This is a genomic window from Maricaulis sp., assembly GCF_017642925.1.
GTDB lineage: Bacteria > Pseudomonadota > Alphaproteobacteria > Caulobacterales > Maricaulaceae > Maricaulis.
In genome coordinates, this window is record NZ_JAEPOL010000001.1 from 222690 (window position 1) to 320607 (window position 97918).

General features: G+C 65.2%; 96 protein-coding genes (1 of these 96 running past the window's edge). 54 read left to right on the forward strand and 42 right to left on the reverse strand.

The genetic code is table 11. The features are described from left to right. The 6 genes from JJ918_RS01115 to JJ918_RS01140 all read right to left on the reverse strand — a co-directional run. Nucleotides 1–1423 carry the 5' portion of a methyl-accepting chemotaxis protein gene (locus tag JJ918_RS01115; RefSeq protein WP_291882193.1) on the reverse strand. The gene continues 722 nt to the left of window position 1, outside the view, so 1423 of the gene's 2145 nt are visible here — the first part of the coding sequence; its start codon is at nucleotides 1421–1423; the stop codon falls past the left edge of the window. Nucleotides 1424–1548: 125 nt separating this feature from the next. After that, nucleotides 1549–2796: a glycosyltransferase gene (locus tag JJ918_RS01120; RefSeq protein ID WP_291882197.1), complete on the reverse strand. Its 1248-nt coding sequence runs from the start codon at nucleotides 2794–2796 to the stop codon at nucleotides 1549–1551. Between the two features lie 61 nt (nucleotides 2797–2857). Then, complete coding sequence (locus JJ918_RS01125; RefSeq protein ID WP_291882199.1) at nucleotides 2858–4132, reverse strand: dicarboxylate/amino acid:cation symporter; 1275 nt, start codon at nucleotides 4130–4132, stop codon at nucleotides 2858–2860. Nucleotides 4133–4241: 109 nt separating this feature from the next. After that, entirely contained in the window at nucleotides 4242–4538 is a 297-nt protein-coding gene (locus JJ918_RS01130; protein WP_291882201.1) for a hypothetical protein, read from the reverse strand. A gap of 131 nt (nucleotides 4539–4669) precedes the next feature. Beyond that, a complete protein-coding gene (locus JJ918_RS01135; protein WP_291882203.1) occupies nucleotides 4670–5191 on the reverse strand; it encodes a carboxymuconolactone decarboxylase family protein in 522 nt (173 codons plus the stop codon). Nucleotides 5192–5365: 174 nt separating this feature from the next. After that, on the reverse strand, nucleotides 5366–5917 hold the full coding sequence (locus JJ918_RS01140; RefSeq protein WP_291882206.1) for a peroxiredoxin: 552 nt from the start codon (nucleotides 5915–5917) through the stop codon (nucleotides 5366–5368). A gap of 120 nt (nucleotides 5918–6037) precedes the next feature. Here JJ918_RS01140 and JJ918_RS01145 point away from each other — a divergent pair, with 120 nt between their 5' ends. Next, nucleotides 6038–6982: a hydrogen peroxide-inducible genes activator gene (locus JJ918_RS01145; protein ID WP_291882209.1), complete on the forward strand. Its 945-nt coding sequence runs from the start codon at nucleotides 6038–6040 to the stop codon at nucleotides 6980–6982. 205 nt (nucleotides 6983–7187) lie between these two features. Continuing rightward, on the forward strand, nucleotides 7188–7712 hold the full coding sequence (locus JJ918_RS01150) for a MarR family transcriptional regulator (RefSeq protein WP_291882212.1): 525 nt from the start codon (nucleotides 7188–7190) through the stop codon (nucleotides 7710–7712). Nucleotides 7713–7727: 15 nt separating this feature from the next. Here the strand turns inward: JJ918_RS01150 and arsC are convergent, their stop codons facing one another. Both arsC and JJ918_RS01160 read right to left on the reverse strand, forming a co-directional pair. Continuing rightward, on the reverse strand, nucleotides 7728–8081 hold the full coding sequence (gene arsC, locus JJ918_RS01155; protein ID WP_291882214.1) for an arsenate reductase (glutaredoxin): 354 nt from the start codon (nucleotides 8079–8081) through the stop codon (nucleotides 7728–7730). Between the two features lie 84 nt (nucleotides 8082–8165). Next, nucleotides 8166–9014 carry a CoA ester lyase gene (locus JJ918_RS01160; protein WP_291882215.1) on the reverse strand — a complete coding sequence of 283 codons (849 nt, stop codon included), beginning with the start codon at nucleotides 9012–9014 and terminating at the stop codon, nucleotides 8166–8168. Nucleotides 9015–9069: 55 nt separating this feature from the next. Here JJ918_RS01160 and JJ918_RS01165 point away from each other — a divergent pair, with 55 nt between their 5' ends. After that, on the forward strand, nucleotides 9070–9927 hold the full coding sequence (locus tag JJ918_RS01165) for a PfkB family carbohydrate kinase (RefSeq protein ID WP_291882217.1): 858 nt from the start codon (nucleotides 9070–9072) through the stop codon (nucleotides 9925–9927). Between the two features lie 65 nt (nucleotides 9928–9992). Continuing rightward, nucleotides 9993–11132, forward strand: a complete 1140-nt coding sequence (locus tag JJ918_RS01170; protein ID WP_291882220.1) for a serine hydrolase domain-containing protein — start codon at nucleotides 9993–9995, stop codon at nucleotides 11130–11132. Nucleotides 11133–11149: 17 nt separating this feature from the next. On the opposite strand, the gene JJ918_RS01175 is transcribed toward JJ918_RS01170, so the two are convergent. Beyond that, nucleotides 11150–11650 carry a hypothetical protein gene (locus JJ918_RS01175; RefSeq protein WP_291882223.1) on the reverse strand — a complete coding sequence of 167 codons (501 nt, stop codon included), beginning with the start codon at nucleotides 11648–11650 and terminating at the stop codon, nucleotides 11150–11152. A gap of 160 nt (nucleotides 11651–11810) precedes the next feature. On the opposite strand from JJ918_RS01175, the gene JJ918_RS01180 reads away from it, so the two are divergent. After that, complete coding sequence (locus tag JJ918_RS01180; RefSeq protein WP_291882226.1) at nucleotides 11811–12140, forward strand: VOC family protein; 330 nt, start codon at nucleotides 11811–11813, stop codon at nucleotides 12138–12140. Here the strand turns inward: JJ918_RS01180 and JJ918_RS01185 are convergent. The 3 genes from JJ918_RS01185 to rarD form a co-directional block, all read right to left on the reverse strand. Beyond that, entirely contained in the window at nucleotides 12131–12526 is a 396-nt protein-coding gene (locus JJ918_RS01185) for a VOC family protein (RefSeq protein ID WP_367277616.1), read from the reverse strand. The genes JJ918_RS01180 and JJ918_RS01185 overlap by 10 nt on opposite strands. After that, nucleotides 12523–13488, reverse strand: a complete 966-nt coding sequence (locus tag JJ918_RS01190; protein ID WP_291882232.1) for an alpha/beta hydrolase — start codon at nucleotides 13486–13488, stop codon at nucleotides 12523–12525. The genes JJ918_RS01185 and JJ918_RS01190 overlap by 4 nt, the downstream gene beginning before the upstream one ends. 101 nt (nucleotides 13489–13589) lie before the next feature. Then, the gene (gene rarD / locus JJ918_RS01195; RefSeq protein WP_291882234.1) at nucleotides 13590–14510 is read right to left on the reverse strand and encodes an EamA family transporter RarD; all 921 of its coding nucleotides are present in this window, start codon (nucleotides 14508–14510) and stop codon (nucleotides 13590–13592) included. 163 nt (nucleotides 14511–14673) lie between these two features. Between rarD and JJ918_RS01200 the strand changes: the two genes are divergently transcribed. Then, nucleotides 14674–16680, forward strand: a complete 2007-nt coding sequence (locus tag JJ918_RS01200; protein ID WP_291882236.1) for an acyltransferase — start codon at nucleotides 14674–14676, stop codon at nucleotides 16678–16680. Nucleotides 16681–16686: 6 nt separating this feature from the next. Here the strand turns inward: JJ918_RS01200 and JJ918_RS01205 are convergent, their stop codons facing one another. Continuing rightward, on the reverse strand, nucleotides 16687–17709 hold the full coding sequence (locus tag JJ918_RS01205) for an aspartate-semialdehyde dehydrogenase (RefSeq protein ID WP_291882238.1): 1023 nt from the start codon (nucleotides 17707–17709) through the stop codon (nucleotides 16687–16689). A 211-nt stretch (nucleotides 17710–17920) separates the two neighbouring features. Further along, nucleotides 17921–18226: a hypothetical protein gene (locus JJ918_RS01210; RefSeq protein ID WP_291882241.1), complete on the reverse strand. Its 306-nt coding sequence runs from the start codon at nucleotides 18224–18226 to the stop codon at nucleotides 17921–17923. A gap of 315 nt (nucleotides 18227–18541) precedes the next feature. Here JJ918_RS01210 and JJ918_RS01215 point away from each other — a divergent pair, with 315 nt between their 5' ends. Then, nucleotides 18542–18754 (forward strand): cold-shock protein, encoded by a 213-nt coding sequence (locus JJ918_RS01215; protein ID WP_271187138.1) that lies wholly within the window; start codon nucleotides 18542–18544, stop codon nucleotides 18752–18754. 83 nt (nucleotides 18755–18837) lie between these two features. On the opposite strand, the gene JJ918_RS01220 is transcribed toward JJ918_RS01215, so the two are convergent. Next, a complete protein-coding gene (locus JJ918_RS01220) occupies nucleotides 18838–19854 on the reverse strand; it encodes a glycerophosphodiester phosphodiesterase family protein (protein ID WP_291882248.1) in 1017 nt (338 codons plus the stop codon). Between the two features lie 62 nt (nucleotides 19855–19916). Here JJ918_RS01220 and JJ918_RS01225 point away from each other — a divergent pair, with 62 nt between their 5' ends. After that, entirely contained in the window at nucleotides 19917–20456 is a 540-nt protein-coding gene (locus tag JJ918_RS01225; protein ID WP_291882251.1) for a hypothetical protein, read from the forward strand. Here the strand turns inward: JJ918_RS01225 and JJ918_RS01230 are convergent. Then, nucleotides 20453–20662: a hypothetical protein gene (locus tag JJ918_RS01230; protein ID WP_291882253.1), complete on the reverse strand. Its 210-nt coding sequence runs from the start codon at nucleotides 20660–20662 to the stop codon at nucleotides 20453–20455. The two genes, JJ918_RS01225 and JJ918_RS01230, sit on opposite strands and share 4 nt — an antisense overlap. Before the next feature lie 68 nt (nucleotides 20663–20730). On the opposite strand from JJ918_RS01230, the gene JJ918_RS01235 reads away from it, so the two are divergent. Next, nucleotides 20731–22611 (forward strand): sodium:proton antiporter, encoded by a 1881-nt coding sequence (locus tag JJ918_RS01235; RefSeq protein ID WP_291882256.1) that lies wholly within the window; start codon nucleotides 20731–20733, stop codon nucleotides 22609–22611. Here the strand turns inward: JJ918_RS01235 and JJ918_RS01240 are convergent. The 3 genes from JJ918_RS01240 to JJ918_RS01250 form a co-directional block, all read right to left on the reverse strand. After that, on the reverse strand, nucleotides 22605–22793 hold the full coding sequence (locus tag JJ918_RS01240) for a hypothetical protein (RefSeq protein WP_291882258.1): 189 nt from the start codon (nucleotides 22791–22793) through the stop codon (nucleotides 22605–22607). The genes JJ918_RS01235 and JJ918_RS01240 overlap by 7 nt on opposite strands. A 136-nt stretch (nucleotides 22794–22929) precedes the next feature. After that, the gene (locus JJ918_RS01245; RefSeq protein ID WP_291882261.1) at nucleotides 22930–23106 is read right to left on the reverse strand and encodes a DUF1328 domain-containing protein; all 177 of its coding nucleotides are present in this window, start codon (nucleotides 23104–23106) and stop codon (nucleotides 22930–22932) included. Nucleotides 23107–23154: 48 nt separating this feature from the next. Then, nucleotides 23155–23568: a hypothetical protein gene (locus JJ918_RS01250; protein WP_291882264.1), complete on the reverse strand. Its 414-nt coding sequence runs from the start codon at nucleotides 23566–23568 to the stop codon at nucleotides 23155–23157. 129 nt (nucleotides 23569–23697) lie between these two features. On the opposite strand from JJ918_RS01250, the gene JJ918_RS01255 reads away from it, so the two are divergent. Beyond that, nucleotides 23698–25689 carry a transglycosylase domain-containing protein gene (locus JJ918_RS01255; protein ID WP_291882266.1) on the forward strand — a complete coding sequence of 664 codons (1992 nt, stop codon included), beginning with the start codon at nucleotides 23698–23700 and terminating at the stop codon, nucleotides 25687–25689. 104 nt (nucleotides 25690–25793) lie between these two features. Next, nucleotides 25794–27368, forward strand: a complete 1575-nt coding sequence (locus tag JJ918_RS01260; protein ID WP_291882268.1) for a hypothetical protein — start codon at nucleotides 25794–25796, stop codon at nucleotides 27366–27368. Between the two features lie 56 nt (nucleotides 27369–27424). Here JJ918_RS01260 and JJ918_RS01265 read toward each other — a convergent pair whose 3' ends face one another. The 4 genes from JJ918_RS01265 to JJ918_RS01280 all read right to left on the reverse strand — a co-directional run bounded on the left by JJ918_RS01265 (nucleotide 27425) and on the right by JJ918_RS01280 (nucleotide 33474). Next, complete coding sequence (locus tag JJ918_RS01265; protein WP_291882270.1) at nucleotides 27425–28225, reverse strand: hypothetical protein; 801 nt, start codon at nucleotides 28223–28225, stop codon at nucleotides 27425–27427. Nucleotides 28226–28307: 82 nt separating this feature from the next. Further along, complete coding sequence (locus tag JJ918_RS01270) at nucleotides 28308–31331, reverse strand: TonB-dependent siderophore receptor (RefSeq protein WP_291882272.1); 3024 nt, start codon at nucleotides 31329–31331, stop codon at nucleotides 28308–28310. Between the two features lie 205 nt (nucleotides 31332–31536). After that, nucleotides 31537–32802 carry a polyhydroxyalkanoate depolymerase gene (locus JJ918_RS01275; protein WP_291882274.1) on the reverse strand — a complete coding sequence of 422 codons (1266 nt, stop codon included), beginning with the start codon at nucleotides 32800–32802 and terminating at the stop codon, nucleotides 31537–31539. Nucleotides 32803–32847: 45 nt separating this feature from the next. Next, a complete protein-coding gene (locus JJ918_RS01280; protein ID WP_291882276.1) occupies nucleotides 32848–33474 on the reverse strand; it encodes an SCO family protein in 627 nt (208 codons plus the stop codon). A gap of 146 nt (nucleotides 33475–33620) precedes the next feature. Here JJ918_RS01280 and JJ918_RS01285 point away from each other — a divergent pair, with 146 nt between their 5' ends. Then, entirely contained in the window at nucleotides 33621–34943 is a 1323-nt protein-coding gene (locus JJ918_RS01285; protein WP_291882279.1) for an ActS/PrrB/RegB family redox-sensitive histidine kinase, read from the forward strand. Between the two features lie 40 nt (nucleotides 34944–34983). Further along, on the forward strand, nucleotides 34984–35535 hold the full coding sequence (locus tag JJ918_RS01290; RefSeq protein WP_271187123.1) for an ActR/PrrA/RegA family redox response regulator transcription factor: 552 nt from the start codon (nucleotides 34984–34986) through the stop codon (nucleotides 35533–35535). 33 nt (nucleotides 35536–35568) lie between these two features. Here the strand turns inward: JJ918_RS01290 and JJ918_RS01295 are convergent, their stop codons facing one another. Both JJ918_RS01295 and acnA read right to left on the reverse strand, forming a co-directional pair. After that, the gene (locus tag JJ918_RS01295) at nucleotides 35569–36312 is read right to left on the reverse strand and encodes a thioredoxin family protein (RefSeq protein ID WP_291882285.1); all 744 of its coding nucleotides are present in this window, start codon (nucleotides 36310–36312) and stop codon (nucleotides 35569–35571) included. Between the two features lie 293 nt (nucleotides 36313–36605). Next, nucleotides 36606–39290 (reverse strand): aconitate hydratase AcnA, encoded by a 2685-nt coding sequence (gene acnA / locus JJ918_RS01300; protein ID WP_367277612.1) that lies wholly within the window; start codon nucleotides 39288–39290, stop codon nucleotides 36606–36608. 122 nt (nucleotides 39291–39412) lie between these two features. On the opposite strand from acnA, the gene ccmA reads away from it, so the two are divergent. The 5 genes from ccmA to JJ918_RS01325 all read left to right on the forward strand — a co-directional run bounded on the left by ccmA (nucleotide 39413) and on the right by JJ918_RS01325 (nucleotide 42405). Next, nucleotides 39413–40102 carry a heme ABC exporter ATP-binding protein CcmA gene (gene ccmA / locus JJ918_RS01305; protein ID WP_291882290.1) on the forward strand — a complete coding sequence of 230 codons (690 nt, stop codon included), beginning with the start codon at nucleotides 39413–39415 and terminating at the stop codon, nucleotides 40100–40102. Continuing rightward, nucleotides 40099–40767 carry a heme exporter protein CcmB gene (locus tag JJ918_RS01310; protein WP_291882292.1) on the forward strand — a complete coding sequence of 223 codons (669 nt, stop codon included), beginning with the start codon at nucleotides 40099–40101 and terminating at the stop codon, nucleotides 40765–40767. The genes ccmA and JJ918_RS01310 overlap by 4 nt, the downstream gene beginning before the upstream one ends. Nucleotides 40768–40988: 221 nt before the next feature. Beyond that, nucleotides 40989–41747: a heme ABC transporter permease CcmC gene (ccmC, locus tag JJ918_RS01315; RefSeq protein WP_291882294.1), complete on the forward strand. Its 759-nt coding sequence runs from the start codon at nucleotides 40989–40991 to the stop codon at nucleotides 41745–41747. Beyond that, nucleotides 41744–41899: a heme exporter protein CcmD gene (gene ccmD / locus JJ918_RS01320; protein ID WP_291882296.1), complete on the forward strand. Its 156-nt coding sequence runs from the start codon at nucleotides 41744–41746 to the stop codon at nucleotides 41897–41899. The genes ccmC and ccmD overlap by 4 nt, the downstream gene beginning before the upstream one ends. Further along, nucleotides 41896–42405, forward strand: a complete 510-nt coding sequence (locus tag JJ918_RS01325) for a redoxin family protein (protein WP_291882298.1) — start codon at nucleotides 41896–41898, stop codon at nucleotides 42403–42405. The genes ccmD and JJ918_RS01325 overlap by 4 nt, the downstream gene beginning before the upstream one ends. A 224-nt stretch (nucleotides 42406–42629) precedes the next feature. Here the strand turns inward: JJ918_RS01325 and JJ918_RS01330 are convergent, their stop codons facing one another. From JJ918_RS01330 to JJ918_RS01365, 8 genes are all read right to left on the reverse strand, one after another. Then, nucleotides 42630–43244 carry a MarR family transcriptional regulator gene (locus JJ918_RS01330; protein ID WP_291882300.1) on the reverse strand — a complete coding sequence of 205 codons (615 nt, stop codon included), beginning with the start codon at nucleotides 43242–43244 and terminating at the stop codon, nucleotides 42630–42632. A gap of 83 nt (nucleotides 43245–43327) precedes the next feature. Beyond that, nucleotides 43328–43975: a septation protein IspZ gene (locus JJ918_RS01335; RefSeq protein WP_291882302.1), complete on the reverse strand. Its 648-nt coding sequence runs from the start codon at nucleotides 43973–43975 to the stop codon at nucleotides 43328–43330. A 23-nt stretch (nucleotides 43976–43998) separates the two neighbouring features. Then, the gene (locus JJ918_RS01340) at nucleotides 43999–44847 is read right to left on the reverse strand and encodes an EamA family transporter (RefSeq protein ID WP_291882303.1); all 849 of its coding nucleotides are present in this window, start codon (nucleotides 44845–44847) and stop codon (nucleotides 43999–44001) included. Nucleotides 44848–44850: 3 nt separating this feature from the next. Beyond that, on the reverse strand, nucleotides 44851–45780 hold the full coding sequence (gene ftsY, locus JJ918_RS01345; RefSeq protein ID WP_291882305.1) for a signal recognition particle-docking protein FtsY: 930 nt from the start codon (nucleotides 45778–45780) through the stop codon (nucleotides 44851–44853). Next, nucleotides 45777–47111, reverse strand: coding sequence for a tRNA (N(6)-L-threonylcarbamoyladenosine(37)-C(2))-methylthiotransferase MtaB (mtaB, locus tag JJ918_RS01350; protein ID WP_367277617.1), 1335 nt, complete (start codon nucleotides 47109–47111; stop codon nucleotides 45777–45779). The genes ftsY and mtaB overlap by 4 nt, the downstream gene beginning before the upstream one ends. A gap of 99 nt (nucleotides 47112–47210) precedes the next feature. Beyond that, nucleotides 47211–47840, reverse strand: coding sequence for a hypothetical protein (locus JJ918_RS01355; RefSeq protein ID WP_291882309.1), 630 nt, complete (start codon nucleotides 47838–47840; stop codon nucleotides 47211–47213). A 197-nt stretch (nucleotides 47841–48037) separates the two neighbouring features. Continuing rightward, nucleotides 48038–49897 (reverse strand): DUF885 family protein, encoded by a 1860-nt coding sequence (locus tag JJ918_RS01360; RefSeq protein WP_291882311.1) that lies wholly within the window; start codon nucleotides 49895–49897, stop codon nucleotides 48038–48040. Between the two features lie 88 nt (nucleotides 49898–49985). After that, complete coding sequence (locus JJ918_RS01365) at nucleotides 49986–50855, reverse strand: SDR family oxidoreductase (protein WP_291882313.1); 870 nt, start codon at nucleotides 50853–50855, stop codon at nucleotides 49986–49988. Between the two features lie 148 nt (nucleotides 50856–51003). Between JJ918_RS01365 and JJ918_RS01370 the strand changes: the two genes are divergently transcribed. From JJ918_RS01370 to JJ918_RS01400, 7 genes are all read left to right on the forward strand, one after another. After that, complete coding sequence (locus JJ918_RS01370) at nucleotides 51004–52368, forward strand: amidohydrolase family protein (protein ID WP_367277618.1); 1365 nt, start codon at nucleotides 51004–51006, stop codon at nucleotides 52366–52368. A 206-nt stretch (nucleotides 52369–52574) separates the two neighbouring features. Further along, a complete protein-coding gene (gene sdhC / locus JJ918_RS01375) occupies nucleotides 52575–52967 on the forward strand; it encodes a succinate dehydrogenase, cytochrome b556 subunit (protein WP_291882317.1) in 393 nt (130 codons plus the stop codon). A gap of 2 nt (nucleotides 52968–52969) precedes the next feature. Beyond that, nucleotides 52970–53347: a succinate dehydrogenase, hydrophobic membrane anchor protein gene (gene sdhD, locus JJ918_RS01380; protein ID WP_291882319.1), complete on the forward strand. Its 378-nt coding sequence runs from the start codon at nucleotides 52970–52972 to the stop codon at nucleotides 53345–53347. A gap of 15 nt (nucleotides 53348–53362) precedes the next feature. Then, nucleotides 53363–55150 (forward strand): succinate dehydrogenase flavoprotein subunit, encoded by a 1788-nt coding sequence (gene sdhA, locus JJ918_RS01385; protein WP_291882320.1) that lies wholly within the window; start codon nucleotides 53363–53365, stop codon nucleotides 55148–55150. 3 nt (nucleotides 55151–55153) lie between these two features. Beyond that, a complete protein-coding gene (locus JJ918_RS01390; protein ID WP_291882322.1) occupies nucleotides 55154–55579 on the forward strand; it encodes a DUF3052 domain-containing protein in 426 nt (141 codons plus the stop codon). Nucleotides 55580–55591: 12 nt separating this feature from the next. Beyond that, on the forward strand, nucleotides 55592–56371 hold the full coding sequence (locus tag JJ918_RS01395; protein ID WP_271187100.1) for a succinate dehydrogenase iron-sulfur subunit: 780 nt from the start codon (nucleotides 55592–55594) through the stop codon (nucleotides 56369–56371). 134 nt (nucleotides 56372–56505) lie between these two features. Continuing rightward, the gene (locus JJ918_RS01400) at nucleotides 56506–57633 is read left to right on the forward strand and encodes a VCBS repeat-containing protein (protein WP_291882325.1); all 1128 of its coding nucleotides are present in this window, start codon (nucleotides 56506–56508) and stop codon (nucleotides 57631–57633) included. A 429-nt stretch (nucleotides 57634–58062) separates the two neighbouring features. Here JJ918_RS01400 and JJ918_RS01405 read toward each other — a convergent pair whose 3' ends face one another. Continuing rightward, the gene (locus JJ918_RS01405; protein WP_291882326.1) at nucleotides 58063–58911 is read right to left on the reverse strand and encodes a 1-acyl-sn-glycerol-3-phosphate acyltransferase; all 849 of its coding nucleotides are present in this window, start codon (nucleotides 58909–58911) and stop codon (nucleotides 58063–58065) included. A gap of 145 nt (nucleotides 58912–59056) precedes the next feature. On the opposite strand from JJ918_RS01405, the gene JJ918_RS01410 reads away from it, so the two are divergent. Both JJ918_RS01410 and JJ918_RS01415 read left to right on the forward strand, forming a co-directional pair. Continuing rightward, nucleotides 59057–59704 (forward strand): hypothetical protein, encoded by a 648-nt coding sequence (locus tag JJ918_RS01410; RefSeq protein WP_291882327.1) that lies wholly within the window; start codon nucleotides 59057–59059, stop codon nucleotides 59702–59704. Nucleotides 59705–59823: 119 nt separating this feature from the next. Further along, complete coding sequence (locus JJ918_RS01415) at nucleotides 59824–60171, forward strand: helix-turn-helix transcriptional regulator (protein WP_291882329.1); 348 nt, start codon at nucleotides 59824–59826, stop codon at nucleotides 60169–60171. 21 nt (nucleotides 60172–60192) lie between these two features. Here JJ918_RS01415 and JJ918_RS01420 read toward each other — a convergent pair whose 3' ends face one another. Beyond that, complete coding sequence (locus JJ918_RS01420; protein ID WP_291882331.1) at nucleotides 60193–60963, reverse strand: hypothetical protein; 771 nt, start codon at nucleotides 60961–60963, stop codon at nucleotides 60193–60195. Nucleotides 60964–61101: 138 nt separating this feature from the next. Further along, nucleotides 61102–64533, reverse strand: coding sequence for an autotransporter domain-containing protein (locus JJ918_RS01425; RefSeq protein WP_291882333.1), 3432 nt, complete (start codon nucleotides 64531–64533; stop codon nucleotides 61102–61104). 200 nt (nucleotides 64534–64733) lie between these two features. Here JJ918_RS01425 and JJ918_RS01430 point away from each other — a divergent pair, with 200 nt between their 5' ends. Continuing rightward, complete coding sequence (locus tag JJ918_RS01430; RefSeq protein WP_291882336.1) at nucleotides 64734–66233, forward strand: CoA-acylating methylmalonate-semialdehyde dehydrogenase; 1500 nt, start codon at nucleotides 64734–64736, stop codon at nucleotides 66231–66233. A gap of 23 nt (nucleotides 66234–66256) precedes the next feature. Here the strand turns inward: JJ918_RS01430 and JJ918_RS01435 are convergent, their stop codons facing one another. Next, nucleotides 66257–66640 (reverse strand): hypothetical protein, encoded by a 384-nt coding sequence (locus tag JJ918_RS01435; RefSeq protein WP_291882338.1) that lies wholly within the window; start codon nucleotides 66638–66640, stop codon nucleotides 66257–66259. A gap of 259 nt (nucleotides 66641–66899) precedes the next feature. Between JJ918_RS01435 and JJ918_RS01440 the strand changes: the two genes are divergently transcribed. The 5 genes from JJ918_RS01440 to JJ918_RS01460 all read left to right on the forward strand — a co-directional run bounded on the left by JJ918_RS01440 (nucleotide 66900) and on the right by JJ918_RS01460 (nucleotide 72017). After that, a complete protein-coding gene (locus JJ918_RS01440) occupies nucleotides 66900–68042 on the forward strand; it encodes an iron-containing alcohol dehydrogenase (RefSeq protein WP_291882339.1) in 1143 nt (380 codons plus the stop codon). Beyond that, a complete protein-coding gene (locus JJ918_RS01445; RefSeq protein WP_291882341.1) occupies nucleotides 68039–68467 on the forward strand; it encodes a thioesterase family protein in 429 nt (142 codons plus the stop codon). The genes JJ918_RS01440 and JJ918_RS01445 overlap by 4 nt, the downstream gene beginning before the upstream one ends. 138 nt (nucleotides 68468–68605) lie before the next feature. Further along, nucleotides 68606–69742, forward strand: a complete 1137-nt coding sequence (gene zapE / locus JJ918_RS01450; RefSeq protein ID WP_291882343.1) for a cell division protein ZapE — start codon at nucleotides 68606–68608, stop codon at nucleotides 69740–69742. Nucleotides 69743–69969: 227 nt separating this feature from the next. Beyond that, complete coding sequence (locus tag JJ918_RS01455; RefSeq protein ID WP_291882345.1) at nucleotides 69970–71322, forward strand: Fic family protein; 1353 nt, start codon at nucleotides 69970–69972, stop codon at nucleotides 71320–71322. A gap of 17 nt (nucleotides 71323–71339) precedes the next feature. After that, nucleotides 71340–72017, forward strand: a complete 678-nt coding sequence (locus JJ918_RS01460; RefSeq protein ID WP_291882347.1) for an O-methyltransferase — start codon at nucleotides 71340–71342, stop codon at nucleotides 72015–72017. A gap of 76 nt (nucleotides 72018–72093) precedes the next feature. Here the strand turns inward: JJ918_RS01460 and JJ918_RS01465 are convergent, their stop codons facing one another. Further along, a complete protein-coding gene (locus JJ918_RS01465) occupies nucleotides 72094–72555 on the reverse strand; it encodes a DUF6265 family protein (RefSeq protein WP_291882349.1) in 462 nt (153 codons plus the stop codon). Nucleotides 72556–72633: 78 nt separating this feature from the next. Here JJ918_RS01465 and JJ918_RS01470 point away from each other — a divergent pair, with 78 nt between their 5' ends. The 4 genes from JJ918_RS01470 to mdh all read left to right on the forward strand — a co-directional run bounded on the left by JJ918_RS01470 (nucleotide 72634) and on the right by mdh (nucleotide 75239). Beyond that, nucleotides 72634–73434, forward strand: a complete 801-nt coding sequence (locus tag JJ918_RS01470; protein WP_291882351.1) for a helix-turn-helix domain-containing protein — start codon at nucleotides 72634–72636, stop codon at nucleotides 73432–73434. Nucleotides 73435–73509: 75 nt separating this feature from the next. Next, nucleotides 73510–73959 (forward strand): hypothetical protein, encoded by a 450-nt coding sequence (locus JJ918_RS01475; protein WP_291882353.1) that lies wholly within the window; start codon nucleotides 73510–73512, stop codon nucleotides 73957–73959. Next, nucleotides 73956–74165, forward strand: coding sequence for a helix-turn-helix transcriptional regulator (locus JJ918_RS01480; RefSeq protein WP_291882355.1), 210 nt, complete (start codon nucleotides 73956–73958; stop codon nucleotides 74163–74165). The genes JJ918_RS01475 and JJ918_RS01480 overlap by 4 nt, the downstream gene beginning before the upstream one ends. Nucleotides 74166–74276: 111 nt before the next feature. After that, the gene (gene mdh / locus JJ918_RS01485; RefSeq protein ID WP_291882357.1) at nucleotides 74277–75239 is read left to right on the forward strand and encodes a malate dehydrogenase; all 963 of its coding nucleotides are present in this window, start codon (nucleotides 74277–74279) and stop codon (nucleotides 75237–75239) included. An 80-nt stretch (nucleotides 75240–75319) separates the two neighbouring features. On the opposite strand, the gene JJ918_RS01490 is transcribed toward mdh, so the two are convergent. Next, nucleotides 75320–75835 (reverse strand): TspO/MBR family protein, encoded by a 516-nt coding sequence (locus JJ918_RS01490; protein WP_291882359.1) that lies wholly within the window; start codon nucleotides 75833–75835, stop codon nucleotides 75320–75322. A 199-nt stretch (nucleotides 75836–76034) separates the two neighbouring features. Between JJ918_RS01490 and JJ918_RS01495 the strand changes: the two genes are divergently transcribed. Beyond that, nucleotides 76035–76574 carry a GNAT family N-acetyltransferase gene (locus JJ918_RS01495; RefSeq protein ID WP_291882361.1) on the forward strand — a complete coding sequence of 180 codons (540 nt, stop codon included), beginning with the start codon at nucleotides 76035–76037 and terminating at the stop codon, nucleotides 76572–76574. A 19-nt stretch (nucleotides 76575–76593) separates the two neighbouring features. Further along, entirely contained in the window at nucleotides 76594–77433 is an 840-nt protein-coding gene (locus JJ918_RS01500; protein ID WP_291882362.1) for a universal stress protein, read from the forward strand. A 6-nt stretch (nucleotides 77434–77439) separates the two neighbouring features. Here JJ918_RS01500 and JJ918_RS01505 read toward each other — a convergent pair whose 3' ends face one another. Next, nucleotides 77440–78189 (reverse strand): LytTR family DNA-binding domain-containing protein, encoded by a 750-nt coding sequence (locus JJ918_RS01505; RefSeq protein ID WP_291882364.1) that lies wholly within the window; start codon nucleotides 78187–78189, stop codon nucleotides 77440–77442. Nucleotides 78190–78338: 149 nt separating this feature from the next. Here JJ918_RS01505 and JJ918_RS01510 point away from each other — a divergent pair, with 149 nt between their 5' ends. From JJ918_RS01510 to JJ918_RS01580, 15 genes are all read left to right on the forward strand, one after another. Beyond that, a complete protein-coding gene (locus tag JJ918_RS01510) occupies nucleotides 78339–78761 on the forward strand; it encodes a DUF2141 domain-containing protein (protein ID WP_291882366.1) in 423 nt (140 codons plus the stop codon). A 10-nt stretch (nucleotides 78762–78771) separates the two neighbouring features. After that, nucleotides 78772–80286 (forward strand): carotenoid oxygenase family protein, encoded by a 1515-nt coding sequence (locus JJ918_RS01515; protein WP_291882368.1) that lies wholly within the window; start codon nucleotides 78772–78774, stop codon nucleotides 80284–80286. 9 nt (nucleotides 80287–80295) lie between these two features. Next, nucleotides 80296–80700 (forward strand): DUF2306 domain-containing protein, encoded by a 405-nt coding sequence (locus JJ918_RS01520; protein WP_291882369.1) that lies wholly within the window; start codon nucleotides 80296–80298, stop codon nucleotides 80698–80700. 57 nt (nucleotides 80701–80757) lie between these two features. Beyond that, nucleotides 80758–81621, forward strand: a complete 864-nt coding sequence (locus JJ918_RS01525) for a hypothetical protein (protein WP_291882371.1) — start codon at nucleotides 80758–80760, stop codon at nucleotides 81619–81621. Between the two features lie 90 nt (nucleotides 81622–81711). After that, a complete protein-coding gene (locus tag JJ918_RS01530) occupies nucleotides 81712–82140 on the forward strand; it encodes a TQO small subunit DoxD (protein WP_291882374.1) in 429 nt (142 codons plus the stop codon). A gap of 260 nt (nucleotides 82141–82400) precedes the next feature. After that, nucleotides 82401–83825 (forward strand): hypothetical protein, encoded by a 1425-nt coding sequence (locus tag JJ918_RS01535; protein WP_291882376.1) that lies wholly within the window; start codon nucleotides 82401–82403, stop codon nucleotides 83823–83825. A gap of 84 nt (nucleotides 83826–83909) precedes the next feature. Continuing rightward, nucleotides 83910–85211: a hypothetical protein gene (locus tag JJ918_RS01540; RefSeq protein ID WP_291882378.1), complete on the forward strand. Its 1302-nt coding sequence runs from the start codon at nucleotides 83910–83912 to the stop codon at nucleotides 85209–85211. A 105-nt stretch (nucleotides 85212–85316) separates the two neighbouring features. Next, the gene (gene sucC, locus JJ918_RS01545; RefSeq protein ID WP_291882380.1) at nucleotides 85317–86516 is read left to right on the forward strand and encodes an ADP-forming succinate--CoA ligase subunit beta; all 1200 of its coding nucleotides are present in this window, start codon (nucleotides 85317–85319) and stop codon (nucleotides 86514–86516) included. Continuing rightward, nucleotides 86516–87424, forward strand: a complete 909-nt coding sequence (gene sucD, locus JJ918_RS01550; RefSeq protein ID WP_291882383.1) for a succinate--CoA ligase subunit alpha — start codon at nucleotides 86516–86518, stop codon at nucleotides 87422–87424. The genes sucC and sucD overlap by 1 nt, the downstream gene beginning before the upstream one ends. Nucleotides 87425–87980: 556 nt before the next feature. Then, entirely contained in the window at nucleotides 87981–88577 is a 597-nt protein-coding gene (locus JJ918_RS01555; protein WP_291882384.1) for a Fic family protein, read from the forward strand. Nucleotides 88578–88792: 215 nt separating this feature from the next. Continuing rightward, entirely contained in the window at nucleotides 88793–91774 is a 2982-nt protein-coding gene (locus tag JJ918_RS01560) for a 2-oxoglutarate dehydrogenase E1 component (RefSeq protein ID WP_291882387.1), read from the forward strand. 38 nt (nucleotides 91775–91812) lie between these two features. After that, a complete protein-coding gene (odhB, locus tag JJ918_RS01565; RefSeq protein ID WP_291882390.1) occupies nucleotides 91813–93381 on the forward strand; it encodes a 2-oxoglutarate dehydrogenase complex dihydrolipoyllysine-residue succinyltransferase in 1569 nt (522 codons plus the stop codon). Between the two features lie 84 nt (nucleotides 93382–93465). Further along, nucleotides 93466–93900 (forward strand): hypothetical protein, encoded by a 435-nt coding sequence (locus JJ918_RS01570; protein WP_291882393.1) that lies wholly within the window; start codon nucleotides 93466–93468, stop codon nucleotides 93898–93900. A 124-nt stretch (nucleotides 93901–94024) separates the two neighbouring features. Continuing rightward, nucleotides 94025–95428, forward strand: coding sequence for a dihydrolipoyl dehydrogenase (gene lpdA, locus JJ918_RS01575; RefSeq protein ID WP_291882396.1), 1404 nt, complete (start codon nucleotides 94025–94027; stop codon nucleotides 95426–95428). A 190-nt stretch (nucleotides 95429–95618) separates the two neighbouring features. Next, complete coding sequence (locus JJ918_RS01580) at nucleotides 95619–96164, forward strand: GNAT family protein (RefSeq protein WP_291882399.1); 546 nt, start codon at nucleotides 95619–95621, stop codon at nucleotides 96162–96164. Nucleotides 96165–96170: 6 nt separating this feature from the next. Here JJ918_RS01580 and JJ918_RS01585 read toward each other — a convergent pair whose 3' ends face one another. Beyond that, nucleotides 96171–96482, reverse strand: a complete 312-nt coding sequence (locus JJ918_RS01585) for a transcriptional regulator (protein WP_291882402.1) — start codon at nucleotides 96480–96482, stop codon at nucleotides 96171–96173. Beyond that, a complete protein-coding gene (locus tag JJ918_RS01590) occupies nucleotides 96483–97097 on the reverse strand; it encodes a hypothetical protein (RefSeq protein WP_291882405.1) in 615 nt (204 codons plus the stop codon). Between the last annotated feature and the right edge of the window lie 821 nt (nucleotides 97098–97918).

The following is a 97918-nucleotide window of genomic DNA, read 5'->3' on the forward strand; positions in this document are numbered from 1 at the left end:
GTTCGGAGGAAGCGGACAGGCTCTCGGCCGACTGGGACAGCTGGGTGGCGGCGCTGGCCAGCGCGGAAACGACGGCACCGACCGAGTTCTCGAACTCTTCGGCCAGGCGCAGGCGCTCCGCCTTCATGCGGGCTGCTGCGGCGGCCTCGGCGTCGGCGCTTTCACGCTCCAGCCGGGCTTTCTCGACCAGGCTCTGCTTGAATTGTTCGATGGTTTCCGCGAGCGCGCCGATCTCGTCCTGGCGGTTGCGGTGGGGCACATCGGTCTCGAGATTGCCGGCGGCGACCGTACGGGTGACCTGGGTCAGGGTCTGGATCGGCTTGGCTGCCTTCATGGCGATCCAGACGCCGATGGCGCCGATCAGCATGGTGAGAACCAGGGCTGCGGCGAACAATGTCAGTGTCATGGCGCGCGAAGCCGCCAGTGCTTCGCTGCGGGTTGTCGTGACCACGACGCCCCAGTGAACGCCGTGGAAGTCGGTTTCCGCGACGGCTGCAAAGACCCGGTTGCCCAGATGGTCGTCCGTCGAGACGACGTGATGCGCTGCATCGCCGAGTGCGGCTTCGATCGCTTCGCCGGCGTGCTGGGTCAGGATGGTGGAAGCTGACGCAAACCGCGTGTCGGTCCGCATCAGACCGTCATCGCCGATGATATAGGCCTCGCCGGTCTCGCCGAGGCCGGTCAGCGAACCGGCGACTTCGTTCAGGCGGCTGATCGGCATCTGAAAGGCCAGGACGCCGGCCCGCCGTCCATTGCTGTCAAACACGGGCGTGGCGATGAAGCTGGCGGGGGCGTCGGCGGACGGCGCGTAGGGCGCGAAGTCGACAAAGGACATCTCGCCTTCGGACAGGGTGTTGGCGGCACTGAAGACCGTGCCCAGATCCGTGGCGCGGTGGGGGCCGGTTTCCAGGTTGGTGGCGAAGTCGGCTTCCTTGAACACCGTGTAGACAAGGTCGCCGTCGGTGTTGAACAGGAAGATGTCATAATAGCCGCGCGAGCGCAGGAAGGTGCGGAACCAGGGGTGGAAGTCGGCGTGCGCCGCGCTGTAGGCGGACCCGTCGCGAGCGGCGTCGAGGTTCTCGCGCTCGCCGGCCGGGTGCGGATTGTCGGTGATGTAGGCGCGCTGCAGGCTGCTGCCCGCCGTCGAACCCAGAGCCTGCCAGCCCGCATCGAAGGCGTTGAGCGCGGCAAGCGTGTTCGGATTGGTGGCGACCGTCTCGATATCCTGGTCGATCGAAGCGAGATACTCGCCGATCTGGTCGGCGCGCGCCTCGGCGATCGCGGTCAGTCGCGTTTCTGCTGCCTGCCTGGCGGCGTCCTGGCTCTGCCATACGGCCGTCGCGCCCAGCACGATCCCGAGGGCCACGCATCCAAAGAACCCGATAAGTCCGAACTTCACGGCGATGCTGAGTCTGGAAAACATGGTGCGCTCCGCTTCCTGGAAGACACCCGAATAGATCGCCAAACGTTAAGTCGAATTTACCATATGGGCGGCTGAATGAATTTTATATTCAAGGGGTAAGAGATGTCAGTGACGATACTCTACCCTCAGTTACGCCCCTCAATCAAAGCGTGCTCGATCCGGTCTGCGGCTATCGCTGCTCCATTCTCCGCAGCGAGCCCCTTCCCGATCTGCGTGCACCGTGCCCGCCAGACCTCGCTGGCTTCGATCTGTTTCAGGGCGCGGGCAAAACGGTTTGCCGTGAAGCGCGCCGGCCGCAGCGGGGCGGGGCCGAGCCCCTGTTCGCGCAGGCGCTCGCCCCACCAGGGCTGATCGACCATGAAGGGGACGATCAGGCTGGGCCGCCCGGCGCTCAGCGCGGCCGCCGTCGTGCCAGCGCCGCCATGATGGACGATCGTCCGGCAGCGCGGGAAGAGTTTGTCATGCGGCGCATGGTCGATGACGTGGATGCTGTCGTTTGCGGCAGCCGGCAGGTTTGCCCAGCCGCGCGCGATGACGCCGCGCAGGCCGGCGCGGCGGAGGCCGTCGATGGCGGCTTCTGCCAGTTCCGTCGCGCGGCCGGAGACCATGGATCCGAAACCGACATAGACCGGTGGCGGACCTGAATTGAGAAAGCCCTCCAGCGCCGGGTCCAGCGGCGCGGGGTCATCCAGCATCCAATAGCCTGTGAGGTGTGTGTGGGCGTCCCAGTCGTCAGGCCGGGGCACGATGAGCGGCGAGTTGGCGATCAGGCGCAGACACGGCCGGCCGGCGAAGATGTCGTGCTGGATCGCGCTGCCAACGGGGTCAAGTCCCAGCTCGACGCGTGCGGCATTCACCCGCTTGCGGAAGGGCGCCATGGCAAAGTCCAGCGGCCGCCAGGACAGCCGGTTCCAGAAGCGACCGTGATCCTTCGCGAAGGTGCCGGGCATCGGGAAGGCATGCGTCGGTGCGATGGCCGGCAGGGGCGCCGTCATCACGAAGCCGGCGCCGGCGGCTTCGGCGCCTGTTGCCGAAAACAGGCATTTGGGGTGCGCGACGACGATATCGGCGCCGCGCGCGCCTTCAATGCCTTCCGTCAGGGTCGCCTCGATCATCGGGTCGACCATGCGGCGGCGATAGCGGAAGGCGTTCAGTGGATTGCGCGTCAGGCCAAGCGCGTCGGCCTCGCGCAGATAGGCGCCCATATCCAGATCGAAGGCGCGGGCGGCCAGGCCGAAACCTTCGACCCAGGCCGTAAAGTCGCGGGGCACGGAGAGGGTGACGTCATGTCCTCGCCCCTGCAGTTCCAGCCCGAGCGCGATATAGGGCTGCACGTCACCGCGCGTTCCGAATGCGTGAATGGCAATCCGCAACTGACCGTCTCCGTTCTTCCTGTCACACAAGGTGGCCGGAAAGACGCAGACGGTTCAGTCGTCAGATGACGGCCGGGTCGCGGAAGCGTTCCTCGTCCAGCTCGCCTTCCCATTTGGCCACGGCCGTGGCGACGGCGGCGTCGCCGGTCACGTTCACCGCGGTGCGCGCCATGTCCATGATCCGGTCCACCGGCAGGATGAAGCCGACAATGATCGCCGTGTGCTCGGGGGTGACGCCGAAGGTTTCCAGCACGATGGCGAGCAGGAAGAGCGAGGCTGACGGGATGCCCGCGGCGCCGATCGACACGATGGCCGCCGTGAAGGCGATCATGACGTAGTTCATGAAGGTCAGGTCGTAACCGAAGGCCTGGGCCGTGAAGAGCGCCAGAATGCCCAGATAGAGCGCGGTGCCGTCCATGTTGATCGTCGCGCCCAGCGGCAGGACGGAGCCGGCGACCGACTTCTTGACGCCCAGATTGTCCGAGGCGGCGGCGATGGTGACCGGCAGGGTCGCCGAGGACGAGGCGGTGGAATAGGCCACCGCGATCGGGTCGGTCATGCCGCGGAAGAAGCGCACCAGCGGCAGGTTCAGGACGACGCGGATCAGCAGGCCATAGGTGATGATGGCGTGGGCGATCAGGCCCAGATAGACCGCGACGATCAGGGTCAGGATGGCTTGCAGCGCCTCGATGCCCTGGCTGGCGGCGGTATAGGTGACGAGAGCGAAGACACCGAAGGGCGCGACTTCCATGACGTAGTGGGTGATTTTCAGCACCACGTCGGAGGCCGCGTTGAACAGGTCCGCGACCGGCTTGCCGGCCTTGCCGACAGCGATGATGCCGACGCCGAGCAGCAGCGAGAAGAAGATGATGGCCAGAACGTCGCCATCGGCCAGCGCCGCGACCGGATTGGTCGGCACGATCTCGAGCAGGCGGTCGGTGATGGAGGGGGCTTCCGTCGAGACGGGTGCAGGTTCGACGCCCTCGAAGTCGACGCCGATGCCGGGGCGAAAAATGGTGCCGAAGGTCAGGCCGATCACATTCGCGAAGATCGTGGTGACGAAATAGGCGGCGATCGTCTTGAGGCCGAGCGAGCCCAGCTTGGACGGCTTGCCCATGGCGATCACACCGGCCACGAGGGTGGTGAAGATCAGCGGCACGATCAGCATGCGGATCAGATTGATGAAGAGATCGCCGACCGGGCGCAGCCAGGTCTCGATCCAGGCGGTGGCCGCCTCCTGGCCCATCGTGCCGGACATGACGAGGCCGGTGGCCACGCCCAGAACCAGCGCCGCGAGCACGCGTTGCCACAGTTTGATCTTGAACCACCAGCGCATGGTCTATCTCCCCCTGGACGCGGTCTCCACGCCGCGCAAACAGACCCCGCACACTAGTGGGTGAGCGAAAAGCGTCAATCTTGCTGCCGCAATGCGACTGCAGTGCGCTCTAGCGGGAGCGGGGGGCGTAGGTGGCTTTGAGAAGCGCGGCCGGCAGCGTGATTGCCGAACCGGCCAGACCGGCCAGCAGGCACAGCGCGCTCGGCAGGCCGGCGGCGGTCAGCGCACCGGCCGCGACCAGGCCCAGAGAGGCCAGCGCCGGCAGGGCAATCCGCCACCAGGATACGTCGGCATAATGCGACGCGCGGGACATGGTCTCCCTGGAGAACCACATCCGGCCATCGTGTTCACCGGCGTCGGTGCGATGGGCCCGCTTGGGTAGCGGATCGAGCGTATGGTCGATCATTGACATACGCTCATTATACGGAATTTCTACGGGCGCGCAATCTGATCCTTGCGCGCCCGTATTTTTACCGGAAAACAACCCGGTGCGCCGGGGTCTTCAGACGCATCGGAATTTCACGATATCGTCAAAAATCAGCTTTCGGCGGCGATGACGTGCGCCACGGCATTCACCGTCGCGGCGATCCGCACGGCGGTCTGGATCTGGGCCGCGGTCAGGCCGTGCTTGCGCAGCTCGGCTTCGTGGCTGTCGATGCACAGGCCGCAGCCATTGATCGCCGACACGGCCAGCGACCACAGCTCGAAATCGCCCTTGTCGACGCCGGGATTGGCGATGACATTCATGCGCAGCTTGGCCGGAAGCGAACCGTATTCCTTGTTCTTGGACAGGTGCAGGAAGCGGTAATAGACATTGTTCATGCCCATGATCGCCGACGCTGCCTTGGCGGCGGTCACGGCTTCCGGGCTCAGCACCTCTTCCGCCGCGGCCGACAGGGCAGCCAGCGTCTTCGGTTCGCCGACAGCATGGGCAGAGGCGAGGAAAGTGCCCCACTTCTTCTGGTCGTCCAGATCGGTTTCACGCGCCAGCGAGGACAGGTTCAGCTTCAGGTCCTTGGCGTAGTCGGGCAGGTCGTTTTTCAGCGCATCGAGGCTCATCGGGCTCTCCTCCAGGGGAAACCACGCGCGGCCGGACGGGCCGCAATCGCTTGGAATTTACGGGGTCGGGATAAGGGTGCCCCGATGCCGGCAGGTCACACGAAGGGGCCGGCACCGGGGCAAACCGACGGCACGCGCAATGGCGCCGCCGTCAGCCGGGGGTCTGTTGACCGCTTATGCGGCCAGCGTGTCGCCGCCGACGGCGCGGTTGCAGGGGCACAGCTCGTCCGTCTGCAGGGCGTCGAGGACGCGCAGCGTGTCTTCCGGGTTGCGGCCGACATTCAGGTTGGTCGCGTAGACGTGCTGGATGACGCCGTCCGGGTCGACGATGTAGGTGTAGCGGTAGGCCACGCCTTCCGGGGAGCGGATGCCCAGGCTGTCGACCAGCGAACCGGTCGTGTCGGCGAACTGCCAGTGACCGAGCTTGTCGAGATCCGGGTGCTCGCGGCGCCAGGCCAGCTTGCAGAATTCATTGTCGGTCGAACCGGTGAGCACGACGGCGTCGCGGTCGGAGAATTCTTCGGCCAGATTGTTGAAGGCCACGATCTCGGTCGGGCACACGAAGGTGAAGTCCTTCGGGTAGAAAACCAGGACCTTCCACTTGCCTTCGAAGCTGTCCTGCGTGACGGCCTCGAACGCGGATTCGCCGTTTTCCTCGTGATTGTTGAAGCCCGGCTTCACACCGGTGACTTCGAAATCGGGAAGCTTGTCGCCAATACCCAGCATAGGTCTCTCCATTGAGTGCGGCCGGCTTGTGCCGGCGTTTGTGATGAGGGCCTTGTGACGCAGTGCAACAAACAAATCCAATGGATTGTTTCTGGGCGAGCCATAACTATTATCAATACCATGTCCCAGCTCCCCACACTCCGCCAGTTGCAATTCCTGATCGCCCTTGCAGAGCACGGAAGTTTCTCCCGTGCGGCCGAGGCAGTGTTCGTCACCCAGCCGACCTTGTCAGCTGCAATCAAGGAGCTGGAGATGATCCTGGGGACCGTGCTGGTCGAGCGCGGGGCGCGCGGCGCCGCGCTCACGCCGGCCGGCGAGGTGGTGCTGGAGCGGGCCCGGCGGGTGATGGCCGAGGCCGAGGATCTGGTGATCGCGGCCCAGGCGGCCGGCGAGCCGCTGACCGGGCCGTTCAAGCTGGGCGTGATCCCCACCATTGCGCCCTTCCTGCTGCCGCGCGTCCTGCCTGCGTTGCGCGCGTTGCACCCCAAGCTGGAAGTCTTCCTGCGCGAGGACCTGACCGACCGGCTGTTCGACGCGCTGCGCGAACGGCGCCTGGATGCCGCGCTCGTCGCCCTGCCCTATGAAGCAACGATGATCGAGACGAAGGCGATCTGGTCGGACGAATTCCTGTTCGCCTGCCCGCCTGATCACCGTCTTGCGGGGGCGGGCAAGCTGTCCCCGTCAGACCTGGCCGACGAACCTCTCCTGCTGCTGGAAGACGGGCACTGCTTGCGCGATCACGCGCTGTCGGTGTGCTCGACGGGCTCGGCACGGTCGGACTTCGCTGCGACCAGCCTGCATACGCTGGTGCAGATGGTGAAGTCGGGCCTGGGCGCCACGCTGCTGCCGCGCATGGCGGTGGATGCGGGCCTGGTCGACCAGATGGGCCTCGCCGTCCTGCCCTTCGATCCGCCCGTCGCGGGCCGCGAGATCGGCGTCGCCTGGCGCAAGGGCTCGGCCCGCGCCGAGGAGGCAATCCAGCTCGGCGAAGCCATCCGGGCAAGCCTCGCTCCCGGCGAAAAGATGCAGGACGGACTGGCGACAGCTTCGGGCACTGCTGGCTAGAGCATTTTCAGCGAAAGTGGGAACCGGTTTCGCGGTTCGAAGATGCGGCCACTCAGGACTCAGCATTTTCAGCGAAAGTGGGAACCGGTTTCGCGGTTCGAAAATGCGGCCAACGAACAGGCCCGGACCTGCGTCAGCCGGCCACATGGTCTTCCCCGCGGCATCGTGTTTCTCTTCGGACAGAAACAAGTGAAGGTGCCGGCCCGTGTATCTCTCCGCTCCGATGCAGCGTTTTGTCCTTCATTGGGGCGAGATGGGGGCCCGCTGGGGCGTCAACCGCTCGATCGCCCAGATCCACGCCCTGCTCTACCTGGCCGATGAACCGCTGGACGCCGAGGAAATCGTCGACACGCTGAAGATCGCGCGTTCGAATGTCTCCAACTCGCTCAAGGAGCTGCAGGCGCTCGGCCTGGTCAATCGCGAACAGGTGCTGGGCGACCGGCGCGACCGCTTCACCGCGACGCACGAACCCTGGGACATGCTCATGGCGATCGCCGAGGCCCGCAAGCAGCGCGAGATCGACCCCACAATCCAGATCCTGCAGGAATGCGCCGATGCCGCCGAAGCCGACGGCAACACGCCGGAACTGGCGGCGGAACGCCTGCGCCGGATGGAGGAATTCGTGACCAATCTCACCGGCTGGTACGGCCAGGTGAAATCCCTGCCCCAGGGCACGCTGATCAAACTGATGAAGCTGGGCGCGAGGGTGGCGAAATTCGTGGGCGGCTAGAGCGGGACTCCAGCCCTAAAACAATTCCAGCACCTGTTCCGGCGGGCGGCCGATCATGGCCTTGCCGTCGTGGATCACGACGGGGCGTTCGATCAGCTTGGGGTTCTGGGACATCGCCTTGAGAACGGCTTCCTCGTCCTCGACGGCCTTCAGGCCGAGCTCGCGATAGACCGTCTCGTTCTTGCGCAGCCATTCATGCGCCGAGGTGTAGCCGAGCTGTTTCAGCACGGTCTTGAGCTCGGAGACGCTGGGCGCGTCCTCCATGTAATTGCGAACGGTGAGATCGCCGCCGCGCGCCTCGAGCAAGGCCAGCGTCTGACGGGATTTCGAACAGCGCGGATTGTGCCAGATGGTCGTCGAATCGCTCATTTTTCTTCCCTCAAGTCGAGTGATGAAAGCCGGTCTTGCCACTCGACATCAAGTCTTCATCTGCATTTGCCGTCTACGGCAGGGTCATGCGTCATTGTCGCCCGCGGCCGACAGTAGGGCCCGGGCGGCGTCCAGATGCAGGCGTTCCACCATGTCGCCGTCGAGCGAGATCACGCCCTTTCCGGCGTTCTCGGGATCGGCGAAGGCGGCGACAATGCGGGCGGCCCGTTCCAGCTCCGCAGAGGTGGGGCCGAAATACAGATGTGCAAGGTCCACCTGGCCGGGATGGATCAGTGTTTTTCCGTCAAAGCCCAGCGTGCGGCCCTGTTCGGCTTCGGCGCGGAAGCCCTTCGGGTCGCGGAACTGGTTGTAGACGCCGTCCAGCGCGTAAAGCCCGCGGGCCCGCGCGGCGCACACAATGGCGGCCAGGTGCGGCACCAGCGCCAGCCGGGCCTGTTCGGCCGTGCAGCGCAGATCCTTGGCGAGATCATTGGTGCCCGCGATCAGCCCGGCGAGTCCCGTCCCCGTGGCGCTGGCAATTCCGTTGAGATTCATCACGCCCAGCGGCGTCTCGACCATCGCCCAGATCGGGATGGACGTGCCATGCGTGCTCAGGGCGCTGCGGGCAGCATGCAGATCGCCGACCTGGTTGACCTTCGGCAGCACGATCGCGTCGGCCCGGGCCGCTTCACGCATGTCGGCGGCATTCCAGGCGGTGTCGGCGGCGTTGATGCGCACGGCGCGGATGGCGCCGGATGCCGACCAGCTGTCGAGCGCTTCGCCGACGCGGGCGCGAGCCTCGTCCTTTTCTTCCGGACCCACGGCATCTTCCAGATCCAGGATCAGGAGATCGGCGCCGACATGGGCGGCCTTCTCGATGGCGCGGGGCTTGGAGGCGGGAACGAAGAGGGCGGAGCGGATCAGTCGGCGCATGCAGGGTCCGGATGGGGCTTCAGCTCTTGGGAAAATCGGATATAGCATACTTACCATGCCGATGGCGCTGATCCTTTCCAGTCTGGTGGCGGCCTCCCGCGTGGGGGGCGGCGTGTCCGAGCGCGTGCTGAACGCGGCCGGCATCGACACCATGCTCGTGCCCACCGTGCTCTATGGCCGCCAGCCCGGATGGGGGCCGCCCGGCGGCGGGCCGGTGGAACAGGACATGTTCGAGGGCGTGCTCTCCGGCATTTCCGACCAGGGCCTGCTCGATATCACCGATGTCGTGCTGACCGGCTACTTCGCCGATGTCGGGCAGATTTTCGATACGGCGGCGGTGATCGACGTCGTGCGCAAGGGATCGCGGGTCAATCGCGGTGTCCGCGCCTTTGCCCGCGAGCCGATCGTCGTGGTCGACCCGATCATGGGCGATGCACCGGGCGGGCTCTATGTGCCGCCGGCCATCGCTGCGGGTATCAAGGACCAGCTGGTCAGCCGCGCCGATCTTGTGACGCCGAACGCCTTCGAGCTCGGTCATATCACCGGGCGCCAGCTGACCGATCTGGCCTCCATGGTGCGCGCGGCGCGCTCGCTCGACTGCCCGGCGATTGTCACCTCCCTGCCGCGGCACGGGCAGATCGGGGTGATGTATGTCGACAATGACGAGGCCTGGCTGGTCACGCATGAGCGCATCCCCGATGCGCCGAAGGGCACGGGCGATGTGCTGACGGCGGCTTTCGTCGGCGCCATCGTGCACGGGGCCGAACCGAAAGCCGCACTCGAACACGCCGTGGCGGCCACTGTCTCGGTGGTGATGCGGGCGCATGAGTGGAAGGCGCCGGAACTGCCGATTGTCGCTGCTGCCGACGTGCTGCGCCAGCCACTGGTCAGCTATGAGGCCGAGGCAATCTAGGCACGGCTGAGATGCGTCAGTATCGCCCTTGCTCGGGTGCCCCGGAACGGGTTAGCCAGATCGTCATGACCACCGACACCCTCCCCGCCGTTCACGGCTCTGTCGCGCCGGGTTTCGAACCCGTCCGCGACGCGTTTCTCGCCAACTGGTCCGATCAGGACGAGATCGGCGCCGGTTTCGCCCTGCGCATCGATGGCGAGACGGTCGTCGACATTCACGCCGGCTGGGCCGATCGCAAGAAATCGCGGGACTGGCAGGCCGATACGCTGGTGCCGGTCTATTCGACAGGCAAGGCAGTCGCGGCGCTGGTCATGGCCAAGCTCGTCGATCGCGGTCTCCTGCAATACGACGTGCCGGTGGCCGACTACTGGCCGGAATTTGCCGCGGGCGGGAAGTCGCAGGTCACGGTGGCGCAGGCGCTGTCGCACCAGGCCGGCTTGTCGGGGATTGCCGAGGAGATGGATGCGGGCGACTGGTTCGATGCCGCAAAGATCGAGGATCGCCTGGCCCGCCAGGCGCCGCTGTGGGAGCTGGGCACTGGCTCGGGCTATCACCCGGTCACCTTCGGCTTCATCGCCGACGCCCTGGCGCGCCGCACGGACGGCCGGTCGATCGGCGCCATCCTGCGCGAGGACATCTGCGGCCCGGCCGGGATCGACTTGCATGTCGGTCTGCCCGAGAGCGAGCATGCCCGCACCGCCGAACATGCCATGCCGCGCCAGGTGCCCGATCTGGGCGAGCGGACGCGGCCGCGCGAACTGGCCTTCCTGAAGGCCTGGTCTTCGCCCGGCCGCCGCGGCGCCACGGAATGGCGCAAGGCGGAATTCCCCGCCGCCAACGCCCATGCGACCGCGTCTGCCCTGGCGCGCCTGATGGGCGTCTATGCGCTGGACGGCAAGCTGGACAACAAGCGTTTCCTGTCGGCCGCCACGCTGGAGGCTCTGGTGAAGGAGCGCGTCGCCGGCCCTGACAAGGTGCTGCCCTTCGATCTTTCCTGGGCGGCCGGTGTGATGCGCAATACCCGCACGCAGTTCTACGGTCCGACGCCGGAGGCTGTGGGCCATTCCGGCTGGGGCGGGTCCTGCGCTTTCGCCGATCCGGTCCGGCGCCTCACCGGTGCCTATGTGATGAACCGCCAGCAGCACTATCTCGCCGGCGACCCCCGTCCCACCCGCATCATTGAGGCGGTCTACGGGTGCTTGTAGGGCTGGCCCCGGCGGTTCTAGTCGGTCATCTGGAAGACTATCTCGTCCGTCCGCGGGGCATCCGGCCCGTCAAGACAGGCTGGCGGCAGTGCGTAGCGCATCAAAGCATCGCGCGCCGAGGCTTCGAACAGTGCGGCGTCCGGTTCTGACAGGCCGCCCGCGTCGGCAATGCTTGCCTGAATATCTGTCGCCCGCCCGTTATCCTGCCAGGCATAGGTCAGGGTGACACGCACCGGTGCCTTGATCTCGATCTGTGTTCCATCTGGCCGTACGGGCCAGGAGGCTTGAAGATGCGTGCCGTGGAACGAGCAGACGTGCGGCGAATGGAGCGTTTCGGCGAACGTCAGATCGGCCGCCGAAACCTCGAGCGGGTCCGACATGTCCGAGAGGATTTGCGAGCTCAATGACTGTACGCATTGCGTCTCATCAGCGCTCATTGAGGCGGTGTCGGTGATGCCGCAAACGGCGGGCGGCGCGCTGGCCTGGAGAATTCCGGCAATCGCGATCAGGGCAGACATCCCACCAGTCCTTTCGGTTGGGGCCGCGCGAACGGCCAGTGTCGCTGAGCGCAACATGTCGGGGCAATACGGCCCTTGTTCGGCACCAGGCGGTCGCGGTTCAAGTTCGACAACCGGCCCGGCGCCTTCTAGCCTGTCGAGAACAAGGCAGGAGACGCGCATGTATCTGGGACATTTCTCGGTTTCGCTGGCGGTGAAGGATATCCGCAAATCGCTGGCCTTCTACGAGGCGCTGGGGTTTGAAAAGCTTGACGGCGATGTCGAGCAGAACTGGCTGATCCTGAAGAGCGGCGAGGCGAAGATCGGCCTGTTCCAGGGCATGTTCGAAGAGGACCTGCTCACCTTTAACCCGTCCGATGCCCGCGCGCTGGAAAAGGCGCTGAAGGACAAGGGTATCGAGCCGGAAACCGGCACGTCCGGCGATGAGGGGCCGGCGCACTTCGTGCTGAAAGACCCGGACGGCCGCACCATTCTCGTCGATCAGTTCTGAGCGGGTACCGATCCGATCAGGTCCCAGTCATTGCCGTAGAGATCGCGGAAGACCGCGACGCGTCCATAGGCTTCGTCGCGGGGCGGGCGGACGAATTCGACGCCGTTCGCCTGCAGGCGGGCGTAGTCGCGATCGAAGTCCGCCGTTTCCAGAAAGAAACCGACGCGGCCGCCGGCCTGACGGCCGATCGCTTTGGCCTGGTCCGGGTTGGCCGCCCGCGCCAGCAGGAGCTTCGCGCCGCCGGCACCGGGCGAGACGACGACCCAGCGCTTGATGTCCGAAAGCCGCGTATCCTCGATCAGCTCGAAGCCCAGCGCGCCGCAATAATGGGCGATGGCCCGGTCATAATCGTCGACAACGAGGGTGACCTGGAACAGGTGCATCAGTTGCCCGCAGCCGGAAAGCGCCGCTGCAGCCAGTCCAGCATGTGGGCGTTCAGCACTTCCGGGGCTTCCCACATCGTCCAGTGGCCGCAGCCCTCGATGATCTGGAATTCCACATCCTTGCACAGGGCGGGCATCCAGCCGGCCAGCTTCGGTGGCAGCATGAAATCCTTCTCGGCCGACACCATCAGGCAGGGCATGGCAAGCCGGTGGTCGACACCGCCCATGCGCTGCCAGTTGGCGTCGAAATTCCGGTAGAGATTGATGCCCGGTGTGAAGCCCGTGGCGCGATAGGCGCCGGCATAGACGGCGCGGTCTTCCGGGCCGACGACGATCCTGTCTTCCGGACGGTCCTCGAAGCTCTCGAACTGTTTGGGGATGTGGGTGACCTGCGGGTAGAGGTCTTCCGGATCGCCCTCCACCGGGGTTCCGAAGATGAAGGCGAAGAAGTCGTCTTCGCGGCCCTCGAAACGGCTCTCGGCAAAGCCCGGCTCCTGGAAGCGCAGGATGTAGTGATCCTCGCCGCCGATCTGCCGGAAGGTGTTCGTGGGCGGCTCGGCGCCGCGGGGCAGGTGGGGCGTGTTGACGCCGATCACGCCGGCGACCCGCTGCGGTGCCAGCATGGCGGCATGCCAGACGATGATCCCGCCCCAGTCATGGCCGGCGAAAATCGCGGTCTCATGGCCCAGCGCGTCGAGCAGCCCGGTCAGATCGCCCACCAGCGTATCGATATCGTAGGCATCGGCGCCTTCGGGGCAGTCGGACCCGCCGAAACCCCGCAGATCGGGCGCGATCACGCGGTAGCCGGCGCCGGCCAGCACACCGATCTGGTTCTTCCAGGACCAGGCGAGCTCGGGCCAGCCATGGGCCAGGATGAGCGGCTGGCCGTCTTCGGGTCCGGCAAGGTGGACGGCGAGCGTGATGCCGTTCGTGGCGATGCGTGTGGCGGGGGGAAAATCGGTCATCGGGCCTCTCCGGTCCTGAAACCTCTTGGGGATCAGGCGATTATTGTTGCGGCGCAGGAGAGATCAGGGATGCGGCGCGGTCAAGACCGCGGCCGGATGGCCTATTCCGCTTCCGGCTGCGCTTCGGCGGCGATGGCCCGCTTCTTCTGCCGCCGCAGGGTGGAGTAGGCGAACATGCCGACACCGGCCCAGATGAAGGCGAAAGTGACGAGGTGGGAGGCGGTGAAGGTCTCGCCGCCCATCACGCCGATCGCGAACTGCATGGAGGGGGCGATGAATTGCAAAAGGCCCATGGTCGACAGGTGCAGCCCGCGCACGCCGATGGCGTAGAGCAGCAGCGGCACCACCGTCACCAGGCCGGCCGCCATCAGCATCAGCGCCTGTGCGGGACTTTCCTGGAAATGACCCAGCCCGTTCAGCTGCAGGATGGTGAGCCCCACGATCGCGATGGGCAGGTTGAAGGAGGTTTCCCAGAACAGGCCGATCCGGCCGTCAACGGCGGCGACCTTGCGCAGATAGCCATAGGCCGTGAAGGAGGTGGCCAGCGCCAGCGAGATCCACGGCACCTGGCCGACGGCGATGATCTGGTTCGCCACGCCGAGCGCAGCGAGCACGATGGCGGCGATGCGGAACGGGCCGAGCGGTTCGCGCAGGACGATCACGCCGATCGCCACACTCATCAGCGGGTTGATGTAATAGCCCAGCGAAGCCTGCAGCACGTGGCCGGAATTCACCGCGAAGATGAAGATCCACCAGTTGACCGAGATCAGCGCCGCCGTGCCTACCAGGGTCAGGATCGTCCGGCGATCGGCCAGGACGGCCAGGGCCTGGCGCATCTTGCCCGAGACAGCCAGCACCAGGGCCAGGATCGGCACCGCCCAGATAATCCGGTGCATCACGATCTCGAACGGGTTGGCGAAATCCAGTGCCTGGAAGAAGAGCGGCGCCACACCCCAGATGAGATAGCTGGACAGGCCGGCCGCCAGCGCGGGGCGGATGTCGGTATTCGGCTCGGACGACATGCGACACTCCCTCGCGCAGCGTCACCAGCACATAGGATGTGCGTGGTGAGAATGCGACCCGTTTCCTGTGCATGTCTGCCATGCCGGCGGTCACGCGGGGTCATTGCACAAGTGTGCGGATCGATCTTTTGTTACAGGAGCGGGCGCATCGGACGGGGGGATCATGCGGCACAAGACGGACTATCGGCCGGATATCGACGGGCTGCGTGCGATCGCGGTGCTGGCGGTTGTCCTGTTCCATCTGGATATCGAGGCGTTCTCAGGCGGGTTTGTCGGTGTCGACGTCTTCTTCGTGATCTCCGGCTTCCTCATCTCTTCCATCATTGCGGCCAAAGCCGAAGCCGGCCGTTTCTCGTTCCGGGGCTTCTATCTTGGGCGCGTCCGGCGGATCATTCCCCCGCTCGTGGCCACGGTCGCGGTGACCTTCATTGCTTCAGCCTTCATTCTGACCCCGGACGATTTTCAGCGCTTTGCCCGCAGCGCCGTTGCCGCACTCGCCTCTGCATCGAATATCGTCTTCTACCTCGAGGCCGGCTACTGGGACACGGCCTCGGAGCTCAAACCGCTTCTGCACACCTGGTCGCTGGGGGTCGAGGAACAATTCTATCTTGTCTGGCCGGCCGTGATCGTGGGGACGCTGGCGTTGGCCGGGCGCGCGCGCCTTCCCGCGATCCTGGCCGGTATCGCGGTTCTGGGTTTCCTGGCGACGTTGACCTATGGCTGGCGGGACCTGTCGGGTGCCTTCTATCTTTTCCCCTTCCGGATATTCCAGTTCGCCGCAGGCGCGGCCCTGGGATGTCTCGTTCGGCTGGAGGCCTGGCCGCGCCGCCATCCCCCGGGCTGGGCACGGGATGGCGTGTTCCTGGCGGGGCTGGTGTCGGTGCTGGCCAGCGTTCTTCTGTTCGACGGCGAGACGGCCTTTCCCGGCTGGGCGGTGCTCCTGCCGACCTTGGGGGCCGTCGCGCTGCTTCTGTCCGGGAGTTTCACCAACCGGCAGGCCGGACTCGGCCGTGCGATGCTGGAAAACCCGGTCAGTGTCTGGCTCGGCAAGGTCTCCTACGCCCTCTACCTCGTTCACTGGCCGGTCGTCGCGCTTTATCGCTACCGCACCGGGCTGGATCTGACGCCGGTCGAGCAACTGGCGCTGGCCGCCGCGATGCTGGCGGCTGCGGCCGGCCTGCACTACGGGCTGGAGCGGCGCTTCTACCGGCGTGCCGGTCAGGCCGCAGCGACGTTCAGGCTGACACCGGGGGCGTTTGCGCTCCGGACGGTGGCGGTGAGCCTGGTTTTCGCACTTGTGGCGGGACATGCGTGGTTCGCCGGCGGCTGGGCGTGGCGGATACCGGGTCTGTCACTGACGGCGGAACAGATCGAGGCCGGGCAGAGCGCCCGTTTCTCCCGTCAGGACGAGGTCTGCCCGATCGAGGCGTTCTACAGCGGAAATCCGCTGTGTAACCGGCCGGATGCCAGACGTGTCCTGTTTCTCGGGAACTCCCACGAGCCCGATGCCTACAACTTCCTGCTGGGCGGTTTCGGCGGTCAGCCGGGCCTGGAATTTGTTCGCTTCGGCACGACGAATCCGTGCGGCCGCATCGAAATAGCGCCGGGCGGCCGGCTGGTGTCCGACCGGCCGGCCTGTGCGGACAGGCTCGAGGTTCTCAATCGCGACGATTTCCTCGCATCGCTCGACGACCTCGTCTACGCCGTCCGGGGGCCGTTCTGGTCGAACAAGCGTGGTTTTGTCGACCTGCTTGCCTGGCTCAAGGCCCGCAACCCCGACCTTCGCATCATCGTTATGGGCGGGTATTTCTCGACCGATATCCCGTGCGCGAGAATCGTGAACGAGACGGGAGATCCGCGCAATTGCGCCGCGCCGGAGCATGTCGCCGGGTTCGAGGGCAATCCGCAGGACGAGCCGCTCTATGGCGAGGTCATGGCGCTGGCGGATGTGTATATCGACCGGGTGGCCCTGTTGTGCGAGGAGCGCCGGGCAGAAACCTGCCTCACCCGGACACCCGAAGGCATCCCCGTCTTCTATGACGAGCACCACATGTCGCTGGAATTCGCGGAAATGGCGGGCCGGATGTATGCCGGGCAGAACCCGGACCTGTTCGATCCGCCGCAGCCCGCGATACCCGGCACCGCTACGGTGCCGGGCGGCGGGCAATAGCCGGGATCAGCTGTTTTTAAGCAGGCCCTTGTTGAGCAGGCCTTCGGCGATCTGCACGGCGTTCAGGGCGGCGCCCTTGCGCAGATTGTCCGAAACCACCCACAGGGCGAGGCCGTTCTCGACCGTCGGGTCCTCGCGAACGCGCGAGACGAAGGTGGCGAATTCGCCGACGCATTCGACCGGCGTCACGTAGCCCTCGTCCTCATGCTTGTCGATCACCATCAGGCCGGGGCTTTCGCGCAGCAGGGCGCGGGCCTCGTCGGCCGACATCTCGTCTTCCAGCTCCAGATGGGCCGCAATCGAGTGGCCGACAAAGACCGGCACGCGGGCGCAGGTGGCGAAGAGCTTGATCTTCGGATCGAGAATCTTCTTCGTCTCCACCGTCATCTTCCACTCTTCCTTGGTGGCGCCGTCTTCCATGAAGACGTCGATGTGCGGGATGACATTGAAGGCGATCTGCTTGGTGAATTTCTGCGGCGTCGGCTGGTCGTTGACGTAGATGCCCTTGGTCTGGGTCCACAGCTCGTCCATGCCTTCCTGACCAGCGCCGGAGACGGACTGGTAGGTGGCGCAGGAGACGCGCTTGATGCCGACACGGTCGTGGATCGGCTTCAGGGCGACAACGAGCTGGATGGTCGAGCAGTTCGGATTGGCGACAATGCCCTTCTTCTTCACGCCGTCCAGGGCATCCAGATTGACCTCGGGCACCACCAGCGGCACGTCCGGATCCATCCGCCAGGCCGAGGAATTATCGACCACGATGGCGCCGGCCTTGGCGATCTTCGGCGCCCATTCCTTCGACGGCTCACCACCGGCGGACATCAGGACGAGGTCGACCTTGGAATAGTCGAAGGTTTCGACGTCCTGGCATTTCAGCGTCTTCTCTCCATAGGAGAGTTCCACGCCCATGGATTTGCGGGTCGCCAGTGCATAGACCTCATCGGCGGGGAACAGCCGTTCCGCCAGAATGGTGAGCATCTCCTTGCCCACCGCGCCTGTTGCACCGAAAACTGCGACTTTCACGCCCATCTTGACTGACCTTTCAGCATGCCCGGAGTTGATCTCGTGCCGACAGGTGACGCCTTAAACCCCTCATTGAGGCAAGGCTAGGGCGGAGTTCAGGGAAAGCCGGTCTGCGGGCAAATTTTTTCGCCGGCCCGCAGTCTTCCGCCCGGGGCGTGGACGGATCAACTCCGCTTTTGCGGCTTTGTGGAGGGTTCGTGTTGGCTTCGGGGTGCCGCTAGCGCGTCTTCTGCATGCGCAGCCAGATGCGCCAGGCGACGAGGCCGACGAGCAGCAGGACGATCAGGTCGAGCGCGTTGAAGCCGAGGAAGAGTGGCGTGATCAGCCGCTGCAGGACGCCCCAGCGGCCGTCATAGATCGTCTCGCCCTGGCGGGCGAAGCCGATATAGACCGCAACGCCGACCATCAGGGCCGCGCCGAACCCGGCCAGGCGGATCATCGCGCCGGGATTGAAACCGCCGGCGGACTGGCGCTGCCGGTCACGCTGGCGATGGGTGCGGTCGAGAAAGCGGCGTCGGCTCATACCGGCAGGAGTAGGCCATCGCACGGCGGGGTCAAGCCGCACGCTCGGTGGTGGCGTATACGGGCTGTTTCCCGTGCCACAAGAGTTTCATTTGATTTGTGCGTCAATCCGTGCGCATATCCGCGGCGACGGGCGGCCCCAGAGGCCGGACGGAATTCTGATCGCCTACCCGGTGGCGCCTGCAAAGGGGTCACATCGGACACCTAGACTTCAGCCTTCCCCGACTTTCTACGTCCGTAATACCAGTGTCAGGGCGCTGACATTGCATTTTTTCTATGCCCGGACGCAGGGCACGCATTCAAGGGAAGGTTCCCCATGGCCACAGGTACGGTCAAATTCTTCAACCAAAGCAAAGGCTTTGGCTTCATCACCCCGGACGAGGGCGGCAATGACGTCTTCGTGCACATCTCCGCTGTCCAGGCTTCTGGCCTGCCGGGGCTGAACGACGGCCAAAAGGTCTCCTTCGAGACCGAACCGGACCGTCGCGGCAAGGGACCGAAGGCGATCAACCTGCAATACGCCGACTAAGGCGCAGCAGGATCAAAAGATCGAACGGCGTGGAGAGCAATCTCCACGCCGTTTTCTTTTGCCGATTGTTTGCCCGTTGGCGTCTATTCGTCAGCCGGATCGCCGGTCATGGCATCGCGCACGGCCACGGCCGTGGCCGGGAAGTCGGCAAACACGCCGTCGACGCCCAGCCGGTAGACGCGCTCCAGCTCCGTGGCGATATCGACATCCCCGGTCAGCGGGACGTCGTCGCGGAAGGTCCAGGGGTGGACCTCCAGGCCCAGCGCATGGGCGCGGGCGACAAAACCCGTATCCTCACCGGCCTCGGTGATGATCAGGCTCTTGGCCGGCCCGACGGCATCGGCGAAGACGGCCAGATCGTCCAGCGCGACACTCGGCTGCAGCGGGTCGGCGGACGGATCGATTTCCTGCATCGGGAAGACCAGCATGGCCAGCGGCGTGTCGATCTCGGTATTCAGCCGCGCCAGGAAGTCAGGCTCGAAACACTGGATCGTCATCGGCGCATCGGCAGTATCGAGACCGCGCTCGCGCAGGATGCGGACCAGCTCGGGCAGCGGGTCCAGACCGATCGAGACATAATGTCCGGGCACCTTTACCTCGGGCTCGGTGAGCACGCCGTATTCCGCGGCGAGGTCGAGGACCTCCTCGAAGGTCGGGATCAGGAATTCGCCGTTGAAGCCGGCATCGCGCTGGGGCCAGGGCTGGATGGCGCGCAGGGTGCGCAGTTCGGCGAGCGTGAAATCCTCCACCCACCAGTCGGCCCGGCCGTCGAGCTCACGCAGGCGGTCGGCGAATTCGGGCCGGTCGGCAATGTCGGTCGTGGTCGAGAGATAATGATCGTGGCGGGCCACGAGCACGCCGTCGGATGTCATCACCAGATCGGGCTCGATCACATCGGCGCCCTGTGCGATGGCCAGTTCATAGGCTGCCAGCGTGTGTTCCGGCCGTTCGCCGCTGGCGCCGCGATGGGCAATCACGAGCGGCGGTTCGCCGGACAGGGTCTGCCAGGACATCGGCGCTGCCGTGTCTTCCTCGCCGCAGGCGGCGAGTCCGGCGGCCAGTGAAAAGGCCAGTCCGGCCAGAATGATGTGTCGGCGCATCTTCCCCTCCCCGTGCGTTGCGCGGCACACTAGCGCGAGCCCTGCGGCAAGAGGAGTGACAAATGAGCGACAAGTCGCGTTTCGACACACTGACCGAAGCCGCCGAGCGCTATGGCCGGCTGAGCCTGGACAATTATGCCATCGTGCGCAGCGTCGCCGAGAATGTGTCGGCGGGCTTCTGCCGCTATCTCGGCGACGACAAGGGCGTGTGCGTGCATCTCGTGCCGCCGGAGGGTGCCTGGGTGCCCCAGCCCTACCGTTCCGGCGCCTTTTCGGTCTCGGGAACCGGGTTTCTGCCGCTGGGGCCGATCAGTTTCGGCCTGGCCGTGAAGGTGTCGCGCACGGGCGACTGGATCCGGCTTGTGCTGACCTGCGCCAAGAAGGGCCATCACATGGAGATCGCCATTGCCAACGGGCCGGTCTTCGATATCGGCCTGCCGGTCTCGGATACCGAGCTGTTCGACCTCTTCGAGCGGTTGCACGCCCATCTGGTGCGCTGGTTCGGCGATGCCGCCGACCTCTTCGAGCACGGCGATTATGGCGGGCAGTCCATCGGCTTCGACTTCCTGCACAACGATCCGGCCGAAAAGGGCGAGGGCTAGAACGGCCAGGCCGATGCCAGGCCAGCACCGCTCGCGAGTGTAACCGCGAGCCCGGACATCATGCGCCGTCGCAACACGATACCGCCGGCGATCCGGGTTACGGTGGCGAGGTTCGAGGCGCCGATCAGCGTGACCGGTCCACCGATCAGCAGCGCCGCGGCGAATGAAACGAGGGCGAGTTGGATTTCGAGCGGTAGCGTGGTCATGACAGCCTCCCCGACTGTTTGCCGTCACACAGGCGACGGCGGGTTCGAAACGCGCTAACAACGCGTCCATGATCCACACACCGCCTGACCTCACCCTGACCATCGCACTCATCGCCGGTTCAGGCGTCGCCGCGCAATGGCTCGCCTGGCGGCTGCGCTGGCCGTCCATCGTGCTGATGATGGGTGCCGGTCTCTTGCTGGGACCGGTCTTCGCGCTGGTCTCGGGCGCGCCGCTGCTCGATCCGGAAGCGAGTTTCGGCAGTTATCTGCGGCCGATGATCGCCCTGGCGGTCGGCGTGATCCTGTTCGAAGGCGGTATCACCCTGAACTTCCGCGAGCTGCGCGGTGTGTCGAAGCCGGTCTGGCGGCTGGTTCTGCTGGGTGTGCCGCTCAATGGCATTCTGGCGACACTGGCGCTGCACTATGTGGCGGGCCTGGCGCTCGATCTGTCGGCGATGATCGGCGCGCTTTTGACCGTCACCGGGCCGACCGTCGTGCTGCCGCTGCTGCGGCAGGCGAAGCTGCCGCCGCGTATCGCTTCGGTGCTGAAATGGGAAGGCATCGTCAACGACCCGATCGGCGCGCTCGCCGCCGTGTTCGTGTTCGAGGCCGTGCGCCAGACCGCGCTGGGCCAGGACTGGGCCGGTGCGGCCGGGGCGCTGGCCTTCGGCGCGGTGATCGGGGCCGGGCTGGGCATTGCTTTCGGCTTCGGCCTGTCGCGGGCCTTCCGCCGGGGCTGGGTGCCGGAACAGATGAAGGCGCCGCTCGTGCTCGCTTCGGTCCTGGTCTGCTTCTCCTCGGCCGAGGCGCTGGCGCACGAGACTGGCCTGGTCGCCGTGACGGTGTTCGGCCTGGTCGTCGCCAATTCGCGCCTGGCCTCGATCGAGGAGATGCGCCGTTTCAAGGAAGGCATCGCCTCCATCCTTGTCGCGAGCGTTTTTGTAGTCCTCGCTGCAGGGCTGACGCCGTCGGCCCTGGCCGAGCTGAACTGGCGCCACGCCGCCTTCGTGGTGGTGCTGATCCTGCTTGCCCGGCCGCTCGGCATTTTCCTCGCGACCCTGAATTCCGGCCTCAATCTGCGCGAAACCGCCTTTGTCGGCCTGATCGGTCCGCGCGGTGTGGTCGCGGCGGCAACCGCCGGACACCTGGCCGCAGAGCTTGTCGAGGCCGGCCGCGAGGACGCCGCCATCCTGGCGCCGCTGGTCTTTGCGACCGTGTTCGCCAGCGTGGTGGGCTGCGGCTTTGCCGTGACGCCGCTGGCGCGCCTGTTCGGCCTGTCGCAGTCGGGGCCGGAACGCCTCCTGATCGTCGGTGCCAATCCCTGGAGCCTGGGGCTTGCGGGCGTCCTGAAGAAGATCGAGGTGCCGCACACGGTGGCCGATACCAGCTGGCGCCGCCTGCGGGCTGCACGGCTGGACGGGCATGATATCTATTACGGCGAGGTGTTGTCCGAGGCCGCCGAGTGGCGGCTGGAGCCGTCGCGCTTCTCGGCCCTCATCGCGGCCTCCGCCAATGATGCCTACAACGCCCTGGTCTGCATCGACTATGCGCCCGAGCTGGGCCGGTCGCGCGTCTACCAGCTGTCGGCTCATGAGGGGCCGGACGAGGGCGAGCGGGGCGAGGACGATCCCCGCTCAATCGCCTTCACGGCCCGGGGCCGGACCCTGATCCGGCGCGGCCGCGGCTATGACGGTCTGGCACGCGACTGGTGGCGCGGCTGGCGGTTCCGCACGACGCGCCTGACCGAGGAATACCCGCTGTCGCGCTATCTCGAGGACCTCGACGAAAACGCCGACCTCGTTCTGGCGCGCCAGCCGAACGGTACGCTCGTCCTGCTGGGGCCGGGGCGCGAGCCGCCGGACGCGCCGGGAACGGTGATCGTCAGCTTTGCGCCGCCGCGTGACGGGCAGCCGGAGAGCGGCGAACCCGCCGGTCCAGCGCGTCAGTAGTCGGGGAAGTCGTCGACCGGCTGCGAACCGCCGGGGCGGGCGCCCCCGCAATAGGGCCAGTTGTCGGCATTGGGGTCGCCATGGGGGCAGACCGCGTCGCGTCCTTCATAGATCACGCAGCCGGACAGGCTTGCCGCGCCCAGCAGCGCCGCACACACCAGAAACACACGCTTTACGGTCATTGGAAGCACCCCTTGTGGAGCTCCAATGGTGACGTCAGGCGCCGCCCCGCGCAAGCCCGCCTGACCATCAAAAAACGCGCCCCGGATATCCCGGAGCGCGTCTTTCTTCCAGCTGGCCGTTTGCGGCCGGGCCGGTTTAGACGGGCGGCGACTGGCCGCGGATCGCCCGGGCGACGAGCGCCAGGACAAACAGCGCCAGGAACACCACGAACAGGATCTGCGCGATGCCGGCAAAAGCACTGGCCATCCCACCGAATCCCAGGACAGCGGCGACAACCGCAAAGATGAAGAACAGAATTGCCCAGCTGAGCATGACGGACTCCTTTTTCTAGCGTCTTATCCAGTGACGGACCCGGCGGCGTCAGATCGTGCCGGCGCGCGGCGGTTCCGGGGCCGGTTCCGCGCGGGCTGCGCGGTATCCGGCCACGAGTTCGGACCAGCTTTGATGGGCGACGATCGTGTTGGCGTCCGGCCGGTAGTCGAGAAAGCCGACGGCGTGTTCGATCGTCATGCCCGGAATGGCATCCGGTCCCGTCCAGGCGATTTCCAGAGCGGCGATGCTGTCATCGGGCCGTCTCAGGACGGTGATGACATGACCGCGGGCGATCCCGGTCCTGTCCGTCACGGACAGGGCTTCAAGTGTGGCGGTCGAAACCGGCATCGCGGTCGCCGTTTCCGGCGGGCGATTGTGCAGTTCGAGCACCGGGGGCTGGACGAAACCTGCAATCAGCAGGCCTCCCAGCGCGGCGCCGGCCAAGTGTGTCAGCCTGGACATGACGGGCCTCCTTGCCGCTCGTGTATTCAACGCGCAGCTGCGCCAGCCGTTCCGTGCCACCGGCTTCATTCATGGGGAATTAACCCTGGCGGCGGCAGATAGTGCGTCCGGATTCACACAGGAAATGCCATGGCCCGCCGGCCCCGAAATGCCCCTGCGGCCGACCGCGCCCGCCCGGCGCCCGCGCGCCGCAGACGCCGGCGTGGGGGCAAGCCGGGTCTGCCGCTGTGGCGGGTCTTTGCGGCCCTTTTCGTCGTCGGGGCCCTGGCCGTCGCCGCGCTTCTGGTATCCGTCGCGCGCGACCTGCCCGACACGTCTAGCCTGGCCGCCGTCGAGCGCTCATCGACCATCGCCTTCCTGGACCATCGCGGCCGCCTGATTGCACGCCGCGGATCCGCCCATGGTCACGAAGTCGCGGTGGCGGACCTGCCGCCCTACCTGGTCGATGCCGTGCTGGCGGTCGAGGACCGGCGCTTCTACAGCCACCCCGGGGTCGACGTGATCGGCCTGTCGCGGGCCATGCTGGCCAATATCCGGGCCGGTCATATCGTCCAGGGCGGGTCGACCCTGACCCAGCAGCTGGCCAAGAACCTCTTCCTGTCGCCCGAGCGCACCTGGCGCCGCAAGCTGCAGGAAATGATGCTGGCCTTCTGGCTGGAGAGCCGCTTCACCAAGGACGAGATCCTCGAGCTCTATCTCAACCGCGTCTATTTTGGCGGCGGGGCCTATGGCATCGAGGCCGCGTCGCTGCGCTATTTCGGCAAGCCCGCCAGCGAGGTGTCGCTGGGCGAGGCGGCCCTGCTGGCCGGGCTTCTGAAGGCGCCCTCGCGCTACAGCCCGGTCAATGATGCCCGCCGTGCCGCGGCGCGGGCCACGGTCGTGCTCGACCTGATGATGCAGACCGGCCGCATCACCGAGGCCGAACGCGTTGCGGCTGCCAGCACGCCGATCCGCGTATCGCGTGGCGCGTCGAGCCCGGGCGCGCAGTATTTCATCGACTGGATTTTCCCGTCCGTCCGCGAAATCGCCGGTCCCAGCCATGGCGATCTGGTGGTGCGCACGACGCTCGACGTCGATGCCCAGCGCGCCGCCGAAGCCGCGCTGGAAGGCGTGCTTGCCGATCCGGCCCGTGCCGCCGGGGTCAGCGAGGGCGCACTGGTCTCGCTAGCGCATGACGGGTCCGTGCGTGCCATGGTCGGCGGACGGTCCTATGTCCGCTCGCAATTCAATCGCGCGATCCTGGCGAGCCGCCAGCCCGGTTCGGCCTTCAAGGCCTTCGTCTATGCCTCGGCCTTCGAAGCCGGCCTGTCGCCGGACGATGTGCGCGACGACCGCCCCGTGCGTGTCGGGGACTGGGAGCCGCAGAACTACAACGACACATATCGCGGCGAGATGACCCTGCGCGAAGCCTTCGCGCGGTCCTCCAATTCCATTGCCGTGCAGATCGCCGAGGAGACCGGCCGGGGCCATGTTGCCCGGCTGACGCGCCGGCTGGGCATGGAAAGCCCGATGCGGGCCGACCGCTCCCTGGCGCTGGGCGCCTATGAAGTTACGCCGCTGGAGCTGGCCGGTGCCTACGCACCCTTCGCCAATGGCGGCTACCGGGTCTCGCCTTTCGGTATCATCTCCATCGAGACCGAAGCGGGCGACCTGCTGTTCGAAACGCCGCCACCGGCCGACCGCCGCGTGCTGGATGAACGGACCGTGGCGCGCATGCAGGACCTGCTGCGCGCCGTCGTGGTGTGGGGCACGGGCCGCAATGCCGCGGTGCCCGGTCTGGAGACCGGCGGCAAGACGGGCACCACGAATGATTTCCGCGACGCCTGGTTTGCCGGTTATGGCGCGGACGTGGTGACGGCCATCTGGACCGGCAATGACGATAATGCGCCGACCGATCACGCGACGGGGGGCGGTCCGCCGGCCCTGATCTTCAGCGCCTACATGCAATCGGCGCCGCACAGCGGCCTGGCCAGCGGCCATTCGCGCCCCGCCGGAGACGGGCCGGCCATCGCGCCGCAGGTTGGCGATGCCGAAACGGTCGCTACCCCGGCCGAGCGCGAGGAGCCGCGCGATCCGATCGCCGCTTTCCTGGCCGGTCTGGGGGGACCCGACAGCGAGTAATCCCCTGCGTAATTACACCTGTTTTGCAGGACGCCGCGCAGGCACGGTGCTAGGTTGCGTGCCGAGGGACCGGTACGAACTCCTGTCATCGAAAGAGGGGACCCATGAGATCTCAAATCCTGCCCGCGCTCGCCCTGTCCGGCCTGGTCGTGACCGCATTGCCGGCTGGCAGCGCCCTGGCCCAGAGCCGTGCCGATGCGGAGGCCGCGCTGACGCGCATGGGCCTTATCGGCAGCGCCAGTGAAGACTTCAGCTATGCCGACGCGTCCTGGTCGCGCGGCCGCTATATCCTGTCCGATGTTGTGGTCCGCAATCTCGACATCGAGAACGAAGATGTCGACGTCGACGGTCCCGGGGAAATGAACATCGCGCGGATGATTTTCGAAGCGCCGCGCATCAATTCCGACGACGATGTGGTGTTCGACGCCTTCGCGGTCGAAGGGCTGTCGATGATCGATGCCGATGGCGGCCATGTGGAAATTGCCCGGATTGCGGTCGACGGCCCCAATACCGCGATGGCGGCCGATCTGGCGCGCATGCTGTCGGGGCAGGATGACTTCGATCCCGACTGGTCGGCCTATCGCTTCGAGTCTCTCGGCTTTGAAGGCTTTGGCGTGCAGGGCGATGACGGCGAAGGCCCGTTCGACATTTCCGTTGAACAATTCATCCTGCAGGACTTCGGCGATGTCGAGCTGGGCCGGATGGCACTGATGAATGTCTCCGTCGACGCCATGTCCGAAGGCGCGCCCGTGAGTTTCCGTCTGGGCGAGCTGTCCGTGACCGGCTTCCAGTCCAGCGCCTATTCCGAACTCGTGGAAGCCATCGCCAGCGGTGCGGACGAGGACGAGGTGATGAGCGCGTACTACCGCACCGCCTTCTCGCCGCAGCTGGACCTGTTCGACCGTTTCGCCATGCGCGGGCTCGAAGGCTCGGCGGAAGGCGTCGGCTTTGCACTCGATAATCTGGTCGGCACGATCAACAAGGCCGGATCCCGCTATACATGGGATTTCGCGCTCGACTCGGCTCGTATCGTTCCGGACGCGGCGCAGGAAGCCGGCGCCCAGGTCGCCACCGCAATCGGCATGCTGGGCTATGAGAGCCTTGAGCTGAGCATGGCCTCTAGCGCCGTCTATGACGAGAGCACGGGCCGGATGCAGACCATCGGCGATAATTATCTGCAACTGCGCGACGGCGTTCGCATGGAAATGACGCAGGATTTCGGCGGGTATGACGAATACTACGCCGCCCTGCCGGAAATGGCCGAACGCTTCGGCGAGGGTGCCAAGGAAGCGCCGTCCGAAGACGCCGATGCCGTTCTGGAGATGATGGCACCGTTGATCCTGTACAATATGTCCCTTCGCATCGTCGATCAGTCCCTGCTCGAGCGGGCCCTGGAAGCCGGTGCCGCGGCCCAGGGCATCACGACCGACGAGTTGCGGATGCAGACTGCGGCCATGGTCGGCATGGGCATGATGTCTGCGCCGCCGGAAATCCCGCGCCCGCTGCTCTCCCAGCTGTCCGGAGCGCTTACCCAGTTCATCAATAATGGCGGCAGCCTGACGATCGATGTGACGCCGCCGGAACCGGTCAGCATCGGCACGATTGCCGAGCAGGTCGAGAGCGACACGTTCGACTATAATGCACTGGGGATCACGTTCAGCGCCGACGCGCCGCAATAGCGGCGACCGCCGGCAACAGCTCGAAGGGCGCCCGGAAGCGGGCGCCCTTTTGCATTTCAGACGGGGCTGTTGCCGTAGCCCAGCAGAGCCCGAAGCCCCGGTGCGGCATAGTCCACCAGACGTTTCTGGGTGTCGGGCAGGGTGTCGGGAAACGCCGTGCTCCGGCCCGCGAGATTTTCCCGCGCCGTGCCGCTCTGGCCGCGATCGGCACCAACCCGCACGCGGTTCCGCCAGTCTTCAGGCAGTTCGCCCAGACCGGCGGCATCCAGCAGACGCGCAAAATAGGCATGGGCATCCAGCGTGTCGGGCGCGTTGCAGTGTGCCGCCAATTCCTCATAGCGCACGAGCTGGATCCCCGTTCCCAGCCAGGAGACGGCGTTGTGCGTATAGATTTCCGACAGGGTGGGCGCTTTGCCCGGAATGCCGAAAATCATCATGTTCAGCATGTCCTCGACGCTCACCGCGTCCTTCTTCAGGTGCTCCAGATTGGCCTGGAATGTGTCGGACAGGAAAAACCGCGCCCGGGCGATCACCCAGTCATAGGGGTCGCGGACCAGCAGGATATGGCGCACGCCTTTCAGCGCGATCGCCGATAGATCGGAGAAGAGGAGATGCCCCCAGCTCAGCTTCGGCGCCTCGGCGTCGAAGGCCTTGCGGTGCTGGGCCAGGATCGGGTGCTGGATGAAGGCGGCGGGGTAGTGCTGCTCGACCGGTACGAACATGCGCATCACATTGCGCAGAAGATGCGTGCCGGACTTGGGCACGGAATTCAGGAAAACGGGGCGCGTGAGCGGTCGCTGGTCAAACTCGGTATTGCGGGCGTCCAGATTGTCGGCGTGCATTCGGATCAGCGGCATGTATCCCTCCTGTCGCATCGGATGCAAAAGGGGCGGCAGCCGCCATGGCCGCCGCCCCGATAGTCTCGATCAGGCGTGCGGCCTAGAAGGTGCGCACGATGTTGGCGAAGAAGCGCCGTCCGAACCAGTCATACTGGCTGTAGAAGGCGGAACGGCCGACCGTGTTGTATTCACCGGAGATGGCGGTCACGGAGGGCGGGTGTTCGTCGAACACGTTCGACACGCCGACCCGGGCCGACCAGTCGCCGAATGTCCGCTGAAGCGAGACGTTGTGATAGATCGTCGTCTCGGTCCACAGCTTGTAGTTCACGGGCTGGCCGACATAGGTCTGCGCGGCAATGCCGTAGGATTCCCGGTTCGAGGTCGGGCCCACGTAGCGCATGCCCCAATAGGCGGTCCAGTCATTGCGCACGAAGGTGAAGCTGAGATCGCCGACCAGTTTGGGATCGCCGCCCTCGCCGTTGAAGTCGGCCACGACACCGCCCAGCAGGTCGGTCTTGTCCTCCAGCTGGTAGGCCGCGCTCAGATTGACCGACAGATCGCCGAAGTCGAACTGGTGGAGATAGTCGGCATTGATGTCGACGCCCCGGTTTATCTGGCTGTTGACGTTGATGAAGCTGTCGCGGACCGTATTGATCAGGTACGGGCCGGGATCGGTCGGCGAATTGCGGGTGAACAGATCGCACAACGGCTCGTTGGCGAAGTCTTCCGAGTTGTAGCACCCGCCGACAATACCCGGTGCGCCGAGGCGTGAAACCTCGTCATTGACCTCGATCTCGTAATAGTCGATCGACAGGCGGAAATTGATGGTCTGCGGCGTCAGGACGATGCCGATATTGGTCGCTTCCGAGGTTTCCGCTTCGAGAACGCCGAACCCGCCACCGGTCACGATGGTGGCCGCAGCGCCAGATCCGCTCATATCGTCCGGCAGACCGTCGGCGGCGCAATTGTCGGCGACCCGCTGGCTGATCACATTGGCGGCCAGGTTTGCCGCATAGTCGATACACGGATCGATCGTGCGCTGTCCGAGGAAGCCGGTCTGGTTCGACAGGTAGAGCTCGAACAGGGCCGGTGTCCGGAAGGACGTGCCATGCGTTGCCCGCAGGCGGACGACGTCATTTATCGCCCAGTTCAGACCGACCTTGTAGGTCTCGCCGGAGCCATAGCTTTCCACATCGGTGTAGCGGCCGGAGACGGTCAGTTCCAGCGAGTCCGCAAAGCGCGAATCCGCCAGCAGCGGCACGCTGAGTTCGCCGAAGATCGCCTCGGTCGTGTCCGAACCCGCCGTGATGCCCGCAACGGATGAGTTCCACACATTGCCCGACAGCGTCAGCTCGCCCGGCGTGTCGTTGATCTCGTCCTCGCGGTAGTGGACGCCGAGCGCCATCGCGACGGCGCCTGCCGGCAGGTCGAACACCTCACCGCTGGCGACCGCCTCGAAGGAGCGCTGATCATAGATCGTGCGGCCGGTTTCCTCACCGAACGCATATTCGGCGACATCGTCGGGCACATTGCCGCGCAGCAGTTCCGGGTCGAGCCAGTCGACATCGATACACGGCGCACCACGGATCGAGGTGAGTGTGCCAACGCACGAGCCGGAGCGATAATACTGGTCATAGATCGCATCGGCATAGATGCGCTGATCCCAGTACTCGCCTTCCGAGCGCGAGACCTGGAAGGCCATATCCCAGCTCCAGGTGTCCAGGCCGAACAGCGTGTCGCCGCGCAGACCGGCAACGAAGCGCTGATAGTCGATGCTGACCGAGCTGTCATTGTGGTCGGTGATCGGGGTCGGCGAGAGCTCGTTCATACCGCCCCAGCCGGCCGCGAACGGATCCGGATAGGCGCCCCACAGATCCTCACCATTATACATGTAAATCCAGTACTGGCGGTAGGAGTTCACATAGGTCTCACGCCGGTTGAGCAGCGCTTCGCCATAGAGCTCGATCGAGTCCGTGACGTCGAAATGGCCGTCGGCGAAGATCGTGTAGCGCTCGGTCTCCGGCACCATGGACGAGTCGTCCTGGAAGGGGTGGTCGTAATTGACCAGGGCGCGCTGTTCCGGCACTCGCGGATCGACCAGGAACCAGTCGTCGGTCGGAGCGGTGAACCAGAACGGGTTGGCGTGGCTGGTGCCGATCGGGGTCAGCCCGTTGGCGGCCAGGGAGCCGTCATAATCATACTGGATCAGGCGCGGGCGCTGCAGCGGCAGGTTCGTGGTGCCGTCGCCGAAGAAGGGTGCGTAGTCATAGACCCAGACATGGCCCCAGTAGAGGTCCTCGCACGAATAGCGGCCGGTGCGCGGGTCGATGAGGTCGGCGCGGGAACCGTCATTATTGAAGACATAGGGTTCGCCGCAGCTGAAATAGTCGCGATCGCCCTGGGCCAGTTCGCGCTGCTGGAAGGCGTCCAGCGTGACGCGGAAGCCGCCCCGGTCGAACTCCCAGCCATAGGAAGCGCTCAGACGGTACTGCTCCGCAGCGCCGTCCCCCGGCACCGAGATGAAGCCGTCGATCGTCCCGCCTTCTTCCTGGCGGGTGATGATGTTCACCACGCCCGCCACAGCGTCCGAGCCGTAGATCGACGAGGCGCCGTCCTTGAGAACTTCGACGCGCTCGATAGCAGCCAGCGGAATGACGTTGAGGTCGAAGGCTGACACGCCGCCGCGCACGCCAGCCGGACCGGCGCGGCGCCCGTTCAAGAGGACCAGTGTCCGGTTGGCTCCCAGCCCCCGCAGGGACAGGGTTTCCACACCGGTGCCGCCATTCTGGACGAATTGCGACGATGTCGCCGAGGTCACCTGGGCCGAGCCGGCCGCAACGGTCGCGGACTGCAGGAAATCGGCGATGTCGACATTGCCCTCAAGGGCTGCGTCATCCGCCGTGAACACGTCGAGCGGAATTTCGCTGTTAAAGCCGTCGCGGCGGATGCGCGACCCCGTAACGACGATACGATCGCTCGTCTCCGGTTCGGCATCGTCTTCGGCCTGCTCGGGAATCTGTTCCGCATCCTGAGCGAAGACGGGCGCACCGGACAGGCTGGCAACCGCCAGCCCGGCCAGAATTGTCGAGCGCAACAAGCGCCCCTTTTCAATGGGTGTGTACAAAGCCCCCTCCCATTAACCTACGAAAAAGAAAACGGTAATGGGCGGACAAGGGGGGGAGCTATTGAGGAAAGACCAACCGTTGTGAAAGAACGGTGAGCGACAAAAAACGCGATGAATGACGGTCGGCGGTCACAACGCTCCGGAGCCGGGAGCGATCCGCTTCCGGCAGAGTTTGCAGCGGGTTCCGGTCAGGCGTGGAACCGGGTCAGCGGCGGGCGAGCGCGGCTGCACCCTGTTCGCGCATGAAGGCCTTCATCTTCGGCGCGATGTGCTCGCGGAAGCGGCGGCCGTTGAAGACGCCGTAATGGCCGACATCCGGCTGGATCCAGTCCATGCGCAGGCTCTCTTCCAGCCCGCTGCACAGCGTGTGCGCGGCCTGGGTCTGGCCGATGCCGGAAATGTCGTCATTCTCGCCTTCGACCGTGAGCAGGGCGACATCGGCAATCTTCGACGGATCGACGAGACGGCCGTGATGCGCCTGCTCGCCGCGCGCCAGCTTGTGTTCCTGGAACACGTCGCTGATCGTCTGCAGGTAGAATTCTTCGGACAGGTCCATCACCGCCAGATACTCGTCATAGAAGGTGCGGTGCTTCTCGGCGCTGTCGCCATCGCCTTCGACCAGGTGGGTGAAGAAGTTCCAGTGCGCGTCGACATGGCGGTCGAGATTCATGTTCATGAAGCCGGCCAGCTGCAGGAAGCCGGGATAGACACGCCGGAAAGCGCCGGGATTGGGCGCGGGAACCGTGTGGATCAGATTGCCCGCGAACCAGTCGAAGGGCTTCTCCTCGGCCAGCTTGTTCGGCACGGTCGGCGACAGCCTTGTGTCGATCGGCGAGCCCATGAAGGTCATGGAGGCCGGACGGGCCGGATCATTGTCCTGGGCCATCAGCGAAACGGCGCCGAGCGTCGGCGGGCCGGGCTGGCAGACTGCAACGACGTGTACATCGGGTCCGAGCAGCGCGATCATTTCGCGGACATAGGCGACGAAATCGTCGAGATCGAAGCGGCCTTCGATCACCGGCACCGTGCGCGCATCGGCCCAGTCGGTGATGTAGACCTCGTGATCGGGCAGGAAAGCTTCCACAGTGCCACGCAGAAGGGTCGCGTAGTGGCCCGACATGGGTGCGATAAAGAGCACTTTGGGATCAGGTGTGTCAGTCCCGCGTGCGGCAAGAAGCGCATCATGGTCGCGCTCGAAATGCAGCAGGTCGCACCAGGGCTTCGACCAGACGACCTCTTCGGACACCCCGACACAGCGCTCATTGATCTGCGTGCTGTCGATCATCCATTCCGGCTTGGCATAGCGGCGTGTGACGCTCTCGAACAGCTCGGCAGCGGCCGCGATCGTGCGCCCGGCCATCGTCTCGCCGACCGGGTTCCAGGGCGCGCGCAGCGTGCGGCGCGTGGCATTGGCGGCGGCCCGCCAGGGCGTGATGGCGATACGGTTGAATTCGTACATGGAGTACAGCATGGCGTCTCCTCAGGCGCAGTGTTGCAGCCCCCTCAGGACCGGGGACTATGCGCCGTCTTCCTCAAGGAAGTCTTGCAGCCGCGACGCCATTGCGGCGGGGTCGGTGCCATGGGTGAACACATCGACGAATTCCCCTTCGGAATCCATCAGGTAAACAATGGACGAGTGGTCCATCAGATAATCGTCGCCCTCGCCTGCGCGCCGGTAGACGACCCGGTAGGCCGAGGTGACCTCGGCGATCTGGTCCTCTGTTCCGGTCAGGCCGGTCAGCCCCTCCGGGAAGGCTGGCGATGTCACATACTGGGCGAGCTGTTCGACCGTGTCGCGTTCCGGATCGACAGTGATCAGCATCGGCTGGATCCGTTCGCGCTCTTCCGGCTCCATCTGGTCCAGCGCTGCGGCCATGACCTGCAGCGAGAACGGGCAGATATCGGGGCAGTAGGTGTAGCCGAAATAGATCAGCATGGCCTTGCCGCGGAAATCGGCCTCGGTCACCGTCGCCCCGGTCTGGTCGACCAAGGTGAAGGGGCCGCCGATATTCGCTTCGCCGCTGACGCGCACACCCGCCTGGCGCGGCGCTTCCGCGCCCGGCCGGGTGAGGACCAGAATGAAGAACACGATCATCAGCGTGGCCGGGGCGGCAATCAGCAGCCAGATCACGGGACGCGGCATGGACGCTCCATCTGTGGGTCCGGTGTCGGTGTCTATCCGGACTCGGACGAAGCATGATAAGCCTCGCCGGAAGGGAATGTTGCAGATGCGAAGGTAAGCGCGCTTGCCCCGTCTGTCCATGCCGGCCCGCTGCCGGGGAGGTCTGAATGGTCGATACGGATTGGGATCCTTACGGCGGTGACGCCCAGCTGACCCCGGTGTTCGGACGCTTGCGCCTGCGCACGCTCGTCATGCTGCGCTGGCTGGCCGTTGCCGGTCAGACCCTCACGGTTCTCCTCGTTCACTTCGTGATCGGTTTCGAACTGCCGATCGGCTTCTGTCTCGGCGTGATCCTGGCCAGTGCCTGGATCAATACCTGGCTGACCCTGTCCGTGCCGCCGCAACGCTTCGCGCGCGACTGGGAGGCCTTTGCCCAGCTGGGCTATGACGTGGTCCAGCTGTGCGTCCTGCTGATGCTGACCGGCGGGTTATGGAACCCGTTTGTCATCATGCTTGTCGCGCCGGTGATGATTTCGGTCGCCGCACTGCCGCCACGCTGGTCGATCGGTGTGGGGGCGCTGGCGATGGCCGGCACCGGCGCCATGTGGCTGTGGAGCCTGCCGCTGCCCTGGTTCGCCGGCGAGCAGATCCATCTGCCCGGCGTCTACGTGCTGGGCCTGTGGTCGGCCATCTTTATCTCGATTGCCTTCACCGCCGTCTATTCCTGGCGGGTCAGCCAGGAAGGCAAGCGCATGGCCACGGCGCTCGCCGCCACGCAGAGCGTGCTCTCGCGGGAGCAGCGTCTTTCGGCGCTGGGCGCACTGGCGGCCGCGGCCGCCCACGAGCTGGGCACGCCGCTGGCCACGATCCAGCTGACGGCCAAGGAAATGCTGCGCGATCTCAAGGACAACGAGCTTCTTCGCGAGGATGCCGAGCTGATGGTGGCCCAGGCCCGCCGCTGCCGCGACATCCTCAAGCGGCTCAGCCAGGAGCGCTCGGTCAGCGATATCCGTCACGACCGTCTTGAATTCCTGGCAGCGCTGGAAGAGGCCAGCACACCGCTGCGCGGTCTGGGCCCGATGGTCGAGGTGCAGCTGGCCGAGGGGCAGGGATCCGAGCCGCCCGTCCTGCGGCGCATGCCGGAAATTCTCTACGGCATCGGAAATTTCATCGAGAATGCCGTCGACTTCGCCGATACGCGCGTCACCGTCGAGGGACGCTGGGATCCGGGCAATGTCTATATCCGCGTGATAGATGACGGGCCCGGTTTCTCGCCGGAAATCCTGTCCCGGATCGGCGAGCCCTACACGACGACCCGTTCGGGAACGCCCGGACAGGGCGGGCTGGGACTGGGGGTTTTCATCGCCAAGACGATGATTGAAAACTCCGGCGGTGTGGTGCGTTTCGACAATGCCGGCCCCCAGGGCGGCGCGGTGGTCTCGATCCGCTGGCCGCGCAAAGAGGTGGAGGCCCCGCCCGCTCTGGGCTAGTGAAGGTTCTGCACACCGGAATAATGACGAGGACGGACGTGTGAGCGAGATCGAATACCAGCTTCCCGAAGACAAATCCCTGCTCATTCTCGATGATGATGCGCCTTTCCGGACACGGCTCGGCCGCGCCATGACGGGCCGGGGTTTTATCGTTTCCGCGGTCGGATCCGTCGACGAGGCCAAGGAAGTCGCGCGCAACAACCCGCCGGCCTTTGCGGTGCTGGATCTGCGCCTGCAGGATGGTGACGGCCTGGATGTCGTGAAATCGCTGCACGCCTCGCGGCCCGATTGCCGCGTTGTCATGCTGACCGGCTACGGCAATATCGCCACGGCGGTGGCTGCGGTGAAGGCGGGGGCGGTGGACTACCTGTCCAAGCCGGCTGATGCCGACGATATCATCAAGGCGCTGCTGGCCCATCCGGAAGACAAGCCGGAACCGCCGGAAAACCCGATGTCGGCCGACCGGGTGCGCTGGGAGCATATTCAGCGCGTTTTCGAACTGTGCGATCATAATGTCTCGGAAACCGCCCGCCGCCTGAACATGCACCGCCGCACCCTGCAGCGCATCCTGGCGAAGCGCGCACCGCGCTAGGATTAGGGACATGTCCTGCGGTAGGTGTCCCTTCTAGTGCTGCCGGCCGTCCTCGTCGGCGGGTTCGGCGTGGGCGTAGCCGTAGATCGGGCCGCCGCCCGCGCCCTGTACGATGGCAACGGTACCGAAACGGCGGAAGCTCTCGCCCATGTAGACGGTCTCGCCGCCTGACCAGGAGCCCAGATAGGTCAGGCTCTTGACCATGTTGTAGTGCGGCATGTCGAGCCCCTCATTCTCGCCGGCACCGATCTCCACCATCGCCCAGCCCGGCGCGTAGGCAACCAGCCAGACATCGAGCTCTTCTTCCGGGGCCTCGCCGTCCAGATGCACCATGAAGGAGCCGAAGGGGCCGTCTTCCAGACGGATGACCGGGCTGTCCGGCATGGCGCACAGGCGTTCATTGACGGCGCCGGAAACCTTGTCGCGGTTCCAGCCCGGCGCGTCGGTGATGCCGTCGATGACGAATTGCGGCGTATAAAGACGGCTGACGTCGAGATTGGGCAGATACATGCGCTGGCGCTGGACATATTCCGGCCGCGCATAGGTGTCGGTCCAGCCATACATGTCCCAGTAGGACACGGCGAAAGCGAGGGTGAAGACGTTTTCGTGGCGGTCCAGCTCGCCCAGATAGCGGTTGGCGTCGGGGCAGAGCGGACAGCCCTGGCTGGTAAAGAGTTCCACAAGCACCGGCCGTTCCGACCAGCACGCGGTCTCACGCGTATCCGGCTCGCCGGCAAGAGCGGGCCCGGCAGCTGCCAGGGCAAGGAAGAGGGACACCAGCTGTCGCATGCTGTCTAGATAATCACCCCGGCCCGGGCGTGCCAATCACTTGGACGTGACGGCGTCGAGAGCCGATCAGTCCTTCCCCTTGATGGGGACTGAGATGCCAAAGGACATGCCGGTGGCATGTCCGGCGCATCGAAGGCCCGGCGAAGCCGGGCGGAAGGGGTGAATCCCTGTGCTTGCGAATTGGAAACACCTCGCTCCCACCCCCTCCGACCCGCGGCTTGCGCCGCGGCCCACCTCCCCCATCAAGGGGGAGGATGGAGCGCGTGCTTTGTACTATTGGCCTAGTCCCGCGCCAGATTGCGCAGCACGTAGTGCAGGATACCGCCATTGCGGAAGTATTCGAGCTCGTTCTCGGTATCGATCCGGGCCCGGGCCTTGGCGATTTTCTTGTCGCCGTTCGGGAAGGTGATCTCGATGTCCATCTCCGCGCGCGGCTCGAGGGCCTCGACGCCCTTGATCGTGACCGTCTCGTCGCCCGTCATGCCCAGGGCTTCCCAGGACTGGCCGTCCTCGAACTGCAGCGGCAGCACGCCCATGCCGATCAGGTTGGAGCGGTGGATGCGCTCGAAGCTCTCGGCGATCACGGCTTTCACGCCCAGCAGGCGGGTGCCCTTGGCAGCCCAGTCACGCGACGAACCCGTGCCGTATTCCTTGCCGCCGAACACGACCAGCGGCGTGCCCTCGGCCTGGTATTCCATGCAGGCGTCGTAGATGAACTTCTGCTCGCCATCCTTCTTGGTGAAGCCGCCTTCAACGCCGTCCAGCATCTTGTTCTTGATGCGGATGTTGGCGAAGGTGCCGCGCATCATCACTTCGTGATTGCCGCGGCGCGAGCCGTAGGAGTTGAACTCCAGAACCGGCACCTGGCGTTCCTGCAGGTAACGGCCCGCCGGGCTGTCGGCCTTGATCGAACCGGCCGGCGAGATGTGGTCGGTCGTGATCGAGTCGCCGAACAGACCCATGATCTTGGCGTTGACGACATCGCCCGGGGCTTCCGGATCCATCGTCATGCCTTCGAAATAGGGCGGGTTCTGGACATAGGTCGAGGTGTGGTCCCACTCATAGGTCAGGCCGCCGGTAACCTCGATGTCGCGCCAGTTCTCGTCGCCCTTGAACACGTCGGCGTAGCGCTTGGCGAACATGTCCGGCGTTACCGCGGTGCGGACCGCATCAGCGATCTCGGCGGAAGACGGCCAGATGTCCTTCAGATAGACGTCATTGCCGTCCTGGTCCTGTCCGAGCGGGTCGGTCGTGAGGTTGATCTTCATCGAGCCGGCGAGCGCATAGGCGACCACGAGCGGCGGCGAGGCCAGGTAGTTGGCCCGCACGTCCGGCGAGATACGGCCTTCGAAATTGCGGTTGCCGGACAGGACGGCGGTCGCGACGAGATCGTTCTCGTTGATCGTCTTGGAGATGGCCGGCGGCAGCGGGCCGGAATTGCCGATACATGTGGTGCAGCCATAGCCAACGAGGTTGAAGCCCAGCGCGTCCAGGTCGTCCTGCAGGCCGGCCTTTTCCAGATAGTCGGTCACGACCTGCGAGCCCGGTGCCAGCGAGGTCTTCACCCACGGCTTGGTCTTCAGGCCCTTGGCCAGGGCGTTGCGGGCCAGAAGGCCGGCGCCCAGCAGGACGGACGGGTTGGACGTGTTGGTGCACGAGGTGATCGCGGCAATCGCGACGTCACCATTGGTGAAGACATAGTCCTCGCCCTCGACCGGTGCCGACTTGTCCAGCTCGTCACCCTTGCCGTACTCGCTCTGCATCACCTTGGCGAAGCCGGCGGCGGCATTGGACAGTTCGATCCAGTCCTGCGGACGCTTCGGACCGGAGACGGCCGGGACGATGGTCGACATGTCCAGGTGCAGCGTGTCGGTGAAGACCGGTGCTTCGGTATAGTCCGGACGGAACATGCCCTGGGCCTTGGAATAGGCCTCGACCAGGGCGACGCGCTTGTCGTCGCGGCCGGTGGCGCGCATGTAGTCCAGCGTTTCATTGTCGACCGGGAAGAAGCCGCAGGTCGCGCCGTATTCCGGCGCCATGTTTGCGATCGTCGCCTCGTCTTCCAGCGACAGGTGATCCAGGCCTTCGCCGTAGAACTCGACGAATTTGCCCACCACGCCCTTCTTGCGCAGCATTTCCACGACCTTCAGCACGAGGTCGGTGGCGGTGGCGCCTTCCGGCATCTTGCCGGTCAGTTCGAAACCGATGACTTCCGGGATCAGCATGGAGACCGGCTGGCCCAGCATCGCGGCTTCCGCCTCGATACCGCCGACACCCCAGCCCAGGACGGCCAGGCCGTTGATCATGGTGGTGTGGCTGTCCGTGCCCACGCAGGTATCCGGGTAGGCGACGGTCTCGCCATTCTCTTCCTTGGTCCAGACGGCCTGGGCCAGGTTTTCCAGGTTCACCTGGTGGATGATGCCGGTGCCCGGCGGGACGACGCGGAAATTGTCGAACGCCTTGGCGCCCCATTTCAGGAACTTGTAGCGCTCGCCATTACGCTCGTACTCGCGCTCGACATTCTTGGCGAAGCTGTTGGCCTGGCCGAAATTGTCGACCATCACCGAGTGGTCGATCACCAGATCGACCGGGACTTGCGGGTTGATGCGCTGCGGGTCGGCGCCGAGCTTGCCGGCGGCATCGCGCATGGCGGCCAGGTCGACCACGGCCGGAACGCCGGTGAAGTCCTGCATCACCACGCGGGCCGGGCGATAGGCGATCTCGTGTTCCGAGGTGCGCGTGGTCAGCCAGGTGGCCATCGCCTCGATGTCGGCCTTGGTGACGGTCTTGCCGTCCTCGAAGCGCAGCAGGTTTTCCAGCAGCACCTTCAGCGAGGCCGGCAGGCGGGAGACCCCGGTCAGGCCGTTCGCTTCGGCGACCTTGAGGTCGTAATAGGTATAGGTCTCACCGGCGGCGGTGAGGGTGCGCTTGCAGGAAAAACTGTCGAGAGAGGCCATATGCGTCATCCTCGTAAGGCGTCGAAGGGGCGGGGAATGCCCGGTGGGAGGTCGGCCATTTCGAAGTGGCCGTATGTTTTGGCGGGGTTTTAACCGGTGTGGGGCGCTGCTGCAATGCGGCGTTCCGTGCGTTGACGAACCAACCCCGCTCGGGCGACATGCTGGCCATGACGACCGCCCTAGCCGAATTCCCGTCCCTTGTGGCGCTGTCTCCGCAGACACTTGAAGCGACAGGGCTTTCCCTGTCGCGCGGCGGGCTGCGGCTGGTCGAGCGGCTGGACCTGGCGCTTGCGCCGTCCGGCGCCCTCCTCCTGGTCGGTCCCAATGGCACCGGCAAGACGACCCTGCTGCGCGCGCTGGCCGGCCTTGTACGTCCGGATGCCGGTGCTGTGGCGATCGGCGATCAGCCGGCCGGCCAGGTTGCTGCCGATACGCTTGGCTGGCTTGGCCATGCGGACGGGCTCAAGCCGAACGAGACCCTGCGGCACGCCTTGCGCTTCTGGGCCGACATGCATGGCACGCCGCGCACGGCGATCCTGCCCCTGATGCGCGTGATGGGGATCGAGGCGCTGATCGACCGGCCGGCCGGTCAGCTGTCGCGCGGACAGCAACGGCGTGCCGGCCTGGTGCGCGTGGCCCTGGCCAACCGGCCGCTCTGGCTGCTCGACGAACCCGCCGGTCCGCTCGACGGCGCCGGCCGTGACCGGCTCGCAGAGCTGGTCGCCTGGCACCGCAGCCGCGGCGGCGGCGTGATCGCCGCGACGCACCAGACGCTGGACTGGCCCGGCGCTGCAATGCTGGATCTGGGGATGTACCGGTGAGCCGGCTTGGTGCGGTCTTTGCGCGCGAGGCGCGGCTGGCCTGGTCGGGCGGCGGCGGTCCGGCCGGTCCGGCCGCTTTCTTCCTCGCAGCCATCACCCTTGCGCCGCTCGCGATCGGGCCGTCACCGGAACTCCTCGCAGCGGCGGGGCCGGGCCTGATGGGATTTGCGGCCCTCCTGTCGGTACTGCAATCGGCCGAGCGCCTTTATGGCGATGACTTTTCGGACGGCACGCTCGACCTCTACGCCCTGTCGCCGATGGGCCTGTCCCTGCTCTGCCTCGCCAAGACGCTGGGACAGGGTATCGCAACCCTGTGGCCTCTGCCCGTGATCGCGCTCCTGGGCGGGCTGATGTATGGCGTGCCGCTTCAGCCCAGCATGATGCTGGCAGCTGCGCTGGCTGCAGCGATCCCGGCGCTCGTGCTTCTGGCTGGGTTCGCGGGTGCGCTGGCAGCCGGCGTGCGCCGCTCCGGCCTCCTGATCGCGCTGATCGCCGCCCCGATGATGGTACCGGTCCTGATCTTCGCCGCCGGCGCCGGGCGGGCGGGGTTCGAGGGCGACGAACGGGCTTTGGCCAATCTCGTCCTCACCCTCGCCGTATCGCTGGGAGCGATTGCTCTTGCGCCATTCGGTATCGCCGCTGCCGTGAAGAGCCGGCTGGGCTAAAGGGCTCGCCCCGCTTGCGGGGGAGCTGTCCGCGCCAGCGGACTGAGGGGGCGGCGCACAAGCGCCGCGAAGCGCGTAGCGCGCATCCGACTCACCCCCATCGCCTCACTCCGCTCGGCACTTCCCCCGCTCCGCAGGGGAAGCGTGTTCGCGCCGGACCGTTTCAAGCGCGCATCCGTCGCACTTGCCGCCCGGAGCATCCCAAAGTAATCAGCGAAGCCATGCTGTCCTACTTTTCCAACCCCCAGCGTTTTGACGGCCTAGCCCGGCGGGTGATCCCGGTACTGGGCGTTCTGACCGTGCTGTTGCTGGGCATCGGTATCTACCTGTCTTTCTTCGGCTCGCCGCCGGACTACCAGCAGGGCGACACGGTGCGGATCATGTATGTCCATGTTCCGGCGGCCTATATGGCGATGGCGCTCTATGCGGCGCTGGCCGGGGCGAGCTTCGTCTTCTTCGTCTGGCGTCACGCCCTGGCCGATGCGGCCGCCGAGGTGATTGCGCCGGTCGGGGCCGTTTTCACGGTGCTGGCGCTGATCACCGGCTCGCTCTGGGGCAAGCCGATGTGGGGCACCTGGTGGGAGTGGGATGCGCGGATGACCTCCGTGCTGGTCCTGCTACTGGTCTATCTGGGCTATATGGCCCTGCGCGCCGCGCTTGAGGATGCCCAGCAGGCTGCGCGGGCCGGTGCGGTCCTTGCCATGGCGGGCGTCGTCAATCTGGTGATCGTGAAATTCTCGGTCGACTGGTGGTCGTCCCTGCACCAGCCGGCTTCGGTGATCCGTTTCGACGGGCCCACCATCCATTCCAGCCAGCTCTGGCCGCTCGCCATCATGGCGCTGGCCTATACGATGCTGGCGGCCTGGCTGGTCTTCTACCGGCTGCGCTCGCGCGCCGTGATCCAGCGGGCGCGACAGATCGAGCGCCGCAAGCTGCAGGCCGCCCGTGCGGCGCAGTCGACGCAGGGGAGTGGCGCATGAGCGAATTCTTCGCGATGGGCGGCTATGCGGCCTTCATCTGGCCGGCCTGGGGCCTGTCGGCCCTGGCCCTCGCGGCTCTGGTGGTTCTGGCACTTCTGGAACGCCGCGCCGCCACCGAACGCCTGCGCCGCCTGGAGAATGACGAGGCATGATGCAGGCCATCCGCCTGGCCGCGTTGCTGGCGGTCCTGGCCCTGGCCGGCATGCTGGGCTGGCGGGTGTATCAGGACCATCACGCACCGCGCGAGCCCCTGCCCGCACTCACCCTGGCGCCGCTCGCCGGACAGGCGGCATTCGATCCCGCTGATATCGACGGCGCCTACCTGCTCAATGTCTGGGGGTCGTGGTGTGCGCCTTGCCGGATCGAACACCCTGTGCTGATGGCGCTCAAGGCCGAAGGCTATGCGATCTACGGCATCAACTGGCGCGATCACCCCGACGACGCCAATGCTTTCTTGGCCGAGCTGGGCAATCCCTATGCGGGCATCATGCAGGATGTGAACGGTGCATCGGCGCAGGCGCTGGCGATTTCCGGGGCACCGGAGACGCTGGTGATCTCGGCAAATGGCGAGATCCTGACGCGCTGGCCGGGACCGCTGACCGCCGATGTGCTGCGCAATCGCATCTATCCGGCACTGGATCGTGGCGCGCGCCGCTAGAGCATTTTCAGCGAAAGTGGGAACCGGTTTCGCGGTTCGAAAATGCGACCGCCAAAGGACCCGGCATTTTCAGCGAAAGTGGGAACCGGTTTCGCGGTTCGAAAATGCGACCGCCAAAGGACCCGGCATTTTTCAGCGAAAGTGGGAACCGGTTTCGCGGTTCGAAAATGCGACCGCTCAAACAGTCGAGCCGTTTCGTCGACCCGGATTGCGATGAAATGGCTCTAGGCTGACATCTGCTCCGGCGAGGCCTTGGCGGCCTTTTCCGCCTTTTTTGCCTTCTTGGCCGCCTTCTTCGCCTTGGCCTTGGCTTTTTCCTTCGCCTTCTTCTTGGCCTTCTTCTTCTTTTCCTTGGCCTTTTCGCGGGCCTTCTTGGCTTCCTCCTCGCCCTTTTCCAGGGTCAGGGCGATGCGGCGGAGGGTTTCCAGGAAGCTGGCCCGCTTGTTCTTCGGCAGGGCCGACAGGATCGCCTTGTCGGCCTCCATCGCGCCCAGCGTGGCGGCTTCCAGCAGGGCGCGGCCGTCATCGGTCAGCCGGACGGCATTGGCGCGGGCGTCGTCGGGCAGTTTCTCGCGCTCCAGGAGGCCGTTGCGCACCATGCGCGCGACCAGTTCGGCCAGGGTCGACCGATCGATCCCGGTCACCTTGACCAGTTCGGTCTGGGTCAGGCCCTCATTGCCGCCGGTCGCGTGCAGCACGGCGAACTGGCGCTGGGTCAGCTTGGCGCCGGCCATCGCCTTCATGAAGCGTTCGGCCGCGAATTGCTGTGCGCGGTGGAGAAGATGTCCCGGCGACTCGGCCAGGTCGAATTTTTTCGTGTCCAGCTTGTCCTGAGACATGACCCTCTCCGCCCGATCCCGATTTCATCCTAATGCGGATTTATAACGCGAAAATGACGTTGATCCGAGCACGGATTTTCGGCTTAAGCGCTGGCGGGATCGTCGCTTTTCGGCTGGTGCTTGAAGATCAGGGGCAGTTGCGCCGCGCCGAAGGCCAGTGTCAGAGCGATGACGCCCAGCTTGGCATTGGCCCAGAAAGCCTCCGACAGGGCCAGCCCGTCGAACCAGCGTGCGCTTTCCGGCACGACACTGTCGGTAATGTGCCGCCACATCACTTCGTTCAGCCCCGCCAGGAACTGGAACCACACCGCCCAGCGGATCGCCAGGATGGTCCAGGCGCGCTCGGGCAGTTCGAAAATATGCTGGAAGAAGATCTTCCAGACGTTCTGACCGAAGAAGAGCCCGATCAGGATCATGTAGGACAGGAAAAGGTTGATGATGGTCGGCTTGATGTAGATGAAGATCGGATCCTGCAGCCAGATCCCCATCGCGCCGAAACCGAGAACCAGCGCCGTTGTGAAGATCAGCATGGGCGGGATGCGTTTCTCCACCCGGATGGACAGGATGACGGCGGCTGTCGCGGCGACCATGTAGGCGCCTGTGCCCCAGTAGATCGCGCTGTCTCCTGCAACGAAGCGGGCCAGATTGTAGACGACGATCCAGACGCCGATCGGGCCGGCGTCGATAAGCAGGCGCGAGCCCTGTTCGCTCGTGTTCTGGGTCTGGGCCAAGATCGCGTCTCCCGCTCGGCTGGTTACATCACCTGAAGCAATACGAGCCCGGCGGCGAGGCAGATTGCAAGCACTGTCCGCCGCAGGCCGAAGGGTTCCTTCAGCACAAGCGCGGCCAGAACCGCCCCGAACACGAGCGACAGTTCGCGCAGGGCGGCCATCGGCGCAACGGGCGCGGAGGCATAGGCGTAGAGCGCGAGGCCGTAGGTCGAGGCGTTGAATACGGTTGAATAGAGCGCCGGACGGGCTTCGCGTTTGGCTGCCGGCCAGAAGGCCCGGCCCCGTCGCAGGATCGCTGTCGGAAGGATGGTGACGATGGACAGGACGAAGAACCAGCCGAGATAGACGAGGATGCGGCCGCTCTCGCGCACGCCGGAGGCGTCGATGACGGTGTAGGCGGCGGTCATCGTGGCGGCGGCGAGGGCCAGCAGCAGGACTTTCACCTTCGGCTTGCCGTCGCGTTCGGGCCAGGCAAAGCCGATCAGGGCGGCACAGGCGATGGCGAGGCCGGCCAGCTGATCGGGCGAGATGGTTTCCTGCAGGAAGACAAACGCTGCCAGGGCCGCAAGGGCCGGTGCGCTGCCGCGCATGACCGGATAGGCGAGATTCATGTCGCCATGGCTGAAGGCGGCGATCATCAGCATGTTGTAGGCCCAGATCACCGCCGTGCCCGCCAGCAGGAAGCGCCAGACCTCCCAGGGCGGCAGGGGCTGGGTGATGAGCCAGGGCAGGAAGGCCAGGCCGACAAAGGCCAGGGTCAGGCCGCGGAAGACCAGCTTGTCTTCGGCCTGTTTGGTCAGGAGCGTCATGCCCGAATGCGCGGCAGCCGAGCCCAGCATGGCCAGCGTCGCGGCGAGCGTGACCGCGTCCAACCGCTAGTCCTCCAGACCCGCCAGGGCGCGGGAGAAGTCGCGGGCGGAGAAGGGCTGGAGATCCTCTTCGCCCTCGCCGATGCCGATATAGTGGATGGGCAGTTTGAACTTTTCCGCCACCTGCACCAGGGCGCCGCCCTTGGCCGTTCCGTCCAGCTTGGTCATCACCACGCCGGTGACATTGGCGGCCTCGAGGAAGGCTTCGGCCTGGGAGACGGCGTTCGACCCGACCGTGCCGTCCAGTACCAGCACGACATGGTGCGGGGCGTCCGGCATCTTCTTCTTGATGACGCGGATGACCTTGCGCAGCTCGTCCATCAGCTCGGCCTTGTTCTGCAGCCGGCCGGCCGTGTCGATGAGGACGACGTCATGCCCGTCGCGCTCGGCTGTTTCCAGGGCGTCGAAGGCGAGACCGGCCGCATCGGCACCGATCTCGCGCTTGATCACGGGCGCTCCGGCGCGCTCGCCCCAGACCGAAACCTGCTCGATTGCGGCGGCGCGGAACGTGTCGCCGGCGGCGAGGAGCGGGTTGCGGCCCTCGCGCTTCAGCTTGACGGCAATCTTGCCGAGCGTGGTGGTTTTTCCGGATCCGTTGACGCCGACAAAGACCACCACTTGCGGTGACATACCGGTAACATCGAGCTCACATTGGAGTGGCATAAGTGTCTCGCTGACCACATCTGCGAGCGCTGTCCGGACCTCTTCGTCGGACACTTCCTTGTCGAACCGGTCGCGCGCCAGGCGTTCGGTGACCCGTGCCGCAGCGACGGCACCGAGATCGGCGGCGATCAGGGCGTCTTCCAGCTCCTCCAGCGCGGCGGCGTCGAGCTTGCGCTTGGTGAAGATGGCGGTGACGCTGTCGCCCAGCTGGGTGGAGGAGCGCTTCAGCCCCTGCGCCAGCCGGGAAAAGAAGCCCGGTTTCTTCTCGCTCATCCGGCGATGACCCCCTGCAGTTCGCGTCCGTCATGCCCGGTCACGTCGATATCGACAAGGGCGCCGGCCCGCGGCACTTCGGCTTCGGGAATGCGGATGCCGGCGAAATTGCCGGCGCGGGCAAAGCCCGGCTTCTCAACGAGGGCCGCGCTGACACGTCCGATCATGCCGTCGAGATGGCGCTGGAGCGCCTCGTCGGCCTTGGCGCGCAGCCGGTTGGCGCGGTCCTTGATGACGGCGCGTTCCAGCTGCGGCATGCGCGCGGCGGGCGTGCCGGGGCGCGGGGAAAACGGGAAGACGTGCAGATAGGCCAGCTGGCACTCGTCGACCAGGCGGATCGAGTTCTCGAACATCGCCTCGGTCTCGGTCGGGAAACCGGCGATCATGTCGGCACCGAAGGCGATCTCCGGACGGGCGGCCTTGAGCCGTTCGCACAGCGCAATGGCGTCGCCGCGCAGATGGCGCCGCTTCATGCGCTTGAGGATCATGTCGTCGCCGGCCTGCAGCGACAGATGCAGATAGGGCGCCACGCGCGGCTCGCCGGTAACGGCCTCGAACAGGGCATCGTCGATCTCGATCGCGTCGATCGAGGACAGGCGCAGGCGCGGCAGGTCGGGCACATGCTTCAGGATCGCCTGGACCAGGCGTCCGAGCGGCGGATTACCGGGCAGGTCCTCACCCCAGGAGGTGAGGTCGACTCCGGTCAGCACCACTTCGGAATGGCCGGCATCGACCAGCGTCCTGATCTGGTCGACCACTTCGCCCAGCGGTACGGAGCGCGAATTGCCGCGGCCATAGGGGATGATGCAGAAGGTGCAGCGATGGTCGCAGCCGTTTTGTACCTGGACATAGGCGCGGGCGCGGCCTTCCATGCCCTCCACGAGATGGCCGGCCGTCTCGGTGACGCTCATGATGTCGTTGACGCGCACTTTCTCGGTACCGCCGAGCAGGCTGGCAGGCGCGAAGGTTTCCGCTTTCAGCTTGTCGTCATTGCCGACCACGCGATCGACTTCCGGCATCCGCCCGAACATGTCCGGATCGACCTGGGCGGCACAGCCGGTGACGATGATCTTGGCATCGGGATTTTCGCGCCGGGCACGGCGGATGTGCTGGCGCGCCTGGCGCACGGCCTCATTGGTCACGGCGCAGGTATTCACCAGGATCGTATTGGTCAGCCCCTGCTCGCGCGCATGCTTGCGCATGACCTCGCTTTCCCACGCGTTCAGCCGGCAGCCGAAGGTGAGAATGTCGAGGCCTTCATCGGTGACCGGATCCCGCGTCGGCGGCGTATCGGCCCCGGAGGCGGCGGGGTTGTCGTCATGGGCGCTCATGGAGGGCGGATAAGTGGCCACGCGCTGCCGCGCCGTCAAGCGGCGCGGTCAATTATGAGCGCGGGACGGGTATGCGAAATCGGCCGGCCGGGCAGCGCTTCAGCCGCCTGGCCGCGCCATCATCCGCCGTGCCCCTTCGCCGGTCAGCACGGCCCAGACGCCCAGCAGGGCGTGATAGATGTGCCAGTTGGCCAGGCCCAGCGTGGTGGCCTCGCGGCTGCCGCCGATCGCCAGCGAGGCAAAGGCCAGAAGGCCGAAGGCGGCCAGCCAGACCAGGCCCGCCGGCCAGTCGCGCCGGGTCAGCAGCGCACCCGCGCCGGCCAGGCCGATCAGAAGGGCGAGGGCGGGCAGGGCGCCGAGGAGGGTATCCGAGCCGGGAAAAACCAGCAGGAAGGCAATGAAAACGGGAATGCCCATACGGATATATCGGGTTACGCCTGCAGGCAGGCGCACGCGAAAGGCGGTGAGGGCGAGACCGGTCGCGATCAGGAGAAGCCCGGCTGCGGCCGCATAGCTGCTGGCGATGCTGTGTGCTGTTGCCAGCGGACCGTCGACCTCGCCCGAGGCAAAGCGGATCGTGCCGACAAGGGCAGCCAGTGCCATCAGCACCAGCCCCATCCGGATCATCCGCACCTCGCCATGCCGCCGCTGCGGCCACAGGCGCCAGAGGCCGATTACAACGCCGATGACGACGAGGAAGTCTGTGAGGGCGAAGGCGAGATTGGTCATCACGGAAAATCCCCAAGCAAGTTGTCATCCCGGATGGATGCCCGGCCTCGGGCCGGGCGGAAGTCCGGGACCTATAATCCCGGTGCTGATCCTTGCTGTCTCTGAAATCGCGTTGCTTACGGCCGGATTTGGCGCGTATGGGTCCCGGCCCTACAGCCCGCCTTCGCGGGCTGTAGGGCCGGGATGACAAAGCGAAACTATTCCCCCTCCAGCGCGGCCGCCTCGTCCTCGATCCAGGCCAGCATCTTCTCTTCCAGCGCGGACAGCGGCATGGCGCCGTCGCGCAGCAGCACGTCGTGGAATTCGCGGATGTCGAAACCGGCGCCCAGGCGTTCCTCGGCCTGGCGGCGCAGATCGCGCATCAGCAGTTCGCCGGACTTGTAAGCGAGAGCCTGGCCCGGCCAGGAGATATAGCGCTGCACCTCGGTGCGGATATTGTGCGGGGCGAGGGCGGAGTTTTCCAGGAAACAGGCTTCGGCCTGTTCGCGGGTCCAGCCCATATAGTGGATGCCGGTGTCGACCACGAGCCGGCAGGCGCGCCACATCTCGTAGGTCAGCCGGCCGAAATCCTCGTAGGGCGTGGTGTAGAGGCCCATATCGATGGCCAGGTTCTCGGTATAGAGGCCCCAGCCCTCGCCGAAGGCGGTGATGTAGGTGTTGCGGCGGAAGTCCGGCACGTCCTCCAGTTCGGCGGCAATCGAGATCTGGTGGTGGTGGCCCGGCACGGCTTCGTGCACGGTCAGGGCCGGCAGGGTGTAGAGCGGGCGCTGGGACAGGTCATAGGTGTTGACCATATAGCCGCCGGCCACGCCGTTCGCGAGATCGCCACCCCAGTAGCGGCCAGTCGTATAGGTCGGCGCCATCGTCTCCGGCACCGGCCGCACGCCATAGGGCAGGCGCGGCAGATGACCGAAGAAGCGCGGCATCTGGTCGTCGGCGCGCTTGGCAATCCAGGCGGCGTGCATCAGCAGCTCTTCCGGCGTCTCGGCGTAGAATTGCGGGTCGGTGCGCAGGAAGTGCAGGAATTCCGCGAACGTGCCCTCGAAACCGGTCTCGGCGATGACGGCGTCCATCTCCTCGCGGATGCGGGCAACCTCGGCCAGGCCGCGCTGATGGACCTCCTCCGGCGAGGTATCCAGCGTCGTGTGGTAGCGCACCAGGGTCTGATAGTATTCGCGGCCCTGCGGCACGTCGGAAATGCCCAGGCTCTCGCGGGTCTGCGGGATGTAGGTGTCGCGGAAATAGGCGAGCAGGTTTTCATAGGCCGGCAGGGCGGCCTCGGCGATGGCGGCCTCGGTCTCGGCGCGCAGGCGGTCGCGCTCGGCCTCGGGCATGCCGGCCGGCAGGGCGTCGATCGGGGCGATCAGGATGCCGGACAGCGTGTCGGCGTCGGTGAGAGATTCGATCTGCGAGGCGGCCAGCTCGGCGATCAGGCGCGGCTGGGTGAAGCCGTCTTCCAGACCCTGATTCATCCAGTCGATATTGGCCTGGAAATAGTCCGGCAGGTTGCGCAGGCGGGCAATCCACGCCTCGCCCTGTTCGGCGTTGCGCGGCCGGGTCGATGCGGCGGCATAGGTCGGCGCGGTGAAGAAGCCGCTATCGTTCAGGAAGGGCGTGCGCGCGGTGTCGAAGGGCGCCAGCTCGACGCTGAAGCGCAGCGAATAATCCAGCACGTCGTAGGAGACGCGGTCATTGCGGTCGAGGCCGGCGCGGTCGATGGCTTCCAGCCGTTCCAGGAAGCTTGCTTCCTGCGCGGTTTCCTCGGCCTGGTGTTCCGCGGACACGTCGGGCCACCGGCTCATCGCGTCCAGATCGCCGTCGCGGGCCCGGCGGCTCAGGCTGTTCTCGCGCTGGAAGGTTTCATAGTCCTCGACCAGTGACGCGAAGGCCTCGCTGGCGGCCGGGTCGGCGGCGGGTGCCGCTTCCGGTGCGCCCTCGTCCTGGCGGACGGCTGCGGCGGCATTCGCCTCCGGCGTCAGGGAACCTGCATCATTGCAGGCGGCAATCGCCAGGATGGAGGCGCCGGCCAGCGCCGCTCGAACGACCGGATGTGTCATGAAATCTCTCCCCTGTCGGTGCCCGGCCCGGTGCGGACACCGCGCGCAGAATGGCGCGCGCCTTCCCGCGGGGCAAGCAAAGCGCGCGCTAGCGGTATTTGCGCTGCAGGCCGACGCGTTTGGCCACCATGTTGTCGACCAGGCGGCCGGGCAGGAGTTTGGGCAGGGACCAGTTGGTCAGTCGCTGGGGCACGATGGCATAGCGCAGGCGCGGCTTGTCCCCGGTCAGCGAACGGAAGACGCGGTCGGCGATCTTTTCCGGCGGGAAGCCCTCCGGACCGTTCTTGGCCATCCAGCCGCGGATGCGCAGCAGGGCGTCATAGAAGCGCGTCTCGCGATAGGGCTCGGCGTCGATCTCCTCGGCCTTGGCCCAGATCGGTGTCGCCACCGCGCCCGGGCCGATCACCACGACCTGGATCCCGTACAGCATCAGTTCGCGGCGCAGCGCCTTGGACAGGCCCTCGACGGCGTGTTTGGAGGCCGAGTAGGGGCCGAGGAAGGGCGCGGCCATCTCGCCGGCGACCGAGGACATCATGACGATGCGGCCGGGACCGCCCTCGAGGCTCTCATCCACGCCAAGCAGCGGCCCGAAGGCCTGGGTGACGCGGACAATGCCGGTGACATTGACGTCCATCTGATGCTGGAAATCCTCCAGCGGCACGTTGAGCATCGGACCGGCCACGGCGATGCCGGCATTGTTGACCAGCCCGTCCAGCGTGCGCCCGGCGAGCGCTGTGCGGACCGTCTCCGCAGCGGCCTGGACAGTGGCGGTGTCGGTGACATCCATGATCAGCGGCACAACGGCATCGCCCAGCTCGGCGGTCAGCCGTTCGGCATCGGCGGTCTTGCGCACGCCGGCAAAAACCCGCCAGCCCTCGGCAGCCAGCCGGGCTGCGCAGGCATGACCGATCCCGGTCGATGCGCCGGTCACGACGGCGGTGCGTTGCGGTGTCGGCATTGGACGTCTCCTCGTTTGCCCGCCTCAATCTAGGCCGCAGACACGGGAAATCCATCTTCGATTTGCCTTCTCAAAGAGCGTGTTGGACAGTTGCCGCATCGTGAGGGAGACGGGCATGAAAATATCGGGACTTGTTGTAGCGCCGGTGATGGCGCTGGGAATGGCCGCGGCGGCGCAGGCTGACGGGCGTCAGGCGCTGGTGGGCGGGACGCTGATCGACGGCTATGGCGGGCCGGTGGTCCACGACAGCGTCATCCTCGTCGAGGATGACCGCATCGTCGCGGTCGGCAACCAGGACAATACGGCCATTCCCGACGGCTACGAGGTGATCTCGACCGAAGGGATGACCGTCATGCCGGGCCTTTGGGAGATGCACGCCCATCTCATGCTGACCGGCCATTCCGACTATGATCACTGGGACCGGGTCTATATCGACCGGCTGGAAGACGAGATCATGCCCGCCTCGGCGGTGCAGCTCCTGCTGGCGGGCGTCACCTCGGCACGCGATCTGGGCGCGCCGCTGGAGCCGTCGATCTCGGTGCGTGACCGGATCAATGCCGGCGAGCTGCCCGGGCCGACACTCTACGTGTCCGGTCCCTTCATCCAGCACCAGCCCTATCCGGGCACGGAGGCTTTCCGCTGGGGCGTGGATTCCGTGGGCGATGCGCGTCAGCATGTGCGCGATCTCGCCGATGCCGGCGTCGATGTGATCAAGTTTGTCGATCAGGACCTTCTGGAACCCGACGAGGCGCGGGCGGTCGTTGAGGAGGCGCATGCCCGCGGCCTGCGCGTGGTCGGTCATTCCCACAGACCGGCGGAAATCCTGCGCGGCCTGGAGATCGGCATCGACAATTTCGAGCATACCGGCCTGACCACGGCACCGGAATATCCGCCGGAAGTGATGGCGGCGCTGCGCGACCGGACGGCGCGGGGCCGGGTCTCCGGCGGGCCCTTGTTCTGGACGCCGACGATCGAGGGGTTGTGGAACTACACCCGCACCCGGGAAAATGACGAGTTTCTCGACAGCGATTGCTGGCATCGCGGCCTGCGCGACGACACGATTGCCGATATCGAGGCCTCGATCCAGCATCCCGAGCGTCTGGAATATACCCAGCTAACGCCGCTGCGCGCGCCCACCCTGCGCCGAAAGTTCGAGCAATTGCGCGAGGCCGGCGTGGTGATGCTGCTGGGCACGGACAGCGGCATTCCGATGAAATTCCACTGCCAGTCGACCTGGAACGAGTTCGACGTCTGGACGCGCGAGCTGGACGTGCCGGTGATGGATGCGATCCGCTCCTCGACCTATTGGGCCGCCGTCTTCATGGGTGTGCAGGACCAGGTCGGCACGATTGCGCCGGGCATGATGGCGGACATCATCGCCGTCGACGGCGATCTCCTGACCTATCCGAGCCTGTTGCAGGACGTGGATTTCGTGATGAAGGCGGGCACGGTCTATGTCGAGGACGGGCAGGTCCATGAAGAGCGCCTGCCGGCACATCTGCGGATGGAATAGGGGGACACCGTACGGGTTGTTCGGAAGGGGCTCCGATGAGAACGATTCCGAACAACCCGCCGGAATGTCTGGATGTTGTCAGCGGTAAGCGCTGCACGCGTTGACCCTGACACTTTGCGGCCTATTGTGCTGCACAATTACTGACATACCGCTTCGACGGGGGCGTCGGACGCGGCTTATCCGGATAGTTATCGAAAGGCTGCCTCATGGCTTCCGACTGGTCTGATCCGCGTCCCATGTCGCCGCACCTGCAGGTCTGGCGCTGGCACGCGACGATGGCGTCGTCCATTCTCCACCGCGCAACCGGGATCGCCAATTATATCGGCGCCGTCGCCATTTCCGTCTGGATCATCCTGCTGGCCTTCGGGGCCGAGGGCTGGGTGGCTTTCCTGTTCGAGGGCTGGATGGCCTGGGTGACGCGCTTCGGCCTGATCCTCCTGACCTATTGCATCAGCTATCACTGGCTGAACGGGCTGCGCCACCTGGTCTGGGATTTCGGCAAGGGCTACGACCCGGCCGGTTCCAACCTGCGCTCCTACATCATCATCGTCGCGGCAGTCATTCCGACGGCCCTTCTCTGGCTGAACCTGGGAGCGTGAGCATGAGCGATTATCGTACGCCCGCCTCGAGAGTTCGCGGTCTCGGTGCATCCGGGCACGGCGCCGGCCACTGGATCGCGCACCGCGTCACCGCGATCGCGCTGTTCTTCCTCGCCCCCGTCTTCGTGTGGATGCTGGCCATGTCCGGCGCACCGGAGCCGCTGGCCACGCGCGCCTTCTTGGCCTCGCCGGCCGGCGCCATTGTCACCCTGCTGACGCTGACCGCCGGTCTCGCCCACATGCGCACCGGCATGCTGGACGTGATCGAGGACTATATCCACAAACCCTTCACCAAGACGCTGCTGGTGCTGGGCAACACTTTCATCGCGGCTGGGCTGTGGCTGATCACGGCCTTCGCCCTTCTCAAGCTCGCTCTGTAACGGACACGAAACACGATGGCCGAATACAACTGGATCGATCACACCTATGACGTCGTGGTCGTCGGCGCCGGCGGCTCGGGCCTCCGCGCTGCCCTGGGCGCCTCGCAGGCCGGTCTGAAGACTGCCTGCATCACCAAGGTCTTCCCGACCCGCTCGCACACCGTCGCGGCGCAGGGCGGTATCTCCGCCTCGCTGGGCAATATGGGCGAGGATGACTGGCGCTGGCACATGTACGACACCGTCAAAGGGTCGGACTGGCTGGGCGACCAGGACTCGATCGAGTATCTGTGCCGCAACGCGCCGGAAGCCGTGTACGAGCTGGAACACTGGGGCGTGCCCTTCTCGCGCACCGAGGACGGCAAGATCTATCAGCGCGCCTTCGGCGGCATGACGCGCAATTACGGCGAAGGCCCGGTGCAGCGCACCTGCGCCGCCGCCGACCGGACCGGCCACGCCATCCTGCACACGCTGTACGGCCAGTCCGTGCGCAACGAGACCGAGTTCTTCATCGAGTATTTCGCGCTCGACCTGATCATGGACGATGAGGGCGCCTGCCGCGGCATCACCGCCTGGAAGCTTGACGATGGCACGCTGCACCGTTTCCGCGCCCAGACCGTGATCCTGGCGACCGGCGGCTATGGCCGCGCCTATTTCTCGGCCACGTCCGCACACACTTGCACGGGCGACGGCAATGCCATGGTGCTGCGCGCCGGCCTGCCGCTGCAGGACATGGAATTCGTGCAATTCCACCCGACCGGCATTTATGGCGCCGGCTGCCTGATCACCGAGGGCGCCCGCGGCGAAGGCGGTTATCTGACGAATTCGGAAGGCGAGCGCTTCATGGAGCGCTATGCGCCGTCCGCCAAGGACCTGGCGTCCCGCGACGTCGTCTCGCGCTCGATGACGATGGAAATCCGCGAAGGCCGCGGTGTCGGGGCCGGCAAGGATCACATCCACCTGCACCTGGATCACCTCGATCCGGACATCCTGCACGAGCGTCTGCCGGGCATTTCCGAAAGCGCGCGCATCTTCGCCGGCGTCGATGTGACCAAGGAGCCGATCCCGGTGCTGCCGACCGTCCACTACAATATGGGCGGCATCCCGACGAATTATCATGGCGAGGTCCTCACCAAGGTGGGCGACGATCCCGATGCGGTCGTGCCGGGCCTGATGGCTGTCGGCGAAGCGGCCTGCGTGTCGGTGCACGGCGCCAACCGCCTGGGCTCCAACTCGCTGATCGACCTCGTGGTGTTCGGCCGCGCCGCCGGCCTGCGCGTCGGCGAGACGGTAACGGCGGGCGCAAGCCAGCCGGAGCTGAAGGCCACGGACGGCCAGATCTCGCTGGACCGCCTGGACCGGTACCGCAACGCCAAGGGCGGCACGCCGACGGCCAAGCTGCGCCTCGAAATGCAGCGCGCCATGCAGAATAATTGCGCGGTGTTCCGCACCGGCGAGGTCCTCAATGAGGGCGTCGAGGCGATCAAGCAGGTCTATACCGGTCTGCCGGACATCTCGGTCACCGACCGCACCATGATCTGGAATACGGATCTGATGGAAACCCTGGAGCTGGACAATCTGGTCAGCCAGGCCGCGGTGACGGTGAACGGGGCGGCCAATCGCGAGGAAAGCCGCGGCGCCCATGCCCGCGAGGACTTCCCGGACCGCAATGACGAGACCTGGATGAAGCACACGCTCGCCTGGTGCGACGACAAGGGCAATGTGAAGATCGACTACCGCCCGGTGCACACCTACACGATGTCCAACGACATCGCCTATATCGAGCCGAAGGCCCGGGTGTACTGATCGATGGCTGCGACCGCCGGATATTCGGGGACGCCCCTGCCGAAGAAGCTCGGTCTCAAGGACGGGCAGGCGGTGGCGTTTCTCGGCCTGCCGGCGGAGCTGGACGATCTGCGCTCGGCCGCCCTGTTCGCGCGTGAGCAGGACCGGGCGGAGGCCGGCGACGCACTCGATTTCGTGCACTATTTCACCAAGGTGCGCGCCGAGTTCGAAACCGATCTGCCGCGCTTGCGTGCGGCGATCCGGCCGGATGGCATGATCTGGGTCTCCTGGCCCAAGAAGGCGTCGAAAGTGGCGACCGACATGACCGAGGACGTGATCCGCGCCGTCGCCCTGCCGATCGATCTGGTCGATGTGAAAGTCTGTGCCGTCACCGACGTGTGGTCCGGCCTGAAACTGATGATTCCGCGCGACAAGCGCGCCGTGAACTGAACGAGGACCCTCATGGTTCAGCTGACACTTCCCCGCGGTTCCCAGCCCAAGAAGGGCAAGACCCACGCGGCACCGGATGGCGCCAAGAATACGCGCACCTTCCGCATCTACCGCTATGATCCGGAAGCGGGCGGCAATCCCACCTGGGACACCTACAAGGTGGACATGGACGATTGCGGGCCGATGGTTCTCGACGCGCTGATCTGGATCAAGAACAATGTCGACTCGACGCTGGCCTTCCGCCGGTCCTGCCGCGAGGGCGTGTGCGGCTCCTGCTCGATGAATATCGGCGGGCGCAACACCATCGCCTGCACCTCGGGCATCGACGAGTATAACGGCACGATCACCATCTCGCCGCTGCCCCACCAGCCGGTGGTGCGCGACCTGGTGCCCGACCTCACCGATTTCTACGCCCAGCACGCGGCCATCAAGCCCTATCTGAAGACCGATACGCCGGCGCCGGAAAAGGAATGGAAGCAGAGCCCGGAAGACCGCGAACAGCTGGACGGGCTCTATGAGTGCATCATGTGCGCCTCGTGCTCCACGGCCTGCCCGTCCTACTGGTGGAATGGCGACAAGTATTACGGCCCGGCCGCGCTGCTGCAGGCCTATCGCTGGCTGGCCGACAGCCGCGACGAGGCCAAGGGCGAACGGCTGGACGATCTCAACGACCCGTTCAAGCTCTATCGCTGCCACACCATCATGAACTGCGCCCAGGTCTGCCCGAAGGGTCTCAACCCGGCCAAGGCGATCGGCGAGATCAAGAAGATGATGGCCGAACGCGAAGGCTAGCCTCCGCATCCTCGCGAACAAAAGAAACCCCGCCGGTCCTGCCGGCGGGGTTTCTTGTGTCCCGTCCAAACTGTAACTGGCTGCCGCCGGGCGCTGCCTTTAGCGTGCAGCGAGCACGAGGGAGGACTGAATTCATGAAACCAATCCTGATGGCGGCAGGCCTGGCGGCGATGCTGGGCTTTCAAGCCCATGCCCATGCCCAGGACGAGGCCTTCTGGCTGCATCCCTATAATTATTTCGGGGACGAAACGGCCCTGACGGCCTCGGTCAATCTGGGCGATCTGGACGGGGATGGCGATCTGGACGGGTTCGCCGTCAATGGCCGTCACTGGATCCAGCAGGACGAGGTCTTTCTCAATAACGGCATGGGTTTCTTCCGCTCGGCCCGCGATGCCGGGCCGGACCGTGCGACCGGTTACGAGGCGGCGCTGGCCGATCTGGACGGGGATGGCGATCTGGACGCGGCCATTGCGCGCGACCTCCTGCCGATCCTCCTGCTCTTCAACGACGGTGAGGGCAATTTCGACGCGGCGCGTGAGATCGGTCCCGTCGCCCAGGCACGCAGCATCGCCGCGGCCGATCTGGATGGCGATGGCGACAGCGATCTCGTCCTGGTCCAGCGCGGCGAGGCCAATCGCTACTTCCTGAATGACGGCACCGGCGGCTTTGCCGATCCGGTCGAATTGCCCGGTGAATACCAGACCATCCAGGTCGCGATCGCCGATCTCGATGGAGACGGCCATGCCGACCTCGTCTTCTCCAACCGCGGCGGCGAGGGCGTGCCGGTTTATCGCGGCCAGCCGGGCGGCGGCTTCGCCGCGCCGGACATGCTGGGGGCGGCGCTGGAGATGGAGATCCGCGCGGTCGCCGTGGCGGACATCAATGGCGACGGGCATGCCGACATTCTCGCTGGCGGCATGGAAGCGCAAAGCGTGATCTTCGAGAATGACGGCATGGGCGGTTTCGGCACGATCCGGCGTTTCGGCTCGGACAGCGATGTGGTGTTCGGCCTCGACACCGCCGATTTCGACCATGACGGACGCCTCGACATCGCCATTGCCAATTCGGGCGTGACCAACCGGGTCTATCTCAACCGGCCGGACGGGTTCGAGACGATCGGGATCGGGGCCGACCCGGCCGACAGCTATAATCTCAGCGTCGGCGATCTCAATGCCGATGGCTGGGCAGACATCGTCTACGCCGTCTCGGAAGGCTCGAACTATACGGTGATCAACCGGTTCGACCGGTTATCGGGCGATTAGGCGGATGCTCTGGCAATTTCGGGGTGGGCGTACTATAATACCGGAGTGAGGACGAGCCTTTCGGCCCGCCCTCTTTCCTAGATCATGATGAAGACCCGGAAACGCACTAGCCAGGTGGTCCGGGTCTTTTTCATGTCCAGGGTGACGAAAAGCGGAAAAATCCACATATCACCACCTCCGGTTTGAGAGCGAGGCTGTTCGCCACAGCCGGGGCGGCCTATCCTCCCCGGGTGCGCCGCTGGCCCGGCGCTGCTGCTTCCGCTCTCAAAGCAGGAGCGGGCAGGCTAACATAAATACAATCAAAAGTCGTGTTTTTGCTTCTTGCGCCCAGGAGCGTGATCAGATGAAGTGGAAACCGGTTCACCGGTTCGATCACGCGACCGCTCAGAAGTCTGGAGCAGAAGCGATTCCGCAGGAAACGATTCTGCTCTACGACCGCCACGCCATCTGCTCGCAGATACCCCGGAACATCCGGGTCACCTGGGCATCGGTACCGTCATCCTTGCCGACGGTGATCGGCCGGCCGAATTGCAGGCGATACTTCGCGCGCCGCTTGTCCATCAGGCCCTGGAAGACGGTCATGTCCTTGAGCTCCTCATTCACCTGCGCCAGGGCGTAGTAGAGGACCGGCATGCGCTGGCGCACGGCGAGCGGCACCACGGGGGCGTTGAACTTGCGGGCGAGGCTGATTGCTGTCGGGTGCCAGGGCTTCTCCATGAGGCGCCATTTGGCCCAGCTCCATTCCGACATGCGGCCGGACGGAAAAATCACGATACAGCGGCCATCCTTGAAGGCCTCCATGGCCCGGCGCAGCACATCGCGGCTCTGCATGCGCGAGCGTTGGGTGTCGCGCCATTCCACCGGGATGATGCGCTCCTCCAGGCCGGGGCAGACCCGCAGGGCGTCGCGATTGGCAAAGTAGAGCATATCGGGACGGCGGGCCTTCAGCGCGTCCCACAGGGCGATCCCGTCGGCGATCCCGCCGGGATGATTGGCCACGACCACGCAGGCCCCCTCGGCAGGAACATGGTCCAGCCCGTCGGTGTGTACGGCCAGATCGAGATAGTCCGACGCCCAGTCGAGGCAGTCGCTGCCGGACAGGTCCGCGATGGCATCGGCCATGTAGACGGCACGGCGGTAACCCAGGAGCGGATAGCCGATCGCCTTGACGGCCGGCCAGAGCGGCGTGCCGATGAGGCGCGGTGCCCGCTCCTCGATCAGCGCATCGACGACATGGCGGGCATCTTCGGGAAGCGGAGAGTCGGGGCTGGATTCCATGATGTCACGAAAGCGCCGAACGCGATCCGGCGCAATGGAAAATGCCGTTCACATCCCAAAGGGTTAACGCGCTGTTTACGAATTGGCCCGGGGTTTGCGACGGTCGTGTCAGGGATTAACCCCTTGTTCACGAACGGGACACGCCATGACCGCAACCCTGACCCTGCCCGCCGGCAAGATGCGCAAGCTGGGCACGCGCCGCGCTCGCATCCAGGACGATGTGACGGCCGATTATCTGGCCATGGTGGTCAAGCCGGGTGACCGGACGATCCAGATCGGTGCAAGCGATCTGGGTGCGGTCTGCCTGCAGCGCGGGGCGCGGCACGAAATCGTGGCGCCGGTTGTTGCCATTGAGTCCCTGCAGGCGGTCTGCGAACGCCGCGGTATTTCCGCCGATGCGCTGCGGGGCGGGCTGGCGGCCCGCACGGACGCCGGGGAGCGCCCGATCGATGTTGCCATTTTCGGCGCCGAGACCGGTTTTCCGGCGATGGCCGCCAACTGGCGTCACGTGTCCTCCTCGATGCGCCAGGGCGGTGTGCTGATCCTCGTCGGGGCTGAGCGCGGTGCCGGTGCCCGTCTCGCCGATGCGCTGGCCATGGACGAGGCCTGGGTGCTGCAGGAGCGCCGCTGCGGCGATGCAGCCGTGTTCCGCAAGGCCATGCCGGTCGACAATGCGCGCACGATGAAATCCCTGTCGGCCGCGGGCCAGCCGCACCGGCGCGCCCGCGGCGTAAGCCGCTTCCCGCTGGCCGGCCTGTTCGACCGGATCCTGCGTCCGCGCCCCGTACGCTGACCGGCGAATTCAACCGCAATCCGGGCGCGGAAAATTCGCCCGGACGTTGATATGCGTTGTCGCAAAACTTTCACCGAACCTGAATGCAGCGGTCACGGACGCGGTCTAACCCGTTCCTCATGACCGCTCGTGACGCTGTTTCCGGCTTTGCCGCCCTGTCCCATCCCGTCCGCCTGGCCCTGTTCCGCACCCTGTGCGATCAGGCACCGCAGCGCGCGTCTGCGGGCGAGCTGGCGCATGGCTTCGACATTCCCCCCTCGACCATGACCGGACATCTCCAGACGCTGGAGCGGGCCGGTCTGATCAAGGCCGAGCGCCGCTCCCGCTTCATGCTCTATTCGCTGAACCCGGAAGGCACGCGCCGCCTGGTGCGCTACTTCGTTGACGAATGCTGTCATGGCCGCCCGGAACTGACGGGGACCGATGACGAGGCCGCTGCAGCAGCCGCGCTGATGGAAGCGTCCTGACGTCCGGCTGAAGCCCGGTCGTCAGCGCGTGTGAATTTCCCGGTCATCCGGCTCGGCCCAGCCGCCGCGACCGCCACCGGGGCCTCCGCCCTGGGCCCCGTCCGGACGCGGACCGCCGCGTCCGCGCCGGCCGCCATCGCCGCGCTGAGCATTCTCGCTACCGGCGCGCAGAAAACGCGCGCATTCCGGGCCGGCCTCGTCTGCTGCCAGGGGCATGATGGTGAAACCGGCAGCGCGTTGTTCTGCTGCGCTGATTGCCGTGTCGCCGAGCTGTGCAGCGAGCCCGGCTTCGACAGCGTCATCCAGCCGGTCGATGCCGTAGACGCGTTCGCGCGGATTATCGCGATAGACCGCTGCCCAGTAGGCGGCTTCGGCAAGGGCGTCCCCGTTTGCGACCTCGAACAGGGCCTCCGCCAGGCCGGCTTGCGCGGCGGGCCATCCGGCCTGTGCCGCGGCGGTCATTCGCTCGAAGCCTTCGGTCAGGAGATCATCGCGCAATACGGCAGGCGTTTCCTCCGACCGTGCGAGCCGGAAGGCGCTGTAGCCGGCAAGATACTCGGCAATCTCGAAGCCTTCACCGCGCGTGGCGACACAGCGCAGGACCGGCAGGGCGTCGGCGTAGCGGCCCTCGTCGACCAGGCGTGCGGCCTGCGTGAAACCGCCATCGCGGCCACCTCCCGCCGGGCTACCCGGCCCGCCGCTCATGGGGCCGCCGCGCGGCGGACGGTCTCCCGACGCGCAGGCAGCGAGCACGATCAGGGCGAGCGGGGCGAGGCGGGCGATGGGGGGCAAGGGCGCGTTCTCCGGTGGGACATCCGGATTGCTAACGCTGCCAGGTGTGCGAGTCCGTCGCGCGATGCGCACGCGGCAGACAGAAAAATCCCCGGCCTTCGACAGAAGACCGGGGATTTTCGTGGTGTGCCGGACGGATCAGAACGGCATGGAGTAGGAGAGTGTCGCGCCCTGGACGTCCAGATAGTCGCGATTCATCTCGGTCTGATAGGCGATGGACAGGGTCGAGCCATTGTTGAATTCGTGCTCGACGCCGAAGCTCGCCTCGATCCAGAACGTGTCGAGCGAGATATCGCCGGCAGTCCCGAAGCTGACCGATGGCGCGCTTGTGAAGGCGGCGCTGTAGTACTCGCTGCCGTCACCCAGTTCCTGGGCCACACCGAGATAGGCGATGGGGCGCCAGTTCGAGGCGCTCATCACGAAGGCCGTGCCGAGGCGGGCGATGAGGCTGTCGGTATCGCGGGCCGCGACATTGAGGCTGGCGGCGCCGGCCTGGGTGGTGAAGGCGTCGAAATCGAAGGATGCATATTCCAGGCTGGCCGTCGGGATGATCCGCATATCGGCATCCGCGCCGGAGAGATCATACTCGAACGTGATGCCGCCGCCGGTGCTGGACGCGTCGTGCTGGGCCGTCGAACCGGTGCCCATCCCGCCCAGATTGACGGCGCGGATGGCGTCGTTCTCGATCTCGGCAGTATTCACGAAGCCGGTGAGCGAGATGCGCTCGCCGCGATAGCTGGCAAAGGCCGAGACCTGCGCGGTTTCGGCATCCGTCCGGATCCGGCCCAGCGTGTCGGGTGAATCCGACTCGCTGTTTGCCAGACCCAGGGCGAGGCCGGCCGACCAGCCGGAGCCCAGGTTCGCTTCCACACCGAGCAGGGTGAAGTGACCATTGAGATCGGCTTCGCCCGTGCCGTAGATGAGTTCGGCCGTGCCGTGCAGCAGACCGATATCGCCGAAGAAGCGAACCCCGCTTTCGCGGTCCGCGCCGCCCTCCCCGACGCCCAGCACGCGCCGGAAGAGCGATTTGGCGCCGCCGAGCGACTGCGTGTCGGCAAAGCCGTTGATCTGGCGCTCGGCCGCGTTGAGGGCTGTGTTCAGTTCGCCAGCGCTGCCGCCGAACTGTCCGCCCAGCTGACCCATCAGGGCCGCATTCAGGGCCCCGACATGGGTGCGGGCCGTGCGGTCGAACATCACTGCTTCATACGGTGCCAGCGAGTCGAAGGCGCTGCTCAGTGTGCCGCCGCTGAGAAGGTCGAGCGGGCCGTAAAGGTCGGCCAGCGCGTCATAATCCGTGTCGCGGGCATCATCGAGCGCTGCCGCCAGATTGGCCTGGAAGTGGTTGGTGAAACTGGTCTGGGTGAAGAATTCCTGGGCCTCGAGCGAGAAGCTGGCCTGGCCGTTGGAATAGGTCACCACCGGGCGCAGCACGCCGGGCAGGTCGATCGTCTGGAATTCGCCGATCGTGGTGCCGATTACCGACAGGAAGATGCCGCCATCGCCGTAGCGGGGAAGGGCGCCACCCAGCGGGACGAAGCCGAGACCGCCGGCGAGCGAGGCATCGCCGCTGACGCGCAGCAGGTCGGTGTTGTTGGCATCGTATTCGATCACCAGCAGGCCGGCCGAGGACTGCACATAGTCACCGGCAATGCTCAGCGTGCCGGTATCGCCGATCGCGCCCGGATTGATCGTACCCGCGATGTTGAACAGCGTGCCGCGCTGGAAGGTGAGATTGCCCTGCAGCAGGTTCGGCTCGAACAGGGTGACCAGACCGGTGCCGGTCAGCTGGCCGCCCCACAGGACGAGCTCGCGCGACAGAAGGTGACCGTCGACATTCAGTCCGCCGGCAAAGACCTCGGTATTGATCAGCGAGAACATCTGGTAGCCGTCGGCGATGTCCAGCGCTGCATCGCTGCCGCGGATGGTCAGCTTGTCGATCTCGACATTCATGTCGAGGGTCGTGGTGCCGGCCGCATCGAGCGTGACCTCGAAGAACTGGGCCGGATTGTCGAACTCCGTACCGATGATGCCGTAGAAATTGTCGGGCACGAAGCCGGTCGAGCCCGGGCCGGTGAGCGGACCGTTGGCATTGATGCCGGCATTGAAGGGATTGCCGTCGGCATCACGCCAGCCGAGCATGTTGAACGCGTCGGCGACGCGTCCGCTGGCCATCATGTCCAGGAAGCTCCAGTTCTCGGGCATCCCCGTACCGGTGGCGTCGTCGCCGCCATCATATTCGCCGATATCCGTGTCGATGACATCGCCCCAGATGGGCCGGGTGCCGCCGACGCCTTCTTCCGGCGTACCGGGCAGACCGTTCACGATCTCGCCGTCGCGATAGACGAAATAGTTCGGGTCGAGCGTCTGGACCCAGTGGCTCGGATCGCTCCACACGCCGTCGCCGCCCACGGCGGAGACGTATTTGTAGGGATTGTTCTCGGAAATGAAGTCATGCACCGAGAACAGCGGGTTGTAGTAGCTCACATCGCCATAGGTCTGGCCCGAAGCGCTGAAGAAGCCGGGCAGGAAACCGCCGGACAGCACGCCGAGGATGAGCGGGTTGCCGAAGATGTTCATCGCCATCAGCGGGCCGCCGGAATCGCCGCCGCCTGTGCCGACTTCATTGTCGAGTGCGCCGCCGGGGAAATAGTCGATGCTCGGGCCGGGCAGGAGAACGGTGTCGCCGTCCAGGATCACGCCGGAGAAGCCGTCCCAGTCGGTACAGGTGATGGAGCCGCCATAGTTGAAGATCGGATCCGGGCCGCGCGTACACTCGCCGGTACGGCCGGGCAGATCGAAATCGGTCCAGTAGAGGAGCTGGTTGCCCGCGACAGAGGGGTCGCCGGCGCCGGCATTCTGGGCCAGGGCCTGGAAGAAGTCGCTCTGCGAGGCGAGCAGGCCGAGCATGTTCTCGCCGGCACGGCGCTTGCCATTGATGCTGCCTGTACCCGTGGAGCCTGGGTGGAAAGTGCCATAGCCGATCTGGTTGACCAGCACGCCCTCCTCCATGACCTCGTTGGGGATCGGGCTGAACAGCATGCCGTAGGTCGGCAGGGTGTAGAGGGGGTCCATCAGCGCCAGCATTGCCACGTCGGACGCCGGGAAACCGAACCCGTCAACGGCGCCGTCCGGATGCACGATCGTGTCGACAGCGAAGGTCAGGCCGTTGAGATTGTCGATGAACTGGGTGCCGGTGTCGAGCCAGTTGAAAAGGGCGTCGAACGTGTCCGGGCCGTAGGCGACGATCGGCACAAAACTGCCGCCGAACCCGTAGGCTTCCGAACTCAGGTCGTTGAAGCAGTGGGCGGCCGTCAGCACAGTCCGCGCATTCACCAGCGAGCCGGTGCAGTTGAAAAAGACCGAACCCGAGCTCTGGTCCCACAGATAGATCTGCACGACGCCATCCCAGCCGATGGCGAAGTCCTGGGACCCTTCGTCGCCGACATCGTCGCGATAGGGGATTGCACTGGCCGGGGCGATTGCCGTTGCGGCGCAGGCGGTTGCGAGTGCTACGGCAGAGGTGGTGGAGGTCATCAGCGACCGCCAGGACCGGGTGCTCTGTTCTGTCATGATACGTATCCCCTCAGGTTGATTCCGCGTGGCTTGCGCGTCGCCGTTCAGATTAGAAAACCGGACGCAAAACGCAACCAGCCTGTTTGCGCGCAGCCGTCGGCACGTGCCCGCCTCGACACGTCCGCCTGCACATACTAAGTCAGCGCCAGAACGGACGGCGGCAGACCGCCCGGCATCCATCCATCGGGAGTGAGATCATGACGCGTGAAATCCACCACTTCATCGACGGCAAGACCTTCAAAGGGTCGTCCGGCCAGTTCGGGGACGTGTTCAATCCGAATACGGGCGAGGTGCAGGCGCGCGTCCAGTTTGCCACGCCCGGCGAGGTCGCGAAGGCTGTCGAGACCGCCAAGGCCGCACAGATCGAGTGGGCCGCGATGAACCCGCAACGCCGCGCCCGCGTGCTGATGACCTACAAGTCCCTGGTCGAGGCGGAAATGGACGAGCTCGCCCATCTCCTCTCCTCCGAGCACGGCAAGGTGATCGCGGATGCCAAGGGCGACCTGATCCGCGGTCTGGAAGTGATCGAGTTCGCCTGCGGCGTGCCGCACCTGATGAAGGGCGAATACACCGAGAGCGCCGGCACGGGGATCGATGTCTATTCCATGCGCCAGCCGTTGGGCGTGGTCGCGGGCATCTCGCCGTTCAACTTCCCGGCCATGATCCCGATGTGGTTCATGGGCATGGCGCTGGCCACCGGCAATGCCATGATCCTCAAGCCGTCCGAGAAAGACCCGTCCGTGCCGGTACGCCTCGCCGAGCTGATGATCGAGGCCGGCCTGCCCGAAGGCGTGCTGCAGGTTGTCCATGGCGACAAGAGCGCCGTCGACGCACTGCTGCACAATGACGACATCAAGGCCGTGTCCTTCGTCGGCTCGTCGAACATCGCCCATTACATCGCCCGCACCTGCGCCGAGCAGGGCAAGCGCTTCCAGGCAATGGGCGGCGCCAAGAACCACGGCATCATCATGCCCGACGCCGACATGGACCAGGTCGTCACCGACTTCCTCGGTGCCGCCTTCGGCTCGGCCGGTGAACGCTGCATGGCGCTGCCGGTGGCCGTGCCGGTCGGCAAGGACACGGCCGACGAATTTGTCGGGCGTATCAGGGAAGAGGCCGCCAAGCTGCGCGTGGGCGTGTCGACGGACGGGGATGCTCACTACGGCCCGGTCGTCTCCTCGGCCCACCGGGCCTCGATCGAGAAATGGATCCAGACGGGTGTCGACGAGGGCGCCGAGCTGCTGCTCGACGGCCGCGGTTTCGAACTGCAGGGTCACGAGAAGGGCTTCTTTATCGGGCCGAGCCTGTTCGACCATGTGAAGCCGTCCATGACCTCCTATCAGGAAGAGATCTTCGGGCCGGTGCTGCAGGTCGTGCGCGCCGACAGTCTCGACGAGGCCGCACACCTGCCGTCTGAACACCAGTACGGCAATGGCGTGGCGATCTTCACCCGCAACGGTCTGGCCGCGCGCGAGTTTGCCAAGAAGGTGCAGGTCGGCATGGTTGGCATCAATGTGCCGATCCCGGTGCCGGTGGCCTACCACTCCTTCGGCGGCTGGAAGCGTTCGGCCTTCACCGACACCAACCAGTATGGCACGGACGGCATCCGCTTCTTCACCAAGATCAAGACGGTGACCCAGCGCTGGCCCACCGGCGATATCGGCGATCAGGCCTTTGTCATCCCGACGATGAACTGATCCGGCTTGCGCGGGCGCCGTCGTCAGGCGTCCGCGCAGCTCCTCGTGCGCAGCCAGTCAAGGGCTTCTTCGCGCGTGGTGAAATAGCCTGCCGAGTCCGGAAGTTCGCCGACATGGTCGCGCACACGCGCGAAATAGGTCTCTGTCCAGCGGGTCGGCCGCACATAGGCAACCGGCACGCTCGTGCCGATTGCCAGCAGGAAACCCTCGATCAATTCGCCGGAGAGAAGGGGAGAGACCTGGCGTTCGGTATCGGTGCTGTCGGCGAGGATGGCAGCGACTTCGCCAGCCTCGACCATTTCACGCACCCGTTCCGTTGCCCAGCCGGCCTCGCGTCGCGTCACATGCCCGTCCGACAGGATTTCCGCGAAACGCCCGTTCTCAATCAGGTTCACCCTGATCGTCATACCACTACACCCATACACATATTATTGTTCTCAAGTCTGGAGGTTACGAACGCGGTTCGCGTGTCTCCAGTATTTCAAAATTAGCCTCGCCGGATGGAACGGAAAGGTCCACACCGTTTCTTCGAACGGATAATCAAGGTTCCGTGAAAACAGGGCCTTGCGCGCAAGAACCGCCATCCGGCCTTGCCAAGCGTGCGCCGAAGCTCGACCATGTGAGCGACTGCAGCATACCGTTAACTGTAACTGGGAGTTGCCAGCCATGGCATCCTTCGATTTCCGCACCGTTCCGCACATTCATTCGGGCCCGGGCTCGGCCAGGCGGCTGGCCAGTATCGCCGCCCCGTTGATCGGTGCGCGAAAGCGGATTTTCCTGGTTACCGACAAGGGCGTACGTGCCCTGGGGCTGCTCGATACGGCCGTCGCGGGACTGGAGGAGGCCGGCCTCACGGTCGCGATCGATGACAGCGTCGTCGCCGACCCGCCGGAAGACCGGGTTCTCGCCACGGTTAATGCGGCGCGCGAATTCGGTGCGGAACTGGTGATCGGCTTCGGCGGCGGATCGTCGATGGATACCGCCAAGCTGGTCGCACTCCTTCTGGGCACAGACCAGCCCCTGGCCGACATGTATGGCGTCAACAAGGTGCGTGGCGGCCGCCTGCCGCTGATCCTGATCCCGACCACGGCGGGCACGGGCTCCGAAGTCACGCCGATCTCGGTGGTGACCGTGGGCGAGACGTCGAAGATGGGCGTCAACGATCCGGCGCTCTATGCCGATCTGGCCGTACTGGATGCCGCGCTGACCTATGGTCTGCCCCGCGCCGTGACGGCCGCGACCGGTATCGACGCCATGGTCCACTGCATCGAGGCCTATACCTCGAAGATCGAGAAGAACCCGATTTCCGATGCCCTGGCGCTGGCGGGTCTCAAGAAACTGCATGGCGCGATCGAGCGCGCCTGCACGGACGGTCAGGACACACGGGCCCGCGAGGACATGCTGCTGGGCGCCCTGCTGGCCGGGCAGGCTTTCGCCAATGCGCCCGTGGGCGCCGTGCATGCGCTGGCCTATCCGCTGGGCGGGATATTCCACGTGCCGCACGGGCTTTCCAACTCGCTAATGCTGCCGCCGGTGCTGCGCTACAATGCCGATGTCGCCGATCCGCTCTATGCCGAGATGTCGGCGCATATCGGCCTGAAAAATCCCGGCGCCGTGGCCCTGGTCGAGGAGATGGAGCGCATCGCGGACGCCGTGAAGATCGAGACGCGGCTGAGCCAGGTCGGTGTCAGCCACAATGATCTGCCGCGCCTCGCCGAGGATGCGATGAAGGTCCAGCGCCTGCTGGTCAATAATCCGCGCGAGATGACGCTCGATGCCGCCCGTGCCTGCTACGAGGCCGTGCTGTGATCGAGAAACGCGCCCGTAACGCCTATCCGCGCTTCCGGCCGATCCCGACGCGCTGGGCCGACAATGACATCTATGGTCACGTCAACAACGCGGCCTATTACGGCTTCTTCGACACGGCGGTGAACTGTTTCCTGATCGAGGAAGCCGGCCTGGATATCCATGGCGGCAGCATTATCGGCCTGGTCGTCGAGACCGGCTGCAATTATTTCGCGGCGCTGGCCTATCCGGAGACGGTGGAGGCGGGGGTGCGTGTGGCGCGGATCGGCAATTCTTCGGTGACCTACCAGATCGGTCTGTTCCGGGACGGCGAGGACGAGCCGGCGGCCCAGGGGCATTTCGTCCACGTCTATGTCGATCGGGAGACCCGCCGTCCGGTCAGCCTGCCCGAGGCCATGCGCCAGACTCTGGAGGCGATCCATGCGTGAGGTCGAACGCCCGGCCTGGCTGTGGGCAGCGATTGCGGCGACGCTGGTGCTGGGTGTGCTGGCGCTGGTGCGGCTCTGGCCGGCGGGCTGAGCCTTGCCCATTGACCTTCGCGGTCGCAGCACCCAAGCCTTGGCACCATGACAACGCCGCTCGATCTCTGGCGCCAGCGCGTGGACGCGGGCAGCCTGAACCCCGATCCCGACCAGGAACGGGCAGCGGCGGCGCTGAGCGCGCTCTCGGGCCGGCTCGAGGGTTGGAAGCCGGGGGCGAAGTCTCTGTTCGGCAAGACGAAACCGGCGCCCAGGGGGCTCTATCTCTGGGGCGGGGTCGGGCGCGGCAAGTCCATGCTGATGGACCTTTTCATCGAGACCGCGCCGGTGGCGTCCCGGCGCCGGGCCCACTTCCACGAATTCATGCAGGGCGCGCATGCCCGTATCAATCGCTGGCGCAGCCTGTCGAAGGCTGACCGGCGCCGCCAGCCGGAATATGTGAAGGGCGCGGGCGAGGACCCGATCCCGCCGGTGGCGCGCAGCCTGGCAAGCGAGGCCCGTCTTCTCGCCTTTGACGAGTTCCATGTCACCGATATTGCCGATGCCATGATCCTGGGCCGGCTGTTCGAACACCTGTTCGCTGAGGGCGTGGTGATTGTGGCGACCTCGAACCGGCATCCCGACGATCTCTATCGCGACGGCATCAATCGCCAGCTTTTCCTGCCCTTCATCGACCTGTTGAAGGACAGGCTCGACGTGATGGAGCTGGATGGCGGTGTCGACCACCGCCTGCGCCAGCTCGAGGCCGCGCCGGTCTATTACTGCCCGCTCGGCGCCGATGCCGATCACGCCATGGATATGGCCTGGGAGCGGCTGACCTCCGGGGCGACACCGCAACGCTGTACGCTGGACGTGCAGGGACGCGAACTGGTCGTCGAGCGCGAAGTGGCCGGCGTTGCGCGCTTCACCTTCCCGGAATTGTGTGCCCGGCCGCTGGGGGCGGGCGACTATCTCGCCATTGCCGGGCGGTTTCACACCGTCCTGCTCGACCGCGTGCCGAAACTCTCGCCGGACAAGCGCAATGAGGCCAAGCGCTTCGTGACGCTGATCGACGCGCTCTACGAGGCGCGGACCAAGCTGGTGATGAGTGCCGATGCCGAGCCGGACGATCTCTACCCGTCCGGCGACGGGGCGTTCGAGTTCGAACGCACGGCCTCGCGCCTGATGGAAATGCGCACGCATGAATACCTGGCGGCCGAGCGGGCCGGGGAGATAGCGGAATAAAGCGCGTGTTCCCGCTTTGCTTTTTTGATTCGAACGACAATTTTCTTGGTGCCAAGACGGATCTTATAAACATGTAACACATTGATAATATTGTTAAATATGAAAGTTGTGAGTGTTATATTTATAGTCTATAAGAATTATACTCGATGCAGCCCTATAGAAGCTTAACTTCATGATTTTGAAGCGAAACATATTGGCGCCTCGATAGACATTTATGGTGCATAAAAATGAAGCCGCTCCCTACACCTCCCGATGCCCGGGAAATCCTCAGCGCCATGATAAGCAAGAACCCGGAAGCGGCGATGTCGGTCATAACGGCTCGCCCGGAAGACCATAAGGGCCGCTATCTGCACTGGGAAAAGCTGAAGCGGCTTTCGCCACCGGATGGGCTGACGCCGGAGCAATACTGGGCGGTCACTAAATTCAGCCGGGAGAAAGCGCGACGGGAAGTGCCCCTCAGCCAGAAGGCCGGAAACGCCTTCTGGTTCACAGAGCCGCGCATTCTCGCTTCGGCGCTGCGTGATCTGGATATGACGAGTGGAGGATCGATCCTCACGCGTGGCCATGACCTTAACGCGGAGGATCAGAGGCGCTATCTCGCGCGCTCCCTTGTCGAGGAACCTTTCTCAAGTTCGGTTCTCGAGGGGGCCGCGACGACACGTCAGGCCGCACGCGAGATGATTGAATCCGGCAAAACGCCACGCACCCGTGACGAGCGCATGGTCCTCAACAACTACAACGCCTTGCGGTTCGTCAAATCGCTCAGTGACACGCCTCTGACGCCGGAGCTTATCCTGGAAGTCCATCATATCGTGACGGTCGGCACGCTCGACAATCCCGAAAAGTGCGGCGTCCTTCGCGATGATGGTGATGACATCACGGTACAGGACGAAATCACCGGTGACGTCCTGCACATCCCGCCAGACGCCGCCAGTCTGCCGGCGCGTCTGGAAGCGTTTTGTGCTTTCGCCAATGCGGATCACAGGGACGGCGAGTTCATCCATCCGATCCTCAAAGCGATCATCCTGCACTTCATGATCGGATACGATCACCCCTTTGTCGATGGCAACGGACGGACCGCCCGGGCCCTGTTCTACTGGTATGTTCTGAAGGCCGACTACTGGCTGCTCGAATATGTCTCGATCTCGAAAACCATCATGGAAGCTCCCGTTCAGTACGGGCGCGCCTATCTCGAAACCGAAAGCGATGATGGCGACCTGACCTATTTCCTGATCGACCAGGTCAACGTGCTCAAGCGGGCCGTCGCACAGCTCTTCGAGTATGCAGAGCGTCGCAAAACCCTTCTGGACCAGTTTGCGGGTGCGCTGAGGGATGAGAGCCTGAACCATCGTCAGACCTTTCTTCTGAACGACGCCGCACGCGGCAGGGTGAGGCAGATCACGATCGCGGAACACCAACGGCAGCACGGGGTTTCATACCTTACGGCGCGAGCCGATCTGGAAGACCTGGTGGAGCGGCGCCTGTTCAGGAAGAAAAAACAGGGACGGACCAGCCTCTATATTTCGGCGTCGGATCTCGTCCGGCGGCTCGGTGGGGAAGAGGCGCCCCAGCAATCGTGAGTTAAAAGGAGACGCCCATGTCCGGCTCGATCGGTCTCGACGAAACGCTGGCGGCCTATGTCCAGGCTGCCAATCCGCCCGAACACGCCGCGCTGGCCCGCTGCCGCCGGGAGACCGATGCGATGGGGGATATCTCGCGCATGCAGATCTCGCCCGAGCAGGGCGCCTTCATGCAGATGTGCGCGCGGCTGACGGATGCGAGGATTGCGGTCGAGGTCGGTGTGTTCACCGGCTATTCGGCGCTGGCGACCGCGCTCGTGATGAAAGAACGGCACGGGTCTGCGGCGCGCCTTTATGGCTGTGATAACTCCGAGGCATACACGGCGCCCGCGCGCCGCTATTTCGAGGAGGCCGGCGTGGACGATGTCATCGACCTGCGTATCGGCGAGGCCCGCGACACGCTCAAGGCCCTGAAGGGCGAGATCGGCAGCCGCGCCGACCTGATGTTCATCGACGCCGACAAGACCGGCTACGACGCCTATTACGAGGCCGGTCTCGACCTTCTGCGACCCGGCGGGCTGATCCTGTTCGACAACATGCTCTGGAATGGCGACGTCGCCGACCCGGACCGCGTCGCTGCCGATGCGGACACGGCCGCGCTGAAGGCGCTGGCGGACAAGGTGCGCGACGATGCCCGTGTGCACAGCGCCTTCACGGCCGTGGGCGACGGTATCCTGATGGCGACGAAGCAGTAGCGTTTTCAGCGAAAGCGGGTACCGGTTTCGCGGTTCGAAAATGCGATCATAAAAAGACCGGCACATTCAGAATCTTCTAGTCGGTGACCGCATCCCAGCCGAACTGCATCACCTGCGTGTCCGTCATGTCCGAGATGGTCGCCGTCAGCCGGTCGCCGTCCCGCGAATAGGTGATGCGCTGGGGGAAGTCGTGATCGGGATTCTCGAACTGCGCCCGGCCGTCCTCCCAGGAGACGAGGGCAAAACAGGTAGCCGGCGCACCGCCCGGCTGGGCGCAATAGACGGTCGCCGCCTCGCTGCCGGCCGGCGGGGTGTAGATGCGCATGTGCTCGAAGGCGACGGCGCGGCCGTCGGACACGGTGCGATTGGCACCGAGCATCAGGCCTCCCGCCGCATCGGTCCAGAATTCCTCGCTGACAGGGCCGTCTTCCGTGCTGCGCCAGTGGCCGGACAGCCAGCCGAGATCGGGCGTTTCGGCCAGGGCGGCCGAGGGTGAGAGCATAAAAGCAAGAGCGAGGACTTGCAGGCGTAAAGACATGAGGGTTCTCCGGGTTGGTCCGGCATGATTGACACCGGATTTCGCGGCCGTCTTGAATGATCCGGACAGGGGGCGTGCATGACAGAACCGGCCTATCGATTTCTCGCGCCGCCGGCCGCCCTGGCCGAGGTCTTCGCCGGCATCTGGTCGTTGCAGACGCTTGGGTCGGGTGAGGCGGAAACGATTGCGCCGGACGGGTGCTGCGAGATCATCCTGCACCGCACGACCCCGCCGCTCGAACGGACCGGCTCCGGCTGGGCACGCCAGCCGCCGGCCTTTCTCTACGGCCCCATGAGCCGGGCTCTGGTGCTGCGCCAGAAGGGCGAGATGGATGTGACGGGCCTGCGCCTGCATCCCTGGGCGGCGGGGGCACTGGGGCCGGCTCCCGGTCAATGGCGAAACCGGGCGGTCCCGCTCGCCGATATTCTCGGTGCTGCGTCACAGACCTTGCTGGATGCGGCCCGGTCGTGCGCGACGCTGGAGGCGTTCAGCGATGCGGCGGCCGCGATCCTGGAGCCCTCTCTGACTGTCCCGCCCCTGCAGGCGGATGTCCGTGATCATATCGAGGCGCTGGCCGGCGGCGAGGCGCGGGCGATTGACGATCTGGCAGCGCGGGCCGGCACCTCGCCGCGGACGATCCGGCGCCGGTTCCAGCGGGCGTGCGGCCTGACGGCCGGTGAAGTCATCCGCATCCAGCGTTTCGGCCGGGCGCGGGCCGCGATCAAGGCCGGTGCGGCCCTGTCGGATGCAGCGGCCGATGCAGGCTATGCCGACCAGGCGCACATGACGCGCGACTTCCGCCGTCTGGCGGGTGCCACGCCACGGCCCGTGCGCGACCCGGCCGTCTTCGACGTGTTCTACGCGGCCTCCCGGAAGTAGCGCGAAAAGTAACCTTGACGTTCCATCGCGTCACCTGTAGGTAACTTGTAACTTAGAGGTGACACGGAGAGGTCGATGACTGAAATTTCCAAACTGGTCCGGATGCGCAACCGTTGTCTGGGACTGGCCGCCGTCTCCTTCCTGGTCTGGCAGCTGATGCAGGGGCTGGAAGATATCCTGCCGCCGTCGACCGCGACGTTCGGCGTGGTGCTGATCGCCGGACTGGTCGGGATTGGCGGATTCATTGCGGCGATGGGGGTCTTCCTGGTCTATGCCGGCAAGGTGACCGAGACGCGGACCCAGGCCGTGATCGAGGACGAACTGTTCGCCCACAACCAGGCGCGGGCGGTGCGCTTTGGGTATATCGCGCTGATGGTTCTGGTCGCCGGCGGTTATGGTGCGTCGAGCTTTGTCGACATTCCGTCCGGCCACATGATCCGCGTTCTGATGGTGACTGGCGTGTGCGTGCCCATTTTCGCCTTCCTGTGGCTGGACCGGGCCTCCGGCGAGGAGGAGGGCGAATGACGGCGGACGGGCTGGAGAACCGGCTGCGCGAACTGCGGGCAAGGCACGGTCTCACTCAGGCCCAGCTGGCGGAAAAGGTCGGCGTGACGCGCAAGACCATCAACACGGTGGAGAACCGGGTCTTCGTGCCCTCGACTATTCTGGCGCTGAAACTGGCCGCCGCGCTGGAGGTGCCGGTCGAGGAGATTTTCTCGCTGGAACGGTGAGGCGAGCGGGCTCGCGGGGCAAGTGTGACGTTTTCGCCGCCTTGCCCAAGCCGCCGTGCAGCGCTAGACCGCTGGCCAGCACTGGAACATCCCGAAAGAGGAGCTCTCCCCATGGCCCGAAACAAGATTGCGCTGATCGGATCCGGCATGATCGGCGGCACGCTCGCCCATATCGCCGCGCGTGAGGAACTGGGCGATGTCGTCCTGTTTGACATTGCCGAAGGCGTTGCCAAGGGCAAGGCGCTGGACATTGCCGAGGCGAGCCCGGTTTTCGGCAAGGACAGCAAGCTGGCCGGTTCCGACGACTATGCCGCCATTGAAGGCGCCGATGTCTGCATCGTCACCGCCGGTGTGCCGCGCAAGCCGGGCATGAGCCGCGACGACCTCCTGGGCATCAATCTGAAAGTCATGAAGGCCGTCGGCGAAGGCATTGCCAAATACGCGCCGAACGCTTTCGTGATCTGCATCACCAACCCGCTCGACGCGATGGTCTGGGCGCTGCGTGAATTCTCCGGCCTGCCGCACAACAAGGTCGTCGGCATGGCCGGCGTGCTGGACTCGGCCCGCTTCCGCCACTTCCTGGCTGACGAGTTCGCCGTGTCCGTCGAAGACGTCACCGCCTTCGTGATGGGCGGCCATGGCGACACGATGGTGCCGCTGCTGCGCTATTCCACGATCGCCGGCATCCCGGTTCCGGACATGATCGAGATGGGCTGGTCGACCCAGGAGAAGATGGACGCCATCGTCGACCGCACCCGCAAGGGCGGCGGCGAAATCGTCGCGCTGCTGGGCACGGGCTCGGCCTTCTACGCACCGGCGGAAAGCGCCATCGACATGGCGGTCTCCTACCTGCGCGACAAGAAGCGCATCCTGCCCTGCGCAGCGCATCTGACCGGCCAGTTCGGCCAGAACGACCTCTATGTCGGCGTGCCGGTCGTGATCGGTGCCGGCGGTGTCGAGAAGATCGTCGAGATATCGCTCAATGAAGACGAGCAGGCGATGTTCGACAATTCGGTCGACGCCGTGAAGGGCCTCGTCGAGGCCTGCAAGGGCCTGGAGCCGTCGCTGGGCTGATCGCGTCCGCGACAGATTGATATGACAGAGCCGCCGGTCGTTTGGCCGGCGGCTTTTTCATGCCCGGAATACGCCCGGGATCAGAGCATGCCCGCAGTCAGCGGTCCGCCGGTATTCAGACGCATCAGCTCGAAGCCGAGAATGACGAAGAAGCTCTGCCAGGCGAAAGGCACCCACATCAGCACACCGGCGGGCCGGGAGCTGCGTCCGGCGACCCAGACGGCAAACACCGTGAACACCCACATGGCCAGCGCGGCGACAAAGCCGAGCGCGACGTCACGCGTCGAGAAGAACAGCCAGATCTGGGCCGGCAGTCCGATCAGGAAGAGCGCGATGAAACCGCTCGCCAGCCAGTGGATCATCCCGGCGCCGGCGCGCTGGTTGATCCACAGCGCGATGACCACAAAAGCGGGAATGAAGAGGCCGATCAGGTTGAGAAGCGTATAGCCGGGGGTCCAGTTCGGGGCGTTGAGTCCGGTCAGCCAGGCGAAGGCGCCGGTCGCATGGATCCAGCCCGACAATCCGCCGGCCAGGCTGGAGACGGCGATCAGGTAGACCAGCAATGTCACAATGCCTGGACTGCGCTTTCCGTCCATAGCCCCAAACTCGAACAACTACTCGCCGGACATAACCTGCAAACGGCACGCCAGTTGCCTGGACATTCCGGCCCCGTTCGCGCGGCATCCTAGCCCCGCCCCGTGACATTGTGGCGCTCTGGGCGGTCATAAAGAATGCGTGTATTCATCTGACGGATTTCCGGTTGACCGGATCGCGCCAAACCCGTCGACTCCGCCCATGACCCAGACCGTTCTTGAAACCGACCGTCTCATCCTGAGACAGCCCGATCTGTCGGACTTCGAACCCCTGTGCGAGCTGATGGGGGACGAGACTGTAACCCGTTTCATCGGCGGTGTGCAGGACCCGGCACAGGTCTGGCGATCCCTGTGCGGCATTGTCGGGCACTGGGAGTTGCGCGGCTACGGCTTCTTCAGCGTGATCGAGAAAGGGACCGGGACCTGGCTCGGCCGGGTCGGACCCTGGCATCCGCACGGCTGGCCGCAGCCGGAGATCGGCTGGTCGCTGAACCGGCACAGCTGGGGACGGGGCTATGCATCCGAGGCCGGCGCCGCCTGCATGGACTATGTGTTCGACCGCCTGGGCTGGCGCGATGTGGTGCATCTGATCGACAGCGACAACACACCCAGCCAGCGCGTGGCCGAGCGCCTGGGCTCGCGCAATCTGGGACGGCGGGTCGAAGTCGCCGGCTTCCCCGGCATGGAAGTCGATCTCTGGGGCCAGGACGCGGCCGACTGGCGGGCGCGTCCGCAATCATGATCTGACGCAGGAGCGTGGCATGGAAATCAAGCGCATTCTCACCGTGATCGAGGGCAGCGAGCAGGATGAACCGCTGCTGCGCCAGGCCCTGGCACTGGCCATCCGCCATGATGCGCGGCTGGACGCTCTGTTCGTCCGGCGCAATGCGGCGTCCGGCGGCGATTTTCTCGGCGATACCTTCTCCACCTACGGCATGGAGACCGTGCTGGAAGCGCTGGACGATGCGGCGGCGGAGGCCAGCGTGCGGGCGCACGAGGCCTTTGAGCGGGTTGCCGACGATGCTCCGGCCAACCGGCTGGGGCGTCTTGCCGAGTTTGTCGGCCTGCCCGAAGCGGCGCTGGCGCAGGAAGGCCGGCTGAGCGACCTGGTAGTCATGGCCCTGCCGGACGGCGACAGCGCCCGCCATCAATTGAGCGCCATCAAGATTGCCGCCTGCGAGAGCGGCCGGCCGCTGCTGCTCCTGCCGGCCGGACGGGCGCCGGAGGCGGCGCTGGACAAGGCGATGATCGCCTGGGACGGTTCGCTGGAAGCTTCGCGCGCCGTGGCGGGGTCGCTGCCTCTGCTCGAGATGGCCTCATCGGTGAAGGCAGTTCATGCCGGCACCGATCATGAGGACGCGGCCCAGCTGTCGCGTCTGGCGAATTATCTCGACCGGCACGGTGTCACCGCCTCGACCGAAACGCTGGCTCTGGACCATCGCTCGACCGCGCGCACGCTGATCGAGGCGGCCAGCGCTGCGGACATCGACTTCCTGGTGATGGGCGGTTTCGGCGCGCCGGGCTGGCAGTATGCGCTGGGGCGCGACGACACGACGGCGCTGCTGAAGGGCACCGACTTCGCCATTCTCATGGTGCACTGAGCGGGATCAGTACCAGCCCGCTTCGCGCAATCTGGGAGCATAGGTGCGGCTGACAGGCACCTCGACGCCATTGGCCAGTGTCAGCGTCGCCCGGCCGTCGCCGCGGCTGACCCGTTCCACCGCGTTGCGGGCCACCCACCAGGAGCGGTGCGTACGGGCGCCGTCCAGCGTCTCGACGGCGGCAATGGCATCGCCCAGCCGCATCAGGATCAGACCGTCGCCTGCCTCGGTGTGCACGCGCAGATAATGGTCCTCGGCCTGCAGGGCCAGAAGGCGTGACCGGCGCAGATGTGGCGGCAGTTTATCCAGGAGCGCCGGGCCGGGTGCGGCTGTGCCGGTATCCGTGCCTTCGCCCTGGCCCTCTCTGGCCCGCTCCAGATAAACCGAGACCAGGGTGACGGCGACCGACACCACCCAGACCATGAAATAGACCATGGGAAGCTGGATGATCCGGAAGGCCGGCCCCATCACCGCTTGCAGGATAATGACGGCGGTGCTGACCGGGATGGCGACGAGTGTCGCCAGGACGAGGCTTAAAAGAAGCGGTGTCAGATCCGGATAGAGCCGCGCCAGCCAGGCGGTGAAGACCTGCCCGCTGATCCAGCCGATCGCCATCAGACCGGTCCAGTAAAGCCAGACCCCCGGGACGCCGAGATTGTGGCTGTCATAGGGGCCTAGGATCGACATCAGCGTGCCGACGGCGAGGATGGCGCCGACGGTCGGCAGGGTCTTGCGGATCTGTTCAGTCGAAATCATGCCGGTCATTCACGAAGCGCGAATGAACACCTAGCGCAATTCGCGCAGCCCGGCAGCCCGTTTGCGCAATCCGTGTTTCGCGGCGTCCGGCGGCGCGCCATCCCTGTTCGTGACACCGGCACAGGAGCCGGACCAACAGGGAGACACGCATGATCACGATTTCCACGCTCGTACTGGCCGCAGCGACGGCGCTCACGGCCGCCCAGGACGGCGAGGCCGAACTGACGGTTTCCGTGACCGGTATCCAGCAGGCCGGCGGACAGCTGGTCGTCGGGCTCTTCGCCTCCTCCGAGGACTGGGAGGCCGGCCGTTCGGCTGCGGGCCAGTTTGTGCCGGTCGACGGCGACAGCGTCAGTTTCACCTTCGATGAACTGCCGGCCGGCACCTATGGCATCAAGCTCTATCACGATGTCGACGGCGACGGTGAGATGGATACCAATCTGATGGGCATCCCGACCGAACCCTTCGCCTTCTCCAACAATGCCCGCGGCCGCTTCGGCCCGGCCAGCTGGGATGATGCCGTCTTCACGATCGAGCCGGGCAGCAACGCCCACGCTCTGGATCTGCGCTAGGGAGGCCGACATGCAGACAAGCCGCAGGGAAATGCTGTCCATGCTGGCCGCCGCGGGCGGCGCCGCGGGCCTGTCGGGACCGGCCTTCGGCCTCCTGTCGACCGATCCGGTCCTGGCCGCCTTCGAGGCGGCCGCGGCCAATGATCCGTGGACGCTGGGCATGGCCGACGCTCCGGCCGAAGGCCGTGATGCCGTGGCCGAGCGCCTGCACGGCCGTCTGCCCTCCGGCCTGTCCGGCGTTCTGCACCGCAACGGTCCGGCACGCTTCACCCGTAATGACTGGCGCTATCGCCACTGGTTCGACGGTGACGGCATGGTCCATGCCTGGCGGCTGACGCCGGGCGAGCCCGTCACCCACCAGGCCCGCTTCGTGGAAACGCGCAAATGGTTGGCGGAAGAGGATGCCGGCCGCTTCCTGATGCCGACTTTCGGATCGGTGCCGCCGGACAGCCAGGGCATGCGCGGTCCGGACTACATGAATGCGGCAAACACGTCGGTGATGATGATCGACGGGGCGCTGATGGCGCTGTGGGAAGGCGGTTCGGCCTGGGAGCTCGATCCGGACACGCTGGAATCCCGTGGTGCGAAGATCTGGGGCGAAGGCCTGGCCGGCCTTCCTTTCTCGGCCCATCCGAAGGTCGATCCGGACGGGACGATCTGGAATTTCGGCCAGGCGCCGATGCAGGACGCGCTGGTGCTCTGGCATATCGGCGCCGACGGGCAATTGCGCCGCGCCGACATGGTCGGCGATGTGCCGGGCGGCATGATCCACGACTTCGCCGTCACCGACCGTTCGCTGGTCTTCCTGGTCGGCAATCTGATGTGGGACCGCGCGCGCCTGCCCTATCTGGACAGTTTCGCCTGGGATGACAGCCGGGCGATGCGCGTCGTCGCCATCGACAAGGCCGACTGGTCGCAGCGCCGTGTGTGGGATCTGCCGCCGGGCTTCCTGTTCCATATCGGCGGTGCCTGGGAAGAGGCCGATGGCACGATCCGTGTCGATGCGGCCCTGTCCGACAATGCCCGCTTTGCCACCGAGGGCGCCCGCGACGCCATGCGCGGCCATGTTCGCCCGGAGACGGACAGCACCAGCCGTATGCGGCTGATCACGCTGCGGCCCGGCGGCCGGTTCGAACAGGCCGAATTCGCCGACAGTTATGCCGAGTTCCCGCAGATCGATCCACGCTTTACCGGTCTTGAGCGCCGTTTCACCTGGCATGTCGGCTGGTCGGACAACCAGCTGCGCGGCGCCTCGCAACTGGTGCGCCGCGACCTGGCGTCCGGCGAGACCCGCCGTTTCGACTTCGGCGATGACATCGTCGTCGAGGAACCGCTCTTCATTCCGGCGAGCGACCGTGCACAGGAAGGCGCGGGCTGGCTGGTCCATACCGCGCTGAACAAGCGGGCCCGGGCGAGCGAGCTGCACGTCTTCGACGCCCGGCGCGTCGATGACGGGCCGGTGGGCAGCTGGCGTCTGCCCTATGCCAATCCGTACGGCTTCCACGGCTGCTGGCGTTCGCTCTAGGAGGCGGTGATGGATCTCGGCGCCTTTGCCGCCGCACCGGCGGTGATCCAGCTGCACGCGATCTGCGCCACCGGGGCGCTCGTGCTCGGGGCGGTGCAGCTGGCCGGGGCCAAGGGCACGCTGCCGCACCGGACGCTGGGCGTGGTCTGGGCGGGACTGATGGCGGTTACTGCGGTGTCAGCCCTCTTCATCCACGAGATCAATGAGGGCGGGTTCTCGCCCATCCACCTCTTCATCCCGCTCACCCTGTTCGGGCTGGTCGGGCTGGCGCGTTCGATCCAGACGCGCCGGTGGCGCCGGCACCGGACTATCGTGATAAGTCTCTATTTCGGCGCGCTGATCATTCCCGGCCTGTTCACCTTCGTGCCCGGCCGGCTGATGCACGACATGTTTCTGGCCGGTCCGGCCGGGTGAGCGATTGACGGGGCGCGGCTGGCTTGCCACCTTCGCGTGCAGCCAGCGGAGCCTCCCATGAAACGCGTCCTGTCCTGTCTTGCCGTGCTCGTCCTGAGCGCCGTGTCCACCCCCGCCTTCGCCCAGCGCACCGTCATGGTCGAGGTGTGCAACGAGACCGGGTTCCGTGTCGCAACGGCCGCGGCCTACCGGACCGGGCCCACGCAGGACCGGACGCTGCAGACCTGGTTCCTGGTCGATCCCGGCGAATGCCTGGATGGCGGGCTGAACGGGGTGATGGGCGACAGCATCGATCTGCATGTGATGTCGGGCGAGTGGTTCTGGCCACGCGGCGAGGGCGATGCGGTGTGGTGCGTGCCCGCCTCGTCGTCGACATCGCTCGCAACCGCAGAGCCCTGTACTTCCGGGCGTGTGCCGCGCGCTTTCCGGTCGACGCCGATCGAGATTACCGGTCAGCGTGGTCCCGGCGGCCGCAATGTCGGGCGCGTACATTGGCGCATTGCGTGTGACGGACTGGCCGCGGAGGACGCAACCCTGTGTCCGGGCGCGCCGGTCGACGACCAGGGTCTGGCCCGGCCGGTCCGGACGCTGGAAGTGTGCAACCTTATTTCCCGCGATATCGAGATCGCCGTGCTGGATGCCATGCCGGACGGGAATTTCGCACTGGACGGCCTGCATACCGTGCCGGCGGAGGAATGCGCGGATGTCTATCGCGGCTTCCCGCAAACCGACACGCTGATGGTGGCCGAGATCGGTGTCTATCACGGCCGCCAGGAGGGGCAGTTCTGCCTGCCGCTTCCCGATGACGGGGTCGAGCGCATGACCTCGGACCAGTGCGCCGACGGCGAGGCGCCGGTCGGTTTCAGCGTGCACGGTTTCGGAGAACGAACGGCGCGCTATACCGCCTATATCGGCCGCTGAGCGGGCCGGTATTCGCGCCTCGGGCGTAGTCGCTTGCGGGGCGTGTCCGGCTTGGGCATGGTCCGTCCGACAGGATTTCCGGGGGGAAAGATGAACAGCGCCGGCGGAGCCGCCAATGCGGAACGCTTCATGCCCGACTGGCTGGTCGGCGGTCTCCTGCGCCTGGCGCTGGTGCCGGGCCTGTGGCTGTGGGGGCGTGCGCACGCCGCTGCCTGGCCCGGGGTCGACCCGGCCCTGATCCATGCCGCCGAAGTCTGGTCGGTTCCGGTTGTCTCCGCCGCACACCTGGCCCAGATCGCCGTCTGGGGGACGCAGATCTGCGCCGGTCTGCTGCTGATCGGCTTCCTGACGCGCCTGGCGGGATTGATCCTGCTGGCAGCCGCCGGCGTCTATGCCGCGTGGATCGCGCCAGAGGCCTGGCCGGCGACGGCCGTCTTTGCGGCGGCGGCCTTCTACCTGTTTGCCCGGGGCGGCGGGGCTCTGTCGGTCGACGGGGCCATCGTGGCGACGACACGCTAGAGCAACACCATTGAAGCCGGACTGGCCTTTCGAACAGCAGAGCCGGCCCACACTTCTGCGGAAAGCATCCGCATTCATAACTTATGCGTGCGAGGTGTGTGGTAAGCCATGGCTAACCCAGCGCCCGCTAGACCTTGTTCTGCATTTGAATCAAAGGCCCCGCAAATCCTTCGGAGTTTCGTGAAGCATGCTGGCTAGCATCAGGATGTTTCCGTACCGCTCTTTCGAGCCTTGGGAGAACTGCAGGACAGGTCGCCGCCATGGATGTCGAAACGATGAAACGCCTGAAGACCGCGCTCGCCGGGCGTGCTTCGGTCGATATCGGGCACTTCCAGTGGATCAATCTCGATATGGTTCGCGCCGAAGCCGCCGAACAATGGGACAGTCTGCGCGACAAGATCTACGGTGCTGCAGCGCATTTCATCGAGAAACGCCTCGGGCCGAATGATGTGATGGTGCGTTGCCAGGGCGGCTTCATACTTATCTTTGCCGATTATGCCGGCGCCGATGCGGTCGCCCACACCGAAGCGATCTCGCAGGAGCTGAACTGCTTCTTCCTCGGCGACCGCATCCTGCAAAGGCTGGAAATTTCCTCGAAAAGCCAGACCGTCTCGATGGCCGAGCTGGCGGACATGGTCGCGTCGGGCGCGGCCGAGGATAGCCAGGCCGCCGCCGGGGCCCGCCGCAAACCGGTCCGCAAGGACACAAAGACATTGAAGAGTGTCGGCCACTGGCAGGCGCTCAAGCACGAGAAGACTGCCGGGACTGCTGTCTCCTCATCGACCGGTCACTGGCGGGGCGATCTGGCTGGGCTTGACGGGGACGCTCCGGATGATTCCATTTTGGCGCTCTCGGGCGCCGATCCCGCCGACTTCGATGTTGCCGCCAAGCGGTGGTCGCATTCGACCGCCGATCTCTTCTCCGACCTCGACAAGACCTGGGATGACATCGTCTTCATGCCGTCCTGGGATGTGCGCTTCGGTTATATCACCGCCAATTTCTGTCTGGCCCGCCGCAAGTATCATGGCCGCATGCTGTTCGGGCGCGATACGCTGCTGGGCAATGCGGCGCCGGACTTGCACCGGCTGCTCGACCATTCCGTCGCGATCGCCGCCCAGCGCGGCTTCATGCGGCGCTATGCCGAAGGGATGAAGTGCGCCATCGCCATCCCGGTCAATTACGACACGATTATCGGTCCGTCCGACCGGGTGCGCTATTTCTCCATCCTGCAATGCATGCCCCAGAAGGTTCGCAAGTATTTCTACCTGCGGGTCGACAACATCCCCGACGGTGCGCCCCAGGGCCAGATGGAGGAATTGTTCCGTGCCATGCGCTGCTTCGGCTCGAACATCCTCGCCAAGATCCCCGTCGGGACCATCCAGCTCAGCCGTTTCGAGAATTGCGGCATTACCCTGTTTTCCTCCGAGCTGCCGGCGCCGGATGCGACGGGACATATCAAGGAAAACGTGCTCAAGCAGTTGACCGCCGAGGCGGTGTCGATCGAGCGCTTCGGTGCCCGCGGCTGTCTGACCAATGTGGCGACGTTCGAACAGCTCGACGCCGGCCTGAATGCCGGCTTCCAGGTGTTCATCGGCGATGCGGTCGGCGAGGCCTCGACCCTGCCGGTGCCGTTGCAGCCCTGCCTGCTCGACGATCTGCGCGACCGGGCCAGCGACGCCGCCTGACGCGGCTTGCGCAGGCTTACCGATTGGCAAGACCTTGCAGACTAGCCTTGCGGCGCGGGATCGGGTCCCCGGGGAAGCGCTGCCATGTCGCCGGAACTCAAGAACAAGCTGAAGAGCGTGCTGGCGGGGCGCAGCTCCGTCGATATGGGGCAATTCCAGTTCCTCAATCTCGACCGGGTGCGCGACGAGGCCGGCGAGGACTGGCCACGCCTGCGCGACAAGATCTACGAGGTCGCGGCCCACTTCATCGAGAAACGCATCGATGCGGCCGATGTCGTGATCCGCTGCCGCGGCGGTTTCATGATCGTGTTCGCGACCCTCGATCCGGCGGCGGCCGAGGCCCAGGTCACCGGCATCGCCGCCGAGCTGGAGCGCTTCTTCCTCGGCGACCGGCGGCTGGAGATGATTGAACTCGTCGCCGATGCGCGCAGCGTGACCACGGCCGAACTGCTGGAGATTGTCGCCCAGGCGCAGGAAGAGTCCCGTGCGGCTGCGGAGCCGGCGCCGGAGGACAAGGCCGGGGCCGCGCGAGAGACGGCGCCGCGCTGGCAGGCCGTCGAGGCGGGTACGAAGAAATCCGCCGGTGCCGCTGTCCGGCCCGCGCCTTCGGCCGCCGGTGGGCTACCCTGGGACAGTATCGTCTTCCGGCCGGTCTGGGATGCTAGGCGCGGCGCGCTGATCCACAATGTCTGCATCGCCCGCCGGTCGGTGAACGGGTTTGCGGTCCACGGGCGCGACACGCTGATGGGACGCGACGAGCCGGAATTGCATCACATGCTGGACATGGCCGTCGCCCGCGCCGCCCAGCGCGGCTTCCAGAAGGCCCGGGCGGCCGGCGGTCCCTGCGCCGTGGTGGTCCCGGTCCACCATGCCACGCTGGTGACGGTGTCGCGGCGTCTGGACTATATCGGCGTGCTGCAGTCGGTTCCTGAACCGATGCGCCGCTTTTTCCGGCTGCGGATCGAGGGCGTGCCTGCCGGCGCGCCGATCGGCCGCACCCAGGAAATCTTCCGCTCGCTGAAACCGCTGGCCGCCGAACGGATGGTCAAACTGCCATTCGGCGATATCGATCTGCAGCGCTTCGAAGGCTGCGGGGTCGGTGTATTCGATGCGGATACGCCATCGCGCATCAATGAGGGCGGACCCGACGAGACGCAGGTCGCGGCGCTGACCGACTGGACCGCCTCGGCCCAGGCCATGAAGGCGGAAACGGCGCTGGCCGAAGTCGAAAACGCGGGTTTCCTGCAGGTCGCGATTGCAGCGGGCGTGCGGTATTTCTCCGGCGCCGCGATTGCTCCGGATGCGGAATTGCCCTGCTCGCCCATGGCGCTGCCGCTGTCCCGGATCGTCGAAAACGCCGGCAGTCCGGACCGCCGTCCGGCCTAGTCCGGCGCGGCGCAGGCGAATGCGTTGCGCTTGGCCGGGCCAGTGTTATAAGGCGGGTCCTGTCTGGCCATTTCTTCGCTTTTATCCTCCCGCGAGGCCCCATCTATGAATATTCATGAACATCAGGCGAAAGCCGTCCTGAAGACCTTCGGTGCACCGGTTGCCGAGGGCGTTGCCATCTTCTCCGCCGACGAGGCCGCAGCTGCGGCCGACAAACTGCCCGGACCGCTCTGGGTGGTGAAGTCGCAGATCCATGCCGGCGGTCGCGGCAAGGGCAAGTTCAAGGAACTTGGCCCGGATGCCAAAGGCGGCGTGCGCCTGGCCTTCTCCAAGGACGAGGTGATCGCCCACGCCAGGGAAATGCTCGGCAATACGCTGGTGACGCACCAGACGGGCCCCGAGGGCAAGCAAGTCAACCGCCTCTACATCGAGGACGGTGCCGATATCTCCCGCGAACTGTACTGCTCGCTGCTGGTGAACCGCGAGACCGGCAAGGTCGCTTTCGTGGTGTCCACCGAGGGCGGCATGGATATCGAGCAGGTCGCGCACGACACGCCGGAAAAGATCCACACGATCGACATCGATCCGGAATATGGTGTCACCCAGGGCGATGCCGTGAAGATCGCCGAAGCGCTGCACCTGCATGACGTCGCCCGCGACGACATGATGGAACTGGCCCCGACACTCTACAAGGCCTTCACCGAGAAGGACATGTCGCTGCTCGAGATCAACCCGCTGATCGTGATGGAAAACCATCACCTGCGCGTGCTCGACGCCAAGGTCTCCTTCGACGGCAATGCGCTGTTCCGTCATCCGGACATCATGGAACTGCGCGACACCACCGAAGAGGACGCCAAGGAAATCGAGGCCTCCAAGTACGACCTCGCCTATGTGGCGCTGGACGGCAATATCGGCTGCATGGTCAACGGCGCGGGCCTGGCCATGGCGACGATGGACATCATCAAGCTCTACGGCGCCGAGCCGGCGAACTTCCTCGATGTCGGGGGCGGCGCGTCCAAGGAGAAGGTCACCGCGGCCTTCAAGATCATCACCGCCGACAAGAATGTGAAGGGCATCCTGGTCAACATCTTCGGCGGCATCATGCGCTGCGACGTGATCGCGGAAGGCGTGGTTGCGGCCGTCAAGGAGGTGGGCCTTCAGGTGCCGCTGGTCGTGCGCCTGGAAGGCACGAATGTCGAAAAGGGCAAGCAGATCATCAATGAAAGCGGTCTCAACGTGATCGCCGCCGACGATCTCGACGACGCCGCCCAGAAGATTGTCGCCGCCGTGAAGGAGGCCGAATAATGTCGATCATCGTCGATAAGAACACCAAGGTCATCGTCCAGGGCCTGACCGGCAAGACGGGCACCTTCCACACCGAACAGGCGCTGCAATACTACGGCACGCAGATGGTCGCCGGCGTGCACCCGAAGAAGGGCGGCGAAAGCTGGACCTCGGGTCTCGACGCCTCCGCCGAACTGCCGATCTTCGCCACTGTGGGCGAGGCCAAGGAAGCCACCGGCGCCGACGCGTCCGTGATCTATGTGCCGCCGGCCGGTGCCGGTGCCGCGATCATCGAGGCGATCGATGCTGAAATCCCGTTCATCGTCTGCATCACCGAAGGCATTCCGGTGATGGACATGGTCAAGGTCAAGGCGAAGCTGGACAAGTCCAAGTCGATGCTGCTGGGTCCGAACTGCCCGGGCATCCTGACGCCGGAAGAGTGCAAGATCGGCATCATGCCGGGCCAGATCTTCAAGAAGGGTTCGGTGGGCGTCGTCTCGCGTTCGGGCACGCTGACCTATGAAGCCGTGTTCCAGACCTCCCAGGTCGGCCTCGGCCAGACCACGGCGGTGGGTATCGGTGGCGACCCGGTGAAGGGCACCGAATTCATCGACGTGCTGGAGAAATTCCTGGCCGACGACGAGACCCAGTCGATCATCATGATCGGCGAGATCGGCGGTTCTGCCGAGGAAGACGCCGCGCAATTCCTGGCCGACGAAGCCAAGAAGGGCCGCAAGAAGCCGACCGTCGGCTTCATCGCCGGCCGCACGGCGCCTCCGGGCCGCACGATGGGCCATGCCGGTGCCATCGTCTCCGGCGGCAAGGGCGGTGCGGAAGACAAGATCGCGGCCATGGAAGCGGCCGGCATCAAGGTCTCCCCGTCCCCGGCCCGCCTCGGCACCACGCTGGCGGAGCTGCTGAAGGGCTAGGCTCTCTCAGCAACGACACCGAAAACAAGCCGCGCTCCGGGTCTCCGGGGCGCGGTTTTTCGCTTTTCGCAGAGTCGCTTAGCTCAGTACAAAATTTGCGCACGCATATACGAAATTTTGAGGTGGCGAAATCTATGGGTGAGGCGTAGAATCTCAGTGTTGGCTAGTGATTTGGGATGTCTGCGGAAAGGGTGGCAGGCAGGTCTTGTTCTCACTCAGGGGTGGAAATGCCAACTCGGGAATCTTAGATGATCCTTTACGATTCTCGTTCGAACTAGAGGGATTAGAATTTGGAGCACCGTCATGGCTGAACGTAAATCGGTTGCTAGCCCGGCGCCGTCGAGACCGGAACTTGAGAGCCTTCTTGAGGATGCGCGAGCTCGTAAGATCACGGATGATGAACTTCGAGAGCAGCGCGCGAGTTTTGCGTTTGGGAATGCGCCTGCAGGTTCCACAATCACAAAAGAGTCTGCTCGCAACGCTTCGCGCACGGTTAGATTGATTCCCGTGTAAGAATCGATAACTATCGGGACCCGCTACAAGCGGGTCCTTTTTTATGATTGTCACCGAGCATCAAGATTCAGATTTTTATCAAGCTCTTACCGAGCGAAATCTACTTCGACAGTATGATTTGCTTACGAATTTTATTGAAATAGGTATTCGCCAAGGGCCGACCGCCATAGACAAATATATGCTCTGGTCTCTAAATCATGCGGCGGTTTCAGGGATTTGCCAATTCGGTGGAAGGTTTAGAGAAGAGCCTATCTATGTGGGCGGGCACCGCCCGCCCCACTTCAGCGATGTCCCGGAGCCGATGGACCGGTTTATTTCTTTCATACATGAAAATTGGCACAATCAAACAGCCACTCAGCTGGCAGCATACGCTTTATGGCGATTAAACTGGATACACCCTTTCATCGAAGGGAATGGGCGAACCGCTAGGGCCGTTTGCTACTATCTGCTCTGTGTTCACAACGGAACATTGTTGCCGGGGAATAAGATTGTACCCGAACGAATCCGAGAAAATCGACAACCATATTACGACGCGTTGAGGCAAGTGGATGCTTCTTGGGAAGCGGGCGATCTTGAGCCGGCCCCTATGGAAACTTATCTCGCGGGTGTCTTGGCGGCACAATTACGCAACGACGATTAGTCGCTCGTACACGTTTTCAGAAACTTTGCCAAAAAGAACCGCGCTTCGGGCATCGGGGGCGTGTGCTATCGGCGAGCTGTCATCTCTGTCACCAACTTGTCAGCAGACCGGGGAAAAACGGTACTGTTCGTTGGACATCCGTCCTAGATGATTGCTTAACCGTCCTTGTGTAGCGACGCATACAGACACACTCCTGACTCAGGCCATCTCCCCCAATGTCTGACCAAAGCCGATCCCCCGAAAACCAGTCCTTCCTGGACACGTCATTCCTGCAGGGCGCCAACGCCGTCTATCTCGAACAGATGGCCGCCGCCTATGCCAGGGACCCGAACTCGGTGCCGCCGAGCTGGAAAGCCTTCTTCGACGCCATGGGCGATGCCCCGGCCGATGCGAGCCATGCGGCGCGCGGCCCGGCGTGGAAACGGCCCGGCTGGCCGAAGGCGGCCAATGGCGATCTGGTCTCGGCGCTGGGCGATATCGGTCCGGACGAGGCGGCGATGGTCGACCGGGTCGCCGAGCATGTTGCTGCGGCCAGCCCGGGCGCCGACCCGGCGGAAATCCGCCGTGCGACGCAGAATTCCATCCGCGCCATCATGATGATCCGCGCCTACCGCATGCGCGGCCACCTGGCGGCCGATCTCGACCCGCTGGGGCTGACGGATTTCGGCTATCAGGCGGAACTGGATCCGGCGACCTACGGCTTTACCGGGGCGGCGCTGGACGAAGAAGTCTTCATCGACGGCTATCTCGGCCTCGAGACCGCCACGCCGCGCCAGATGCTCGACATCCTCAAGCGCACCTATTGCGGCCCGATCGGTGTCGAGTTCATGCACATCTCCAACCCCGAGGAAAAAGCCTGGCTGCAGGCGCGTTTCGAGGGGCCGGACAAGGACATCACCTTCACGCCCGAGGGCAAGGTGGCGATCCTGTCCAAGCTGATCGAGACAGAGCGTTTCGAGCAATTCCTGCACAAGCGCTATCCGGGCACCAAGCGTTTCGGTGCCGATGGCGGCGAGGCGATGGTTCCGGCGCTGGAACAGATCATCAAGCGCGGCGGCGCGATGGGTGTCGAGGACATCATCATCGGCATGCCGCACCGCGGCCGCCTGAACATTCTGGCCGCCGTGATGGGCAAGCCCTATCACCAGATCTTCCACGAATTCCAGGGCGGCAATACCCAGGGCGAGGAAGAGTTCGGTTCCGGCGACGTGAAATACCATCTCGGCGCCTCCTCGGACCGCGAGTTCGACGGCAACAAGGTGCACCTGTCGCTGACCGCCAACCCGTCCCATCTGGAAGCGGTCGATCCGGTCGTGCTGGGCAAGGCCCGCGCCAAGCAGGAAGAGAATTGCCGCAAGGCCCCGGGCACGCCGCGCTCCTCGGTGCTGCCGCTGCTGCTGCACGGCGATGCGGCCTTTGCCGGCCAGGGCATGGTGGCCGAGTGCTTCGGTCTCTCCGGCCTGCGCGGCCACCGCACGGGCGGCGCGATCCATTTCATCGTCAACAACCAGATCGGTTTCACCACCGACCCGAAGGACAGCCGGTCCAGCCCCTATCCGTCGGATGTGGCGCTGATGGTCCAGGCGCCGATCTTCCACGTGAATGGCGACGATCCGGAAGCCGTCACTCACGCCACCAAGATCGCGACGGAATACCGCCAGCTGTTCGGCAAGGACGTGGTGATCGACATGATCTGCTACCGCCGCTACGGCCACAATGAGGGCGACGATCCAACCTTCACCCAGCCGATCATGTACCGCATCATCAAGGATATGCCGCCGGTGCGGAAAAAGTACCAGGACCGGCTGATGGAAGAAGGTGTGATCACAGCGGCCGAAGCCGAGGCGATCGAGAACGAGTTCGACACCTTCCTGGAAAACGAGTTCGACGCCGGCAAGGAATTCGAGCCGAAGAAGGCCGACTGGCTGGACGGCCGCTGGTCGGGCCTGGGCCTGCCCGAGGATGACGAGCGCCGCGGCGAGACCTCGGCCACGATCGAGCGCCTCAAGGCGGTCGGCGAGGCGATGACCCGCATACCGAACGATATCAACATCCACCGCACGCTGAAGCGGGTCATCAATGGCCGGCGCGAGGCGATCGAGCAGGGTGAGGGCATCGACTGGGCGACGGCCGAGCACCTCGCTTTCGGCACGCTGCTGACCGAAGGCTTCCCGGTGCGCCTGTCCGGCCAGGATTGCGGCCGCGGCACCTTCTCGCAGCGTCACTCGCACATCATCGACCAGGAAACGGCCGAGCGTTACACGCCGCTGAACAATCTGGCGCCCGAGCAGAAGAAGTATGAAGTCATCGACTCGATGCTGTCCGAAGAGGCGGTGCTGGGTTTCGAATACGGCTACTCGCTCTCGGCGCCGAACACGCTGGTGATGTGGGAAGCCCAGTTCGGCGATTTCGTGAACGGCGCCCAGGTGATCATCGACCAGTTCATCTCGTCCGGTGAGCGCAAATGGCTGCGCATGTCCGGCCTGGTGATGTTGCTGCCGCACGGCTATGAGGGTCAGGGTCCCGAGCACTCTTCGGCACGCCCAGAGCGCTTCCTGCAGCTGTGCGCGGAAGACAATATGCAGGTCGCCAACTGCTCCACGCCGGCCAATTATTTCCACATCCTGCGCCGGCAGATCCACCGTAATTTCCGCTCGCCGCTGGTGATCATGACGCCGAAGAGTCTTCTGCGTCACAAGCGCTGCGTCTCGACGCTCGCCGCGATGGGGCCGGGTTCCTCCTTCCACCGCGTCCTGTGGGACGATGCCGACGAGAAGCGGCCTGAAGGCGAGATCCGCCAGACCTCGATCAAGCTTCAGGCTGACGAGAAGATCCGCCGCGTCGTGATGTGTACGGGCAAGGTCTATTACGATCTTCTGGAAACCCGTGAGGAACGCGGCATCGACGACATCTACCTGATGCGGGTGGAACAGCTCTATCCCTTCCCGTACAAGGCGGCGATGGCCGAACTGGCGCGTTTCCCGAACGCCGAAGTCGTGTGGTGCCAGGAAGAGCCGCGCAATATGGGCTACTGGACTTTCGTCGAGCCCAATATCGAATACGTCCTTGGCAAGGTCGAGGGCCAGGCGGAGCGGCCGCGCTATGTCGGCCGCGCGCCGACCGCCTCGACGGCGACCGGCATCGCCGCCAAGCACAAGCAGCAACAGGAAGCCCTGGTCGACGAAGCCCTCGCCTAGGGCGCGCGATCATTCTCTTTGACAGAGGAAGAACCGACATGACCGATATCACCGTTCCGCAGCTCGGCGAGAGTGTCACCGAAGCCACGGTGGGCAGCTGGCAGGTGAAGACCGGCGATGCCGTCTCCAAGGACGATGTCCTGGTCGAGCTGGAAACCGACAAGGTCGCCGTCGAGGTCCGCGCCGAGGAAGACGGCGTGATGGGTGAAATCTCCGCCCAGGAAGGCGATACGGTCGAGATCGGCGCCAAGCTGGGCGTGCTCGATGCCGGCGGCAAGGGTGCCGGCAAAGGCAGCGACAAGGATAGCGGCAAGGCTGACGAGAAGCCGGCAAAGCCCGATGAGGGCAAGAAGGCGTCCAAGTCAGACGACAAGCCGGCCGATGCCGGCAAGGGCGGTGAGACGGTCGAGGCGACCGTGCCGCAAATGGGTGAAAGCGTCACCGAGGGCACGATCGGCTCCTGGCTGGTGAAGGTCGGCGACACGGTCGAGATCGACCAGGCGCTGGTCGAGATCGAGACCGACAAGGTGGCCGTCGAAGTGCCGTCGCCTGTGGCCGGCAAGGTCGCCGAACTGCTGGTCGGCGAGGGCGATACCGTGTCTCCGGGCGATGCCGTCGCAAAGATCGCGGAAGGCGCCGGCGACTCGGCAGCGGCCTCTTCGGACAGCCAGGACGACAGCAAGGCTGAAACCGCTTCGGGCGGCGACAAGAAGGCCATGCCGTCGGCCTCGCGCGTGATCGAGGAGAACAAGCTGGATGCCGGCTCCATCGAGGGCTCCGGCAAGGATGGCCGCATCACCAAGGGCGATGCGCTGAAGGCCGCGGAAGCCGCCAGCAAGGCCTCGACCTCGGCCCCGGCTCCCGCGCCGTCTGCTCCGGCCCCGTCTGCCGCGCCGCGTGAAACCGGTCCGCGCGAGGAACGCGTCCGCATGACGCGTCTGCGCCAGACGATCGCGAAGCGCCTTAAGGATGCCCAGAATTCCGCGGCGATCCTGACCACCTATAACGAGGCCGACATGTCGGCCATCATGGCCGCCCGCAAGGCCCACCAGGACGCCTTCGTTGCCAAGCACGACGTGAAGCTCGGCTTCATGAGCTTCTTCATCAAGGCCTGTGTTTCGGCGCTTAAGAAAATCCCGGCGGTCAATGCCGAGATCGACGGCACCGATATCATCTACAAGAATTACTACGACATGGGCGTGGCGGTCGGTACCGACCGGGGCCTCGTCGTGCCGGTCGTGCGCGATGCCGACCAGATGTCGCTGGCCGAGATCGAGAAGGAAATCATCCGTCTGGGCAAGCGTGCCCGCGACGGCAAGCTCTCGATCGAGGAGATGCAGGGTGCGACCTTCACCCTCTCCAATGGCGGCGTCTACGGCTCGCTGATGTCGATGCCGATCCTCAACGCCCCGCAATCGGGCATTCTGGGCATGCACAAGATCCAGGAGCGCCCGGTCGCCGAGAACGGCCAGGTCGTGATCAAGCCGATGATGTATCTGGCGCTGAGCTATGACCACCGCATCGTCGACGGCAAGGAAGCGGTGACCTTCCTTGTCCGCGTGAAGGAAAACCTGGAAGACCCGCAGCGCATGCTGTTCGACCTCTAGGTCAGCAAGGTCTTCACAGGCCAAAATTTCTTTATTCCGCGAGCTCCCGCCGGATTGGGTTAAGCCTTCCGGCGGGAGTTTTTCATGCGTGCAACCACTGCGTTCTCGACCCTCTTCAAGGGGTTGGTCGTTCTCCGGGTCAGTTATGCGGTGCTGCTGTTCAGCGGCACGATGGCCTTCCGGCTCAGTGGAGACGGTCCCTTCGACATCGACGAGCACGTGGCGGCTATGCTGCGCAGCTTCCCGCTCTGGTATTTCCTGGTGTGGGGCGGGTTCGTCGGCGGCTACGCGCTTGCTGCGCTCATGCTGCTCTTGCGCTCCTGGCTGGCCCTGCCCGTCTATGCGATCGCCTTCACGGTCGACTTCCTCCTCTCGCTCTACTGGTTCCAGCAGCCGGGCATGGACCGGGCCTATTCCGGCAGCGCCAATCTGGTCGAATGGGGGCTCAATGCCTTCGACCTCACCGTCATCGCCGTCCTGGTCCTCGCCGGATCCGTGTTCACGCGCGATCCCGACTGATCCGTGCATGCCTGCCTTGCGCGAGAAGCTGCCAATCGGGGCAGATCGGGCCTTACTTTTGCGCACGATCATGGGCATATAGGCTGCAAGTCCGACCGATCATTCCAGCTTTTGCGAGGCGACCATGTCCGAACCCTACGACGTCGTGATCATCGGGGGTGGCCCCGGTGGCTATAACTGCGCCATCCGTGCCGGCCAGCTGGGCCTCAAGGTGGCCATCGTGGAGAAGCGCGGCCGCCTCGGCGGCACCTGCCTGAATGTCGGCTGCATCCCCTCGAAAGCCTTGCTGCACGCGTCCGAACTCTATGAGGCGGCGGACAAGGAATTTGCCGGCCTGGGCATCAAGACCGGCGGTCTGGAACTCGATCTGCCGCAAATGCTCAAGCAGAAGGACGAGGCCGTCGACGGCCTGACCAAGGGCATCGAATTCCTGATGAAAAAGAACAAGGTCGACTATCTCGTCGGCAAGGGCCGCATCGCCGGTTCGGGCAAGGTCGAGGTGGAGACCGAGGACGGCAAGCAGACGCTCGACACCAAGCATATCGTGATCGCGACCGGCTCTGAAGTGACGCCGCTGCCGGGGGTCGAGATCGACGAGAAGCGGGTGGTGTCGTCCACCGGGGCACTGTCGCTGGAGAAAGTCCCCGGCAAGCTGGTGCTGATCGGCGCCGGCGTGATCGGGCTGGAATTGGGTTCTGTCTGGCGCCGCCTGGGTGCGGACGTGACGGTCGTCGAATATCTCGACCGTATCCTGCCGGGCATGGATGGCGAGCTGGCCAAGAACGCCCAGCGCATCTTTGCCAAGCAGGGCATGGAATTCCACCTGTCCACCAAGGTCACCGGCGTCGACGCTTCGGATGCGGACATGCTGAAAGTGACGATCGAGCCGGCCGAAGGCGGCGAGGCCAAGACGCTGGAAGCCGATACGGTTCTGGTCTGCATCGGCCGCCGTCCCTACACCGAAGGCCTAGGGCTGGAAAATGTCGGTATCGAGACCGACAAGCGCGGCGTGATCGCCAATGACCACTTCCGCACCTCTGCGGAGAATGTCTGGGTGATCGGCGACTGCACCAGCGGTCCGATGCTGGCCCACAAGGCCGAGGATGAAGGCACGGCCTGCGCGGAACGCATCGCCGGCAAGGCGGGGCATGTGAATTATGGCGTCATTCCGGGCGTCGTTTACACGGCGCCGGAAATCGCCGCGGTCGGCAAGACCGAGGAAGAGCTCAAGGCGGAAGGCCGCAAGTACAAGAAGGGCAAATTCCCCTTCCAGGCCAATTCCCGGGCGCGCACCAATCACCAGACCGAAGGCTTCGTGAAGATCCTGGCCGATGCCGAGACCGACGAAATCCTCGGGGCCCACATGATCGGGGCCAATGTCGGTGAGATGATTGCCGAGATCTGCCTCGCCATGGAATTCCAGGCGGCGTCCGAAGATATCGCCCGCACCTGCCATCCTCACCCGACCCTGACCGAGGCGATCCGCCAGGCGGCCATGGGTGTGGAAGGCTGGACCATGCAGGCCTGATGCAGCTGCACGGCCCCGGCAGTGTCGCAAAGCCGACGTGAAGCCCGCCTAGACTCTGCGTGATTCGCCCTTGTGGTGGACTGCGATAGAGGCACCGGCGGGATTTCCGGCGGACAAGCAGGCCCGTTTCGGGCACAATCAAACGGACGTCCCGGGCGGCTGGCTGGCCGCCGGGACGCAAGGCCGGGACATGGACCAAGCGCTGATGCCGACACAGATCGAAATCGCTTCGCCGCGCCTGCGGCTGGTCGCGCTGGACCCGCGCCTGGCGGCTCTGCAGGTTAATGACCGTCAGGCCTTTTTCGACGCGCTCGAGGTCGAGCCCGAGCCGTCCTGGCCGCCGGAGCTGACCGACGAGACGGCCATGCGCCGGCTGTGCGAGACACTGGAGGCTCACCCGGAGCAGACCGGCTGGCGGGCCTGGGTCTTCATCTCGCCCGTCATGCACCGCCTGCTTGGCAGCGGCGGCTTCATGGGGGCGCCGGACGCCGACGGTGTGGTGGAGATCGGCTATTCCATGCTGACCTCCTGGCGCGAGCAGGGGCTGGCGACCGAGGCGGTCAACACGCTCCTGCAATGGGCCTATTCCCACGACACGGTAAAACAGGTGGTCGCCCACACGCCCGACGATCGCGATGCCGCGCACCGGGTGCTGGAAAAGGCCGGTTTCGTGCAGGCGGGTCATGAGGGCGATGTGATCGCCTGGACCCATGAGCGCAGCCGGCTGGCGGCCTGATCCGTCTCAGTTTTCAGGCGTGTCGCCGAGCAGTGTCCGCAGCTGGTCGAGATAGGCCAGCCAGGCCTTTCGGCCCGCCCCTGTCAGCGCGGCGCGGGTCTGGGGCTTGCGGTCGACAAAGCTTTTCTCGACCGACACATAGCCCGCATCTTCCAGCTTTCTCAGATGGACCGAGAGATTGCCGTCGCTGGCACCGGTCTTCTGCTTGATCTCGGCGAAGGTGGCGCTGCTGGCCGCCGAAAGCAGCGCCATGATGCCCAGGCGCAGGCGGCCATGGATCGTCTCGTCGATCCGGGAGGCGTCGAATTCGGCACCCATCTATGCCGCCTCGCCGGCCGGTTCCCCGCGCAGCAGAATGACGCCGGGCACGATGGCCAGGATCGCCACCGCGGCGGCGCTGAACAGGTAGAGCTCCGGCGTGCCGGCCAGACTCATCCCGCCACCGCAGGCCAGCCAGGCAATGATCGACATCGGCCGCATCCAGCGTGGTCCGCCCAGGCTGGCAGACACCCAGAAGGAGACGCCATAGCCGCCGAAGGCGACCAGCGGGATGGTGTCGAACAGGATCATGTCGCCCCGTCCCAGCACCAGTGCCACAACAGCCCCGATGGCATAGGCGGCGACCAGCCACATCACCCCGTGCCACACCGCGCTCTCACCGCGATTGTTCACTGCGCCCGTACCGGGCTTGTTGCGCAGGCTGCGGCCGAGAAGGGCGGTGCCCGTCATGCCGATCAGCCCGTAGGCCATCCAGACAAAGCCCACCAGGTTCGGATCGATTCCGGCCTGGCCGGTGATGATGAACCAGTGGGCCAGAAGCGCAGGCGCGGCGAGCCCGCCCCACCAGATGAAGAAACGCCCGGCGAGGGACGGCGCCTGCTGTCCGGCTTCGGCTACAGAGCGCAGATAGGCAAGATCGGCATCGTTAGACATATCTTTCTCCAAGAACTTTACAAAGCAAAGTACACGGATATGGGAGAAGTGCAAGCGCGGGATTTCGGGGTGGGTTGTTGTGGGCCGGGGCGGCAGGGCAGAGAGGTGGGCGTTTGTGTGTCTGGCTGCTTTGGTCCGCTCTCCCTCACTTTCTCCATTTTCCCCGGCCCCCGTGCCGCGGCCCGGCTGAGCCTGCGCCTGAAACGCCGCCAGACCCCGGAACACGTCCGGGGAAAGCAGCTCTCTCTTTCTTCCCCACGCTGTGGGGAAGTGGGCCCTCCATAGCCTTGGCGAAGGAGGGGTCGAAGGGGCCGGCGCGTCAGCGCCGGGAGGCGGTTAAGCCTGAAACCCCGCCAGACCGCGGAATAAATCCGGGGAAAGCGGAAGTGTTCATTTCAACCTCTTCCATTTTTCCCGGATGAAAGCCTGCGCAGGCAGGCTGCAGATCCGGGATCTACCGACCGGCGTGAAGCGTGAGCCGCGTCCAGTCGGTCCCGGACAGCGCTGCGCGCTTCCGGGAAAAATCGTGTGTGTTTGGAGATGAGGAAGCACGAAATCCTCCACGGCGCTGGGCGCCTGGAGCTATGAGAGGGGTGCGGGATGCACGGCGGACATCTGGTGTCCGATTTGAAGCTTTGGTGGAGATGCCCGAGGCATCCCGCACGCGGAGATTTACCCGGATCCCTTGCGGGTTCCGTCTCGAAACCTGCAGGCACGGGCCGGTCGAGCTTTGTGCCGGTGTCCCCGCAGATGGCCACGCCGGAGCCTGATGCTGTCACCCACCAGGCGCGGACGAGCTCCGCACGCTCCCGGGCACAAGG

Bases quoted from the DNA above. Each gene is read 5' to 3' on its own strand.
- odhB (WP_291882390.1), top strand. From the start codon at position 91,813: ATGACCGATATCACCGTTCCGCAGCTCGGCGAGAGTGTCACCGAAGCC.
- JJ918_RS01255 (WP_291882266.1), top strand. From the start codon at position 23,698: ATGGCCCGCCGGCCCCGAAATGCCCCTGCGGCCGACCGCGCCCGCCCG.
- sdhC (WP_291882317.1), top strand. From the start codon at position 52,575: ATGGCTTCCGACTGGTCTGATCCGCGTCCCATGTCGCCGCACCTGCAG.
- ccmC (WP_291882294.1), top strand. From the start codon at position 40,989: ATGCTGTCCTACTTTTCCAACCCCCAGCGTTTTGACGGCCTAGCCCGG.
- JJ918_RS01355 (WP_291882309.1), bottom strand. From the start codon at position 47,840: ATGACCAATCTCGCCTTCGCCCTCACAGACTTCCTCGTCGTCATCGGC.
- JJ918_RS01475 (WP_291882353.1), top strand. From the start codon at position 73,510: ATGACTGAAATTTCCAAACTGGTCCGGATGCGCAACCGTTGTCTGGGA.
- JJ918_RS01580 (WP_291882399.1), top strand. From the start codon at position 95,619: ATGGACCAAGCGCTGATGCCGACACAGATCGAAATCGCTTCGCCGCGC.
- JJ918_RS01590 (WP_291882405.1), bottom strand. From the start codon at position 97,097: ATGTCTAACGATGCCGATCTTGCCTATCTGCGCTCTGTAGCCGAAGCC.
- arsC (WP_291882214.1), bottom strand. From the start codon at position 8,081: ATGAGCGATTCGACGACCATCTGGCACAATCCGCGCTGTTCGAAATCC.
- JJ918_RS01205 (WP_291882238.1), bottom strand. From the start codon at position 17,709: ATGGGCGTGAAAGTCGCAGTTTTCGGTGCAACAGGCGCGGTGGGCAAG.
- JJ918_RS01515 (WP_291882368.1), top strand. From the start codon at position 78,772: ATGCAGACAAGCCGCAGGGAAATGCTGTCCATGCTGGCCGCCGCGGGC.
- ccmD (WP_291882296.1), top strand. From the start codon at position 41,744: ATGAGCGAATTCTTCGCGATGGGCGGCTATGCGGCCTTCATCTGGCCG.
- JJ918_RS01390 (WP_291882322.1), top strand. From the start codon at position 55,154: ATGGCTGCGACCGCCGGATATTCGGGGACGCCCCTGCCGAAGAAGCTC.
- JJ918_RS01520 (WP_291882369.1), top strand. From the start codon at position 80,296: ATGGATCTCGGCGCCTTTGCCGCCGCACCGGCGGTGATCCAGCTGCAC.
- JJ918_RS01405 (WP_291882326.1), bottom strand. From the start codon at position 58,911: ATGGAATCCAGCCCCGACTCTCCGCTTCCCGAAGATGCCCGCCATGTC.
- acnA (WP_367277612.1), bottom strand. From the start codon at position 39,290: ATGACGCATATGGCCTCTCTCGACAGTTTTTCCTGCAAGCGCACCCTC.
- sucC (WP_291882380.1), top strand. From the start codon at position 85,317: ATGAATATTCATGAACATCAGGCGAAAGCCGTCCTGAAGACCTTCGGT.
- JJ918_RS01370 (WP_367277618.1), top strand. From the start codon at position 51,004: ATGGCGCTGGGAATGGCCGCGGCGGCGCAGGCTGACGGGCGTCAGGCG.
- JJ918_RS01240 (WP_291882258.1), bottom strand. From the start codon at position 22,793: ATGACCGTAAAGCGTGTGTTTCTGGTGTGTGCGGCGCTGCTGGGCGCG.
- lpdA (WP_291882396.1), top strand. From the start codon at position 94,025: ATGTCCGAACCCTACGACGTCGTGATCATCGGGGGTGGCCCCGGTGGC.
- JJ918_RS01285 (WP_291882279.1), top strand. From the start codon at position 33,621: ATGGTCGATACGGATTGGGATCCTTACGGCGGTGACGCCCAGCTGACC.
- JJ918_RS01555 (WP_291882384.1), top strand. From the start codon at position 87,981: ATGATTGTCACCGAGCATCAAGATTCAGATTTTTATCAAGCTCTTACC.
- JJ918_RS01410 (WP_291882327.1), top strand. From the start codon at position 59,057: ATGACCGCAACCCTGACCCTGCCCGCCGGCAAGATGCGCAAGCTGGGC.
- JJ918_RS01490 (WP_291882359.1), bottom strand. From the start codon at position 75,835: ATGGACGGAAAGCGCAGTCCAGGCATTGTGACATTGCTGGTCTACCTG.
- JJ918_RS01540 (WP_291882378.1), top strand. From the start codon at position 83,910: ATGTCGCCGGAACTCAAGAACAAGCTGAAGAGCGTGCTGGCGGGGCGC.
- JJ918_RS01500 (WP_291882362.1), top strand. From the start codon at position 76,594: ATGGAAATCAAGCGCATTCTCACCGTGATCGAGGGCAGCGAGCAGGAT.
- JJ918_RS01200 (WP_291882236.1), top strand. From the start codon at position 14,674: ATGCGGCACAAGACGGACTATCGGCCGGATATCGACGGGCTGCGTGCG.
- rarD (WP_291882234.1), bottom strand. From the start codon at position 14,510: ATGTCGTCCGAGCCGAATACCGACATCCGCCCCGCGCTGGCGGCCGGC.
- JJ918_RS01225 (WP_291882251.1), top strand. From the start codon at position 19,917: ATGAGCGACAAGTCGCGTTTCGACACACTGACCGAAGCCGCCGAGCGC.
- JJ918_RS01400 (WP_291882325.1), top strand. From the start codon at position 56,506: ATGAAACCAATCCTGATGGCGGCAGGCCTGGCGGCGATGCTGGGCTTT.
- JJ918_RS01250 (WP_291882264.1), bottom strand. From the start codon at position 23,568: ATGTCCAGGCTGACACACTTGGCCGGCGCCGCGCTGGGAGGCCTGCTG.
- JJ918_RS01330 (WP_291882300.1), bottom strand. From the start codon at position 43,244: ATGTCTCAGGACAAGCTGGACACGAAAAAATTCGACCTGGCCGAGTCG.
- JJ918_RS01440 (WP_291882339.1), top strand. From the start codon at position 66,900: ATGGCATCCTTCGATTTCCGCACCGTTCCGCACATTCATTCGGGCCCG.
- sdhA (WP_291882320.1), top strand. From the start codon at position 53,363: ATGGCCGAATACAACTGGATCGATCACACCTATGACGTCGTGGTCGTC.
- JJ918_RS01220 (WP_291882248.1), bottom strand. From the start codon at position 19,854: ATGCGCCGACACATCATTCTGGCCGGACTGGCCTTTTCACTGGCCGCC.
- JJ918_RS01170 (WP_291882220.1), top strand. From the start codon at position 9,993: ATGACCACCGACACCCTCCCCGCCGTTCACGGCTCTGTCGCGCCGGGT.
- JJ918_RS01525 (WP_291882371.1), top strand. From the start codon at position 80,758: ATGAAACGCGTCCTGTCCTGTCTTGCCGTGCTCGTCCTGAGCGCCGTG.
- JJ918_RS01275 (WP_291882274.1), bottom strand. From the start codon at position 32,802: ATGCTGTACTCCATGTACGAATTCAACCGTATCGCCATCACGCCCTGG.
- JJ918_RS01210 (WP_291882241.1), bottom strand. From the start codon at position 18,226: ATGAGCCGACGCCGCTTTCTCGACCGCACCCATCGCCAGCGTGACCGG.
- JJ918_RS01505 (WP_291882364.1), bottom strand. From the start codon at position 78,189: ATGATTTCGACTGAACAGATCCGCAAGACCCTGCCGACCGTCGGCGCC.
- JJ918_RS01230 (WP_291882253.1), bottom strand. From the start codon at position 20,662: ATGACCACGCTACCGCTCGAAATCCAACTCGCCCTCGTTTCATTCGCC.
- JJ918_RS01570 (WP_291882393.1), top strand. From the start codon at position 93,466: ATGCGTGCAACCACTGCGTTCTCGACCCTCTTCAAGGGGTTGGTCGTT.
- JJ918_RS01530 (WP_291882374.1), top strand. From the start codon at position 81,712: ATGAACAGCGCCGGCGGAGCCGCCAATGCGGAACGCTTCATGCCCGAC.
- JJ918_RS01235 (WP_291882256.1), top strand. From the start codon at position 20,731: ATGATCCACACACCGCCTGACCTCACCCTGACCATCGCACTCATCGCC.
- JJ918_RS01215 (WP_271187138.1), top strand. From the start codon at position 18,542: ATGGCCACAGGTACGGTCAAATTCTTCAACCAAAGCAAAGGCTTTGGC.
- JJ918_RS01560 (WP_291882387.1), top strand. From the start codon at position 88,793: ATGTCTGACCAAAGCCGATCCCCCGAAAACCAGTCCTTCCTGGACACG.
- JJ918_RS01280 (WP_291882276.1), bottom strand. From the start codon at position 33,474: ATGCCGCGTCCCGTGATCTGGCTGCTGATTGCCGCCCCGGCCACGCTG.
- JJ918_RS01435 (WP_291882338.1), bottom strand. From the start codon at position 66,640: ATGACGATCAGGGTGAACCTGATTGAGAACGGGCGTTTCGCGGAAATC.
- JJ918_RS01125 (WP_291882199.1), bottom strand. From the start codon at position 4,132: ATGCGCTGGTGGTTCAAGATCAAACTGTGGCAACGCGTGCTCGCGGCG.
- JJ918_RS01395 (WP_271187100.1), top strand. From the start codon at position 55,592: ATGGTTCAGCTGACACTTCCCCGCGGTTCCCAGCCCAAGAAGGGCAAG.
- ftsY (WP_291882305.1), bottom strand. From the start codon at position 45,780: ATGAGCGAGAAGAAACCGGGCTTCTTTTCCCGGCTGGCGCAGGGGCTG.
- JJ918_RS01470 (WP_291882351.1), top strand. From the start codon at position 72,634: ATGACAGAACCGGCCTATCGATTTCTCGCGCCGCCGGCCGCCCTGGCC.
- JJ918_RS01130 (WP_291882201.1), bottom strand. From the start codon at position 4,538: ATGATCGACCATACGCTCGATCCGCTACCCAAGCGGGCCCATCGCACC.
- JJ918_RS01325 (WP_291882298.1), top strand. From the start codon at position 41,896: ATGATGCAGGCCATCCGCCTGGCCGCGTTGCTGGCGGTCCTGGCCCTG.
- JJ918_RS01465 (WP_291882349.1), bottom strand. From the start codon at position 72,555: ATGTCTTTACGCCTGCAAGTCCTCGCTCTTGCTTTTATGCTCTCACCC.
- JJ918_RS01360 (WP_291882311.1), bottom strand. From the start codon at position 49,897: ATGACACATCCGGTCGTTCGAGCGGCGCTGGCCGGCGCCTCCATCCTG.
- JJ918_RS01535 (WP_291882376.1), top strand. From the start codon at position 82,401: ATGGATGTCGAAACGATGAAACGCCTGAAGACCGCGCTCGCCGGGCGT.
- JJ918_RS01415 (WP_291882329.1), top strand. From the start codon at position 59,824: ATGACCGCTCGTGACGCTGTTTCCGGCTTTGCCGCCCTGTCCCATCCC.
- JJ918_RS01135 (WP_291882203.1), bottom strand. From the start codon at position 5,191: ATGAGCCTCGATGCGCTGAAAAACGACCTGCCCGACTACGCCAAGGAC.
- zapE (WP_291882343.1), top strand. From the start codon at position 68,606: ATGACAACGCCGCTCGATCTCTGGCGCCAGCGCGTGGACGCGGGCAGC.
- JJ918_RS01175 (WP_291882223.1), bottom strand. From the start codon at position 11,650: ATGTCTGCCCTGATCGCGATTGCCGGAATTCTCCAGGCCAGCGCGCCG.
- JJ918_RS01425 (WP_291882333.1), bottom strand. From the start codon at position 64,533: ATGACAGAACAGAGCACCCGGTCCTGGCGGTCGCTGATGACCTCCACC.
- JJ918_RS01180 (WP_291882226.1), top strand. From the start codon at position 11,811: ATGTATCTGGGACATTTCTCGGTTTCGCTGGCGGTGAAGGATATCCGC.
- JJ918_RS01585 (WP_291882402.1), bottom strand. From the start codon at position 96,482: ATGGGTGCCGAATTCGACGCCTCCCGGATCGACGAGACGATCCATGGC.
- JJ918_RS01455 (WP_291882345.1), top strand. From the start codon at position 69,970: ATGAAGCCGCTCCCTACACCTCCCGATGCCCGGGAAATCCTCAGCGCC.
- JJ918_RS01430 (WP_291882336.1), top strand. From the start codon at position 64,734: ATGACGCGTGAAATCCACCACTTCATCGACGGCAAGACCTTCAAAGGG.
- JJ918_RS01365 (WP_291882313.1), bottom strand. From the start codon at position 50,855: ATGCCGACACCGCAACGCACCGCCGTCGTGACCGGCGCATCGACCGGG.
- JJ918_RS01165 (WP_291882217.1), top strand. From the start codon at position 9,070: ATGCCGATGGCGCTGATCCTTTCCAGTCTGGTGGCGGCCTCCCGCGTG.
- mtaB (WP_367277617.1), bottom strand. From the start codon at position 47,111: ATGAGCGCCCATGACGACAACCCCGCCGCCTCCGGGGCCGATACGCCG.
- JJ918_RS01245 (WP_291882261.1), bottom strand. From the start codon at position 23,106: ATGCTCAGCTGGGCAATTCTGTTCTTCATCTTTGCGGTTGTCGCCGCT.
- sucD (WP_291882383.1), top strand. From the start codon at position 86,516: ATGTCGATCATCGTCGATAAGAACACCAAGGTCATCGTCCAGGGCCTG.
- JJ918_RS01495 (WP_291882361.1), top strand. From the start codon at position 76,035: ATGACCCAGACCGTTCTTGAAACCGACCGTCTCATCCTGAGACAGCCC.
- JJ918_RS01190 (WP_291882232.1), bottom strand. From the start codon at position 13,488: ATGACCGATTTTCCCCCCGCCACACGCATCGCCACGAACGGCATCACG.
- JJ918_RS01460 (WP_291882347.1), top strand. From the start codon at position 71,340: ATGTCCGGCTCGATCGGTCTCGACGAAACGCTGGCGGCCTATGTCCAG.
- JJ918_RS01510 (WP_291882366.1), top strand. From the start codon at position 78,339: ATGATCACGATTTCCACGCTCGTACTGGCCGCAGCGACGGCGCTCACG.
- mdh (WP_291882357.1), top strand. From the start codon at position 74,277: ATGGCCCGAAACAAGATTGCGCTGATCGGATCCGGCATGATCGGCGGC.
- JJ918_RS01260 (WP_291882268.1), top strand. From the start codon at position 25,794: ATGAGATCTCAAATCCTGCCCGCGCTCGCCCTGTCCGGCCTGGTCGTG.
- JJ918_RS01480 (WP_291882355.1), top strand. From the start codon at position 73,956: ATGACGGCGGACGGGCTGGAGAACCGGCTGCGCGAACTGCGGGCAAGG.
- JJ918_RS01160 (WP_291882215.1), bottom strand. From the start codon at position 9,014: ATGCGCCGACTGATCCGCTCCGCCCTCTTCGTTCCCGCCTCCAAGCCC.
- sdhD (WP_291882319.1), top strand. From the start codon at position 52,970: ATGAGCGATTATCGTACGCCCGCCTCGAGAGTTCGCGGTCTCGGTGCA.
- JJ918_RS01140 (WP_291882206.1), bottom strand. From the start codon at position 5,917: ATGCTGGGTATTGGCGACAAGCTTCCCGATTTCGAAGTCACCGGTGTG.
- JJ918_RS01265 (WP_291882270.1), bottom strand. From the start codon at position 28,225: ATGCCGCTGATCCGAATGCACGCCGACAATCTGGACGCCCGCAATACC.
- JJ918_RS01145 (WP_291882209.1), top strand. From the start codon at position 6,038: ATGTCCCAGCTCCCCACACTCCGCCAGTTGCAATTCCTGATCGCCCTT.